General features: G+C 70.9%; 108 protein-coding genes and 2 pseudogenes (1 of these 110 cut by a window edge). 69 read left to right on the top strand and 41 right to left on the bottom strand.

Annotated features, from left to right (window positions below):
* Positions 1-1,351 (bottom strand): condensation domain-containing protein (locus AAW14_RS19340; RefSeq protein WP_265565134.1); only part of this gene is annotated, 1,351 nt, incomplete at its 3' end.
* Positions 1,352-1,413: 62 nt separating this feature from the next.
* Positions 1,414-1,614 carry an MbtH family protein gene (locus AAW14_RS19345; protein ID WP_265565135.1) on the bottom strand — a complete coding sequence of 67 codons (201 nt, stop codon included), beginning with the start codon at positions 1,612-1,614 and terminating at the stop codon, positions 1,414-1,416.
* Between the two features lie 310 nt (positions 1,615-1,924).
* Between AAW14_RS19345 and AAW14_RS19350 the strand changes: the two genes are divergently transcribed.
* A complete protein-coding gene (locus AAW14_RS19350; RefSeq protein ID WP_265565136.1) occupies positions 1,925-3,121 on the top strand; it encodes a beta-ketoacyl synthase N-terminal-like domain-containing protein in 1,197 nt (398 codons plus the stop codon).
* A gap of 54 nt (positions 3,122-3,175) precedes the next feature.
* A complete protein-coding gene (locus AAW14_RS19355) occupies positions 3,176-4,915 on the top strand; it encodes a phytoene desaturase family protein (protein ID WP_265565137.1) in 1,740 nt (579 codons plus the stop codon).
* Here the strand turns inward: AAW14_RS19355 and AAW14_RS19360 are convergent.
* Positions 4,905-5,567 carry a class I SAM-dependent methyltransferase gene (locus tag AAW14_RS19360; protein ID WP_265565138.1) on the bottom strand — a complete coding sequence of 221 codons (663 nt, stop codon included), beginning with the start codon at positions 5,565-5,567 and terminating at the stop codon, positions 4,905-4,907. The two genes, AAW14_RS19355 and AAW14_RS19360, sit on opposite strands and share 11 nt — an antisense overlap.
* A 62-nt stretch (positions 5,568-5,629) precedes the next feature.
* Entirely contained in the window at positions 5,630-6,406 is a 777-nt protein-coding gene (locus tag AAW14_RS19365) for a phenylalanine 4-monooxygenase (RefSeq protein WP_265565139.1), read from the bottom strand.
* A gap of 238 nt (positions 6,407-6,644) precedes the next feature.
* Here AAW14_RS19365 and AAW14_RS19370 point away from each other — a divergent pair, with 238 nt between their 5' ends.
* From AAW14_RS19370 to AAW14_RS19435, 14 genes are all read left to right on the top strand, one after another.
* The gene (locus tag AAW14_RS19370; RefSeq protein ID WP_265565140.1) at positions 6,645-6,902 is read left to right on the top strand and encodes an acyl carrier protein; all 258 of its coding nucleotides are present in this window, start codon (positions 6,645-6,647) and stop codon (positions 6,900-6,902) included.
* Between the two features lie 37 nt (positions 6,903-6,939).
* On the top strand, positions 6,940-8,229 hold the full coding sequence (locus AAW14_RS19375; protein WP_265565141.1) for a beta-ketoacyl-[acyl-carrier-protein] synthase family protein: 1,290 nt from the start codon (positions 6,940-6,942) through the stop codon (positions 8,227-8,229).
* A complete protein-coding gene (locus tag AAW14_RS19380; protein WP_265565142.1) occupies positions 8,226-9,365 on the top strand; it encodes a beta-ketoacyl-[acyl-carrier-protein] synthase family protein in 1,140 nt (379 codons plus the stop codon). The genes AAW14_RS19375 and AAW14_RS19380 overlap by 4 nt, the downstream gene beginning before the upstream one ends.
* A complete protein-coding gene (locus AAW14_RS19385; RefSeq protein WP_265565143.1) occupies positions 9,365-10,390 on the top strand; it encodes a beta-ketoacyl synthase N-terminal-like domain-containing protein in 1,026 nt (341 codons plus the stop codon). Before AAW14_RS19380 ends, AAW14_RS19385 begins: the two co-directional genes overlap by 1 nt.
* Before the next feature lie 7 nt (positions 10,391-10,397).
* A complete protein-coding gene (locus AAW14_RS19390) occupies positions 10,398-11,342 on the top strand; it encodes an alpha/beta fold hydrolase (RefSeq protein WP_265565144.1) in 945 nt (314 codons plus the stop codon).
* Positions 11,339-12,355, top strand: coding sequence for a hypothetical protein (locus AAW14_RS19395; protein WP_265565145.1), 1,017 nt, complete (start codon positions 11,339-11,341; stop codon positions 12,353-12,355). The genes AAW14_RS19390 and AAW14_RS19395 overlap by 4 nt, the downstream gene beginning before the upstream one ends.
* Positions 12,352-13,467: a beta-ketoacyl synthase N-terminal-like domain-containing protein gene (locus tag AAW14_RS19400; RefSeq protein ID WP_265565146.1), complete on the top strand. Its 1,116-nt coding sequence runs from the start codon at positions 12,352-12,354 to the stop codon at positions 13,465-13,467. The genes AAW14_RS19395 and AAW14_RS19400 overlap by 4 nt, the downstream gene beginning before the upstream one ends.
* Positions 13,460-14,206, top strand: a complete 747-nt coding sequence (gene fabG / locus AAW14_RS19405; RefSeq protein WP_265565147.1) for a 3-oxoacyl-[acyl-carrier-protein] reductase — start codon at positions 13,460-13,462, stop codon at positions 14,204-14,206. The genes AAW14_RS19400 and fabG overlap by 8 nt, the downstream gene beginning before the upstream one ends.
* Before the next feature lie 56 nt (positions 14,207-14,262).
* A complete protein-coding gene (locus tag AAW14_RS19410) occupies positions 14,263-14,988 on the top strand; it encodes a 2-hydroxychromene-2-carboxylate isomerase (protein WP_265565148.1) in 726 nt (241 codons plus the stop codon).
* Positions 14,989-15,057: 69 nt separating this feature from the next.
* Positions 15,058-15,315: an acyl carrier protein gene (locus AAW14_RS19415; protein WP_265565149.1), complete on the top strand. Its 258-nt coding sequence runs from the start codon at positions 15,058-15,060 to the stop codon at positions 15,313-15,315.
* The gene (locus tag AAW14_RS19420; RefSeq protein WP_265565150.1) at positions 15,312-15,671 is read left to right on the top strand and encodes a hypothetical protein; all 360 of its coding nucleotides are present in this window, start codon (positions 15,312-15,314) and stop codon (positions 15,669-15,671) included. Before AAW14_RS19415 ends, AAW14_RS19420 begins: the two co-directional genes overlap by 4 nt.
* Position 15,672: 1 nt before the next feature.
* Complete coding sequence (locus AAW14_RS19425) at positions 15,673-16,086, top strand: DsrE family protein (protein ID WP_265565151.1); 414 nt, start codon at positions 15,673-15,675, stop codon at positions 16,084-16,086.
* 3 nt (positions 16,087-16,089) lie between these two features.
* Complete coding sequence (locus tag AAW14_RS19430) at positions 16,090-16,473, top strand: hypothetical protein (RefSeq protein ID WP_265565152.1); 384 nt, start codon at positions 16,090-16,092, stop codon at positions 16,471-16,473.
* Positions 16,470-16,976, top strand: coding sequence for a hypothetical protein (locus AAW14_RS19435; protein ID WP_265565153.1), 507 nt, complete (start codon positions 16,470-16,472; stop codon positions 16,974-16,976). The genes AAW14_RS19430 and AAW14_RS19435 overlap by 4 nt, the downstream gene beginning before the upstream one ends.
* Positions 16,977-17,158: 182 nt before the next feature.
* Here the strand turns inward: AAW14_RS19435 and AAW14_RS19440 are convergent, their stop codons facing one another.
* Positions 17,159-18,973, bottom strand: coding sequence for an NB-ARC domain-containing protein (locus AAW14_RS19440; protein ID WP_265565154.1), 1,815 nt, complete (start codon positions 18,971-18,973; stop codon positions 17,159-17,161).
* Between the two features lie 178 nt (positions 18,974-19,151).
* Here AAW14_RS19440 and AAW14_RS19445 point away from each other — a divergent pair, with 178 nt between their 5' ends.
* The 12 genes and pseudogenes from AAW14_RS19445 to AAW14_RS19500 all read left to right on the top strand — a co-directional run bounded on the left by AAW14_RS19445 (position 19,152) and on the right by AAW14_RS19500 (position 30,852).
* On the top strand, positions 19,152-19,637 hold the full coding sequence (locus AAW14_RS19445) for a DUF3995 domain-containing protein (RefSeq protein WP_265565155.1): 486 nt from the start codon (positions 19,152-19,154) through the stop codon (positions 19,635-19,637).
* Positions 19,638-19,975: 338 nt separating this feature from the next.
* On the top strand, positions 19,976-20,446 hold the full coding sequence (locus tag AAW14_RS19450; RefSeq protein ID WP_265565156.1) for a hypothetical protein: 471 nt from the start codon (positions 19,976-19,978) through the stop codon (positions 20,444-20,446).
* Between the two features lie 64 nt (positions 20,447-20,510).
* On the top strand, positions 20,511-21,062 hold the full coding sequence (locus AAW14_RS19455; protein WP_265565157.1) for a hypothetical protein: 552 nt from the start codon (positions 20,511-20,513) through the stop codon (positions 21,060-21,062).
* On the top strand, positions 21,059-22,297 hold the full coding sequence (locus AAW14_RS19460) for an MAB_1171c family putative transporter (RefSeq protein WP_322741082.1): 1,239 nt from the start codon (positions 21,059-21,061) through the stop codon (positions 22,295-22,297). Before AAW14_RS19455 ends, AAW14_RS19460 begins: the two co-directional genes overlap by 4 nt.
* Positions 22,263-22,925, top strand: coding sequence for a hypothetical protein (locus tag AAW14_RS19465; RefSeq protein WP_265565159.1), 663 nt, complete (start codon positions 22,263-22,265; stop codon positions 22,923-22,925). The genes AAW14_RS19460 and AAW14_RS19465 overlap by 35 nt, the downstream gene beginning before the upstream one ends.
* 20 nt (positions 22,926-22,945) lie before the next feature.
* Positions 22,946-24,771 (top strand): annotated as a pseudogene (locus AAW14_RS19470) (gamma-glutamyltransferase family protein).
* Between the two features lie 149 nt (positions 24,772-24,920).
* Positions 24,921-25,766, top strand: coding sequence for an inositol monophosphatase family protein (locus tag AAW14_RS19475; RefSeq protein WP_265565160.1), 846 nt, complete (start codon positions 24,921-24,923; stop codon positions 25,764-25,766).
* Positions 25,767-25,924: 158 nt separating this feature from the next.
* Positions 25,925-27,334 carry a phytoene desaturase family protein gene (locus AAW14_RS19480; RefSeq protein ID WP_265565161.1) on the top strand — a complete coding sequence of 470 codons (1,410 nt, stop codon included), beginning with the start codon at positions 25,925-25,927 and terminating at the stop codon, positions 27,332-27,334.
* A complete protein-coding gene (locus AAW14_RS19485; RefSeq protein WP_265565162.1) occupies positions 27,331-27,840 on the top strand; it encodes an O-acetyl-ADP-ribose deacetylase in 510 nt (169 codons plus the stop codon). The genes AAW14_RS19480 and AAW14_RS19485 overlap by 4 nt, the downstream gene beginning before the upstream one ends.
* Before the next feature lie 106 nt (positions 27,841-27,946).
* Positions 27,947-29,425: an AlkA N-terminal domain-containing protein gene (locus AAW14_RS19490; RefSeq protein WP_322741083.1), complete on the top strand. Its 1,479-nt coding sequence runs from the start codon at positions 27,947-27,949 to the stop codon at positions 29,423-29,425.
* A gap of 20 nt (positions 29,426-29,445) precedes the next feature.
* Entirely contained in the window at positions 29,446-29,928 is a 483-nt protein-coding gene (locus tag AAW14_RS19495; protein WP_265565272.1) for a methylated-DNA--[protein]-cysteine S-methyltransferase, read from the top strand.
* 150 nt (positions 29,929-30,078) lie between these two features.
* Positions 30,079-30,852, top strand: a complete 774-nt coding sequence (locus AAW14_RS19500; protein ID WP_265565163.1) for a class I SAM-dependent methyltransferase — start codon at positions 30,079-30,081, stop codon at positions 30,850-30,852.
* 121 nt (positions 30,853-30,973) lie between these two features.
* Here the strand turns inward: AAW14_RS19500 and AAW14_RS19505 are convergent, their stop codons facing one another.
* The 4 genes from AAW14_RS19505 to AAW14_RS19520 form a co-directional block, all read right to left on the bottom strand.
* Positions 30,974-31,711, bottom strand: coding sequence for an SIR2 family NAD-dependent protein deacylase (locus AAW14_RS19505; protein WP_265565164.1), 738 nt, complete (start codon positions 31,709-31,711; stop codon positions 30,974-30,976).
* Between the two features lie 121 nt (positions 31,712-31,832).
* Positions 31,833-32,303 (bottom strand): glycosyltransferase, encoded by a 471-nt coding sequence (locus AAW14_RS19510; RefSeq protein ID WP_265565165.1) that lies wholly within the window; start codon positions 32,301-32,303, stop codon positions 31,833-31,835.
* A 90-nt stretch (positions 32,304-32,393) separates the two neighbouring features.
* Positions 32,394-33,158 carry a hypothetical protein gene (locus AAW14_RS19515; protein WP_265565166.1) on the bottom strand — a complete coding sequence of 255 codons (765 nt, stop codon included), beginning with the start codon at positions 33,156-33,158 and terminating at the stop codon, positions 32,394-32,396.
* Positions 33,155-33,466 (bottom strand): PadR family transcriptional regulator, encoded by a 312-nt coding sequence (locus AAW14_RS19520; protein WP_265565167.1) that lies wholly within the window; start codon positions 33,464-33,466, stop codon positions 33,155-33,157. The genes AAW14_RS19515 and AAW14_RS19520 overlap by 4 nt, the downstream gene beginning before the upstream one ends.
* 82 nt (positions 33,467-33,548) lie before the next feature.
* Between AAW14_RS19520 and AAW14_RS19525 the strand changes: the two genes are divergently transcribed.
* From AAW14_RS19525 to AAW14_RS19535, 3 genes are all read left to right on the top strand, one after another.
* Positions 33,549-34,574 (top strand): hypothetical protein, encoded by a 1,026-nt coding sequence (locus tag AAW14_RS19525; protein WP_265565168.1) that lies wholly within the window; start codon positions 33,549-33,551, stop codon positions 34,572-34,574.
* A gap of 177 nt (positions 34,575-34,751) precedes the next feature.
* Positions 34,752-35,024 (top strand): hypothetical protein, encoded by a 273-nt coding sequence (locus tag AAW14_RS39765; protein WP_416223336.1) that lies wholly within the window; start codon positions 34,752-34,754, stop codon positions 35,022-35,024.
* A gap of 53 nt (positions 35,025-35,077) precedes the next feature.
* Positions 35,078-36,253 carry a glycerate kinase gene (locus AAW14_RS19535; protein WP_416223337.1) on the top strand — a complete coding sequence of 392 codons (1,176 nt, stop codon included), beginning with the start codon at positions 35,078-35,080 and terminating at the stop codon, positions 36,251-36,253.
* Positions 36,254-36,361: 108 nt separating this feature from the next.
* On the opposite strand, the gene pssA is transcribed toward AAW14_RS19535, so the two are convergent.
* From pssA to AAW14_RS19580, 9 genes are all read right to left on the bottom strand, one after another.
* A complete protein-coding gene (pssA, locus tag AAW14_RS19540) occupies positions 36,362-37,183 on the bottom strand; it encodes a CDP-diacylglycerol--serine O-phosphatidyltransferase (RefSeq protein WP_265565273.1) in 822 nt (273 codons plus the stop codon).
* A 22-nt stretch (positions 37,184-37,205) separates the two neighbouring features.
* The gene (locus AAW14_RS19545; RefSeq protein WP_265565171.1) at positions 37,206-37,862 is read right to left on the bottom strand and encodes a phosphatidylserine decarboxylase; all 657 of its coding nucleotides are present in this window, start codon (positions 37,860-37,862) and stop codon (positions 37,206-37,208) included.
* Positions 37,863-38,032: 170 nt separating this feature from the next.
* Positions 38,033-39,238, bottom strand: a complete 1,206-nt coding sequence (locus AAW14_RS19550) for an acyl-CoA dehydrogenase family protein (protein WP_265565172.1) — start codon at positions 39,236-39,238, stop codon at positions 38,033-38,035.
* Between the two features lie 2 nt (positions 39,239-39,240).
* Positions 39,241-39,753, bottom strand: coding sequence for a MaoC family dehydratase (locus AAW14_RS19555; RefSeq protein WP_234518857.1), 513 nt, complete (start codon positions 39,751-39,753; stop codon positions 39,241-39,243).
* A 4-nt stretch (positions 39,754-39,757) separates the two neighbouring features.
* Entirely contained in the window at positions 39,758-40,723 is a 966-nt protein-coding gene (locus AAW14_RS19560; RefSeq protein ID WP_265565173.1) for an HpcH/HpaI aldolase/citrate lyase family protein, read from the bottom strand.
* A complete protein-coding gene (locus AAW14_RS19565; RefSeq protein ID WP_265565174.1) occupies positions 40,720-42,768 on the bottom strand; it encodes a protein meaA in 2,049 nt (682 codons plus the stop codon). Before AAW14_RS19565 ends, AAW14_RS19560 begins: the two co-directional genes overlap by 4 nt.
* An 18-nt stretch (positions 42,769-42,786) precedes the next feature.
* A complete protein-coding gene (gene ccrA / locus AAW14_RS19570) occupies positions 42,787-44,124 on the bottom strand; it encodes a crotonyl-CoA carboxylase/reductase (protein ID WP_265565175.1) in 1,338 nt (445 codons plus the stop codon).
* Between the two features lie 445 nt (positions 44,125-44,569).
* Positions 44,570-45,382, bottom strand: a complete 813-nt coding sequence (locus tag AAW14_RS19575; RefSeq protein WP_265565176.1) for a TetR family transcriptional regulator — start codon at positions 45,380-45,382, stop codon at positions 44,570-44,572.
* 136 nt (positions 45,383-45,518) lie between these two features.
* Positions 45,519-47,324 carry a 3-hydroxyacyl-CoA dehydrogenase family protein gene (locus AAW14_RS19580; RefSeq protein ID WP_265565177.1) on the bottom strand — a complete coding sequence of 602 codons (1,806 nt, stop codon included), beginning with the start codon at positions 47,322-47,324 and terminating at the stop codon, positions 45,519-45,521.
* A gap of 362 nt (positions 47,325-47,686) precedes the next feature.
* On the opposite strand from AAW14_RS19580, the gene AAW14_RS19585 reads away from it, so the two are divergent.
* On the top strand, positions 47,687-48,262 hold the full coding sequence (locus tag AAW14_RS19585; RefSeq protein ID WP_265565178.1) for an adenylosuccinate lyase: 576 nt from the start codon (positions 47,687-47,689) through the stop codon (positions 48,260-48,262).
* A gap of 232 nt (positions 48,263-48,494) precedes the next feature.
* On the opposite strand, the pseudogene AAW14_RS19590 reads toward AAW14_RS19585, so the two are convergent.
* The 3 genes and pseudogenes from AAW14_RS19590 to AAW14_RS19600 form a co-directional block, all read right to left on the bottom strand.
* Positions 48,495-48,707 (bottom strand): annotated as a pseudogene (locus AAW14_RS19590) (Rid family hydrolase); the annotation flags it as partial.
* Between the two features lie 39 nt (positions 48,708-48,746).
* Positions 48,747-50,327, bottom strand: a complete 1,581-nt coding sequence (locus AAW14_RS19595; RefSeq protein WP_265565179.1) for an alpha/beta hydrolase — start codon at positions 50,325-50,327, stop codon at positions 48,747-48,749.
* Positions 50,328-50,494: 167 nt separating this feature from the next.
* A complete protein-coding gene (locus AAW14_RS19600) occupies positions 50,495-51,535 on the bottom strand; it encodes an Rv2578c family radical SAM protein (RefSeq protein WP_265565180.1) in 1,041 nt (346 codons plus the stop codon).
* A gap of 181 nt (positions 51,536-51,716) precedes the next feature.
* Here AAW14_RS19600 and AAW14_RS19605 point away from each other — a divergent pair, with 181 nt between their 5' ends.
* The 7 genes from AAW14_RS19605 to AAW14_RS19635 all read left to right on the top strand — a co-directional run bounded on the left by AAW14_RS19605 (position 51,717) and on the right by AAW14_RS19635 (position 62,996).
* On the top strand, positions 51,717-51,848 hold the full coding sequence (locus tag AAW14_RS19605; protein WP_265565181.1) for a hypothetical protein: 132 nt from the start codon (positions 51,717-51,719) through the stop codon (positions 51,846-51,848).
* A 140-nt stretch (positions 51,849-51,988) separates the two neighbouring features.
* Entirely contained in the window at positions 51,989-52,432 is a 444-nt protein-coding gene (locus AAW14_RS19610; protein ID WP_265565182.1) for an SRPBCC family protein, read from the top strand.
* A 299-nt stretch (positions 52,433-52,731) separates the two neighbouring features.
* The gene (locus AAW14_RS19615; RefSeq protein ID WP_265565183.1) at positions 52,732-55,143 is read left to right on the top strand and encodes an MFS transporter; all 2,412 of its coding nucleotides are present in this window, start codon (positions 52,732-52,734) and stop codon (positions 55,141-55,143) included.
* 210 nt (positions 55,144-55,353) lie between these two features.
* Complete coding sequence (locus tag AAW14_RS19620) at positions 55,354-57,831, top strand: ATP-binding SpoIIE family protein phosphatase (protein ID WP_265565184.1); 2,478 nt, start codon at positions 55,354-55,356, stop codon at positions 57,829-57,831.
* A gap of 247 nt (positions 57,832-58,078) precedes the next feature.
* A complete protein-coding gene (locus tag AAW14_RS19625; protein WP_265565185.1) occupies positions 58,079-58,804 on the top strand; it encodes a class I SAM-dependent methyltransferase in 726 nt (241 codons plus the stop codon).
* A gap of 223 nt (positions 58,805-59,027) precedes the next feature.
* The gene (locus AAW14_RS19630) at positions 59,028-60,410 is read left to right on the top strand and encodes a S1 family peptidase (protein ID WP_265565186.1); all 1,383 of its coding nucleotides are present in this window, start codon (positions 59,028-59,030) and stop codon (positions 60,408-60,410) included.
* A 249-nt stretch (positions 60,411-60,659) separates the two neighbouring features.
* Positions 60,660-62,996, top strand: coding sequence for an ArnT family glycosyltransferase (locus AAW14_RS19635; protein ID WP_265565187.1), 2,337 nt, complete (start codon positions 60,660-60,662; stop codon positions 62,994-62,996).
* Between the two features lie 104 nt (positions 62,997-63,100).
* On the opposite strand, the gene AAW14_RS19640 is transcribed toward AAW14_RS19635, so the two are convergent.
* Positions 63,101-64,060: a DMT family transporter gene (locus AAW14_RS19640; protein WP_265565188.1), complete on the bottom strand. Its 960-nt coding sequence runs from the start codon at positions 64,058-64,060 to the stop codon at positions 63,101-63,103.
* Between the two features lie 514 nt (positions 64,061-64,574).
* On the opposite strand from AAW14_RS19640, the gene AAW14_RS19645 reads away from it, so the two are divergent.
* Positions 64,575-66,647 carry a SpoIIE family protein phosphatase gene (locus AAW14_RS19645; RefSeq protein ID WP_265565189.1) on the top strand — a complete coding sequence of 691 codons (2,073 nt, stop codon included), beginning with the start codon at positions 64,575-64,577 and terminating at the stop codon, positions 66,645-66,647.
* A gap of 121 nt (positions 66,648-66,768) precedes the next feature.
* Here the strand turns inward: AAW14_RS19645 and AAW14_RS19650 are convergent, their stop codons facing one another.
* Positions 66,769-67,782: a LacI family DNA-binding transcriptional regulator gene (locus AAW14_RS19650; RefSeq protein WP_265565190.1), complete on the bottom strand. Its 1,014-nt coding sequence runs from the start codon at positions 67,780-67,782 to the stop codon at positions 66,769-66,771.
* Between the two features lie 110 nt (positions 67,783-67,892).
* Here AAW14_RS19650 and AAW14_RS19655 point away from each other — a divergent pair, with 110 nt between their 5' ends.
* A complete protein-coding gene (locus tag AAW14_RS19655; RefSeq protein ID WP_265565191.1) occupies positions 67,893-69,047 on the top strand; it encodes a Gfo/Idh/MocA family protein in 1,155 nt (384 codons plus the stop codon).
* 121 nt (positions 69,048-69,168) lie between these two features.
* Here the strand turns inward: AAW14_RS19655 and AAW14_RS19660 are convergent, their stop codons facing one another.
* The 8 genes from AAW14_RS19660 to iolC all read right to left on the bottom strand — a co-directional run bounded on the left by AAW14_RS19660 (position 69,169) and on the right by iolC (position 78,129).
* Positions 69,169-70,092, bottom strand: coding sequence for a hypothetical protein (locus tag AAW14_RS19660; protein ID WP_265565192.1), 924 nt, complete (start codon positions 70,090-70,092; stop codon positions 69,169-69,171).
* Entirely contained in the window at positions 70,089-70,418 is a 330-nt protein-coding gene (locus tag AAW14_RS19665; RefSeq protein WP_265565193.1) for a hypothetical protein, read from the bottom strand. Before AAW14_RS19665 ends, AAW14_RS19660 begins: the two co-directional genes overlap by 4 nt.
* A gap of 511 nt (positions 70,419-70,929) precedes the next feature.
* Positions 70,930-71,730, bottom strand: a complete 801-nt coding sequence (locus AAW14_RS19670; protein ID WP_416223338.1) for a GntR family transcriptional regulator — start codon at positions 71,728-71,730, stop codon at positions 70,930-70,932.
* Positions 71,731-71,814: 84 nt separating this feature from the next.
* Positions 71,815-73,308 (bottom strand): CoA-acylating methylmalonate-semialdehyde dehydrogenase, encoded by a 1,494-nt coding sequence (locus AAW14_RS19675; RefSeq protein ID WP_265565195.1) that lies wholly within the window; start codon positions 73,306-73,308, stop codon positions 71,815-71,817.
* Positions 73,309-73,336: 28 nt separating this feature from the next.
* A complete protein-coding gene (iolD, locus tag AAW14_RS19680) occupies positions 73,337-75,211 on the bottom strand; it encodes a 3D-(3,5/4)-trihydroxycyclohexane-1,2-dione acylhydrolase (decyclizing) (RefSeq protein WP_265565196.1) in 1,875 nt (624 codons plus the stop codon).
* Between the two features lie 36 nt (positions 75,212-75,247).
* Positions 75,248-76,153 carry a 5-deoxy-glucuronate isomerase gene (iolB, locus tag AAW14_RS19685; protein WP_265565197.1) on the bottom strand — a complete coding sequence of 302 codons (906 nt, stop codon included), beginning with the start codon at positions 76,151-76,153 and terminating at the stop codon, positions 75,248-75,250.
* 60 nt (positions 76,154-76,213) lie between these two features.
* Positions 76,214-77,092 carry a deoxyribose-phosphate aldolase gene (locus tag AAW14_RS19690; protein WP_265565198.1) on the bottom strand — a complete coding sequence of 293 codons (879 nt, stop codon included), beginning with the start codon at positions 77,090-77,092 and terminating at the stop codon, positions 76,214-76,216.
* 56 nt (positions 77,093-77,148) lie between these two features.
* Positions 77,149-78,129 carry a 5-dehydro-2-deoxygluconokinase gene (gene iolC, locus AAW14_RS19695; protein WP_265565199.1) on the bottom strand — a complete coding sequence of 327 codons (981 nt, stop codon included), beginning with the start codon at positions 78,127-78,129 and terminating at the stop codon, positions 77,149-77,151.
* 315 nt (positions 78,130-78,444) lie between these two features.
* Here iolC and AAW14_RS19700 point away from each other — a divergent pair, with 315 nt between their 5' ends.
* Genes AAW14_RS19700 through AAW14_RS19720 form a run of 5 tightly spaced genes read left to right on the top strand, consistent with a single transcriptional unit; the run spans position 78,445 to position 83,401 of the window.
* Positions 78,445-79,467, top strand: coding sequence for a sugar ABC transporter substrate-binding protein (locus tag AAW14_RS19700; RefSeq protein WP_265565200.1), 1,023 nt, complete (start codon positions 78,445-78,447; stop codon positions 79,465-79,467).
* Complete coding sequence (locus AAW14_RS19705) at positions 79,467-80,543, top strand: ABC transporter permease (protein ID WP_265565201.1); 1,077 nt, start codon at positions 79,467-79,469, stop codon at positions 80,541-80,543. The genes AAW14_RS19700 and AAW14_RS19705 overlap by 1 nt, the downstream gene beginning before the upstream one ends.
* A gap of 5 nt (positions 80,544-80,548) precedes the next feature.
* Positions 80,549-81,451, top strand: coding sequence for an ATP-binding cassette domain-containing protein (locus AAW14_RS19710; RefSeq protein WP_265565202.1), 903 nt, complete (start codon positions 80,549-80,551; stop codon positions 81,449-81,451).
* 1 nt (position 81,452) lies between these two features.
* Complete coding sequence (locus AAW14_RS19715; protein ID WP_265565203.1) at positions 81,453-82,355, top strand: sugar phosphate isomerase/epimerase family protein; 903 nt, start codon at positions 81,453-81,455, stop codon at positions 82,353-82,355.
* A 26-nt stretch (positions 82,356-82,381) separates the two neighbouring features.
* Positions 82,382-83,401: a Gfo/Idh/MocA family protein gene (locus AAW14_RS19720; protein WP_265565204.1), complete on the top strand. Its 1,020-nt coding sequence runs from the start codon at positions 82,382-82,384 to the stop codon at positions 83,399-83,401.
* Between the two features lie 144 nt (positions 83,402-83,545).
* On the opposite strand, the gene AAW14_RS19725 is transcribed toward AAW14_RS19720, so the two are convergent.
* Together AAW14_RS19725 and AAW14_RS19730 are read right to left on the bottom strand one after the other, a co-directional pair.
* Positions 83,546-84,538, bottom strand: a complete 993-nt coding sequence (locus AAW14_RS19725; RefSeq protein ID WP_265565205.1) for a DUF1648 domain-containing protein — start codon at positions 84,536-84,538, stop codon at positions 83,546-83,548.
* Entirely contained in the window at positions 84,535-84,882 is a 348-nt protein-coding gene (locus tag AAW14_RS19730; RefSeq protein ID WP_265565206.1) for a GntR family transcriptional regulator, read from the bottom strand. The genes AAW14_RS19725 and AAW14_RS19730 overlap by 4 nt, the downstream gene beginning before the upstream one ends.
* 108 nt (positions 84,883-84,990) lie before the next feature.
* Between AAW14_RS19730 and AAW14_RS19735 the strand changes: the two genes are divergently transcribed.
* From AAW14_RS19735 to AAW14_RS19755, 5 genes are all read left to right on the top strand, one after another.
* Complete coding sequence (locus tag AAW14_RS19735; RefSeq protein ID WP_265565207.1) at positions 84,991-85,824, top strand: M55 family metallopeptidase; 834 nt, start codon at positions 84,991-84,993, stop codon at positions 85,822-85,824.
* Positions 85,817-87,121 carry a M20/M25/M40 family metallo-hydrolase gene (locus AAW14_RS19740; protein WP_265565208.1) on the top strand — a complete coding sequence of 435 codons (1,305 nt, stop codon included), beginning with the start codon at positions 85,817-85,819 and terminating at the stop codon, positions 87,119-87,121. Before AAW14_RS19735 ends, AAW14_RS19740 begins: the two co-directional genes overlap by 8 nt.
* 13 nt (positions 87,122-87,134) lie before the next feature.
* On the top strand, positions 87,135-89,099 hold the full coding sequence (locus tag AAW14_RS19745; RefSeq protein WP_265565209.1) for a S9 family peptidase: 1,965 nt from the start codon (positions 87,135-87,137) through the stop codon (positions 89,097-89,099).
* Positions 89,096-90,019, top strand: a complete 924-nt coding sequence (locus tag AAW14_RS19750) for a S66 peptidase family protein (RefSeq protein WP_265565210.1) — start codon at positions 89,096-89,098, stop codon at positions 90,017-90,019. The genes AAW14_RS19745 and AAW14_RS19750 overlap by 4 nt, the downstream gene beginning before the upstream one ends.
* A gap of 394 nt (positions 90,020-90,413) precedes the next feature.
* The gene (locus tag AAW14_RS19755) at positions 90,414-90,959 is read left to right on the top strand and encodes a GNAT family N-acetyltransferase (protein WP_265565211.1); all 546 of its coding nucleotides are present in this window, start codon (positions 90,414-90,416) and stop codon (positions 90,957-90,959) included.
* 44 nt (positions 90,960-91,003) lie between these two features.
* Here the strand turns inward: AAW14_RS19755 and AAW14_RS19760 are convergent, their stop codons facing one another.
* Positions 91,004-92,755: a purine-cytosine permease family protein gene (locus AAW14_RS19760; RefSeq protein ID WP_416223339.1), complete on the bottom strand. Its 1,752-nt coding sequence runs from the start codon at positions 92,753-92,755 to the stop codon at positions 91,004-91,006.
* Between the two features lie 166 nt (positions 92,756-92,921).
* On the opposite strand from AAW14_RS19760, the gene AAW14_RS19765 reads away from it, so the two are divergent.
* Positions 92,922-94,892 (top strand): DUF5107 domain-containing protein, encoded by a 1,971-nt coding sequence (locus tag AAW14_RS19765; RefSeq protein WP_265565213.1) that lies wholly within the window; start codon positions 92,922-92,924, stop codon positions 94,890-94,892.
* A 26-nt stretch (positions 94,893-94,918) separates the two neighbouring features.
* On the opposite strand, the gene AAW14_RS19770 is transcribed toward AAW14_RS19765, so the two are convergent.
* The gene (locus tag AAW14_RS19770; RefSeq protein ID WP_265565214.1) at positions 94,919-95,272 is read right to left on the bottom strand and encodes a VOC family protein; all 354 of its coding nucleotides are present in this window, start codon (positions 95,270-95,272) and stop codon (positions 94,919-94,921) included.
* A gap of 104 nt (positions 95,273-95,376) precedes the next feature.
* Here AAW14_RS19770 and AAW14_RS19775 point away from each other — a divergent pair, with 104 nt between their 5' ends.
* The 15 genes from AAW14_RS19775 (at position 95,377) to AAW14_RS19845 (ending at position 106,698) form a co-directional block, all read left to right on the top strand.
* Positions 95,377-95,880, top strand: a complete 504-nt coding sequence (locus AAW14_RS19775; RefSeq protein WP_265565215.1) for a phage holin family protein — start codon at positions 95,377-95,379, stop codon at positions 95,878-95,880.
* Between the two features lie 15 nt (positions 95,881-95,895).
* Positions 95,896-96,918: an SDR family oxidoreductase gene (locus AAW14_RS19780; protein WP_265565216.1), complete on the top strand. Its 1,023-nt coding sequence runs from the start codon at positions 95,896-95,898 to the stop codon at positions 96,916-96,918.
* 236 nt (positions 96,919-97,154) lie between these two features.
* A complete protein-coding gene (locus AAW14_RS19785; protein WP_265565217.1) occupies positions 97,155-98,492 on the top strand; it encodes an NAD(P)/FAD-dependent oxidoreductase in 1,338 nt (445 codons plus the stop codon).
* Positions 98,489-100,336 (top strand): transketolase, encoded by a 1,848-nt coding sequence (locus tag AAW14_RS19790; RefSeq protein WP_265565218.1) that lies wholly within the window; start codon positions 98,489-98,491, stop codon positions 100,334-100,336. Before AAW14_RS19785 ends, AAW14_RS19790 begins: the two co-directional genes overlap by 4 nt.
* A gap of 14 nt (positions 100,337-100,350) precedes the next feature.
* Entirely contained in the window at positions 100,351-101,262 is a 912-nt protein-coding gene (gene ligD, locus AAW14_RS19795) for a non-homologous end-joining DNA ligase (protein ID WP_265565274.1), read from the top strand.
* 158 nt (positions 101,263-101,420) lie between these two features.
* On the top strand, positions 101,421-101,765 hold the full coding sequence (gvpO, locus tag AAW14_RS19800; RefSeq protein WP_265565219.1) for a gas vesicle protein GvpO: 345 nt from the start codon (positions 101,421-101,423) through the stop codon (positions 101,763-101,765).
* A gap of 76 nt (positions 101,766-101,841) precedes the next feature.
* Complete coding sequence (locus tag AAW14_RS19805; RefSeq protein ID WP_265565220.1) at positions 101,842-102,270, top strand: gas vesicle structural protein GvpA; 429 nt, start codon at positions 101,842-101,844, stop codon at positions 102,268-102,270.
* Positions 102,267-103,037, top strand: coding sequence for a GvpL/GvpF family gas vesicle protein (locus AAW14_RS19810; RefSeq protein ID WP_265565221.1), 771 nt, complete (start codon positions 102,267-102,269; stop codon positions 103,035-103,037). The genes AAW14_RS19805 and AAW14_RS19810 overlap by 4 nt, the downstream gene beginning before the upstream one ends.
* Positions 103,038-103,040: 3 nt before the next feature.
* Positions 103,041-103,304: a gas vesicle protein GvpG gene (locus AAW14_RS19815; protein WP_265565222.1), complete on the top strand. Its 264-nt coding sequence runs from the start codon at positions 103,041-103,043 to the stop codon at positions 103,302-103,304.
* Positions 103,301-103,948, top strand: a complete 648-nt coding sequence (locus AAW14_RS19820) for a DNA primase (protein ID WP_265565223.1) — start codon at positions 103,301-103,303, stop codon at positions 103,946-103,948. The genes AAW14_RS19815 and AAW14_RS19820 overlap by 4 nt, the downstream gene beginning before the upstream one ends.
* Before the next feature lie 2 nt (positions 103,949-103,950).
* Entirely contained in the window at positions 103,951-105,045 is a 1,095-nt protein-coding gene (locus AAW14_RS19825; protein ID WP_265565224.1) for an SRPBCC family protein, read from the top strand.
* Positions 105,042-105,431 carry a gas vesicle protein gene (locus AAW14_RS19830; RefSeq protein WP_265565225.1) on the top strand — a complete coding sequence of 130 codons (390 nt, stop codon included), beginning with the start codon at positions 105,042-105,044 and terminating at the stop codon, positions 105,429-105,431. Before AAW14_RS19825 ends, AAW14_RS19830 begins: the two co-directional genes overlap by 4 nt.
* Before the next feature lie 3 nt (positions 105,432-105,434).
* Positions 105,435-106,208 (top strand): GvpL/GvpF family gas vesicle protein, encoded by a 774-nt coding sequence (locus AAW14_RS19835; RefSeq protein ID WP_265565226.1) that lies wholly within the window; start codon positions 105,435-105,437, stop codon positions 106,206-106,208.
* The gene (locus AAW14_RS19840) at positions 106,205-106,399 is read left to right on the top strand and encodes a gas vesicle protein (RefSeq protein ID WP_265565227.1); all 195 of its coding nucleotides are present in this window, start codon (positions 106,205-106,207) and stop codon (positions 106,397-106,399) included. The genes AAW14_RS19835 and AAW14_RS19840 overlap by 4 nt, the downstream gene beginning before the upstream one ends.
* On the top strand, positions 106,396-106,698 hold the full coding sequence (locus tag AAW14_RS19845) for a gas vesicle protein K (RefSeq protein ID WP_265565228.1): 303 nt from the start codon (positions 106,396-106,398) through the stop codon (positions 106,696-106,698). Before AAW14_RS19840 ends, AAW14_RS19845 begins: the two co-directional genes overlap by 4 nt.
* A 125-nt stretch (positions 106,699-106,823) precedes the next feature.
* Here the strand turns inward: AAW14_RS19845 and AAW14_RS19850 are convergent, their stop codons facing one another.
* The 3 genes from AAW14_RS19850 to AAW14_RS19860 form a co-directional block, all read right to left on the bottom strand.
* Positions 106,824-106,994: a hydrophobic protein gene (locus AAW14_RS19850; protein WP_265565229.1), complete on the bottom strand. Its 171-nt coding sequence runs from the start codon at positions 106,992-106,994 to the stop codon at positions 106,824-106,826.
* A 43-nt stretch (positions 106,995-107,037) separates the two neighbouring features.
* The gene (locus tag AAW14_RS19855) at positions 107,038-107,853 is read right to left on the bottom strand and encodes a class I SAM-dependent methyltransferase (RefSeq protein ID WP_265565230.1); all 816 of its coding nucleotides are present in this window, start codon (positions 107,851-107,853) and stop codon (positions 107,038-107,040) included.
* Positions 107,854-108,011: 158 nt separating this feature from the next.
* Entirely contained in the window at positions 108,012-109,505 is a 1,494-nt protein-coding gene (locus tag AAW14_RS19860; protein WP_265565231.1) for a bifunctional phosphatase PAP2/diacylglycerol kinase family protein, read from the bottom strand.
* A gap of 206 nt (positions 109,506-109,711) precedes the next feature.
* Between AAW14_RS19860 and AAW14_RS19865 the strand changes: the two genes are divergently transcribed.
* Entirely contained in the window at positions 109,712-111,331 is a 1,620-nt protein-coding gene (locus AAW14_RS19865; protein WP_265565232.1) for an ABC-F family ATP-binding cassette domain-containing protein, read from the top strand.
* 77 nt (positions 111,332-111,408) lie between these two features.
* On the opposite strand, the gene AAW14_RS19870 is transcribed toward AAW14_RS19865, so the two are convergent.
* A complete protein-coding gene (locus AAW14_RS19870; RefSeq protein WP_265565233.1) occupies positions 111,409-112,518 on the bottom strand; it encodes a Vms1/Ankzf1 family peptidyl-tRNA hydrolase in 1,110 nt (369 codons plus the stop codon).
* 85 nt (positions 112,519-112,603) lie between these two features.
* Here AAW14_RS19870 and AAW14_RS19875 point away from each other — a divergent pair, with 85 nt between their 5' ends.
* On the top strand, positions 112,604-112,879 hold the full coding sequence (locus tag AAW14_RS19875) for a DUF6158 family protein (RefSeq protein WP_265565234.1): 276 nt from the start codon (positions 112,604-112,606) through the stop codon (positions 112,877-112,879).
* 180 nt (positions 112,880-113,059) lie between these two features.
* Here AAW14_RS19875 and AAW14_RS19880 read toward each other — a convergent pair whose 3' ends face one another.
* Together AAW14_RS19880 and AAW14_RS19885 are read right to left on the bottom strand one after the other, a co-directional pair.
* Positions 113,060-113,599, bottom strand: coding sequence for a type 1 glutamine amidotransferase domain-containing protein (locus AAW14_RS19880; protein WP_265565235.1), 540 nt, complete (start codon positions 113,597-113,599; stop codon positions 113,060-113,062).
* A gap of 339 nt (positions 113,600-113,938) precedes the next feature.
* Positions 113,939-113,989: the end of a DUF2795 domain-containing protein gene (locus AAW14_RS19885; RefSeq protein ID WP_265565275.1), read on the bottom strand. Its footprint extends 348 nt past the window's final position; 51 of the gene's 399 nt are visible here — the last part of the coding sequence; its start codon lies beyond the right edge, outside the window — the gene reads right to left on this strand; the stop codon is at positions 113,939-113,941.

Raw genomic sequence — 113,989 nt, forward strand, 5'->3', positions numbered from 1 at the left:
GGACCGCACCACCGGACCACTCACCCAACACCAGCTTCTCCTCGGCCGGTTCGGTCAGCTCGACCTCACCCACCCGGATGCCGGGATTGTCAGCCATCGCCCGCAGTACCCGCAGGAAACCCCGCTGGTGCGCGGCCAGTTCATCGGCGCTGTACAGCTCGCCGTTGGCGTCGAAGCCGATCCGCAGGCCCTGCCCGTCACCCCGGTCGTACACGCTGACCGACAGGTCCTCGGCCAGCCCGCCGGCGAGGTTGTGCGAGACCATCCGGTTGCCCGCGAAGCCTCGGTCGTGGCTGTACGGCAGTACGTTGACCGTCGGTCCGACCAGCGGCTCGTCGGTGTGCGCCAGCCCCAGGTCGCGGCGGATGTCCTCGTAGCGGTAGCGCTGGTGGCGCAGCGCGGCGCGGGCCTCCCGCAGGACCTGCCGGGTCAGCTGCTCCAGGCTCATTCCGGCCGTCACGTCGAGGCGCAGCGGCAGCAGGTTGGACAGCATGCCGGGGACGGCCTTGGCGGCGCTCTCGGCACGCGCGGTGACCGGAAGGCCGATCAGCAGGTCGCGACGGCCGGTGAGCCGGTGCAGATAGGCGGCGACCGCGGCGACGACGACGGTGGGCAGCGCCCGGCCGGTGGCCGCGGTCAGCCGGGTGTGCTCGTCCGGCGTGAGCCGGGCGGAGTGGCGGATGGTGCCGCCCCCGGTGTTCCCCGCGCGGCGGGCGAGGGTGGCCGCTTCCGGCCGGTCGGCCAGCCGCTCGATCCAGTGGGCCCGGTCGAGCGCGAACTGCTCCGAGGAACGGTAGGCGGCATCGTCGTCGATCAGTTCCCGCAGCGCGCCGAGGCGGCCGTCCTCGACGCCCCGGCCGGCGGCCAGCGCCGTGTACACGTCCGCGACGCGGCGAACGAACACGGCGCCGCTGTAGCCGTCCATGATGCTGTGGTGGAACCGCTGGTACCAGAAGTACCGGTCCTGGGAAACCTTGAACAGGGCCACCGCGTGCAGCGGGCCGTCGAGGAGGTCGGCGGGCCGGGCCAGTTCGTCCGACATCCAGGCGACCGCGGCCTCTTCGGGATGCGGTTCGGAACTGACGTCGAGGACGGGCACGTCGACGTGCGGCGTGGCCTCCACGATCTGCCAGGGCTGTTCGTCGTCCTCGACGAACCGCACACGCATGGCGTCGGTCTCCTGGAAGGCCCGGCGCCAGGCCGCGTCGAACAGCGCGGGATCGACGGGACCCCGGATGTCGAAGTACTCGGCGATCTGGTACTTGCGGCCGCTGTGGTCCAGCTGGTGACCGAACCACACACCACGCTGGGCAGCCGAGAGCGGAAGGCGGGCGTCGTGGACACCAGTCATTGTTGTTTCCCCGTGACGTAGTTCACTGAATTGCGATGGACGACGGCAGAAGAACCGTTGTGTCAGGCGGCTTCGCGAAGACTCTTCGGCCGCATATCGGTCCAGTGCTCGTTGACGTATTCCAACGCGGCCGCACGGCTCGCGTCGCTCAGTTCGACCTGCCAGCCCGCGGGTATCTCGGCGAAGGCGGGCCAAAGCGAATACTGGCCCTCGTCGTTCACCAGAACAGAGAACACGCCGTCCGGGTCGTCAAAAGGATTCACGTTGGCTCGACTCTTCCGTTCGCTCGGCCTGTAATTGGCGCCGTACGGCACCCCGATGCTGCACAGAATTCACGGCCGTTCCCTGTCCCGCAAGGAGGGGGACAGCACGGGACGGAACGAGACAGCAGTCCTCCTCCGGACACCGGCCCGTTCGCCGTTTCGCGCGTCTGAATCTGTCCCGTCCTGTCCCACGCTTGCGGGACAGGCTTTCGCCGCGGAATCTGAGTCGAAGATTGCGGTCACGTACGGAATCCACGGTGGAGGACGGCGGTTGAACACCGCGACAGCAGAAGGAGTACGGGTGGAGGGCGTGCGCACGAACGGGCCGGTCATCACGGCATGGTCCGCGGTATCACCATTCGGAATCGGCGCCGCGCCTTTCCGGGCGGGGCTGCGGGCCGGACGACCGGCCGTGGACGCGGAGGTGCCGGGCGGTCCCGAGAATGAACGGGCGCGTCTGGTTCCGGGCTTTGACGCGCGGGAAGTGCTGGGCCGCAAGGGAACCCGCTCGATGGACCGGGTCACGGCGCTGGCGCTGACCGCGGTCGGCCGCGTGCTGGGCCCGGACGCCGGCGGCACCACCGCGGCGGACGGATCGCCACGTCCCGGCACCGGACCGTTCCCCGACGCCACCAGCGGCGGCAGCAAGCCCACCGGGCTGGTGCTCGGTACCACCACCGGCAGCCCGCAGAGCATCATGGACTTCACCCGTGACTCGATCACCGGCGAGCGGCCCTACCTCGTCGATCCGGCCCGGTTCCCCAACACCGTGATGAACTGCGCGGCCGGTCGGAGTGCCATCCGCTACGGCCTCCGGGGCCCCAACGCGACGATCGCCGGGGGCCGGTCCGCCGGACTCCTGGCGCTGAAGTACGCCCACCGGCTGCAGCGCAACGACCGGGCGGACACGGTGCTCTGCGGAGGCGCCGAAGAGTACATGCCCGTCCGCGGCTGGCTGCACCACCATTCCCGGCGAACTGGCTCGGACGGCGCCGCGGCCGTGCCCGGCAGCGGCGGTCCGGTACTCGGCGAGGGCTGCGCGGTGCTGCGCCTCGACCCGGCGGGCACGTTGCCGGACGGCACCGGGCTGGCCGAAGTGGCGGCACTCGAATTCGGCGTCGTCACCGGGACCCTCGGCATCCGGGAGGTTCTGGCCTCCTGCCTGCGTCGCGCCCTGTCCCGCACCCCGTTCACCGCGGACAGCGTGTGGGCGGTCGCGCCCTGCCAGGCTCCGGGCGCCGCGGGCGTTGCCGAACGGGACGCGCTGGCCGAAGTGCTGGGCAGTGCAAGCCCGTTGCGCCTGGCCTGTTCGGACCTCATAGGGGACACCGCGGCCGCTGCCGCCACCTTCCAGATCGCGGCGGTGCTGGCCCTCGCCCACTCGTCGCCGGCGGCGGTGGACCGCGCGGCCCTGGTGACCTCGGTCGACCAGGACGGCACCGTCGGCTGCGCCGTCCTGCGGCTGCTGCCCGGCGCGGCGTCCCACGGCCGGGACACCGCGGCCTGACCCTGCCTCATCGGGCACGACACCCCCGGACCGACCACGCGAGACGGACTTCCTGTGACCGACAAAACTCCTGGCTGGGACGCCATCGTCGTGGGCGGCGGCCTCGGCGGCCTCACCTGCGCCGCCTACCTGGCCGTGACCGGCCACCGCGTCCTGGTCCTGGAACAGCACGACTGGGCCGGCGGCAACAGCCATGTCTTCCGGCGCCGCCGCGCCTACGAGTTCGACGTGGGCGTGCACTACGTCGGTGACTGCGGTCCGGACGGCATCGTGCCCTCGATCCTGCGCGGACTCGGAGCCAGGGACCGAGTGACGTTCCGCCAGCTCGATCCGGACCGCTTCGACCGGATCGAGCTGCCCGGTCTGAGTGTCGATGTCCCCTCGGACTGGACCGCGTACCGTGAACGGCTGCGGCACGCCCTGCCCGCGGACCACGCGGGCCTGGACACCTTCCTGAGCATCTGCCGTGCCGTGGCGGCGGAGCAGCGCGGGTCCCTGCTGGCGCCGGCCGACCTGCCGGTCGCCGAGCGGCTGGCGAGCGCGCCGACGGTCCAGCAGTGGGGGGCGCGCACCCTCGGGGACCTGTTCGAGCACTGCGCGCTGTCGACGGTCGCCCGCACCGTACTGGCGGCGCAGTCGCCCAACTACGGGCTGGGGCCGGGGCAGGCCACGGTGTGGACGCACGCCACGATCATCGACCACTATCTGCGCGGCGCGTACTACCCGGTCGGTGGCGGCCAAATGCTGGCCGCCACGCTGACCGAGGTGATCGAGGCGCACGGCGGCGAACTGCGCACCCGAAGCAGAGTCGCCCGCATCGAGGTCGACGGCCGCGCCGTCACGGGCGTCACCCTCACCGACGGCGCCCGTCTGGCCGCCCCCCTGGTGATTTCCAACGCCGACTACCGACGGACCGTGCTGGACCTGGTGGGCCCCGAGCACTTCAGCAAGGTCATTGTCAGGAACACCCGTGAGGCCGCCGTCTCGCTGCCGTTCGCCACGCTGTACGTGGCGCTGGACAGGGAGCTGCCCGAGCGGCCCGAGGCCAATCTGTGGTGGTACGGAGTGCGCGACATCGAGGCGCTGTACCGGGACCTGGAACAGGGCCGCCGGCCCCGGGAAGTGCGGTCCCTGTTCGTCTCGTTCAGCTCGCCGAGGGATCCGGACGCATCCCACGCCTGCCCGCCCGGGCATGCCAACTTCCAGCTGATGACGCTGTGTCCGCCCGGTTATGAGCACTGGGGCGTGACCCGGGGGCCCGCCGACGGCGGACGCTACCGGCGTGAGCCCGGCTATCTCGCGGAGAAGGCGCGGTTCACCGAGGCACTTCTACGGGCCGGGGAGCAGGCGCTCGGGCCGTTCCGGGACCACATCACGCATCTCGAACTGGCCACCCCGCTCTCCCAGGAGCGCTACACGCTGTCCACCGGCGGCACGCCGTACGGCCTGGCCCGCTGGGGCCGGACCGGGGCGCGGCCCGGCACCGCGACGGGTGTGGCGGGACTGCACGTCGTCGGCCAGAGCACCCGTTACGGCAGCGGTGTCGCCGGGGTCATGGTCGGCGGAGTGATGTGCGCGGCGCGGATCACGGGGCGGGCACTGATGGCCGAGGTGTACCACGGCGCCGTTCTCGGCGACCGGGCGCTGCTGCCGGAACGGGGGGCCGGCTGGGACCCGCTGGCCGTCTCCCGTGGCGCCGCCCGGGCCGCCGCCCGCGGCCTGGCCCGGCTGGGCCGGCCGCGGAGGGCGGGGCCGGAAGCCGCCACGGAGGACGGCGTCCCGGTCAGCGCTTGACGGCCAAGGTCAGCCCGTCGGCGTAGGGGAGCATGCTGATGTGCACCCGGTCGTCCGCGTAGACCTTGGAGTTGAACGCCCGCAGGGCCCGGGTGTCCTCGTCCTGCACGGAGTCGTCGACCACGTTCCCGGACCACAGCACATTGTCCGCGACGAGCAGACCCCCGGGCCGCAGCAGCGTCAGCGCGTGCTCGTAGTACTGCTCGTAGCCGGGCTTGTCGGCGTCGAGGAAGGCGAAGTCGTAGGACCCGGCCGCGCCTTCCTCGGCGACCAGCGTGGCGAGGGTCGCACGGGCGTCGCCGATCCTGAGGTCCACCTTGCCGGCGACCCCGGCCCGCTCGCAGTGGTCGAGCGCGACCTTGGCCCACTCGTCGCTGATGTCGCAGGCAGTCACAACACCGTCGGCAGGCAGCGCCAACGCCGTGCTGAGCAGGCTGTAGCCGGTGAAGACGCCGACCTCGAGCGTCCTCCTTGCGCCCACCGCGCGCAGCAGCAGCCGCATGAACTGCCCCTGTTCCGGCGAGATCTGCATATTGCGCTCGGGCATCGCTCCGGTGAACTCCCGCAGTTCACGCAGCACTTCCGGCTCGCGCAAGGAGTGGTCGGCGACGTAGTTCTGCACGGACTCGGTCACATCGAGCTGTATCCGCATGGTTGTGCACCTCGCTGTTGTCGGTTGACGCGGCGTGCGGGCGGCACGCCGTCGGGAGTGGGCTACTTCACGTTGTCCAGGAACTGCCGTACGTCGTTGGACAGCCGGGTGACCGAGTCCGCGACGAAGAGCAGCGGCTGGCACTCCTTGTCGCTGTAGTCCTGGCGGATCACGTCCGCCACGTCGAAGTCCCTCAGCTCGACGTGGCGGAAGGACTCCAGCTCGGCGACGGAGGACAGGATGGCCGCGCCGTAAGCGCGCAGCTCGCCCTGCTCCCGTATCACCCCGGTCTCGATCGTGAACCAGAAGACGCGGCACACGGCATCCAGGGCCTCCTTCGTGCGGGCTCGCCGGGCCGCCCGGCCGAAGGCCCGGTACAGGTCGGCGAAGACCGGGTCGGCCAGCATGACCGCATGCCCGACGAGTTCATGGATGACGTCCGGCTCGGGCGAGTGGAACGGCGCCCTGGGAGAGCGCAGATACTGCGTCGCGAAGAAGCCGTTGTCCTCGAACTCGCCGTAGAACTTGCGGGCCGCCACAACCCCTTCGGCCGGGTACAGCCGGAATCCGCAGGTCTCGGTCAGTACTTCGGAGACCTCGTCCAGCTGGGGAACACGGTCGGTCGGCAGCACGATGCGTGCGGCCGCCCGCAGGTAGTTTGAGCAGGCCAGATCCCGGTGCAGGGCGGACAGTTTGGACGTCACGGTCTCCCACAGGGCGTGTTCGTCCGGGGTGTACGAGATGCGCGGCAGCGGATCGCCCTTCTGCCATTCGGCGGCAATTCGCTTGCGCAGTGCGGTTCTGGCCTCGTAATCGTCGTCCGCGGAGGTCGATTCCACGCCGGTGGCGATTGCCGAAAGTGCCTCGCTGTTCAAGGATTCCCCCTGGGAACGATTGGCTGAGCGGCACCGATTCTAAAGAGCGGTTACCGTCGAGCGCCCCACTATTCTGCTGTCTCGTTCTGTCCCATGCCGTCCCCCGCCTTGCGGGACACACGGGACGCAACCAACAGTGGTGTCAACAACAACGCCCCTGTAACCGCAGGGGCGTCTACGATTCAGCACGGATGGGAAACCAATGGTGTCGACGACCACCGATGAGCGCTACGCCAAGGTCCGGGAAATAATCTGCGACGTCCTCGAAATCGAGGAGGACGAGATCGAACCGGAGGCTCTCTTCGTCGAGAACTACGGCGCCGACTCGCTGCAGGCAATCGAGATCCTGTCCTCCCTCGAGAAGAGTTTCGGTATTGTCATCGACCAGTCCGAGCTCGCCCGCATGGTGAACCTGGAGGCCGTCAACGACGTGGTGACCGAAGCCTTCGAGAAGAAGTAACGGCTGCTCGATATCCAACCACTCAAAACGGGGCCTGATGGTGTCAACTTTCGCTGGAAAACTGCCGAGGGACGCGGCCCGACGCGTCGTGCTGACCGGGTTCGGCGTGGTGTCGAGCATCGGGACCGGGGTGGAGGAGTTCACGGCGGGGCTGCGGGCCGGGCGCAGCGGTGCCAAACCCATCACCGCCTTCGAGACCGAGGGGTTCGAGCACTCCATCGGCTGCGGGGTCACCGACTTCGCACCGGAGCAGTGGATCAAGGACCTCCCTCTGGACTCGCTCGGTCCCGCCACCCGGTTCGCGGTCTCGGCGGCCCGCATGGCCGTCGAGGATGCCGGACTGGACCCGGCGGTGCTGCGACGGCAACGCGGCATGGTCTCCATCGGCACCACCGACGGCGAGTCGCACGACCTGGACCAGCTCGTCGCGACCGAACTCGCCGACGGCCCCGAGGCCATGGACCCGCGGGTCGCGGCGCGCATCCCGGCGGGGCGGCTGTCCGCCGCGATCGCCCAGGAGCTGGGCCTGACCGACGTCGAGGCCGTCACCATCCCGACCGCCTGCGCGGCCGGCAACTATGCGATCGGCTACGGCTACGACGCGGTGCGCTCCGGCGATGTGGACTTCGCCCTGTGCGGCGGCGCGGACGCGATGTGCCGCAAGACCTTCGCCGGCTTCTACCGGCTGGGCACCATCGCGCCCGACTGCTGCCGCCCGTTCGACGTGGACCGCAAGGGCATCCTCACCGGCGAGGGCGCGGGCGTACTCGTCCTGGAAAGCCTCCAGTCCGCGCTTCGGCGCGGCGCCCGCATCTATGCCGAAGTGCTCGGCTACGGCCTCAACTGCGACGCGTACCACCAGGTCGCGCCCGACCAGGACGGCGTGGCCCGCGCGATGTCCCTGGCCCTGCAGGACGCCGGGGTCGAGCCCGGCGAGGTCGATCTGATCTCCGCGCACGGCACCGGAACCAAGGCCAACGACGTGACCGAGACCAGGGCCATCCGGGACGTCTTCGGCGCGGAGCCGCCGCGCACGGTCTCCATCAAGTCGATGCTGGGGCACAGCATGGGCGCCGCGAGCGCGCTGGCCGCCATCGCCTGCTCACTCGCAATCGTGCACCGCTTCATCCCGCCGACGATCAATCACACCCGCACCGACCCCGACTGCGCCGTCGACTGCGTACCCAACGAGGCGGTCGAGGCGGACCTGAGGGTCGTCCAGAACAACGGCCTGGCCTTCGGAGGCAACAACGCGGTGGTCGTCCTGGGACGTTACGACGGCAATGCACAGGCGGAGGACGCGACGGCGGCCGGAGTGATGGCGTGATCCCGTCCGACGCCCATGCCGTGGCCGGCATCGGAGCGCTGGCCTCGGTCGGCAGCACCACCGACGAGATCTTCGAGAGCCTGTGTGCCGGCCGCTCCGGGCTGGCCCCGATGCGCGGCTTCGACCCGGACTGCTTCGGCGCGGGCCACCTCTACGAGATCGACGACCGCCCCGCCACGGGCGACGTACCGCTGCGCGCCACTGCCTTCCTGCTGGACGCAGTCGCACAGGCTCTCGCCGACGCCGGGCTCGGCGACAACCTCGGCGGCATTCCGGTGCTTGTCGGCTCGGGCCTGCGGGAGCTGCGCTCGGTGGAACTGCGCCACCGGGGCGCCGCGTTCGACGCCGCTCAACTGCACTTCGGCACCGCGCTGCGCCGACGGTTCGGCGCCACCATGACGCACACCGTCTCCAACGCCTGCTCAGCGTCCCTGTACGCGCTGGCGATGGGGACGGACCTGCTCGACGCAGGTGCCGCCGACACCGTAGTGGTGGCCGGAGTGGACTCCATCACCGAGAGCATGTTCGCCAACGCCGACCGGCTGCAGTCGGTCCCGCCGGACACAGTGCGGCCCTTCGACCGCGACCGGCGGGGCACGATCCTCGGTGAGGGTGCCGCGGCCGTCGTGCTCCGGCGCGGCACGGCGCCCGACGCCGCCCGGCACGGTGCGGTACGCGGCGTGGCCGTCAACTGCGATGCCCAGCACGCCACCGCGCCGGACCGGGTCAGCATCGCCGCGGCGATGCGCGACGCGTACCACCGAGCGGCCGTCACCCCGTCCGACATCGACCTGGTCATGCTGCACGGCACCGGCACCCACGCCAACGACGAGGCCGAGGCGGGGGCGCTCGCCGAGGTTTTCGGCCCGCAGATGTCCCGGCCGCTGATGACCGCGATGAAGTCGATGACCGGCCACACCTCCGGCGCCTCCGGACTGCACAGCCTGATCACCGCGTTGCAGTCGTTCCGGCGCCGCCGCGTGCCGCCGACGCTCGGCCTGGACCACCCGATCGAGCAGGCTGCCGGATTCCGGTTCGTGCGCGGCGCGGCGGCACCGTCGGCTGCGCGGCTCGCGCAGATCAACGCGTTCGGATTCGGCGGCATCAACGCCGTGGCAATCGTGGAGGCACCCTGATGCAGGCGGTCATGACGGCGGTGGGCCTGGCGCTCCCCGGTGCCGGGGCACCGGCGGAGCTGCTCCTGCCCGCGCCCCCTGAGGCGCCCCCCGTGGACCCAGCAGCGCTCATCGGCAAGAAGGGACTGCGCTACCAGGACAGGGCCACCCAGCTGGCCCTGTGCGCGGCCGACGACGCACTGCGCCATGCTGGGCTTCTGACCGGCCCGGCCGAGGCGCCGCCACGCGGCACCGTCGACGGCGCGCCGCGGCGGAACGTCCTGACGGTGCCCGCCGAGTCGGTCGCCGTGGTGGCCAGCTCCAACCTCGGCAACCTGGACACGGTGCAGGAGGTCGTACAGGTCGTGGCCCGGACCGGCAGCAGCCGGTTGACCAGCCCGATCGTCACCCCCCGGCTGTCCAGCAACGTCGTCGCGTCGGAGACCGCCATCCGGTTCACCTGCCGGGGCCCGAACCTGATGCTCTGCAACGGGCCCGCCTCGGGCCTGGACGCCGTCTTCTGGGCGATGACCCTGCTGGCCGCGGGCCGTGCGGAGCACGTGCTGGTCGTCGGTGTCGAACCCGCCACCACGGCGGCCGGTGAACTCCTCGGCGAAGACCGGGTGATCGACGCCGCGGTGGCCCTCGTGCTGGAGCGCCCCGAGCGGGCCCTGGCACGCGGAGCCACGGTCCTGGCCCGGCTCGGCCGCTACCTCCGCAGCGGCGACCCGCGATCCTGTGTCGCGGCCCTGTCGGGACGCTCTCCGGCGGCCGGAGCCGGTCCCGTCGCCCCGGAGCGTGTCACCGTGGCGGCCTGGACGGGCCCGGAAGGCCACCACGCGGCCGACGGCCTGCTGCCGGGCGTGCTCCGGTACGCTCCGGCCGAAGGCCGCGGGACCGCCTCCGGCGCACTGGGTGTCCTGCAATGCGCCACCGCAGCCGGCCACTTCGGCGCCGGAGGCCAGGGCCCGTTCCTCGCCGTCGCGGGCTCCGCGGCCGACGACGCGACGGCAGGTCTCCTCCTGCACCGTCCGGACGGGCGGTAGTGCCACGGTGAGGGACGCAACGGACCAGACGCACGGTACCGCCCGCCGCGACCCGGCCGGGGACCGGCAGCAGCCGATCCTGCTGCGGCGCCGCACCTGCCGGCCGCCCACGGCGGCCGACGGCCCACGGATCCTGCTGCTGCACGGCCTCGCCAACAGCGGCACCGTATGGGACACGCTGTGCGACCACGCCGCACGGCACGACGGGCTGCGCTCCGCCGAGTTGTGGACCGCCGACCTCCCCTGGCGCGCCAGCGGGCTGCCCCAGTGGAATCACCGTACGGATGCGGCCACCTGGGCCGGACGTGCGCTGGAAGCGGCGCGGGATGCCGGGGGCGCCGACATCGTCGTCGCCCACTCCTACGCGGCCACCGCGGTGCTGTCCTGGCTGTGCCGGGAAGCCGGACCGCACACCGACGCCCGCAGCGAGGACGGGATCCGCGGCCTCGTCCTGGTGTCCCCGTTCTTCCGGGACCGGCCCGCGGACATCGGCTGGGACCTGGTCGCCAACCTCGCCGAGGACCTCACCGACGCCATGGAGGAGGGCATCCGCGCAGTCGCCGGTGAGCGCGGCAGGCCCGCGCTGCGCCGCGCCATGGCCGAGCGCGTGACCGAGTCGATCGGTCCCTACGGCTGGTACCGCTTCCTGGAGCTCTACATGAGCACGCCGTGGCTGCGCACCGACGCGCTGCACGTGCCCACGCTCGTCGTCTCCGGTACCGCCGACGCCATCGCGGATCCGGCCGAGGGCCACGCCCTCGTCGAGCGTCTGGGCTCGGCCAGTTGGCGCCCGATCGACGGCGGCGGCCACTTCCCCATGGTCGAGCAACCCGAGCGGCTGGCCCGCACACTCGCCGAATTCACCGCACGGGTCGGCGCCGGCCCGCGAACAGCCAGCGGCGGCCCGGGCCCCCGGTCGCTGCCCCCCAGCACATCGGAGCGTAAACAGTGATCGACACCAGCACGATCGACACCAGCGTGCGCAAGCTGCTCACCGAGGAGTCCTCGGTCACGCTGAGCCCGTCGTACGAGGGCGCCAACATCGGCACGTACATCGGCTTCAAGCACGTCAACTACCTGATCGAGAAGGCCGTCATCGAGCACTTCCGGGCAGCCGGGCTGCCGGTCGGCGAGCTCTATCAGCAGTACGGCCTCGGCTTCGACGTCGTCGACCTGGCCGCCAAGCTGCGCGGCGGGATGTACGTCGACGACCAGGCGCTGCTGCGGGTGCGGCCCGTGGCCGGGGACCCGGCGGACACCCTCGGGTTCCAGGTGAGCGTCTTCGTGCCCCGCAACGGCGAGTCGAAGAAGATCGTCACCGGCTCCGTCAAGGCGGTACTGCGGCTCGACGAGGACGTCCGCCGGCTGCCCGACCGTCTCCCGACACCCGTTGCGCTCGCCCCCTTCACCGTGCGGGAGATCGGCCCGGCCAAGGCCGGCGCCGAGGTGCCCGGGCCGCTCGCGCCGCTGGTCTCCGGCGGCACCGTGGACCACGACCCGGTGCTCGACCAGCTGCTCGCCGGCCGCAACGGCTACGGCTGGCGGATGCGCGTGCCCTACCCGTACGTGCACTTCTTCGAGCGGGTGCAGATGACCGCCTACCTGCGGCTGATGGAAGAGGCAAAGCACCGGTTCGTGGACTCCCGGGGCATCTCCATCGGCCGGCAGCTCGGAACTCGGAACTGGATTCCCCTGGTGACCGAGTCCCGTATCGAGATGGTGGGCGAGGCGCTGCTGGAGGAGGACCTCTACTGCACCTACGAGGTCACCGACATCTTCAAGAACCTGCACTACACCTCACGGATGGACTGCCACGTGGTCCGCGACGGGCGGCTGTTGCAGGTCGCCACCGGCACCATCACGCACGGCTACGCGGTCCCCGAGAACGGCAACCAGGCCCGCATCGTCAGCCTCGACGACACCATCATGAGGGCGCTGCGCGGCACCGGGGACGGCCCGGCGTGACGCGCGCGGTGATATCCGCCTGGGCCGCGGTCTCGCCGTTCGGCATCGGCGGCACGGCTTTCGCGCACGGCGTGGCAGCCGGCCGACGCGCGGTGACGCCGCTCGGCCCCGGCACGGGCCCGGTGCCGCAGGACCGCGCCGCCGCGGTGCCCGGCTTCGACGTGCGGGAGGTGCTCGGCCGCAAGGGAACCCGGTCCCTGGACCGGGTCAGCGCGCTGTCTCTGGCCACCGTCGACCAACTCCTCGGCTCCGACGGGCGCCACCGCCAGGTGGCCACCGGTGAGCACGCGGCGGTCGTGCTCGGCACAACCCTCGGCAGCGCCAAGAGCATGATGGACATCACCCGGGACACCCTGACCCAGGAGCTGCCGTACTTCATCGACGCGGCGCGCATCCCGAACGCCGTGATGAACAGCGCCGCCGCCCAGTGCGCGATCCGGCACGGCATCAAGGGGCCCAATACGACAGTCGCCGGGGGCCGGACGGCGGGCCTGTTCGCGCTGCGGTACGCCCTGCGGCTGCTCTCGACGGGGCGGGCCCGCGCGGTGCTGTGCGGCGGGGCCGAGGAGCTCACCGGGGAACGGGCGTGGCTGGAGCACCACGGAAGCGGCACACCTGCCTCCGCGGCGCTCGGTGAGGGCTGCGGAATGTTCCTGGTCGAGCCCTCGGCCGAGGCGGCCGTGACCGACGCGCCGCCGGTCCTGGCGGAGATCCTGGCCGTCGAGACCGCGGTGCACACAGGCGAGGCGTGGGCGGGTACCGCCGCCGACTGCCTGCGGCGCGCGCTGACCCGTGCCGGTGCCACGGCCGACGAGATCTGGGCCATCTCGCCCGCGGGCGCCGACGGGTGGGACGAGGCGGTGCGGGCGGTCTGCGCCGGGCTGCCGGACGGGCACCGCCCGGTGCGGCTGCCGGGCGACGAGACGTGGGGGGACGCCGGCGCCGCCACCGCGTCCTTCCAGATCGCCTCGGTGCTGGTGACCGCAGAGCAGGACCCGTCGGCACCGGGGCGGCTGGCCGTGGTCACCTCCTTCGACCAGGGCGGCGTCCTGGGCTGTGCGCTGCTGCGCGTGTACCCGTACGGAACGGAAACGAGGACGGAAGATGACTGACGCCATGGCACGGGTCGCCCTGGTCAGCGGTGGTTCGCGGGGCATAGGCCGCGCGGTGGTAAGGCAGTTGGCCCACGACGGATTCGACGTCGGCTTCTGCTACCGCTCCAGCGAGGAGGAGGCCCGAGAGGTGGAGAAGGAGGTGGCCGACCTCGGCCGGCGTGCCCTCGCCCGGCGGGCCGATGTGCGCGACGCCGACTCCGTACGGGCCTGGATCCAGCGGACCGAGGACGCCCTCGGGCCCATCGACGCGGCCGTGACCTCGGCGGGCATCACCAAGGACAACCCCTTGTTGCTGATGCGCGACGAGGACTGGCACGCGGTGCTGGACACCAACCTCGACGGGGTCTACAACGTGTGCCGCGCCGTGGTCTTCGGGATGATGAAGCGCAAGTCCGGCGTGATCGTCAACCTGTCCTCCGTCGCGGGCGTCCTCGGCCACGCGACCCAGACCAACTACGCGGCCTCCAAGGCGGGGATCGACGGATTCTCCCGGTCGCTCGCCAAGGAAGTGGGCAGGTACGGCATCCGGGTCAACTCCGTCGCGCCCGGTTTCATCGAGACCGACATGACCGGGGCGCTCAACGAACAGGTCCTGGAGAAGGCCAGGCAGCAGATTGCCCTGCGCCGCGTCGGACAGCCCCAAGAGGTCGCCGATCTCGTCTCGTTCCTGGTGTCGGACCGGGCCCGGTACATCACCGGGGCGGTGCTCCGGATCGACGGCGGTATCTCCCTGTAGCCACGGGGACCGATCCCTCTCCCCCCACGACCTCCAGCCGAAAAGAGGACCCCACCATGGCCAAGCCATCGGCCAAGCCGCCGCGTTGGTACTTCTCCCTCCGCAGCCCGTATTCCTGGTTCGCCTACCGCGACCTGATGGACCGGTACCGGGACGTGGCCGACGCCCTCGAGTGGATTCCCTGCTGGGAGCCGGACGACCCGACCGCGCGCCTGCTCGGCGACGCAGGAGTCGAGCTCCCCTGGGTGCCCATGTCCCGCGCCAAGAACTTCTACGTCCTCCAGGACGCGCGGCGCCTGGCACATGAGCGCGGTCTGACGATGACCTGGCCCATCGACAGGGATCCGCACTGGGACGTGGCCCACCTGGGCCACCTGGCGGCCGAGCAGGCCGGCCTGGGGCGCGCGTACGTCGACCTTGTCTACCGTGCGCGCTGGGAGCACGGCCGGGACATCTGCGACCGGGCCGTCATCGGGGACATTGCCGTTCAACTGGGCCTCGAACGAGATCGGTTGGCGGCCGCCTGCGACTCCCCGCGGCTGCAGCGCGCCGGTGCGGACGTGCTGACCAGGTCGTACCACGACGGAGCCTTCGGAGTACCGTTCTTCATCCTCGGCCGCGAGAAGTACTTCGGCACGGACCGGCTCCCGGCCTTCGTACGGGCGTTCCGCGAGACCTACGCGGCGCCGCCGGACGCGCTGCCGAACCCCGCCTCCGACGAACCGCTCGCCGGAATCACCGCGCTCGGACTCGACGCGGGACACGCCGGCGGATGCGGATAGCGGTCGCCGGCTCCCAGCCATCAACTCTTCACGCCCTGAAGTCTTCCAGAACAACAGGAGGGACCGCCCATGCGCCCCGAATCCACCATGGAAACCGCTGAACTGCGGGAGCTGATCGCCGATGTGCTGGACATCGAGCCGGACCTGATCACCGACGAGGCGAACTTCACCCGTGACCTCGGCGTCGACTCGCTCCTCGCCCTGGAGCTCGCGGTGACCCTGGAGCGGCACTACGGCATCAAGGTCGAGTCACACGAGGTCGCCGACGTGCAGACATTGACCGACGTTCGCACCTTGCTGAGCCAGAAGGTGAGCAGCCCGGCATGACCGACGCGCCCGAAGCGGCCGGCGGGGACGGCGCCCGGCCGGACTACGTCCTCGTCGGGACGAAGGCCGGGGCCACCGCACAACGGTTCCTGCGGGACGCCGTGGAACTGGCCCGTAGCGGCCACCGGGTGTGGCTCTTCCTGGTGTCGGACGGCGTCGCCACCGGGATCCGGGGCGCCGCCGGTACCGCCCTGTCCGACCTGGCCGCGGCAGGCGGCCGGATCTGGATCGACGACTTCACCCTGTCCCAACGTGCCCTGCACAAAGCACCGTTGGTGCCAGGCGCGGTCCGGGTGAGCATGGCGGAGCTGGCCGCACGGCTGATGGCCCCGGACACGAAGGTGGTGTGGCACTGACATGGCCGGCTTTGTCGAACGCCGCCGGTGGGACCTGCTGATCGTCCTCACGGCGCCTCCGCACACCGACGACACCCTGACCACCGTGCTGCGCCTTGCCCAGGCGGTCCTGGACCAGGGCAGGAGCGTGCGCATCTGGGCCTGCGGATACAACACCGTCCTCACCCAGGAGTCTCTGGGCGACAAAAAACCCGGCAATCTGCTGGCCCCCGACCGGGAGCACCCCTCGGCGGCGGGCCTGGTACGGCGGCTGGTCAGCGATCACCCCGGCCGGGTGAGCTGGATCGTGTGCACCGCGTGCAGCGCCGAACGCGGTGCCGCACACCACGTCCCGGAGGTCCGGCTGCGGTCCGTGGCCCGGCTCGCCGCCACGATGGAGGCAGCCGAACGCACCGTGTACATCGGAGGCTTCTGAACCATGCCGTACCTAGTGATGATCGACCGCGGCTATCGAGGCACGGCCGAGGCCCAGTTCTTCGACACGCTCTACGGGATGCTGACGTTCGGCGAGCAACTGGGCGGGCTCGACGTCGTCCTGCGCGGCTCCGCGGTCACCGCGGCGGTGGTCCCGGAGGGCGAGCGGCCCACCCTGCGGGTCGGCTCCCTGGTGCTGGAGAACCTGCCGGACCCCGCCGAGTCCGTACGCGCCTTGCTCGACGCCGGGCACGGTGTGGCCGTGGACGCGCCGGATCTGGCGGAGTTCGGCCTGGGCGCCGCGGATCTGCTGCCGGGTGTGCGATGCCTGGACACCACCCGGCTGGCGAACCGGTGGTCACAGTACGACGGGGTGTGGTTCCTGTGACCGGCACATCCACGGCCCCGAGGACCGGGGCCGCACCGAAGACGTACGTCCGTCCGCTCGACGCCGTCGACACGATCGACTCGGTCGAGACCGTCGGCGAACCGGGCGCGGACGCACGGCTGTTGGTCCGCGCCCGGAAGACCGTCACCGCGTCCGACCCGTACATGGCCGGGCACTTCCCGGTCGTCACGCTGTATCCGGCGGTCTTCTTCCTGGAAGGAGTGCGCCAGTGCGTCGGCCTGGTGCTCGCGCACTCTCCCCGTCTGAACGCCCATGTGTGGGGCGATCACCAGGACGACTGGCTGGAGATCGACTCGCTGCGCTCGCTGCGTGTCCTCAAGCCCATGCGCGACGGTGACGCACTGCAGCTGGAGATCTCCGTCAGTGCTGACGACCGCCCCGGTGCGGTGCGCGCGAAGGTGGACTGCCGCCGGGGCGGGCCGACCGGGCCGCTGGTCGTGCAGGCGACCGTCGCCCTCGTCCGTGGCGGAGGTGCCGTGTGAAGCTCGGGTACTCCGACATTCTCCGCCTGCTCCCCGTGGCACACCCCCTGGTCCTGGTGGACCGGGTGTCCGTCCTGGAGCCGGGCGTCGGGATCGTCGCGCACAAGGCGGTCAGCGGGAGCGAGCCCTGCTACCAGGCCCTCGCCCCCGGGCTGACCGCCGAGCGGTACGCCTTTCCGCGCTCACTCGTCGTCGAGTCGTTCGGCCAGGCGGCGGCGCTGCTGTGGCTCGGCACCGAGCAGTGGAACGAGCGTCGCGGAGGCGGCGAAGAAGGGCTGCCGATGCTCGGCCGGCTGCGCGACTGCCGATTCCACGGTGGTGTGATGCCCGGGGAGACGCTGGAGCACACTGTGCGGCTCGAACGCTCGGTCCAGGGCAATGCGTTCATGTCCGGCGAAAGCCGCGTCGGCGACCGGACGGTGCTCACGGTCGGCTCGCTTCTGGCCGTCGAGCGGCAGTTGTCGAGCGTCCTCGCAAACCGGTGAAGTCGTACGCCCGACGGATACACCCTTGGCACGATGCGGAGCCCGCTGATGACCCCAGGAGCTCGCGGTGGACGCGGGCGGCAGCGTGATGCCCTCGGTCTCGGCGCGCTCCCTGGCGTAGTCGAGCAGCAGGTCGCACAGGACGTACCGGTCCCGGACCGCGGGCTCGATCAGGTTCTCCGCCGCGATCTGGTTGAGCAGCCGACGTGCCTCGTCGACCCCGATTCCCCCGAGTTCGGCACTGTTCTCCACGCTGACCTCGGTCCGGCCGGCCAGGCCGAGGATGCAGAGCAGGCGTTGGGCCCGCGGGGCGAGCAGCCGGCAGGAGGCGTCGAACGCCCCACGCACCGTGTCGTGCTCGTCCCCGTCGATGGCGAGCGCGGTCATCCGGTCGCCCCTGCCGAATTCGGCGGCGTACGCACGGACGTCCTGATGAGGGCGGTCGGCGAGGGTGGCTCCGGCGATCCTCAGCGCGAGAGGCAGGTGCATGCACAGCCGGGCGATCTCGTCCAGGGCCTCGACGTCGGCCGCGCCCAACTCCCGGCCGACGGCCTGCGCGAGCACACGGCGGGACGCGGCCGGGGAGAGCGGGGCGAGCAGCAGGCGGTGTGCTCCGTCCCTGGCGACGAGGCCGGACAGCCGGTTACGGCTGGTGATGACCGCCAGGCACTGGGAGTCACCGGGCAGCAGCGGGCGCACCTGGGCGGTGTCGAGCACGTCGTCGAGGACGATGAGTACACGTCGGTCGGCCAGCAGCGAGCGATAGCTGCCGATCTGCGATTCGATGTCGCTCGGGATGTCGCCGTCCGCCATGCCCAGACCCCGCAGCAGGATGGTCAGGGCCTGCTCGGGCCGCATCGGGTTGGGCCGGGACCCGCGCAGGTCGAGATGGATCTGGCCGTCGGGGAAACGACCGGCGATCCGTCGCGCCCACCACACCGCCAGAGCTGTCTTGCCCACTCCGGCCATACCCGAGACCACGGTGACCGGCACGGTACAGCCACGGCGCTCCCTCTGCATGTCGAGCACCGCGAGGTCGAATTCACGACCCACCAGAGTGGGCGGCGACGCGGGCAGTTGCTGCGGGGGAGCGGTCACCGCGCCCGCCTGTCGGTTCGGCTGATCCACGGGGGCGGGCTCGTCCCGGCACACGTCAAACTCCTTCCGGCGGGTGGCCGTTGCGCTCAGCTGCCGCCAGACGGTGAGCCAGTCCTCGACGGCTACGGCGATCTCGGACTCCGCCGAACCGCGGTGCTTCAGACAGGCGGAGACGAATGCCTCGACAAAGTCCGACCGCGGCACCCGGGTTCCCCGCAGGATGTTGGACACGGTGCTGCGCGGCAGAGCGTCGATCTCGTCGCCGTTGGCTGCCTGGGCCTTTCCCGCCAGTTGCTGCAGTCGGCGCAGCGAAGGCTGGCCGACCCACAACCGCAGATCGCGCAGCCGCCGAACGAAGTCGTCAGAAGATTCCGGTGTCTCGGATATGAGCTCACGAGAATGGTCGCTGAACATGCGGTTCCCCCTGGATGTGCCGATCGGCCGTCGAACACCACGAGAACACCGAGCGGCGGGTCACGGCTGTCCGACCTGATGACCGAGAAAGAGTCGATCTGTGGATCAAAGAACGTCTAACGCAGCACCGCATCGTCGGACGCAAGTGGAACAGAAGCAGAAACCCGGAGGTCTACTCATGTCCACCAATTTCGGTCCCATCGCCAAGAAGTGGGGATATCTGGCGTGTGGATGGGGTGTCCTTTTTGCGGGACTGCATTACTACTGGGCGGTTGGTGGCCAAAGGTGGCTGAACGTTTCCGCCGGAGAGAGGCTCGCGGCCGAACGCCCTGCCTGGTTCGTCATCACCGGTCTGTGGGGCGTCGGCACCCTCTGTCTCGTCGGCGCACTGCTGGGCCTGCTGCTCACCAGGCCCCGGCCGCACAGGCACCTTCGCCGGATCATGCGGTGGCTCGGCTGGGGTGTCTGTGGTCTCCTGCTCGTACGTGGTCTCACGATCGAGGTCCTGCTGCTGACCGATGTCACACACATGGACGCCGATGTGAGCGCGTCGCAGCGCGCCTGGACGCTCGCCCTGTGGAACCCTTGGTTCATCGCGGGCGGCCTTGCCTTCGGCCTCGCCGCCCACCACTTCGGTCGCGCCCATCGAACCCCCGTCTCATGAATGCACCCCCGTCCGTTCGCACGGTTCCTCTGCGCCCACCGCGGGGCGCGCGCCCGGATCATCTACGTACGTTGACGGTATCGCCAACTCCTGGGCTGCCGTGCCGTCTTGCGTTGCTCTGCAACCTACCACCCGGGACCCCATTGGCATCAACGCACGTTTATGATTACCTCGGAGTGTCGGTGCCCGAGCCGAAGATCGCTGACTGATCCGGTCCGTCCTCGGCTGTGGCGGCGTCGGGCCAGTGGCCCGGTGCCGTCCTGGACCGCGCCCGCCGGGTCGGGTCCCGCACCCGTCCAGTACTGTGTTGGGTCGTCCCGCCTGACGAAGGAGCCGTGATGGCCAGTGCCGACCAGACCGCTGGTCACGGCCGACCTGAAGATCTGGCCGGCCGCGTCCAGCGGTTGATCGAGCTCAGGACTCCCGAAGGTGGCAAACGGCCCTCGTACGACCAGATCGCCCGGGTCATCAACGAGGCCGCGGGCAAGAACGTCATCTCCGGCGCCTACATCTGGGAACTGGCCACGGGGAAGGCCACGAATCCCCGCATCCATCATCTGGAGGCGCTGGCGGGCTGGGGAGGTACGGACGTCCGGTACTTCTTCGACGACGAGTACGCCGCCCGTGTCGAACCCCAGCTCGATCTGTTGTGGAGGCTCAAGGCGAGCGGCGTGCTCAATGTGGCCCTACGGGCCCAGGGCCTCTCCGACGCCAGCCGCGACCAGGTCGGCATCATGGTCGACCACCTCCGCAGACTCGAAGGGCTGAAGGAGTCGGACGGCTCCCCGGCCCCACCGTCGCAGAGTTGATCGCGCCGACCCTTGTTACCCTTGCGCCCGGTGCACGGCACCTTGCTCAAGGGGGAACGGTCGTATGGGGTGGCATGCTCTTCGCAATCTGCGCGAGCAACGAGAGCTCCGGAAGCAGTGCCAGGCCAAACTGCGTGAACTTGATCTGACACTTCCGGCTCCCTTCTCCCTCGATGTCTTACTGAACGACCTTCAGGAGCGCCGCGGGCGACGCCTGTTCCTGCACCCGTGGAACGACGCCCTGCCCAGCGGGGGACTGTGCGGAGCCTGGCTCAGCACTAGCGACGCCGACCACGTCTACTTCGCCGCCAACACCTCGCAGACGCATCAGCGGCACATCGTGCTGCACGAGATCGCTCACATGCTGTGGGGCCATGAACTGGTGCCGGACGCCGCGGGTCTTGCCCACCTTTTCCCCGATCTCGACCCGCAAACCGTGCTGCAGGCGCTGCTGTTGCAACGCGCCGGCTATGCCGAGAAACAGGAACAGCAGGCTGAAATGACGGCAAGCCTGCTCGGCGAGAGCGTGGATCGGCTGAGCGCCTCGAGCGGGCTTCCCGGCTCCCTCGGACGTCTCCAGGATGCCCTGGGCGGACACGAGGCGGAGAAGCGATGACGTCCGGCATATGGAAGGCGGCCACGCCCCTGCTGCTGTGGGCCGCGGTGTTCTGGCGCGTCCCGAAAGCGGTGCGCTCGCCCCGCCAACGCCCCCTGACCGTCGCCTTCCTGGCCCTGGCCGTCGTCATGACGCTCGGCGTGGAAGGCGTGGCGAGGACCGTCGACGATACGGTGAACGTCGCCGCGGCATCCACGCTCTTCAAACACCTGAGCGGTCTCGTGGCTGCGAGCGCGGTGATCGAATTCATCGCGCAGATGGCCGGTGAGCCCGAGGGGCGACGTGCCCGGCGCATCCGACATGTCCTCGCGGTCGTCACCGGCATCATCATGTCCGCTGCCTTCCCCTTCCTTCCGCGGAGCGACAACGGCGATTTCCTGATGGACACCAGCGGAAGCTTCCCGGCTCCCGTCTACTGGGGCGTGTGGCTCATGTACTTGGCCACCGCTTTGGGCATGGCGACCAACCTGTGCTGGAAACAGGCCCGCCAGGCGCCTGCCGGACGGCTGCGCCTCGGTCTCGGGCTCGTCGGCTCCGGGACGGCAGTGGGCCTGCTGTACGTGGCCAACCAAATGTCGTTCGTCCTCTTGCACTTCGCGGCGCACCGGTCGCCCTTCTCCAGCGCCACGACGATACTGATCACCAATCTGCTGCTGAACGCCTCACTGCTGCTGATCCTGACCGGTACCACGCTGCCCGCCGAAGCCGTCGGCTCTGCCGCCCGGGTGCTGGGCGACTACCGGGCCCTGTGGGACCTCTACCCTTTGTGGAAGGCCCTCAGCGAGGCCAACCCGACGGTCGTCCTGGGAACCGATGTCGGTCGTCATCGCTCCCTGCTGAACATCCGCGACACCCGCTTGCGCCTGTACCGGCGCGTCATCGAGATCCGCGACTGCGCCCTGGCGCTGCAGGAACACACTCCCGCAGGCACCGAAGCGGCAGCCCGCGGCGCGGCACAGGAGAAAGGTCTGTCCGGGCCGGATGCCGAAGCGTTCGTGGACGCGTTCCGTCTGGCCTCGGCCCTCAACGCCAAGAACCAGGGAATCAGCATCACCGATACCCGCCCCGACAGCCCCGGCGACATGACCAGTTTGAGCGAGGAAGTCCGCTGGCTCCGCATGGTCTCCCAGGCATTCCTCAGCCCGGACATGCGGGAAATTGCTCAACTTGCACCCACCGACCCCGTCCAGAGAAGCGGCCATGCCCACGCATACCCCCAGACTCCCCGTCGATGACGCTCGCACAGACACCGACCGCGCCACCGAGACCACCGGCGCTGCCCCCGACACCGCCCGCCGGCTGGCGAAACTGATCACCGAGGTCCTAGCCCCGGGCATTCTCGTCGTGGTGATCCTGCTGGTGGTCGGCTGGCACAGCACGAGAACACTCTCCGGCCTCGGCTGGGGCCTGCTGGCTTCCCTGTTCTGCGGGATCATCCCCTACGGATTCATCATCGCGGGCGTGCGCCTCGGCCGCTGGACCGACCGGCACATCAAAATCCGTCAGCAGCGATTCGTTCCGCTCACGGTGACCATGGGCTCCGTGGTCGCGGGAATGCTCGCCCTCGTCGTGCTCGGCGCTCCACGCGAGATATTCGCCCTGGTGGTCGCCATGCTGGCGGGGCTGGCGGTCACCCTCACCGTGACGAAATGGTGGAAGGTCTCGGTACACACCGCCGTGGCCGGCGGTGTCTCCGCGATCCTCATCCTCACCTATGGGATCGCCATGGTCTGGGCCTTCCCCGTCGTGGCGCTCACCGGGTGGTCCCGCGTCAAGCTCCGTGACCACACGCCTGCTCAGACGGTTGTCGGAACCATACTCGGCACCGTCACCGCCGCCACGGTCTTCACCCTCGTCCGCTGACAGCGAGGTGAGAGAGCCGCATGTTCACCACCCGGCCCACCCTCCAGGGCACCTTCGGCATGGTGTCCTCCACCCACTGGCTGGCCTCCCAGTCGGCCATGGCCGTCCTGGAGGACGGCGGCACCGCGTACGACGCGGCCGTGGCGGGGGCGTTCGTGCTGCATGTCGTGGAGCCGCATCTGAACGGGCCCGCCGGCGAGGTTCCGATCCTCCTCGCCCCGGCGGACGGCGAGGTGCGGGTGCTGTGCGGGCAGGGCGTCGCGCCCGCCGGGGCCACCATCGCCCACTACCGCGAACTCGGCCTGGACCTCGTACCCGGTACCGGGCCCCTCGCCGCGGCCGTCCCGGGCGCCTTCGACGCCTGGATGCTCGTGCTGCGCGACCACGGCACCAAACCCCTCACCGACGTGCTCAGGTACGCCATCGGCTACGCGGAGCACGGGCACGCGCCCGTGGAGCGCGTCGGCGAGACCGTCGAGAGCGTACGCAGGCTGTTCGAAACGGAGTGGACCTCGTCGGCCGAGGTGTACCTGCCGGGCGGCAGATCGCCCCGCCCCGGTGAGCTGCTCCGCAATCCCGCGCTGGCCGCCACGTGGAAGCGGCTGCTCGCGGAGGTGTCCGGGGCGGGGGACAGGGTGGCGCAGATCGAGGCGGCCCGGGAGGTGTGGCGGTCCGGATTCATCGCCGAGGCGCTGGTGCGCCAGGCGGGGCGGCCCACCATGGACACCAGCGGCGCGCGCCACAGCGGCACCCTGATGGCCGCCGACCTGGCCGCCTGGTCCGCCGGTTACGAGACCCCGGTGACGTACGACTGGAACGGCTGGACCGTGTGCAAGGCGGGCCCCTGGAGCCAGGGACCGGTCCTGCTGCAGCAGCTCGCGCTGCTCCCGCCCGAGCTGCCGCGGTACGGGTCCGCGGACTACGTCCACCTGCTCATCGAGGGCTGCAAGCTCGCCATGGCCGACCGCGAGGCCTGGTACGGCGACGCGGCCGAGGTGCCGCTCGACGAGCTGCTGTCGGACGCGTACAACGCCGAGCGGCGGGCCCTCATCGGCGAGGCAGCGTCGTACGAGCTGCGCCCGGTGCCCCCGGCGGCCGCATCCCTCGCATGAGCGAGCACGCGTGTGTGGAGGCCGCCGACGACCCCGGCTTCGATCCCATGGGTGCCGGAGAACCGACGGTCGGCAGGCGCCCGGGCCCTTCGGTGCCCGGCGAACCGGACGTCTCCGCCGACGGGGCCACCCGCGGCGACACCTGCCACCTCGACGTCGTCGACCGCTGGGGCAACATGGTCGCGGCCACGCCGAGCGGCGGCTGGCTGCAGTCGAACCCGGTCGTGCCCGAGCTGGGCTTTCCGCTCGGCACGCGGCTCCAGATGACCTGGCTCGAGGAGGGCCTGCCCAGTTCCCTGACGCCGGGGCGCCGCCCACGCACCACCCTCACCCCCTCGATCGCGCTGCGCGACGGGGTCCCGGTGCTGGCGTTCGGTACGCCCGGCGGTGACCAGCAGGACCAGTGGCAGCTGCACTTCTTGCTGGCGGCCGCCCTGCGCCCGTCCGTCCGCGGCGGCCTCGACCTGCAGGGCGCCATCGACGCCCCGAACTGGCACAACGACAGCTTCCCGGGCTCCTTCCATCCGCGCGGCATGCGCCCGGGCAGCGTCACCGTCGAGTCCCGCATGGACCCCCGTGTGATCGAGGAACTGCGCCGCCGGGGCCACCGCGTCACGGTCGGCGAGGCCTGGTCAGAGGGTCGGCTGTGCGCGGTCGCCCGGGACCCGGAGACGGGCGTGCTGTCCGCCGCGGCGAATCCGCGCGGGATGCAGGGGTACGCGGCCGGGCGGTGAACCACGGCGCCCACACAGCAGCTGCGCGCCGGGAATCGCCGGGAACATGGCATATTTCCCGACCGACGCGGCCCGGTGTTCATGCCGATTCCACCCCGAGTACACCGGGCCGGTAGGGATTGTCAGCGGCGCGTGCTCTCATGGGAGCCATGATCGAAGACTTCGAAACCATCGACGAGTTTCTCACCCACGGCACGTCCGGCGTCGAGGAGGCCATCCGCACGGCCGCCGCCACCGAGATCATGCCGCGCTTCCGCCAGCTCGCGGCGCACGAGATCAATGAGAAGAGCGGCCCGCACGACCTGGTCACGGACGCCGACCGCAAGGCCGAGATCCGCCTCACCGAAGCGCTCGCCAAGCTGCTGCCCGGCTCCGTCGTGGTGGGCGAGGAAGCGGTCCACGCCAACCCGGCGACGTACGAGGCGGTCCGGGGCGAGGCGCCGGTCTGGATCGTCGACCCGGTCGACGGCACCCGGCAGTTCGTCCACGGCGACCCCGGCTTCTGCACGCTGGTCTCCCTCGCCCAGGACGGCGTCGTGCGCGCCTCGTGGACCTACGCACCGGCCCTCGACCAGCTGGCCACGGCGACCAGGGGCGGGGGTGCGTTCCTCGACGGCGTGCGCCTGCGCTCGGGCTCGCCCGAGCCGGACCGCGACCTGGACGTGGCCACCTCCCACCCGTACTACACGACGGACGAACAAAAGCGCGCGCTGCTCGGCCTGCACACCGAGGGCGTCCGTCCCCGGCCGTGCGGCTCGGCGGGTCTGGAGTACCTCCACATCGCCCAGGGCGTGCTGGACGCCACCGCCTTCTCCTGGGAAGCGGCCTGGGACCATGCGGCGGGCCTGCTCCTGGTCGAGGAGGCGGGCGGCACCCATCTCACCCGGACGGGTGAACCGTTCCGCATCACGGGCGGCAACGCCCTGCCGTTCACCACGGCCCGGGACGAAGCCACGGCCCGCCGTGTGGCGGGGCTGCTGGCGGGCGGTGCCTGAACGGAAAGCCCGGCTTCGCCGGTCCCCGACGGCCGCACCTCTCCGCCCTCCCGCCCCTCACTGCGCGGCAGCAACCCGCGCCCCGGGGTTGTCAGTCCTCCGGCATATCCTGATCCCCAGTGGCCGTCGGCTGACGAAGGAGTCCGAAGGTGCCGTCGATGCTCGATGCGGTCGTGGTGGGAGCGGGACCCAACGGACTGACGGCTGCCGTGGAGCTGGCCCGCCGCGGCTTCTCCGTGGCCATTTTCGAGGCCCGGGGCACCATCGGCGGCGGCGCCCGTACCGAGGAGCTGACCCTGCCCGGCTTCCGGCACGACCCGTGCTCGGCGGCACACCCCCTGGGCATCAACTCGCCGGCGTTCCGGGCACTGCCCCTGGAGCGGTACGGCCTGGAATGGCTGCACGCCGAGCTCCCCATGGCGCACCCCTTCACCGACGGCAGTGCCGCGGTGCTCTCCCGGACCGTGGCCGAGACGGCCGCCTCCTTCGGCCCCCGGGACGCGGGGGCGTACCGCCGGCTGGTCGAGCCCTTTCTGAGCCGCTGGGACACCCTCGCCCGGGACTTCATGTCCCTGCCCCTGACCGCGCTGCCCCGCGACCCGGTGACCCTGGCCCGCTTCGGCCTGGTCGGGCTGCCTCCCTCGACCTGGCTGATGCGCCGCTTCCGCGACGAGCGGGCGAAGACCCTGTTCGCCGGGCTCGTCGCGCATGTGATGGCTCCCCTCGACGGCTTCGCCACCGGCGCGATCGGCCTGGTCTTCGCGCTCGCCGCGCACGCCCGCGGCTGGCCGGTGGCCCGCGGCGGCTCCCAGTCCGTCTCCGACGCCCTCGCCGCCTACCTGAAGGATCTGGGCGGCACCGTCCACACGGACTACGAGGTCAAGCGGCTCGACGACCTGCCCCCGGCGCGCGCATACGTGTTCGACACCTCGCCCACCGCGCTCGCCCGCATCGCGGGTCTCGGCCGCTATTACGACGGGTACCGGTACGGCCCGGGCGTCTTCAAGATCGACTACGCGCTCGACGGACCGGTGCCGTGGACCGCGAAGGAGCCGCGGGTCGCCGGCACCGTGCAGATCGGGGCGAACAGCGCGGAGATCGGCACCGCACTGCGCGCCGCCTCCCGGGAGGGCCGCGCCCCCGACGCCCCGTTCCTGATCACCGTGCAGCCCAGCGTTGCCGACCCCACCCGGGCCCCGGCGGGCAAGCAGGTGTTCTGGGCGTACGGCCATGTGCCGAACGGCTGGCAGGGAGACCTCACGGACGCCATCGAACGCCAGTTGGAGCGCTTCGCGCCGGGCTTCCGTGACCGCGTCCTGGCCCGCGCCACGGCGGGGCCGCCTGAACTGGCCGCCCGCAACCCCAACTACGTCGGCGGTGACATCGCCTCCGGAGCGGCGTCCGGGCTCCAGCTCCTGCTGCGCCCCAAGCCGTCCCTGTTCCCGTACCACACCCCGCACCCGGCCGTCTTCATCTGTTCGTCGGCCACCCCGCCGGGGCCCGGCGTGCATGGCATGTCCGGGCACAACGCGGCGAAGGCCGTCTGGAGGAGGCTGAGACAGAGATGACCACCATCACCCTGGTCCAGGGCGACATCACCGGCCAGAGCGCCGACGCGATCGTCAACGCGGCCAACTCCTCACTGCTCGGCGGAGGGGGCGTGGACGGTGCCATCCACCGGCGTGGGGGTCCCGCGATCCTCGATGAGTGCCGCAAACTCCGGGCTTCCCGGTACGGCAAGGGCCTGCCCACGGGCCGTGCGGTCGCCACCACGGCGGGCGAACTCGACGCCCGCTGGGTGATCCACACGGTGGGGCCCGTGTTCGCCACGTCGGAGGACCGCTCGGAACTGCTGGCGTCCTGCTACCGGGAGTCGCTGAAGGTCGCCGACGAACTGGGCGCCCGTACCGTCGCGTTCCCCGCCATCTCGACCGGCGTCTACCGCTGGCCGATGGAGGACGCCGCGCGCATCGCGGTGCAGACGGTGCGTGCCACGGACACCGCGGTCGAGGAGGTCAGATTCGTCCTCTTCGACGAGCGGGCCTACGAGGCGTTCGCGGCACAAGTCGGCTGACCGCTCGTCCACTTGACAGTGCGGGGCCGTACGGGGCGCCAGGTCGGCCCACGTACATGTCGGATTTCCGCCAGCCCGACTCCGGCGCGTGACCCATCCTGGAAGCATGCAGAACGGGATGCACACCGACAGGGAACGCTGCGTGCGCGCGGTCCAGTCGAAGGACGCGCGCTTCGACGGCTGGTTCTTCACCGCGGTCCTGACCACGAAGATCTACTGCCGCCCCAGCTGCCCGGTGGTGGCGCCGAAGCCGGAGAACATGATCTTCCACCCGAGCGCGGCCGCCTGCCAGCAGGCCGGATTCCGGGCCTGCAAGCGGTGCCGCCCGGACACCAGCCCCGGCTCGCCCGAGTGGAACCAGCGCGCCGACCTCGTCGCCCGCGCCATGCGGCTGATCGGCGACGGTGTGGTCGACCGCGAGGGCGTACCGGGCCTCGCCACCCGCCTCGGCTACAGCACCCGCCAGATCGAGCGCCAGCTCCTGGCCGAACTCGGCGCCGGACCCCTCGCGCTCGCCCGGGCCCAGCGCGCCCAGACCGCCCGCCTGCTCATCGAGACGACCGCCCTGCCGATGGCGGACATCGCCTTCGCGGCAGGCTTCTCCTCCATCCGCACCTTCAACGACACCGTCCGTGAAGTCTTCGCGCTCTCCCCGAGTGACCTGCGCGGACGCCTCCCGAGGACGACGGTGATCGCCCCCGGCGTCCTGACCCTGCGGCTGCCGTTCCGGGCCCCGCTCAACCCCGACAACCTCTTCGGACACCTCGCCGCGACCGCCGTCCCGGGCGTGGAGGAGTGGCGCGACGGCGCCTACCGCCGCACGCTCCGGCTGCCGTACGGACACGGAATCGTGGCGCTGACCCCGCGGCCCGACCACATCGCCTGCCGCCTCAGCCTCAGCGACATGCGCGACCTGCCCGTGGCCATCAGCCGCTGCCGCCGCATGCTCGACCTGGACGCCGATCCCGTCGCGGTCGACGACGAGCTGCGCACGGATCCGGTGCTGGCGCCCCTGGTCGACAAGGCGCCCGGGCGCCGGGTGCCGCGCACGGTGGACGAGGCCGAGTTCGCCGTACGGGCCGTCCTGGGCCAGCAGGTCTCCACCGCCGCTGCCCGAACCCACGCGGGACGCCTGGTCACCGCGCACGGCGAGCGGGTCGAGGACCCCGAGGGCGGCCTCACCCACCTGTTCCCGGCGCCCGAGGCGCTGGCCGCGCTCGACCCCGAGTCACTGGCCATGCCACGTACTCGTCGCACCACCTTCACCACGCTCGTGACCCAACTCGCCGACGGAACACTCCACTTGGGGGTGGAGAGCGACTGGGCGGAGAGCCGCGCCCGGCTGCTGTCCCTGCCCGGCTTCGGCCCCTGGACGGTGGACGTGATCGCGATGCGGGCCCTCGGCGACCCCGACGCGTTCCTGCCCACCGACCTCGGCATCCGGCGCGCCGCACAGGAGCTGGGCCTGCCGTCCACTCCCGCCGCCCTCACGGCACGCGCAGCGGCCTGGCGGCCATGGCGGGCGTACGCGGTCCAGTACCTGTGGGCCACCGGCAGCCACCCGATCAACTTCCTGCCCGTGTAAGGATGTTCAGGACCATGACAGTGAAACAGCACACCGTGACCGACAGCCCGTACGGTCCCCTGACCCTGGTCGCTGCCGACGGCGTTCTGTGCGGCCTCTACATGACCGAGCAGCGCCATCGCCCACCGGAGGAGACCTTCGGCGAGCGCGACGACACACCCTTCGGTGAGGCCATCGACCAGCTGGAGGCCTACTTCGCTGGCGAGTTGAAGGAGTTCACCCTCGAACTCCGCCTGGAGGGCACGCCGTTCCAGCGCCGGGTCTGGCAACAGCTGTGCCTCGTCCCCTACGGCGAGACCCGTTCGTACGGTGAACTGGCTGAGGCTCTCGGCAGTCCGAGCGCCTCGCGCGCGGTCGGACTCGCGAACGGCAAGAACCCGATCGGCATCATCGTGCCGTGCCACCGGGTCGTGGGCGCGAACGGCAGCCTGACGGGCTACGGCGGCGGTCTGGACCGCAAGAAGCGTCTGCTGGACTTCGAGAGCGGCGCGGCCCTCTTCTGACATCGCCGCCCCGGGTCCCCCACGCGGGGGAGTCGGTCCGCGGCCCGATCGGACGAGTCGGACGCGCCGCCCGAGCGGCGAGGCTGGTATCAAGATCCCGAGGTGCGAGAGCGGGCCCGCCGTGTCCTCGCCCCTCGGGAAGGAGGAACCGTGCCGGCCAGGAACGTCATCGTCAATCGCGCCACTCTCAGGCACCGCATCAGCTACGCCCTGCACCACCCGGGGCGGGTGCCGCGCCACATGGCCCGCGCCGCCCGGGACCTGTGGCTGCGCCGGCGCCGACCGGACCACATCTCGTACTACCGCGCCGTGATGCGGTCCGACACCCGCGCCGACCCGGACGCTGCGGTCGGCAGCCGCAGCCGGGAGCGGTGGCTGGCGGTGGGAGCGATGCAGTTCGACTACCTGCTCGGCCATGGTCTGCGTCCCGAGCACCGCATGCTGGAGATCGGGTGCGGCAATCTGCGCGGCGGCTGGCGGTTCATCCGCCATCTGGAGCCCGGGCACTACTACGGAATCGACATCTCACCCGACATTCTCTTCGCCGCGCACGACACGATCGTGGAGATGAGACTGCAGGCCCGGCTGCCCACGCTGACCCCCGTGCGCGATCTGACGCTGCGTTTCCTGCCCGACGCGCACTTCGACGTGGTGCACGCGCACAGTGTCTTCTCGCACTCGCCGCTGCCGGTCATCGAGGAGTGTCTGGCCAACGTCGGCCGGGTGCTCGCACCGGCCGGCTGGTTCGACTTCACCTTCGACCGCACCGAGGGCAAGGAGCACCATGTGCTGCGGGAGGACTTCTACTACCGCACCGAGACACTCCTCGGCCTCGCCGCACGGCATGGCCTGAAGGCCCGCTTCATGGAGGACTGGGAGGAACTGCCGCACGGTCAGTCGAAGATCCGCGTCACCGCTGCCTGATCACTCTCGATCTCACGGCGCACCCGCCGGGCCCACCCACCACCGCACGCCCCGTCGCTGCCACCGCACCCGCAGCCCCGATGGGTGCAAGCGCCCGGAGGCTCAGGGTGCAAGCCGACCGCTAGTGGTTGCCTTCGGCGTTCAGCTGTCGTAGCAGGGCGGGCAGTGCGGTGCCGATCGGTCCCCGTACGACCTCGTCGGCGCGGTCGTCGTACGGTGTCGGGTCGGCGTTGACGATGACCAGACGGGCGCCGTGGTCGGCGGCCAGGCCCGCGAGTCCGGCGGCGGGCTGCACCTGGAGGCTGCTGCCGACGGCGATGAACACCTGGCACGCCTTGGTGATGGCGACGGCCTCACCCAGCACCACCGGGTCGAGCCGTTCGCCGAACATCACCGTCGCCGACTTGAGGATGCCGCCGCAGTCCAGGCACGTCGGGTCGTTCTCCCCGGCCTCGACGCGCGCGAGGGCGTCTTCCATGGGGCCGCGCGCATGACACTTCGTGCAGATGACGCTGCGGGCGGTGCCGTGCAGTTCGAGTACCTTGCGGGCGGGCATTCCGGCGAGTTGGTGCAGCCCGTCCACGTTCTGCGTGATCACCCGGACCGGCACTCCGGACCGCTCCAGGTCGGCGACGGCCCGGTGCGCGGAGTTCGGCTCGGCCTTCAGCGTGCGGTTCTTGCGCCGCATCTGCCACGAGCGCCGCCGGATCTCCGGATCGCTCATGTAGTACTCGTAGGTCACGAGCTTTTCGGCTTCGGGATCCCGCCGCCACAGGCCGTTCGGGCCGCGATAATCGGGGATTCCGGAATCGGTGGAGATGCCTGCGCCACTCAGGATGGCGACGAGAGGCTTGTTCATGGGCCCGAGGGTAGGACGCCCGTCCGCCCGGGGCGAACGGATATCGGGGCGCACCGGTCACCGGCGGCGTGCGCTGGTTGACGGAGGTCAACAGATGTCCGCGCTGCCGAGGGGACACGTGTCAGCCGACGCGGTGGCCGTTCTCCAGTTCCGCCGTTCCCGAGGCCTCCGCCAGGACGTCGAGCCCGGCCAGGACACGCAGACCCAGCGCGCCCGGCAGGTGTTCGGTCAGCTCCTCGCGCGGCACGAGCCGCCAGGACAGCAGCTCCTCCTCCTGCAGACGGATCGCCTTGAGCTCCTCCTCGCCGAGGACCCCGCCGTCGCCCTCGTCCAGCGCACGGGTCATTCCGGCGAGGTAGGCACGGCCGAGTCCGTCTTCGGCGGTGCGGTGCAGCACGCCGACGGTGTCCGGTGACTCGGCGGCGAGTTTGTCGGCGACCTCGCCCGTGCCGTCGGGTGAGTTGTCGTCGACCACGAGCAGGTGCAGGTTCGGTACCGGCAGGCCCGCGAGCAGGCCGGCCAGGACGGGCAGGTTGTCCCGCTCGTCGTAGGTCGGTACGACGACAACGGCCTTCGGGGATACGGCGGTCATCGGCAACTCCTGGGTCAGGCGCCGGGAACGGTTCAGCGGTACCGGCACTCCGCGTTCGCGGAGCGCTGGTCGCACTCCAATGGCTGGGGCCTACGCCCTCTTCTGCCGTAGATCGTGGCCGGCGCTGATGGCCGTGACGGCCAGGAGGCCCAGCGTCAAAGTTTCGACGAGGGAGCCAGGGCGAGGAGCGGTCCGGACGATGGCGAGGAGGCTCTGGCCCGCTGCGAGGGCCAGTCCCGTCCCGATGTGCAGAAGGGCCGTGGACAGTCGGCGCGTGGTCGGCAGGGCGGCGGTCCGGGTGACGTGGGCGACGAAGGCACATAGGCGGAGTGCGACGAATCCGAGCGTGAGCCAGTAGAAGAGGACCACGGCGGCGTCGGCGAAGCCCGTGAGGTGTTCGGCCGTGCCGCTCCAGGCCGTCAGGCACAGGGCCACGACTGCGGCGGCCGGGGCGGTCAGGGTACGGACCGCCGAGGCCGTCAGGGTGCGGAGTGCTGCGCGGCTCGGCCGGGGAAGCGGCGCTGCGAGGACGATGCCGAGCAGGAGCGGTGCGATCCACAGGCTGGTGGCGGGGTGGTGGATGTCGGCCGTGAGGGTGGTGGAGGGTTCGGCGGAGCGCAGCAGCAGTCCGGTGACTGCCGCGAGCGCGAACAGGGCGACGGTCAGGACGCGGCGGGTCTGGCCGATGAACGTCTCGGGCCAGTCGCCGGGGTGCAGCCACAGCCGCGCCGCCCCCGCGAGGGTGTCGGGCCAGGAGCGGATTCCCGATGCGGACACCTCGTGACGGATGTCCTCGCCCCATCGCTCGCACACGGCCGGCGGGTAGAGCCGCGTCAGGAACGTGGCCGCGTTCATGCCGGGGTGATCCCGAGTGCGCGCAGGCCGGCGGCGGAGATGCGGGCCATCTGCTGGAGTTCGGCGCGCAGTTGGTCGCGGCCCGCGTCGGTGATCTGCATGGTGCGGTGGCGTTCCTGGGCTTCTGCCGCCTGGTCCGCAGGCTGGATCAGCTCGCGCGCCTCCAGCCGGGACAGTGCTCCGTAGAGGCTGCCGGGGCCGAGTTTGCGGCCGGTGAGTTCTTCGATCGCGGTGTTGATGGCGTATCCGTGCAGCGGGCCGTCCGCGAGGACGGTGAGCACGAGCATCTGGGCGTCGTTGCTGCGCATGAGACTCCTTGCCTCCCGTCTCACATGGTACGAGCCGCGATGCTACTTGTCACGTAGTACGAGGTGCGTACTATAACGGGCCATGGAACACGTGAAGGAGAACCACCGGGCCTACTCGGCAGGAGTCTGGGCGAGCCTCGGCGCGGCCGGTGTGTTCGAGGCGTCGACGGTGCTGGAGACCCAGGACAAGACGGTCAGGGCGGCCAGCCCGTGGCAGGACGACCCGTACGACGTGGTGGTGTCCCTGGCTCAGTTCGCGGTGCCGATGCTCGCCCTGGTGATCGCGTTACGGCTGCTCGTGTGGCGGGTACCGGGGGGCGCGGACCGGGTGCAGCAGACGGTGCGTGCGGCGGGGGCCATGGTCACGCTGGTCGGACTCACGGTGGTGTCCGAGTGGGCCGCGGTCATCGCCGGGGCGCCTGCCTCGCCCTCGGGGACATGGGCATCGGTGCTGATCGGCGGGCTGGTCGTCAACTCCTTGCTGACCGGGGTGGCAGCGGTGTCGCTCGGGCGATGTCGCCGCCGGCGCCGTTTGGCCGGCGGCCCGCGGAGCGACTGGCTCGGCGACGCCGTCTTCCTCTGCCGGCGGATTCCCGTGCTGCGGCGCTGGGCCGGTCCTGACGCGGCGGTCTGGGTGCGCCGGCGCGCGATGACGGTGTTCGTCACGCTGAGCACGCTGGCCGCGGCGGCCCTCACCGGTGCGCAGGCCATCGGCGAACGCTGGACGGACCCGCTGCTGATCGCCTGGTTTCTGGTCGTCGTGGCGACCTCCGACCTCGCGTTCTGCGTGATCAGCAACGCGGTCGCGGGCTTCATCGCCCGGCCGCCGCGCACCCGGCCCCGCCGTATCGCCGAGGCATCGGCCATCGCCGGGTGCGTCGCGATCAGTGTCGCGACGGCGTTCCGTGACGCGCTGTGGCCGATGTTCGGGACGGGCTCGTTGACGTCCGTACCGGCCTTGGCCGCCCTCACGCTCGGCGCCGGTCTGGTCACGTCTCTGGTCACGGCTGCTCTTCTGCTCGCGTGCTCGCCGCATGACCCCGCCGGCTTGCGCCGCCGCTTCGGCGCGGCCGCCACCCACCTTCAACGACCCGGTACGCGCCGGTGAAAGGCGTGACGATGGGACCGTCCACAGCGCAGGAACAGGCGATACCGACGATCTGTGCCCGCGAGCTGTCCAAACGGTACGGACGCAGGCAGGCCGTCAGCGGGCTCAGCTTCGCCGTTTTACGCCGGTCAGATCTGCGCGCTGCTCGGCCCGAACGGGGCGGGCAAGACCTCCACGATGCGGATGCTGGTCGGCCTGTCGTCCCCGGACACCGGCAGCGCGAGCATCCTGGGCGAACCGGTCGGGCTGGGCGTGGACGTGCTGCGCGCAGTCGGCGTGCTCATCGACGGACCCGCGTTCGTGCCGCACGGCCCAGCCAGCCCCCGAGGATACGGTCCGCGAGCTCGTTGCCCACAGGGGTCATGGCTCCGGTTTACCCCCTTGGGCCGGTGGTTGCGCGGTGTTCCGGGGGCCGGACGGGGCATGACGGCCGGGGCGTCCGTTGGCTAAGGTCGCAGCGGCGCGACTGCCTTGACGTGCGCAAGGCCTGAAGAGCAAGGGGTATGCGGGTGGCGGACGCTGCAGTGAACGGCACCGGAACAGCACAGACGCCGCGGCGAGTGCTCATCGCCGCGGACAAGTTCAAGGGATCGCTGACGGCCGTCCAGGTCGCCGAGCGGGTGGCGGCTGGGCTGCGCCGGGTCGTGCCGGGACTCGAGGTCGAGGCGCTGCCGGTGGCCGACGGAGGCGACGGCACGGTGGACGCGGCGGTCGCGGCCGGGTTCGAACGCCGCGAGGTCCGGGTCGCGGGCCCTCTCGGCCACGAGGTGACGGCGGCGTTCGCGCTGCGCGGCGGGACCGCGGTCGTGGAGATGGCGGAGGCGAGCGGGCTGCAGCGGCTGCCGGCCGGGGTCTTCGCACCGCTGACCGCGTCCACGTACGGCTCCGGGGAACTGCTGCGGGCCGCGCTGGACGCCGGGGCGCGGACGATCGTGTTCGGGGTCGGCGGGAGCGCCACGACGGACGGGGGCGCGGGGATGCTCTCCGCGCTCGGGGCACGGTTCCTGGACTCCGAGGGCGAGCCGGTGACACCGGGCGGCGAGGGACTGGCGGAGCTCGCTCGCGCCGATCTGTCCGGCCTGGACGCGCGGCTGGCCTCGGTCGATCTGGTACTCGCGAGCGATGTGGACAACCCGCTGACCGGGCCGAAGGGCGCGCCCGCCGTGTACGGGCCGCAGAAGGGCGCCACGCCGGACGACGTGGAGGCGCTGGACGCAGCGCTCGCGCACTACGCCGAGGTGCTCGAGGAGGCGGTCGGTCCCCGGGCGGCGGAGTGCGCCGCGTCGCCGGGCGCGGGGGCAGCGGGCGGCATCGGGTACGGGGCGCTGCTGCTCGGGGCGCGGTTCCGGCCCGGGATCGAGGTCATGCTTGACGTCCTGGGTTTCGCCCCGGCTCTTGACCGGGCCTCGCTGGTGATCACGGGTGAGGGCTCGCTGGACGAGCAGACGCTGCACGGCAAGGCCCCGGCGGGTGTCGCCGCGGCCGCGCGGGCGGCGGGCAAGGAGGTCGTCGCGGTCTGCGGTCGCCTGACCCTGAGGCCCGAGGCCCTGGAGAAGGCGGGCATCCTCCGGGCGTATCCCCTGACGGAGGTGGAACCGGACGTCGCGACGTGCATCGCGGAGGCGGGGCCGATCCTGCAACGGGTGGCGGAACGCATCGCGCGGGACTTCCTGAGCTGAGCGGGTCCGAGTCCGCAGACAGTGACCAAACGGGATGGCATACGGGTGTGGGCCCGAGCCATATGGCTCGGGCCCACACCCGTACGCGTCACCCGTCTCCCGGCAGGGTTACGGCACCTGCGCCGTCCGCGCCTCGCGCCGGTTGTCCCGGAAGTTGTGCACACGCCGGGCCGTGGCGAAGAGCGGGATCACCGCGCCCATGACCAGCTGCAGCGCACAGCCCGTCTGGAGGAGCAGCTGACCGCTCGGGGCGTCGAAGGCCCAGGCCGCCAGGAGGCCCATGCTCAGCACGATCCAGGAGAGCATCGCCACCGCGAGACGGCCCCGCGGTTTCGGGTACTCCACCCGGCTGACCATCAGCCACGCCGTGCCCAGGATCGCCAGGAGCGTGGCGAAGAACGGGAGCTCGAGAAGGACGATCGAGACCACCGTCAGCGCGCCGAACGGCGAGGGCATGCCCTGGAACATGCCGTCCTTCATCGTCACGCAGGAGAATCTCGCGAGCCTGAGTACCACCGCGAGCAGCACCACGATCGCTCCGAGCGCGGCCACCCTCTGGTGGGCGTCGTCCGCCACCATGCCGTAGACCAGCACGAAGTACGCCGGTGCCAGGCCGAAGCTGATCAGGTCCGAGAGGTTGTCCAGCTCCGCGCCCATGGGCGAGCTGCGCAGCTTGCGCGCCACCAGACCGTCGAACAGGTCGAAGACCGCCGCGCACAGCATCAGGATGACGGCCGTGGCCGCGCTGTGCCGGGCCATGCCGGCCGACTCGTCGTTCCCCGTCAGATGCGGGATCAGGATGCCCGTGGTGGTGAAGTACACCGCCATGAAGCCGCACGTGGCGTTACCGAGGGTGAGGGTGTCCGCTATCGAGAGGCGGAGCGAGAGGGGCATCTCCTCCTCGTCGTCCACCTCGTCGGCCTCCGGCACCCACCCGGACTTGGTCTCGGGATCAATCACGGTCAATGCGAGTCACCCCAGCCACGGTCTTCTGGCCCACTTCGACCGCGACCTCCACGCCCTCGGGCAGGTACAGGTCCACGCGCGAACCGAAACGGATCAGACCGATCCGGTCACCCTGCTCGACCTTGGTGCCCTGGGGCACGTACGGCACGATACGGCGGGCGACCGCTCCGGCGATCTGGATCATCTCGATGTCGCCGAGCTCGGTGTCGAAGTGCCAGACGACCCGCTCGTTGTTCTCGCTCTCCTTGTTGAACGCCGGAACGAACCCGCCGGGGATGTGCTCGACCGACGTCACCGTGCCGGAGAGCGGCGCACGGTTGACATGGACGTTGAGCGGGCTCATGAAGATGGCGACGCGGGTGCGTCCGTCCTTCCACGGCATGATGCTCTGCACCACACCGTCGGCGGGCGAGATCACCCGGCCCTGGGCGATCTCGCGCTCGGGGTCGCGGAAGAACCACAGCATGCCCGCCGCGAGCGCGGTGGCGGGCACGGCCACGGCCTTGGCGGCGCCGGAGCGGCGCGCCCGGGCCAGGCTGAGGGCTGCGGTGGCAACGGTCGGGAGAAGCCACGGCGATGCTCCGCGCGCGAGGCGTACGCCTGCCAGGCTGTCGCGTGGTGCAGAGGTTTGGCTGTGGGGCATGGATGACCTTCGTAGCGGATGATGCCGCGCTTCAATGGGGGACGGCGGCTTTCCGGCGATCGTACCGGTCGCGGGCCACAACTGGGCAAGCCAGGAAGCCGAGTCCGCAGCCGAAGAGTGTTGACGGGGTGTGATCTTCTTCGCGAAGAAAGCACCCCGAACCCGAACATTCAGCCCTGGAGTCGATACTCTTCGAGCAGTCGGCGACCGATGATCATTTTCTGGATTTCGGCGGTACCTTCGCCGATCAGCAGCATCGGGGCCTCACGGTAGAGGCGCTCGATCTCGTACTCCTTCGAGAAGCCGTAGCCGCCGTGGATCCGGAAGGCGTCCTCCACGACCTCCTTGCAGTATTCGGAGGCGAGGTACTTCGCCATCCCTGCTTCGAGGTCGTTTCGCTCTCCGGAGTCCTTTTTGCGTGCTGCGTTCACCATCATGGCATGAGCGGCCTCGACCTTGGTGGCCATTTCCGCCAGTTTGAACTGAATCGCCTGATGCTGGGCGATCGGCTTGCCGAAGGTGTGCCGCTGCTGGGCGTAGGAGACACCCAGCTCGAAGGCACGCTGAGCGACACCGCAGCCACGGGCCGCGACGTTCACCCGGCCGACCTCGACGCCGTCCATCATGTGGTAGAAGCCACGGCCGGTGACCCCGCCCAGCACCCTGTTGGCGGGAACGCGCAGGCCGTCCATGATGAGCTCGGTCGTGTCGACACCCTTGTAGCCCATCTTGTCGATCTTCCCCGGGATGGTGAGGCCGGGACGGACCTCGCCGAAGCCGGGCTCCTTCTCGACGAGGAAGGTCGTCATCGACTTGTGCGGCGCCGTGCCCTCGGGGTGTCCTTCGTCACTCCGGACGAGCACGGCGACGAGCGAGGACGTACCGCCGTTCGTGAGCCACATCTTCTGGCCGGTCAGGACGTACTCGTCGCCGTCCTTGACCGCCTTCGACGTGATCGCCGACACATCGGAGCCGAGGGCCGGCTCCGACATCGAGAAGGCGCCGCGGATCTCGCCCAGCGCCATCCGCGGCAGGAAGTGGTCCCTCTGTTCCTGCGTGCCGTGCTGCTTCAGCATGTACGCCACGATGAAGTGCGTGTTGATGATGCCGGACACCGACATCCAGCCGCGGGCGATCTCCTCCACGCACAGGGCGTAGGTGAGGAGCGACTCGCCCAGGCCCCCGTACTCCTCGGGGATCATCAGACCGAACAGGCCCAGCTCCTTGAGGCCGTCGACGATCTGCTGCGGGTACTCGTCGCGGTGCTCCAACTCGGTCGCGACCGGGATGATCTCCTTGTCCACGAAGTCGCGGACCGTGGAGACGATCTCCTGCTGGACGTCCGTGAGTCCGTGGGTCTGGGCGAGACGGCTCATCTCTACTTCTCCTGCTGCTTCAGCTCCGGGCGGCCGGGCTGCTCGCCGCCGCGCTCCTTGATGTACGTCTCGGTGGGAACCATCACCTTGCGGCGGAACACGCACACCAGGGTGCCGTCCTGCTTGTAGCCCTTGGTCTCGACGTGGACGATGCCGCGGTCGTTCTTCGACTTCGACGGCCACTTGTCGAGCACGGTCGTCTCGCCGTAGATCGTGTCCCCGTGGAAGGTCGGCGCCACGTGCTTGAGCGACTCGATCTCCAGGTTGGCGATCGCCTTGCCGGAGATGTCCGGGACGGACATTCCGAGCAGCAGCGAATAGACGTAGTTGCCCACGACGACGTTCCTGCCGAAGTCCGTCGTCTTCTCCGCATAGTTCGTGTCCATGTGGAGGGGGTGGTGGTTCATGGTGAGGAGACAGAACAGGTGGTCGTCGTACTCGGTGACCGTCTTGCCCGGCCAGTGCTTGTACGTCGCCCCGACCTCGAACTCCTCGTAGGTGCGTCCGAACTGCATGACCTCACGCCTCCGGGATCTCGAACGTGCCGGTCCGCTGCATGCCGGCGGCACGGCCCTTGCCCGCGACGACCAGTGCCATCTTGCGGCTCGCTTCGTCGATCATCTCGTCGCCGAGCATCGCCGAGCCCTTCTTGCCGCCGGCCTCGGACGTGTAGTACTCGTACGCGTCCAGGATCAGCTCGGCGTGGTCGTAGTCCTCCTGGGACGGCGAGAACACCTCGTTGGCGGCATCCACCTGACCCGGGTGCAGCACCCACTTGCCGTCGAAGCCCAGCGCGGCGGCGCGTCCCGCCACCTCGCGGAAGCCGTCCACGTTGCGGATCTGCAGGTAGGGGCCGTCGATCGCCTGGAGGTTGTTGGCCCGGGCGGCCATCAGGATCTTCATCAGGATGTAGTGGTAGGCGTCCGCCGGGTAGCCGGGCGGCTGCTCGCCCACGACCAGCGACTTCATGTTGATCGACGCCATGAAGTCGGCCGGGCCGAAGATGATCGTCTCGATGCGCGGGGACGCCTGGGCGATCGCGTTGACGTTGTTGAGGCCCTGGGCGTTCTCGATCTGAGCCTCGATGCCGATCCGGCCGACCTCGAAGCCCATCGTCTTCTCGATCTGCGTCAGCAGCAGGTCGAGCGCGACGACCTGCTCGGCGCTCTGCACCTTCGGCAGCATGATGCAGTCGAGGTTCGGACCCGCACCCTCGACCACCGTCACGACGTCGCGGTACGTCCACTCGGTCGTCCAGTCGTTGACGCGCACAACGCGCGTCTTGCCCGTCCAGTCGCCCTCGTTGAGGAACTTGACGATGGTGTGCCGCGCCTCGGGCTTGGCCAGCGGCGCGCACGCGTCCTCCAGGTCCAGGAAGACCTGGTCGGCGGGGAGGCCCTGCGCCTTCTCCAGGAAGCGGGGGTTGCTTCCCGGGACCGCGAGGCAGGAGCGCCGCGGACGCAGACGGTTGACGGGCGTTGTCATGCGGGGACCTCCAGGGGGTCGAGCTTGTTCGCTTTCCGGATCTCGTCGACGATACGACCGATGATCCCGGTGATGTCGAAGTCCTTCGGGGTGAAGACCGCGGCCACTCCAGCGGCCCTGAGCTGCTCGGCGTCGCCGTTCGGGATGATCCCGCCGGCGACCACCGGAATGTCGGCCGCACCGGCCTCACGCAGCCGCTCCAGCACGTCCGGCACCAGTTGGGCGTGCGAACCGGAGAGGATGGAGAGACCGACCGCGTGCACGTCCTCCGCGAGGGCCGCGTCCACGATCTGTTCGGGGGTCAGCCGGATGCCCTGGTAGACCACCTCGAATCCGGCGTCACGGGCGCGCACGGCGATTTGCTCCGCACCGTTGGAGTGTCCGTCGAGGCCCGGCTTGCCGACCAGGAAGCGCAGCTTGCCTACGCCGAGTTCCTGAGCGGTGGCGTCCACCTTGCGGCGGACCTGAGCCAGCGCGGTGCCCTCCTCGGCGGCGACGGCCACCGGCGCGGACGAGACACCGGTCGGCGCGCGGAACTCGCCGAACACCTCGCGCAGGGCCCCGGCCCACTCGCCGGTCGTCACTCCGGCGCGGGCGCACTCGAGAGTGGCCTCCATGAGGTTGTCGGTGCCCTTGGCCGCCTCCTTCAGCCGCTCCAGCGCCTTGCACGGGCGCGGGTGGTTGAACGGCGGCTGGTAGCGGGTGTCACGCCAGTGCCGGAGCGACTCGATGACGCGTGCCTCGACCGCGGGGTCGACCGTCTGGATCGCGGTGTCCAGGTCGGCCGTCAACGGGTTCGGCTCGGTCGTCTCGAAGATGTTGACGCCGACGATCTTCTCCTGGCCGGACTCGATACGGGCCCGGCGCGCCGCGTGCGAGGAGACGAGCTGCGACTTGAGGTAGCCGGACTCGACGGCGGCCATCGCGCCGCCCATCTCCTGGATCCGCTCGATCTCGGCGAGCGACTCCTCGACCAGCTGGCCCACCTTCGCCTCGATGACCTTCGAGCCCTCGAAGATGTCGGCGTACTCCAGCAGGTCGCTCTCGTGCGCGAGAACCTGCTGGATGCGCAGCGACCACTGCTGGTCCCAGGGCCGCGGAAGGCCCAACGCCTCATTCCAGGCGGGGAGTTGGACGGCACGCGCGCGTGCGTCCTTGGAGAGGGTGACCGCCAGCATCTCCAGCACGATCCGCTGGACGTTGTTCTCGGGCTGTGCCTCCGTCAGGCCCAGGGAGTTGACCTGGACGCCGTAGCGGAAGCGGCGGTGCTTGGGGTCCTCGATGCCGTACCGCTCGCGCGTGATCCTGTCCCAGATGCGGCCGAACGCCCGCATCTTGCACATCTCCTCGACGAAGCGGACGCCCGCGTTCACGAAGAAGGAGATGCGGCCGACGACATCGCCCATACGCTCCTGCGGCACCTGGCCGCTGTCGCGCACGGCGTCGAGGACGGCGATCGCCGTCGACATCGCGTACGCGATCTCCTGCACCGGTGTGGCGCCCGCCTCCTGCAGGTGGTAGCTGCAGATGTTGATCGGGTTCCACTTCGGTATGTGGGAGACCGTGTACGCGATCATGTCGGTCGTCAGCCGGAGCGAGGGACCCGGCGGGAAGACGTGCGTGCCCCGCGACAGGTACTCCTTGACGATGTCGTTCTGGGTCGTGCCCTGGAGCTTGGTGATGTCCGCACCCTGCTCCTCCGCGACGACCTGGTAGAGCGCCAGCAGCCACATGGCCGTGGCGTTGATGGTCATCGAGGTGTTCATCTGCTCCAGGGGGATGTCCTGGAACAGCCGGCGCATGTCACCGAGGTGCGCCACCGGGACGCCCACCCGGCCGACCTCGCCGCGGGCGAGGATGTGGTCGGAGTCGTAGCCGGTCTGCGTCGGCAGGTCGAACGCCACCGACAGACCGGTCTGTCCCTTGGCGAGGTTGCGCCGGTACAACTCGTTGGACGCCTCGGCCGTGGAGTGACCGGCGTAGGTGCGCATGAGCCACGGCCGGTCCTTCTCCCGCCTCGTTCCGGCAGGCTGACGCTCAGTCATCTATGACCTCCGCTGTCCTCAGATGTTCCGGAAGCGGTTGATGGCGTCGACGTGCTTGGCGCGCATCTCCTCGTCCCGCACGCCCAGGCCCTCCTCGGGGGAGAGGCACAGGACGCCGACCTTGCCCTGGTGGAGGTTGCGGTGCACGTCGTACGCGGCCTGACCGGTCTCCTCCAGCGAGTACACCTTGGAGAGCGTCGGGTGGATCTTGCCCTTCGCGATGAGCCGGTTGGCCTCCCAGGCCTCGCGGTAGTTGGCGAAGTGCGAGCCGATGATCCGCTTGAGGGACATCCACAGGTAGCGGTTGTCGTACTCGTGGTTGTACCCGGAGGTCGAGGCGCAGGTGACGATAGTGCCACCCTTGCGCGTCACGTACACCGAGGCGCCGAAGGTCTCGCGGCCGGGGTGCTCGAAGACGATGTCCACGTCCTCGCCGCCCGTCAGCTCACGGATGCGCTTGCCGAAGCGCTTCCACTCCTTCGGGTCCTGGGTGTGCTCGTCCTTCCAGAACTTGTAGTCCTCGGCGGTGCGGTCGATGATCGCCTCGGCGCCCATCGAGCGGCAGATCTCCGCCTTGGCCGGCGAGGAGACCACACAGATGGGGTTGGCGCCGCCCGCGAGCGCGAACTGGGTGGCGTACGAGCCGAGGCCGCCGCTCGCGCCCCAGATCAGCACGTTGTCGCCCTGCTTCATCTGGGCGCCGTTACGGGAGACGAGCTGCCGGTACGCCGTGGAGTTGACCAGGCCGGGGGCCGCGGCCTCCTCCCAGCTGAGGTGGCCCGGCTTGGGCATCAGCTGGTTGGACTTGACGAGCGCGATCTCCGCGAGACCGCCGAAGTTGGTCTCGAAGCCCCAGATGCGCTGCTCGGGGTCGAGCATCGTGTCGTTGTGGCCGTCGGAGGACTCGAGCTCGACCGAGAGGCAGTGCGCGACGACCTCGTCGCCCGGCTTCCAGGCGTTGACACCCGGGCCGGTGCGCAGGACGACGCCCGCCAGGTCGGAGCCGATGATGTGGTACGGCAGGTCGTGGCGCCTGGTGAGCTCGGAGAGCTTGCCGTAGCGCTCCAGGAAGCCGAAGGTCGACAGTGGCTCGAAGATCGAGGTCCACACCGAGTTGTAGTTGACCGACGAGGCCATGACGGCCACCAGGGCCTCGCCCGGGCCGAGCTCGGGCAGCGGGACCTCGTCGACGTGCAGCGACTTGCGGGGGTCCTTGTCGCGGGTGGTGAGCCCCGCGAACATTTCCGTCTCGTCCTTGTGCACGGTGACCGCGCGGTACGACTCGGGGAGCGGGAGAGCGGCGAAGTCGGCGGACTTGGCCGTCCCCGACTGGATCGCGTCCAGGATGTCCTTCACGGTGTTGCCTCCGGCGAATGGCGTCTTGAGGGGAGACGCTGAGGGTTACGTCGGTGCTGCTGCTGGTGAGAGGGGTGCCGTCGGTTCGGCGGAGGTGGTGCTGTGGCAGCGCTTTGTGGCGCGGGAGGGTGCCTGTGACGCAGGCGTCCGGGCGCGCTCGCCGGGGAGGCTTGCGGGGACAGCCGACGTACGAAAGGTCTCTGCACGCCGGCCGCCCGGACAACTTCACGTTATGGCACGGCGTGTCACCCCGCAAGGCACTGGGTGCCAGATATTACTCTCAGATGAAATCTTTACGTAACAAATGAGCGATGATCGATCAAAGCTACCGCCGAGTAGCGCAACGGGGGGCGAGCCGGTGACGGAACGGGCCGGTGACGGCACCGAGTGCCATCACCGGCCCGTTTCCGGGTGGTGCGAATGTCCGTGAAAGGTCCCTGAAGGGCTAGGAGTGGTCCTTGAGGACCTGCTCGATGGTGCGCATGACCTCGTCGAGCGGTGCATCGGTTCGGGCCACCGCCACCAGTACCTCCCCCTGTGCGGTCACGGAGGCCGGTGCGGATCGGGGTGCGGTCTCGCGCCCGGCGCCGATCCCCGTGCCGAATGTCTTCCGTACGATCGCGAAGGCGTGGTCCAGCTGCGCCTCGACGTCCCCCTGGCCCCCTGCCCGCAGCCAGCGCCGCAGGACGTGGTTGTGCGCGGTGACGACCGCCGACGCGGCGACCTCGGCGAGCAGCGGATCGTCGTTGGCGTCGTCGTCGTGCGCGTGCTCGTCGAAGTGGCCGAGCAGATATCGGGTGAAGAGGCGCTCGTAGCGGGCGACCGAGGCGATCTCCGCCTCGCGCAGCGTCGGCACCTCGCGCGTCAGCTTGTAACGCTGCACGGAGATCTCCGGCCGGGCCGCGTACATCCTCATGACTTCCTTGATGCCGCGGCACACGGTGTCCAGCGGATGCTCGTGCGCGGGCGCCGCGTTGAGCACGGCCTCAGCTCTGACCAGGGTGTCGTCGTGGTCCGGGAAGATCGCCTCTTCCTTGGAGCGGAAGTGGCGGAAGAAGGTCCGCCGGGCGACCCCGGCGGCCGCCGCGATCTCGTCGACCGTGGTGGCTTCATACCCTTTGGTGGCGAATAGTTCCATCGCCGCAGCCGCCAGTTCTCGGCGCATTTTGAGCCGCTGGGCGGCGGCACGACCGCCTGCGGCACTCTCCGGTGCGTCGGGCGCAGCTGGTGTACGTGAGGACTTGGCGGGCTGGGACATGCCCTGAACGTACTGCATGTGCGCGGGGTGGTGCGCAGGTCCGGGGTACCCCCCGCCCCTCGGGGACGGGGGGTGGCCGGCCGGATCGAGCAGTCCGCCCCAGTCGGCTCCGCCCTCGAACCAGTCGCCGGGCCGGTCAGCGCTTGGCATATTCGCGGAAGCCCCGGCCGGTCTTGCGGCCGAGGCAGCCCGCGGCCACCAGGTGCTCCAGGAGCGGCGCGGGGGCCAGACCCGGGTCGCGGAACTCGCGGTGCAGGACCTTCTCGATGGCCAGCGAGACATCGAGACCGACCACGTCGAGCAGTTCGAAGGGCCCCATCGGGTAGCCGCCGCCCAGCTTCATCGCCGCATCGATGTCGTCGAGCGACGCGTAGTGCTCCTGCACCATCTTGATCGCGTTGTTGAGGTACGGGAACAGCAGCGCGTTCACGATGAACCCGGCCCGGTCGCCGCAGTCGACCGGGTGCTTCCTGACGGAGGAGCACAGCTCGCGGACCGTGGCGTGCACATCGTCCGCGGTCAGCACCGTACGGACCACCTCGACCAGCTTCATGGCCGGGGCCGGGTTGAAGAAGTGCATCCCGATCACGTCCTGCGGGCGCGAGGTGGCGCGGGCGCAGGCGACCACGGGCAGCGAGGAGGTCGTGGTCGCCAGGATCGCGCCGGGCTTGCAGACCTTGTCGAACGTGGCGAACAGCTGCTGCTTGACCTCGAGGTCCTCGGCGACGGCCTCCAGGGCCAGGTCGACGTCGGCGAAGTCGTCGTAGGAGCCCGTCGGCCGGATCCGGTCGAGCGTCTGCGCGGCCGCCTCGGTGGTCAGCCGGCCCTTGTCGACCGAGCGCGCGAGGGACTTTCCGATACGGGCCTTGGCGGCCTGGGCCTTCTCCTCGGTGCGGGCGGCGAGGACGACCTCGTACCCGGCCTTGGCGAAGACCTCGGCGATCCCGGACGCCATGGTGCCGGAACCGGCGACACCGACCGAGCGGACCGTGCGGCCCGGGGCCGGGTCGGCGCCCTCCGCCGGGGTCAGCGCGTCGCTCACGACGGCCGGGCTGCCGGCCGCCTCGTAGGTGTAGAAGCCGCGCCCCGACTTGCGGCCGGTCAGGCCCGCCTCGCTGAGCTGCTTGAGGATCGGGGCGGGCGCGTGCAGCCGGTCGTGGGAGGCCGCGTACATGGCTTCCAGGACCGTACGGGCCGTGTCGATGCCGATCAGGTCGAGCAGCGCGAGGGGGCCCATGGGCAGCCCGCAGCCCAGCCTCATCGCGGCGTCGATGTCCTCGCGCGAGGCGTACTTGGCCTCGTACATCGCGGCCGCCTGGTTGAGGTAGCCGAACAGCAGCCCGTCGGCGACGAATCCGGGCCGGTCGCCCACCGCCACGGGCTCCTTGCCCAGGTCCAGGGCCAGATTGGTGACGGCGGCGACGGAGGCGGGCGCGGTCAGCACGGACGAGACGACCTCGACCAGCTTCATGGCCGGCGCCGGATTGAAGAAGTGCAGCCCGAGGACGCGCTCAGGACGTGCCGAGTCGGCCGCGAGCCGGGTGACGGAGAGGGCGTTGGTGCCGGTGGCCAGGATGGTGTCGGGGCGCACGATGCCGTCGAGGGCGCGCAGGACCTGCTGCTTGATCTCGTACGACTCCGGGACCACCTCGATGACGAGGTCGGCGTCGGCGGCGGCCCTCAGGTCCGTGAAGGTGCGGAAGCGGGCGAGGGCGTCCTCGCGCTCCTGCTCGGTCAGGCGTTCGCGGCTGACCGCACGGGCTGTGGCGCTCTCCATGGTGGAGACCGCCTTCGTGGCCGCGGCCTCGCTGATGTCGATGCCGATGACCTCGCGGCCGGCCCGGGTCAGCACCTCGGCGATGCCGGTGCCCATGGTGCCGAGGCCGACCACGGCAATGGTCTTGAGCGGGGACAGGGGGGTGTCGGACATGGGAGTGGCCATCGCGGGACTCCAGGTATGAGGGTGACGACTGAGGAGCGAGCCTGGATACGCCAACGGGCGCACACAGTGCGGAGAATGCGGGTGTAGCCGGGCTGACGAGCGCACACGCCCGGGGGCCGAAACCGGACGTCGAACGCCCGGAAACGGTGATCCGACCGGCCCTGTCCCGGAGCCGGGTCGTACTGAGGTACACGAGGTACCGAACCGACCAACACCCGCAGCGGCTGCGTCACCAGGCCGCTGCGAGGCACGCGAGTGGGTAACTCGCTCGATTGAGCTTAACCCGCCGGTAACGAGCGCGCCAGTCCTCGAGTTTGTGATGTATGTCCCCGCGCCGGTCGCGGGCCCCTACTCTCGGCGCTATGGACGAAGCCTCGCGGGCACTCACGGAGCGTTTGCGGACCGAGGCCGACGGGTCGCCGACGTACGACCGGCTGGTGGCCACGGACGACCTCGACGAGCTGGCCGCGGTGCTGACCGAGCCGGGACAGCCGCTGTGGGCGCGCGAGGTCGCCGCCTTCCGGCTGGGTGTCGCCGGGGACCGGCGGGCGTTCGAGGCGCTCGTGCTGCTGCTCAACCACCGCGATCCGCAGCGCTGCGCGTCGGCCGCCTACGCCCTGGCCCGGCTCGCCGATCCACGCACCGCCCGCGCGGCGGCCGCTCTCGCCACCAATGAACTCCGCGTCGCCTATGCCCTCCATCCCGTACGCCTGCTCGTCGAGCTGCGTGCCCCCGAGGCCGTGCCCGCCCTGATCACCACCTTGCAGCGCCGACTGCGGCCGCACGATCCGTACCGGAGGGTGGCGCTCGCCTGCGTGGAGGGGCTCGGCGCGCTCGGGGACCCCCGGGCCAGACCGGTGCTGAGCGAGGCGCTCGCGCACCCGGCGCTGGCGGAGGCGGCGGTGCACGCGCTGGCCCGCATCCCGGGTCGGCGGTGAGGCCTCAGCGGGTCAGCGGCAAGGCAGCCGCCTGCGGCACCTCGGGCACGGCGACCCCCTCCGCCTCGAACGGCTCCTGCGTACCGTCGGGGCGGAACCGGGCCCGTTCGTAGCCCGTTCGTGGAAGCGCCGGGCGCGGGTGTTCTGAGGGAGACGTAGCGCGCGTACAACTCGGCCTCCCCGGTGACGACTTCGCCACCTACTCCGGCAGCACCGCGTACGCCTCGATCCGAAGACAGCGGTGCAGATTCTCGAAGACCTGCCCGGGCTGTGCCGCCGGGTCGCCCTCGCCGACGAGCTTGCCGTCCTCGTCCGGGGCCGGCCGGCCGGAGATCGCGACGAGGGGGCCGGTCCCGATGACGACATGGCTGTACGCGGCGGCGGGGGCGACCCCGTCGGGGGCGGGAGTCCTTGTCAGCTCGCTCCTGCGTCCATGGTCGACCACGGGTCCGGCAACGCCCCCGACGGGCCGCTCGGGAACTGCTCAGCCGCGGAAACCGAGCAGGCCGTGCAGTGACGCACCGTGCGAGGCGGCGGAAGCCGCCTTGGAGCTCAACGGCTCAGGATCGGGCAGCGTCTGGCACACCGCGTCGATCCCGCCGCTCCCGCGCGGCACCCTGCCATCGGCGAGGTAGTCCGCCAGGTACTTGTCCAGGCAGGTGTTCCCGCTCAGCGTGATGCCGTGGTTCCCGCCGCCCAGCTCGACGACCAGGCTGGAGCCGCCCAGCAGATGATGGACCGTCACACCGCCCTGGTACGGGGTGGCCGCGTCGTCGGTCGCCTGGAACAGCAGCGTCGGCGGCAGCCTGTCGTTGGCCACGCTCACCGGCCGCAGCGTCTTCGTCGGCCAGAAGGCACACGGCGCGTTGTACCAGGCGTTGCTCCAGGTCATGAACGGCGCCTTCGCGTACACCGTCCAGGTGTCCTTGCGCCACTGCGCCCAGTCGCGCGGCCAGGAGGCGTCGCGGCACTGGACCGCGGAGTAGACGCTGTAGCCGTTGTCGCCGGAGGCGCCGACCGCGCCGAGGGTGTCGTACGCCGTGACCAGCGGGCCCGGGTCCCTGTCGTTCACGTATGCCGCGAACGCCTCGGCGAGGTGCGGCCAGTAGCCGTTGTAGTAGCCGCCGGGAATGAAGGTGTCCTCCAGTTCGGAGGCGCCCACCTTGTTCTGCGCCGGACTCTTCGCCAACGCCGCCCGCATCGCGTACCACTTGGCCTCGACCGTGGCGGGGTCGGTACCGAGCCGGTAGGTGGAGTCATGCTTGGCCACCCATGCCAGGAACGCCAGATGACGGTCGTTGAACGCCAGGTCCTGCTGCAGGTTGTCCTCGTACCAGACCCCCGTGGGGTCGACGATGGAGTCGAGCACCAGACGCCGTACACGCTGCGGGAACAGCTTCGCGTAGACGGCGCCCAGGTAGGTGCCGTACGAGTACCCGAAGTAGCTGACCCTGCCCGCCCCCAGTGCCTGCCGGATCGCGTCCATGTCCCGCACGGCGCTCACGGTGTCCAGATACGGCAGCACGCTCGCGTATTTGGTGCCGCACGCCTTCGCGAAGGAGGCGGCGCGGGCGAGGTTGGCATTCTCCAGGGCGGTGGTGCTGGGCACCGAGTCCGGGCGCACCGGCTTGAAGTATCCGGGCTTGCAGTCCAGGGCGGGCTTGCTCTTGCCCACGCCCCGCGGGTCGAAGCCGATGACGTCGTACTGCGCGGACACCGCCTTGGGCAGCGCGGACGCGACGAAGCCGGCGAGCGTCAGACCGCTGCCGCCGGGGCCGCCGGGGTTGACCAGCAGTGGTCCCTGCGAGGTCGTCGCCGTGTGCGGGACGCGGGACAGCGCCAGCGTGATCTGCTGTCCGCTCGGGTGCTCGTAGTCGAGCGGCACTGTCACGGACGCGCACTGGAGCGTCGGGTAGTCGGCGGTGGCGCAGGTCTTCCAGGTGAGTCGTGCCGCTTGCGCGGTGTCCGCGGTGCGCGGTGCGCCGCTCGCGTCGGCCGGAACGGTGGTGAACATCCCGGCCACCATGACGGCGGCACCGCACAGCACAGCTGCGCGTGTTCTCATATAGGGCCTCCCAGGGCGGAGAGGGTCGGACCAGGGCTGTCAGGTCCTCGCCGCATCGTCCAGGAAAGCCCCGCCCCACGTGCGAGTTCGGGCGATACTTGACCCGATTGGGTCGCGGGATGCGCTCGGATGCGCTTCGATCGCCGTCGGATCGATGAGCAACGCCGTCAGATGAGTGAGAGTTGGGTCGGTCCGGTCACCGCGGGCTCGGCTGCCCGCGGCTCGGGCGGCCGGATCCGGCGTGGCATCCCCGGGCGTGCGGGGCCGATGCCGTACTCCTGTGCCAGCTCGTGCACCTGACGGGTGATCCGGCGCTGGTACCACTTCGGTGCGTAGGCGCCCTCGGCGTACAGCCGCTCGTAACGGCGTACGAGATACGGGTGCCGGCGCTCGAGCCAGGCCATGAACCACTCCCGGGCGCCCGGACGCAGATGCAGCACGAGCGGGGTCACCGAGGTGGCTCCGGCGGCGGCGATCGCCCGTACGGTGGCGCGCAGTTGGCCGGGATCGTCGCTCAGGAACGGGATCACCGGGGCCATCAGGACACCGCAGCCGATGCCGTGCTCACCCAGGTTCCGCACGACGTCCAGGCGGCGCTCCGGCGCCGGGGTGCCCGGTTCGACGGTGCGCCACAGTTCCTGGTCGACGAATCCCACGGAGACGGAGATACCGACGTCGGTGACCTCGGCGGCCTGCTTCAGCAGGTCGAGGTCGCGCAGGATCAGGGTCCCCTTGGTGAGGATCGAGAACGGGTTCGCGTGGTCGCGCAGGGCCGCGATGATCCCCGGCATCAGCCGGTAGCGGCCCTCGGCCCGTTGGTAGCAGTCGACGTTGGTGCCCATCGCGATGTGCTCGCCGTGCCAGCGGGGCGAGCCGAGGTGGAGGCGCAGCAGCTCGGGGGCGTTGACCTTCACCACGATCTGGGAGTCGAAGCCGAGCCCCGTGTCGAGGTCCAGATAGCTGTGAGTCCTGCGCGCGAAACAGTAGACGCAGGCGTGTGTGCATCCGCGGTAGGGATTCACCGTCCACTCGAACGGCATGCGGGAGGCGCCCGGCACCCGGTTCACGATCGAGCGGGCCCGCACCTCGTGGAAGGTGATGCCGCGGAACTCAGGGCTGTCGAAGGTACGGGTGGTCACCACATCCGCGCCGAACAGCGCGGCGTTGCGGGCCGGGGCGGAGTTCTCGGCCAGATGGTCCCAGCGCATGGGCGCCTCCTCGGTAGCACTGACCACAGAATAGAACACATGTTCCCTTGATGGCGACGGTGATTCGCTTGATCGTTTGATTTCCTGATGGGTCGCCTCTGGCCTGCGACTTTCGGTCCGCACGGCACCTCGGGGCGTGCTCGGGGTGGGCCCGGCGCCACAGACACTCGAGACGTTCTCTGTGGCGGTCGCGGACTTCGACAAGGACGGGCGCCCCGACGTGACCGCCGCGACCACGGACGGGAACTCGGCGTCGGTGCCGCTCAACGCCACCACGCCCTGGGAAACCGAGTGGGTCACCGTGCCGGTGTAGGTGCCTCACACGGCGCCGGCGGGCACCGACGCCGGCCCCGTGCCCGCGGGCGGAGCGGCACCAAGGTCCCCGTCCATGACCATGCCTCGGGTGTGATGGGATGGCGCACGCCCCATAACACGGACAGGAAGAGGAAGGCCATGGCGCAGGTCGAGGCCACGACCGAGCGAATCATCGCGGCGGACGCGGAGACGGTGTTCGACGCCCTCGCCGACTACAGCGGTACCCGGGCGAAGCTGCTGCCCGAGCAGTTCAGCGAGTACGAGGTGCGAGAGGGTGGTGACGGCGAAGGCACCCTCGTGCACTGGAAGCTCCAGGCCACCAGCAAGCGCGTCCGTGACTGCCTCCTCGAGGTGAGCGAGCCGACCGACGGAGAGCTCGTCGAGAAGGACCGCAACTCCTCCATGGTGACCACCTGGCGGGTCACGCCGGCGGGCGAGGCCAGGTCCCGCGTCGTCGTGACCACCGTCTGGAACGGCGCGGGTGGTATCGGCGGCTTCTTCGAGAAGACCTTCGCCCCCAAGGGCCTCGGCCGGATCTACGACGCGGTGCTCGCCAAGCTGGCCGCCGAAGTGGAGAAGTGACACCGGATACGCCGGCGCAGGCGCCCGGCACGAGCCCGCGGGCGCCGCTGTGAGGCCGAGCGCGCTCCGGGGCGCGGAAGCTCAACCCCGAGCCCCCGGAGCGCACTTCGCCACGTGCGCGGCTGATTCTCGCGCTCACCGTTTCGAGTGGTTTTCCCCGCGGCACGGTTGTCCGCGGTAGAGGCTCCGACCGGCGGTTACTCCCCGGGACCCACCCCAGGGGCGACTCGTCGCGCTTGATCCCAGTTGTCGCGCAATGCGAGAAATGGGCGGCGCAGGCGCGACGAGGGGAGTGGTACGTGGCCGGAACGACCGTGGTGGACGTGGACAGCGAGCGGGCCGTGCCGCCCGAGGCCCCGGACGCGCCCCAGGCGCCCTCCGGCACCGCGCGGCCGGGCACCGTGGAGGCGGCGCCGCTCGGCCCCCGCCGGGTGCGCCTGGTCTTCGTCGGGCTCATGCTCGCACTGCTGCTCGCCGCGCTCGACCAGATGATCGTGGCCACCGCGCTTCCGAAGATCGTCGGCGAGCTGCACGGCCTCGACCGGATGTCCTGGGCGATCACCGCGTACCTGCTCACCTCCACCGTGGGTCTCCCGGTCTACGGAAAGTGCGGCGACCTCTTCGGCCGCAAGGGCGTCTTCCAGTTCGCGATCGGCGCGTTCGTCGTCGGTTCCGCGCTGGCCGGACGAGCGGGGACCATGGACCAGCTGATCGCCTTCCGCGCCCTCCAGGGCGTCGGCGCCGGGGGGCTCATGATCGGCGTACAGGCGATCATCGCGGACATCGTCCCGCCCCGCCGACGCGGGCGTTACATGGGCCTGATCGGCGCCGCCTTCGGCCTCGCCTCCGTCGCCGGACCGCTCCTGGGCGGGTACTTCACCGACCACCTCTCGTGGCGCTGGTGCTTCTACATCAATGTGCCCTTCGGCCTGGTCACCCTGGCCGTCGTCACGGTCGTGCTGAAACTGCCCAGGCCCCCCGCGAGGGCCCGGCTCGATGTGCTCGGCACGCTGCTGCTGGCCGCCGCGTCGACGTGCCTGGTGCTGCTGACGAGTTGGGGCGGTACCGAGTATCCGTGGGACTCGCGCGTCATCCTGGGCCTCGGCGCGGGCGCCGCCGTTGCGAGCGTCCTGTTCCTCGTCGTCGAGGGGTTCGCCGTCGAACCCCTCATCCCCCTGCGGCTGTTCCGCGACTCCGTCTTCAACATCACCGCCCTGGTCGGGCTGGTCATCGGTGTCGCGCTGTTCGGCGCCGCCAGCTATCTGCCCACCTTCCTGCAGATGGTCGACGGGGTGAGCGCCACCGAGTCCGGGCTGCTGATGCTGCCGATGATGGCCGGGATCGTCGGCGCGTCGATCGTCTGCGGACAACTCATCAGCCGCACCGGCCGGTACAAGGCGTACCCGGTCCTCGGCAGCGCCCTGGCCGCCGTCGGCATGTGGCTGCTGTCCGGGCTCGACGCGGACACACCGCGGCCGCAGTACAGCATCTGGATGGCCGTCCTCGGGGCCGGTATCGGCATGGTCATGCCGGTGCTCGTTCTCGCCGTGCAGAACTCCGTGCGCTCCGCCGACCTCGGCACCGCGACCAGCGCCAACAACTACTTCCGGCAGATCGGCGGCAGTGTCGGGGCCGCCGTCTTCGGCACCCTGTTCGCGAACCGGCTCTCGGACGCGCTGGCCGAGCGCCTCCCCCGGCACGCGGGCGCCCACCTGCCCGACCCCGAGTCGATCACCCCGCAACTCGTCCGCGCGCTGCCGCCGGCACTGCGTCACGCGTACATCGACGCGTACGCCGACGCCATGCCGAGGATCTTCCTCCTTCTCGTGCCGGTGCTCGTCCTCGGCCTGCTCATCGCCTTCTTCCTCAAGGAGAAACCCCTGGTGTCCCACAACGCTCCCGCAGACTCCCCGTCCGCGGCCCAGGTCCCCCAGGCGCGTTCGCCCTACCCCGCCGGAGTGCCCGTCTGCGGCACCGTCCAGCACCCCGACGGCACCGTCGTACCGCGCGCCGCCCTCACCCTCATCGATGTCGCGGGAGTCCAGATCGGGCGGGGCGCGAGCGGCGAGGACGGACGGTATGCGCTGTCCACTCCCGGACCCGGGGCGTACGTCCTGATCGCCGCGGCCGGCGGCCACCAGCCCCAGGCCGTCTCGGTGACCGTGGGGGAACGCCCGGTGGAGCTGGACGTGGTGCTCGGCGGCGCGGGACGGCTCGCGGGAAGCGTGGTGACGGCCGACGGCACGCCGGTGCGCGACGCCGCCGTCACGCTCACCAACGTGCACGGGGAGGTGGTCGCGAGCACCCGCAGCGGGCGTGAAGGGGGATACGTCATCGGCGAGTTGGTGGCCGGGGAGTACACCCTTGCCGCCAGCGCGCCCGCCTTCCGCCCGGCCGCGCTGCCCGTCACGGTGCAGGCCTCGCGCGAGACCCGGCAGGACGTCGAACTCGCCGGCGGCGCGGTGCTGCGCGGCACCGTGCGCGCGGGGGACGGGCGACCGGTCGAGGACGCGCGGGTGACGCTGCTCGACGCCGCAGGCAATGTCGTCGACACGCTGACGACCGGTGCCGACGGAACGTTCAGGTTCGTCGACCTGTCGTCCGGCGAGTACACGGTCATCGCGGCGGGATACCCTCCGGTGGCGACCGTTCTCCAGGTTGCCGGGGGTGGCAGAACCGAACGGGATCTGCAACTGGGGCACGAGGACTGACAGGCCCGGGGCGGGTTCGGCCCGTCGGCCGCCGGTGGCCGGCCGGCCGCGCCGCGGCGGAGCCGCACGACGTCCCGGCGTTGCGCCGTTCCCGGGCACCGGAGGCGCCCCTGCGTCAATTCGAGTAATGCCACACATCGCGACCGAGTGGGGCCGTACCGTGGTGGTGCGGCACAGATCTTGCGGACGCGGAGGGGAAGGGCCTGGGCCATGGACCATGGCACCGAGACGGGCGCCTCGGCCGGGAGCGACGCGGTGGAGCACGCCGGGGCCGGCCGTATCCCCCTGGCCGTGGTCGTGGTGGACCGCGACCGTCTGGTCTCGCACTGGAGCCGGGGCGCACGGCGCCTGTTCGGCATCGCGAGGGAGGAGGCGGTCGGTCGGCCCGCCGTCGATCTGCTGCCCGTATCCGGAGCCCTGCCCGACGACGGGGCCGGGCCGTACGGTGCCTACGCGGCGTGCGACGGCCTCGGCCCCGATCTGGAGTCCTCGCTCCACGGGCGGCTGTCCTACCCGGCCGCCGGACGCGCCCGCCTCTCCGCCCCCGACCGTGAGCGAAGCGAGACGGGGGTCCTCCCGTCCGAAGGGCGGGGCAGGGCCGATGTGCTGTGGTGGGCCTACCCCCTGGTGGGACCCGGCCCGGAACGGCTGCTGGTGCTGGCCGCCGACGCGGACGCGCTCAAGCGCCGGGACGACGGCGTGGCGATCGAGCGCATCGCGCCCGGCTTCGCCCTGCACACCGACTTTCCCGGGGCCGAGGAACTGGCCCGGAGGCTGCCCGAGATCCTGCCCAGCATGAGCGTCGACGAGAGCGCCCGCATCGTCGCGCAGGTGCTCGAACTGGGCTACCCCGTCCTGGAGTTCAGCCAGAACGACCGGGTGCCCGTCACCCCCGACTGGGGAGTGCCCCGGCGCGCGGAACGCAGGGCGCGCCGGGAGCGGGCCGCGCTGGCCGCGGCGAGCGGACAGCCGGTGCCGGAGGACCTCCGGGACGAGGGCGAGGACCTCGAGTACGTCGCGGTGCGCGAGCACCTGGAGTTCCTCAACGAGGTCAGCGGCCGGATCGGTACCTCGCTCGACCTGGCGCGGACCATCATCGAGGTCAGCAAGGCCGTCGTGCCCCGCTTCACGGACGTGGCGGGCACGTATCTGCGCGAACAGGTCGTCGCCGGTGAGGGGTTCCCCGAAGGCGTGCCCGACACCACCACCATGTGGCACCGGGTCGCCCTCGAGCACACGGACGAGCCGGGCCGCTGGGAGGACGTGGTGCCCGTCGGGGAGGCCATGCCGTTCCCGGCGCACACGCCCTTCTTCCAGTGCATGACCACCGGCCAGCCCGTCCTCGTGCCGCGGATCAGCAAGGAGATGGGGCACGCGATTGCCGCGCAGTTCGAGAAGCGGGACATCCGGCCCCTCATCAGCAACCGGTCCATGCTGGTCGTGCCCTTGAAGGCGCGCAACGTGGTGCTCGGCTTCATGATCCTGCTGCGCCACCCGGAGCGGGTCGAGTTCAACGACATGGATCGTGTCACCGGCGCCGAACTCGCCGCCCGCGCGGCCCTCGTGCTCGACAACGCGCGCATGTACACGTACCAGGAGAGCGTCGCGGAGACCCTCCAGGACAGCATGCTGCCGCACATCGCGCCCCGTATGGCGGGCTGTGACATCGCCACCCGCTATCTGCCGGGGACCCTGCTCGGGCGCGTCGGCGGCGACTGGTTCGACTCCGTGAAACTGCCCGGTGGCCGCACCGCCCTGGTCGTCGGCGACGTCATGGGCCACGGCCTCAACTCGGCAGCGATGATGGGCCAGTTGCGTACGGCCGTACAGACCATGGCAGCCCTCGACCTGCCGCCGGCCCAGCTGCTGCGCAATCTCGACGACCTCGCCCAGCGGCTGGGCGACACGTACCTCGCGACCTGTCTGTACGCCGTCTACGACCCGATCGCGAGCGAGCTGCACATCGCCAACGCGGGCCACATCCCGCCGGTGATCGTCCGTGCCGACGACGGGCGCAGCGAGCTGCTGGATCTGCCCACGGGTGCGCCCATCGGCGTCGGCGGGGTGCCGTTCGAGTCGGTACGCGTGCGCGTGGCGGCGGGCGACCGCCTGGTGATGTGCACCGACGGGCTGGTCGAAGTGCGGGGCGAGGACATCGGTGTCGGCCTCGCGACGCTGTGCGAGTCCGCCGCGCACCCGGCGGCCTCCATGGACGACGCCTGCGACACCATCATCCGCTCCCTCAACACCCGGGGTGGCCGCAAGGACGACGTGGCGCTTCTGATGGCCCGGCTCAACGGCATCGAACCGGAGGACGTCGCCGTCTGGCGGCTCACCCTCGACCCGGCCGAGGTGGGCCGGGCTCGCGCGGTCGTCCGCGAGCAGCTCCACGAGTGGGGACTGGGAGCGCTCGCCGACAACGCCGGACTGATGGTCAGTGAGCTGGTCACCAACGCCGTGGCACACGCGCACAGCCGCCACGTCGAACTGCGTCTGGTGCGTGGCGACACCCTGCTGTGCGAGGTGGACGACGACGACCACACCCTGCCCACACTGCTCAGCGCGGGCCCAGGCGATGAGTCCGGGCGCGGGTTGCGCGTGGTGAGCACGCTGGCCCGCGAATGGGGGAGCAGCCGCACGGGCGCAGGCAAGACGGTGTGGTTCGAGCTGACCCTGTCGCGCCGCTGACCTGCCCCGGGCTTCCGGGCGCTCCGTTGCTCGTCCTCCCGGCACGACTCGCCGGCTCCGCGCGAGGGCGGGAGGCCGGGGTCCGGCGGGGCCGGGGCTCGTAGGGAGTGCAGGGGCGCGCCAAGCGTACGCGGTTCGAATGGGCGGTAAAGGTATACGCCGGCCGCTTGTCGCCCCGAGGCGGCCCGCGGTAGACCGATCCCGCCCGTCAGCTCGGCGGGCCGCGGGCGCACCCAGGGAGTTGGGCATGAGTGTGACAAGTCGGTACAGGCGGGGCTGGGAGAGCTTCTGGCGCGAGGCCTCCGGCGTGCCGGGAGCCGTCTTCTGGGACGCGGAGCCGGCACGCACCGCGGGCACCCATCTTCCCCTGTTCGAACCGCTGTTGAGCGATCCGGGGCTGCCGTTCGTGGACCTCGGCTGCGGCAACGGTACCCAGACCCGCTTCCTGGCCGGGCACTTCCCCCGGGTCGTCGGCGCCGACCTGTCCGTCTCGGCCCTCGACCACGCCCGCCGTGCCGACCCCGCGTGCCGGGCGACATACCGGCAACTGGACGCCACCGACAAGAGCGCGACCGAAACACTGCACGCCGAACTCGGCGACGCCAACGTCTATATGCGCGGCGTGCTCCACCAGTGCGATCCCGATGACCGCCGGCCGCTCGCCGACGGTATCGCGACGCTGGTGGGGGAGCGTGGCCGGGTCTTCCTCGCCGAACTCGCCGAGGCGGCCGGAACCGTGCTGAAGGGGCTGGCGCAGAGCCCCGACGGCCCGCCGGCCAAGCTCGCCCCGGTCTTCCGGCACGGCATAGCCCCGGGTGCGGTGGCGGACGCGGCGGTGCCGGAGTACCTGCGCGCGGCCGGTCTCACGGTCCTGGCGAGCGGTGAACTGCCACTGGTCACCACGGAACACACGACCGACGGCACGCGCATCGAACTGCCGTCGAAGTGGATCGTGGCGGCGCGCGAGGCCTGACATCCCGGCTGAGCTCGCGCGCCGGATACGGCAGGGGCGCCACCGGTGGCGCCCCTGCCCTGCCGCCCGAACCGGGCCGCAGACGAAGGGAGTTGCTCACCTGCGGACCTGGATTCCCCCTTGCCTCGGAGTCCTCGGCTGCAACAGCATGATCGTGTCAATTGCGTAACTATGGAAATGAGGTCCTGTGAAGGACACCGGCAAAGGCCGTGGGCGCCTGGTAATGGCGCTCCCTGTCGCGGCGTTGACCGCCTCCTTGCCCCTCCTCGCGTCCACCTCGGCGGGAGCGTCGCCCCGACTGCCGGACAGCGAGGCCGTGAAGGCCGCGCCGGCAGGCGCCCAGGCACGCCAAGTCACAGATCCACGCCTTGCGGCGACAGAGAAGAAGCAGGAAACACTCGACAAGATCGCCGGGCAGATAACCGAAGGACTGTCCGAAGCGGACCGGGCCAGGATTCCCGGTTTCACCGACATCGAAGTCGATCCGGTCCGCAACAGTCTCCGCCTGCACTGGAAAGGCACTCCGCCGCAGCGCGTGCAGCGCATCCTCGCCCGCCTGCCCAAGGGTGTGACCGCTTCGGTGCTTCCCGCCCGATACTCGAAGAGCGAACTGCACGCGGCCCGGAACAAGCTTCTCCACGGCGGGAAGCCGGCGGATCTGCGCATCGCATCCACGGCAACTCCCATCCGCATCACCAGCATCGGACCCGCAGTCGACGGAAGCGGCCTGGAGATCGGCTACGACGAAGACCGTGGCGCGGACAAGCGGGATCATGCGGACCCGCTGGCGCGCATCACCCGTCAGGGCAGGTCGAACGAGGTCAAGGCGGTCATCGAGCGCGCGGCCGGAGTCAGCACCGCCGTGGTCTACAAGCCGTTGAGCGTGGACCTCGCGTCACGCCAGCAGGACAGCTCTCCGTGGGCAGGCGGATCGGCCCTCAGGAACCCTGGCAACGGCATCTGCTCCGGCTCGTTCAGCGTCAAGAACGCCAGGGGCCAGTACATGCTCAGCACGGCCTACCACTGCAATGGCCGCAGCGGTCTGTGGCGTACCTACCGGGGCGGGGCCACGGTCGGCTCGACCGACGCTTCCCAGACCTCCGGGCCGGATGACGCGCTCGGCATCTCCGTGCCGTCCGGGCAGGCCCGCGGAGCACTGTACGACGGTCCCGCAAGCGAAACCGACGGGTACTCCAAGCCCGTCACCGGCTGGGGCCACAACAACGTCGGCGACTACGTGTGCACCGATGGCGCGAACTCCGGTGTGCACTGTGCCGTGCAGATCGCCAAGACGGACATCGGAGTCACGGGGGCGAACGGCATCTACCGGCCGGCCACCGACCTCGCCTATGCCACCTCGCGCACCTCGGACGGCATCGCGGCGGCCAACGGCGACAGCGGCGGCCCGGTCTTCGCGAGCGTGGCCAACTACACCGCGGACGAGGCACGAGGCATGATCACCGCCCTCGACCAGACCGTGACGTGCCCGTCGTCGGAGTACGTGCTCGACAGCAGCGTCAGAACTCCCTGGTGCGTCAAGGGCGTGTACTACGTCCCGATCTACCAGACCCTGCACGACATGAACTGGACCCTGGTCACGAAGTGACCTACTGAGCGGCGTCGGGCAGACGGCCGGACGCCGCTCAGAAGACCCACGTATTCACCTGGGCAGAAGCTGTGTGCCCACTGTTCAATTTCTGTGTACACCAAATGTATGCCGTAGGTAATGGGCGGCACTTCGCCGATTGAAATCCCGCCGGGTCCGGTTAAAGGATTGACCTGAGTCTGGCGAGAAGTTCCTTGAATCGGGCCGCTTCGGCGCTGCGGGCTCGCGCGGTACCGAACACTGCTGTGCATGGCTACCACAGTTCTCGACCCGACCGCCCCCACCGGTGCCGACCGACGCGCGCCATGGAGATCGCCGGTGGACCAGCCCGCGTACGCGCGCCCGGCGCTGCTGGTCATCACCGTGGTCGCCGCCGTGCTCTACACATGGGGGATCAACCACAGCCAGTACCACACGTTCTACGCGAACGCCGCCCGCAGCATGACGGAGAGCTGGAAGGCCTTCTTCTACGGCTCTTTCGACCCCGGAAATTCCATCACGCTCGACAAATTGCCGGGTTTCCTGTGGCCGCAGGCGATTTCCGCCCGGATCTTCGGATTCCATCCGTGGGCGCTGGCCCTTCCCCAGGTCATCGAGGGGGTGGCGAGCCTGCTGGTTCTGCACCGGTTGGTGCGCCGCTGGGCCGGCGTGAACGCGGCTCTGATCGCCGACACGGCGTTTTTGCTGACTCCGGTGGCTGTGGGGCTCTTCCGCACCGCGGTCGAGGACCCCGCCTTCACGCTCTGTGTGCTGCTTGCGGCCGAGGCCACCCAGCGCGCCGCCCGGGACGGCCGGCTGCGTCCGCTGCTGTTCGCCGGCGTGTGGGTCGGGCTCGGCTTCCAGGCCAAGATGCTGGAGGCGTGGGCGGTGCTTCCCGCGCTCGCCCTGGTTCATCTGACATCGGCGCCGATCGCGCTGCGCAAGCGGCTGGCGCACCTCGGTCTGTCCGCCCTGGTGATGACTGCCGTGTCGGCGTCCTGGATGCTCGCCGTCACCCTCACCCCGGCCAAGGACCGGCCGTATGTGGATGGCACCACCAACAACTCCGCGTTCAGCATGGTGGTCGGCTACAACTTCCTGAACCGCTTCTCCTCGCTCGGTATCAGCGCGGCCTCCACGGGCAGCGTGAGCGCGACGCAGGGCGGCGGTGGCGGCCACGGCGGACAGCGCGGGGCGCAGGGCGCCGGCGGTTGGGGCCGGGACGGCCAGACGGGGCAGTCCGGCCGGAACGGGCAGTTCGGTGCCGGGCAGTACGGCGGCAGCGGCCCCGGCGGCGGCACCCACCACCGCCCCACCGGTACAGCGGGCGCGCAGAGCGCCCGCAACACCCAGGGCGTTCCGGCATTCGCGCAGGCGGGAGGCCGGACGAGCGCAGTGCGCCAGGCCGGCGGCGGTGGCGGCTGGGGCGGTGACCAGAACGGCTGGTCGAAGATGTTCGGCACGTCGCTGGCGTCGCAGACCGGCTGGCTCTACCCGATCGGCGCCGGCGCCGTCGTCTGCGGTCTGCTGTGGCGCCGGGGCAAGCCGCGCACCGACCGGATCCGCTCCGGATTCGTCCTCTGGGGAACCTGGCTGACCACGTACTTCCTGGTCTTCAGCGCGGGCAGCGTCGGTGGCCACACCTACTACATGGGCGTCGTCGCCGTACCGCTCGCCGCGCTCACCGGTGGTGGCATCGCGCTGATGTGGCGCGCCTACCGATGCGGCGGCCGTCGCGCATGGGCGCTGCCGGGCGCGGTGGCCGCGACGGCCGTGTGGAGCTCGTATCTCGCCGGCCAGTTCCCGTCGTTCCTGCCGTGGCTGGCGCCCGCGGTGGGCGTGCTCGGCCTCGCTGCCGTCGTCCTGCTGGTGCTGGCCCGTCCCGGTCGCACACCGTCCGGCGGCCGGCTCGCCCTCGCGGGGCTGGCCGCGTCCCTCGTCGCGGTGCTGATCGCGCCGGGCGCGTGGGCGGTGCAGGTTTTCAACCCCTCGTACGGCAGCTCCGGCATGGGCGGGGTCGGTCCGTCCGGCATGAGCCGCAACCACGGCTCGGCGAAGTCGGCGGGCGGCCGGATGGGCCAACCTGCCTGGGGCGGCGGCACGATGCGCGGGAAGGGGGCCACCCGCGGCGGCGCGGGCGGCTTCGGCGAGGGCGGCGGACTCACCGCGAACCAGCGGAAGTTGCTCGACTACACCACCGCGCACCAGGGTTCGGCCGCCTTCGTGTTCGCCACCACCAGCTGGAACGGCGCGTCCCCGTACATACTCGCCACCGGGGCCCACGTCCTGCCGCTCGGCGGCTTCAGCGGCAGGGTGCCGTTCCCGACCGAGGCGCAGTTCCGGCGGCTGATCGACTCCGGCAAGCTGCAGTACGTGCTGCTCGGGGGCGGCCGGGGCATGGGCGCCATGTTCGGCGGCGGCAGCAGCGGGACGACGGCGACCACACAGATCACCGACTGGGTCCGGTCCGCCTGCACTCGCGTCCCGGCCTCCGCCTACGGCGGCACGGACTCCTCCGGCGGCGCCTCCGCCGACCCGGGCTTCTCGGGCACGGCCGACGAGGGAGCCACCGCCCAGACGCTGTACCGCTGCGCCCCTGGCCACTGACGGCACCGCCCGGTTCCGGCCACTGACCGGACCGCCCGGTTCCGGCGACCGACCGGACCACCTTGGGACGGCCCCCGCCCGCGCCACCCGCGGGCGGGGGCCGATCAGCGGCCTCGGCGGCGCCCGTCGGGGAAGGTGAGGAAGACCAGGCCCGTGGCGAGAACGCCCAGCCCGCACCAGGACGCGCCCGGCAGGCGCTCGCCCAGCACCGCGACGCCGAGCAATGCCGCGACGGCGGGCTCGGCCAGGGTCAGCGTCATGGCCACCTGGGCGGCGGTGTGCCGCAGGCCGTATCCGAAGAGCCGGTAGGCGAGGAAGGTCGTGACCACCGCGAGGTGCAGCACCACCGCCGCGCCGCGACGGGTGACCAGCCAGTGCGTGTCACTGCACAGCAGCACGGGCAGCACGAGCAGCGCCCCTCCCGCGAACATCACCCCCATCACCGCGCTTGAGGGGTGTCCGTGGGCGATGAGTTTCCCGCCGATGAGGGAGTAGGCGGCGTAGGACAGACCGGAGAGCCCGGCCAGCGCCACCCCGATGATGTCCATGGGCGCGGCGCCACCTGCGAGTTGAGGCCCCAGCACCAGGACGGTGCAGCCGAGGACCGCTGCCGCGGTGCCGCACAGCCAGCGGGCGGTCGGCCGGCCCTGCCGGGTGAGCCAGGCCAGGAGCCCGGCGAAGACCGGCGCGCTGCCCAGCGCAACCACGGTGGCCACGGCCACGCCCGTGCGGGCCACGGCCGGGTAGAAACTGACGGGATATCCGGTCACCGCCAGTGTGCCGAGAGCGAGCAGCCACCGTTCGCGGCGTGCGCACCTTTGGGGAAGGGAGCGGCTGCCTCGTGCGGACAGGAAAAGGATCAAACCGCCGAGGGTCAGACCGGCGGCGCCGATGGCCGCCGGTGGTGCTCCGGCAGGAGCAAGCGAGCCGGCGGTGCCGGTGGTGCCCCACAGCACTGCGGCGGCAAGGATCGGAACCGGCCCGCTGAGGGGACCGCCATGGCGGGGCTGCGGCCTTGAAGGAGCCGCACTGGCAAGAGCCCGGGAAGAGGCGTCGTTCGGCACAGTCGTGAACTTCCGTCGTCGATACCGTCTGCGGTCCGGATTCGAAACGGGCGCACGACACAGCCCCGGGCCGCCGTGCGGGTGGGCCGGGGTCGCGGATCAGACCGTCAGCGGGTGCGGCCCCGGGCCGCCGTGCGGGTGGGCCGGGGTCGCGGATCAGACCGTCAGCGGGTGCGCCCGATCAGGCGCAGAGCGGCGGCAGAGCGACGCGCCAGTAGGAGTTCACCCGGCGATGGTACCTGCCGTCACAGGGACCGCCCCCCGGTGCCCGGTGACTCGCCCGGCCCGGACGCCACCACGCCGCGGCCGGACGCCGTCCGCGCGGAGGGCGCTCACGAAGGGTTGGCACACGATGACCGGTTCCGGTATAGGAGGTCCAGGCACAGGCCCGCCGCTGGCGGCCGTCGGCCGGTCCAGGATGTGCCGCTCGGGGCCGGGACGACTATGAAGGAAGAAGGCGGAGCGCCCACCGGCACGGCACGAGCCGGCACCGGGCGGGAGAGGAAAAGGGCGCATGGGCACGTCGGAATCCTCCCGGCCAGGCCACGGCCGGCCCGTGGCCGGTGCCGCCGTGCCGCCCAGCGGCCTCCTCGATCTGCTGAGCGTCGCCGCAGTGGTGCTCGATGCCCATGGGCGGGTGGTGTTCTGGAGCCCCAAGGCGGAGGAGTTGTTCGGCTACGCCCCCGAGGAGGCGCTGGGCCAGTTCGCGGCGCAGCTGCTGGTCCACGAAGAGAACTGGGACCAGGTGATCAACCTGTTCTCGAAGGTCATGGAGTCCGGCGCCGACTGGGCCGGAGCCTTCCCGATCCGGCACAAGGGCGGCGGCACCCGTCTGGTCGAGTTCCGCAACATGCGGCTGCTGGACGACCGCGGTAACACCTACGCCCTGGGTCTGGCCGCGGACCAGGCAACGGTCGAGCAGGTCGAGCGGGACGTCGCGCTGTCCGCGCGGCTGGTCTCCCAGTCCCCGATCGGACTGGCGATCCTGGATCCCGACCTGCGGTACCTGACCGTGAATCCCGCCCTGGAACGCATCCACGGCCTGTCCGCCGCCGAGCATCTCGGCCGGCGGATCGGCGAGGTCCTGACCTTCCTGGACGCCGAGGCCGTCGAGGCACGGATGCGCCGTGTCCTGAAGACCGGGGAGCCGGTCTCCGACCGGTACGTCGTCGGCCAGCCCCCGGCAGATCCCGACCACGAGCGTGCGTGGTCCGTCTCGTACTACCGGCTGGAGGATTCCACCGGACGGGTGCTCGGTGTGGCCAATTCCGTCATCGACGTCACCGAACGTCACCAGGCCGCCGTCGAGGCCGCGCAGGCGCGGCACCGGCTTGCCGTGATCGCCAAGGCCTCCGCCTCCGTCGGAACGACTCTGGACGTGGACCAGACCGCGCACGAGCTTGCCGATGTCGTGGTCCCCGATCTGGCTGACGTGGCCACCGTCCATGTGCTCGACAGCGTCCTCCGCGGCCGGCCGGCGCCCAACGAGGGAGCGGCCCGCTTCTGCGTCGTCGCCGTCACCGCGGCCGACCCCTCGGAGGCGGGTCGCGCGGCCGACCCGCCCGGGGAAGTCGCCACGTACGACAGCGACCGCCTGCTCACTCGATGCGTGCACGCCCGTCAGCCGGTGCTGGTGGCCCGCACCACCCCCCGGGATCTACGGTGCATCGCCCGCGATGGCGAGGCCGCCTTGCTCCTCGAGGCGGCCGGTGTCCACTCCTACCTGGCCGTACCGCTCGTGGCGCGCGGCGAGGTCCTCGGCGCCCTCGACCTCAAACGCACCCGCAACCCCGCGCCCTTCGACGACGACGACGTGCTCCTCGCCTGCGAGCTGGCCGCCCGCGCCGCGGTGTCCATCGACAACGCCCGCTGGTACCAGAGCGTGCGCAACACCGCCCTCACCCTCCAGCGCCGACTCCTGCCCGAGCCTCCGACGCATCTGCCGGGCTTGGAGATCGCCTGCCGCTACCAGCCCGCGGGCGCGGCCAGCGAGATCGGCGGCGACTGGTTCGACGCCATACATCTGCCCGGGGACAAGACGGCCCTGGTCGTCGGGGATGTGATGGGCAGCGGGATCAACGCCGCCGCCAGCATGGGCCAGCTGCGCAGCGCCACCCGCGCCTTCACCGAACTCGACCTAGCCCCCGCAGAGGTGCTCCGGCACCTCGACCACCTGACCGAGGACGTCGAGCAGACCATCGCCACCTGTGCCTACTGCGTCCACGACCCTCACCTGGGCCATTGCCACATCAGCCTCGCCGGCCACCTGCCCCCGGTCCTGATACGGGCCGACGGGCCGGCTCGGCTGCTCGATCTGCCCACCGGCGCTCCGCTCGGCGTGGGCGGGGTCACCTTCGAGACCACCACCATCGACTTCCGGCCCGGCGACCAGCTCGTCCTCTACACCGATGGCCTGGTCGAAACGCGGAGCGAGCCCATCGACGCCCGCCTCGACACCCTGCTCGACGCCCTCACCGCCACACGGGGCAAGGATCTGGGAGAGACGTGCGACCGCGTCCTGGACACCCTCCGGCCGCCGGGCGGTGAGGACGACGTCGCTCTGCTCATCGCCCGGGCCAAGCCCTGAGCGATCACCAGGGCGGCCACTCGGGAGCGCGGGTCCGCGGCGGTCCGTGGCGATCGGCGGCGGCCGGAATCCTCAGTTGGTCGACTTGTCGACTTCCCGTCGTGGCATCCGCGGGTGCTTCTCAAGCGCCTCCTGCCCGGCGTGGTGCCGCCGTCGTCCCCCTCACCTCAAGTGCCGGTGCCGTCAGCAGGAGTTCCGCGGGCCGGGTGGGGTCGGCGATGCGGTCGAGGAGGCACTGCGCGGCGCGGCGGCCGACGTCGTGGCCGGCGTTGTCCACCGTGGTGAGCCACAAGTGACGCAACCGCGAGAGATAGGTGTTGTCGTAGCCGACGAGGGAGAGGTCGCGCGGCACCTGAAGGCCGAGTTCCTCGGCCGCCGACAGGGCGCCGACGCACGCAATGTCGTTGAACGCGAAGATGGCGGTGGGGCGTTCGGGGGTGCTGAGGAGACGGACCGTGGCCCGGTAGCCGCCCTCCTCCGTCAGGTCGCCCTGTTCCACGATCGCGGTGTCCGTGAGGCCGTGCTCGCGCATCACGGTCTCGAAGCTGCGCCGGCGCAGTTCGCCGACCACGCCCTGCCCGGCGATGTGCGCGATGCGCCGGTGGCCGACGGCGATGAGGTGCTCGGTGGCCAGGCGGGCGCCGCGCTCGTCGTCGTTCGCGACGATGTCGACGGCCGGCAGCACCGGTTCGCGGGCCCCCGCGACGACCGTGGGGATCCGGGCGGCGGCGGTGCGCAGCGCCCCGGAGGGCGGTAGCGTGCCGACGGCGATCAGCCCGTCGACCCGCAGGTCCGTGAAGGTGCGGGTGAGGTCCTCGCCCAGGTGCCGGTTGAGCCGGCCGTCGGCCAGCAGCATGTGCAGGCCGGAGTCGTGCAGACGGGAGTTCAGACCGTCGAGCAGCTCCACGAACCATGGGTTGCGCATGTCGTTCAGCAGGACGCCGACGGTACGGCTGCGGCGCTCGCTGAGGCTGCGCGCCGCTGCGTTGGGTCGGTAGCCCAGCTCCTCGACGGCGGCCAGCACGGCCTGCCGCTTCTCGGGGCGCACCTGGTCCGAGCCGCGGAGCACCAGGGAGACCAGCGATTTCGACACTCCGGCCCGTTCGGCCACATCACGGATCGTCGGTGGTCTCATGGATGGACCGTTCCATAGGGTCAGTGCCCCTGTCAAAGGGATTGACAAGTGCTCCAATGGGCCACAATGTGAGCCACGCACATTCTGGACCGGTCCAAAGAGGGGCAGTCATGGTGAGTACGCTCGGCGTCGCCGTCGTGGGATTCGGCTGGATGGGACGAGTGCACACCCAGGCCTACGTCCGTCTGCCCCATCACTTCCCGCAGCTGCCCGTACGGCCCGAGTTGGTCGCCGTCGCCGACGAGGTGCCCGGCCGTGCCGCGGAGGCCGCCGGGCAGTACGGCTTCGCGACCGCGGTCCGCGACTGGCGCGAGATCGCCGCCGACCCCCGGGTACGGGCGGTGAGCATCGCCGCCCCGAACTTCCTGCACCGCGAGATCGGCGTCGCCATGGCCGAGGCGGGTAAGCACATCTGGATCGAGAAGCCCGTCGGGCTGACCGCCGAGGACGCCCGCGCGGTCGCCGGAGCCGTCGCCGAGGCCGGGGTCCAGGGCACCGTCGGCTTCAACTACCGCAACGCCCCGGCCGTCGCCGCCGCCCGCAAGCTGATCGCCTCCGGCGGGATCGGCACCGTCACCCATGTCCGCATTCGGCTCTTCAGCGACTACGCGGCCCACCCCGAGGGCGCCCTGACATGGCGCTACGAGCGCGAGCGCGGCGGCGGCGGAGTCCTTGGCGACCTCGCCTCGCACGGGGTGGACCTGGCCCGCTTCCTGCTCGGCGAGATCGAGTCGCTGACCGCCGACACCGCCGTCTTCATCCCCGAGCGGGCCCGCCCCTCCGGTGCCACCGCGGGTCACAGCCGCGCGACGGGCGGTGAGCCGGGCCCAGTGGAGAACGAGGACTACGTCAACTGCCTGCTGCGCTTCGTCTCCGGCGCCCGCGGTGTCCTGGAGGCCTGCCGGGTCTCCGTCGGCGAGCAGAACACCTACGGCTTCGAGGTCCACGGCACCGAGGGAGCGCTCTTCTGGGACTTCCGGCGCATGGGCGAACTCGGCGTCAGCCGCGGCACGGCCTACCAGGACCAGCCCGTCAGCACCCTCTACGTGGGCCCCGGCCACGGTGAGTACGGTGCCTTCCAGCCCGGTGCGGCCAACAGCATGGGCTACGACGACCTGAAGGTCATCGAGGCGTACCACTTCCTGCGCTCCGTCGTCGAGGGCGCGCCGTACGGCGCCACCGTCGACGACGCCGTGCACAGCGCCGCCGCGCTGGACGCCATGAGCCGTTCGGCGCAGCGACGCGCATGGGTGGACCTCGGGTGAGCACCGTACGATCCTGCCCAGGCTGCCGAACTCCCCGGCCACACGTGCGCAACGCTCTCGTCCGGCAACGGGAGCGGCGCCGGTGCGGCACCCCCATGAGGCATCCTCGCTTCGGCGGCGGTCAGTTCGGCAACGCCGGGCACTCCTTGGCGTCGAGGAGACTCCGGAGGAGCGACGTGGGTTTGCCGACGCCCACGGCGGCCTCCGCCGAGACGTTCGCCACGTCCCGGGCCCGGAACCTGTCCCCGTTTCCGCCGTAGATCACCAGGTACCCGCGGCTGTCATGGCACTGCACGTACACGGTGCTGCCGGCCCTGACGTACACCCCCTTGGACTGCTCCTCCCTGGCCTGGTGGTAGAGGTCGTACACAGGCGCGTCCTCGAGCACCGTGCCCGCCACGTAGGCCCTCCGCGCGAACGGCCCGGTCGGCAGTGCCGAGGGCGTGGGCGCCGGGTACATCACGTACCAACGGTCGTTGCGCGCCGGCCGTGGCCGCGGATCCTGGCCGGTCAGGCCGCAGACCGCTGCACACGACGTGACCGGTGTGAATGGCGGCCCGCCCCGGCCGGTGCCGTCCGGCATGACGACGCGGGTCCACAACAAGGCGCAGACGATCAGGCCGAGGAGGCAGAAGAACGCCTGCCTGTATCTGCCGGCATCCCTCTTCCGCTTGACTTCGGCGCGGCACTCCTTGATCCACTCCTCCGGACGTCCCGCCGCCCAGGCACCGGCCTCCCAGGTCTTGCAGTACCACTCGGCGGAGTAGGTGTGCTCGACCACGCCCACAAGGGCGGTGTACACGTCGAGGACACGCGCCAGATCCGGGTATCCCTCCGCGCCGGTGAGCAGCCGCGACAACTGGCCGTTGTTGCTGACCGCCCGGACCCGTAGCTGCTCATACGTCAGCCCGCTCTCGGCGTACGCCGCACGGAGGGGAACGAGCCACTCCCGGTGCTCCGGGGTCGTCTCCTCGCAGATCGGGCTCAGCGGCCTGCCGCGGCGCTTGGGAGCCTCCCCGCAGCCCGGGGTTTCCCCAATGGTCATGCTGCCGGCCTCTCCTCGTCCTCGTCGTCCTCGGCGCCCCCGCCGTCCGCGGGCTCGGCGTCGTCCGTGTCGTCGGTGTCGTTCGCCGTGGCGATCTCGGTCTCCGCCTTGCGGTCCTCGGCAGGCACAAGCGCCTGCGGGCGGGAGCCGCGGCCGCGGGCGGGGCCCTCCATGGCCTGCATGAGCTGGGTCACGCCCACCACGATCGCCAGGACGAGACTGCCAATGGCGTTGGCCGGCTGTCCCAGGCAGAGCATGGTGATCGCGAGACCGGTGAACGAGATCAGGGCAGTCAGCGCGAGTATGAATCGGGCACCGGGCGTCACGGCGTCCTCCGTCGTGGTCCTGATTGATGTTCTTGTCCGGAAGCGGCTGACCCCCGGCCTTGGCCGTGGCCGGTGCGGGAGTTGGTCATCCAGCGAGGGTCGTCCACTGGAAAGGATGCTGTGAGCGCAGATGTCCGGGAAGACCCGAAGTGCGGTATGAGTCAGGCCTTGATCACCGCTGGTCACCGTTCTGGCTGTTCAGGGGCCCTTTACCGCATTGTTCCGAATCCAGCCTTGCGTTCGGGCGCCGAGCGACCGTCAATAGTGAGGAGGTGCTGCTCACGGCGGCACAGGGCGCTGCCATCACCGGCGCCCGTCGTGTCCTTCTTGTCCGGAAGTCCACGGCATTGATGACCCCCTCGTTTGGCCGCGAGGGGGTCCGCCCGTTTCCGGGTCTCGTCATTCGTTGCCGGACGTGCGCAACGCGCGTGTCGGCTCCTGATGAGCGGCGCCGGGACGTCGGCCGTGGTGGGGAGCCGTCGTGCCGTCAGCCGGGAGCCGTCGGCATCCGTCAGGCGCGCACCAGGAGTTGGAAGTCGAAGGCGTAGCGGGAGGCGCGGTAGATGTGGGCGCCGTACTCGACGGCGCGGCCGGTGTCGTCGTAGGCCGTGCGCTGCATGGTGAGCAGGGCGGCGCCCCCGGGCTCGTCCAGGAGCCGTGCCTCCTCGGGGGTGGCGGACCGCGCGCCCACGGTCTGCCGGGCGCTGTGCAGCGTGATGCCCGCGCTCCGCATCATCCGGTAAAGACCCGTCGACTCGAGTCTCCCGGTGTCGAGGTCCAGCCGGCTCACCGCCACGTAGTTGGACAGGAACGCCATCGGCTGGCCATGGGAGAGGCGAAGGCGCTCCAGGTGGTGCACCTCACTGCCCTCGGCGATCCCCAGGGCGGCCGCCACCTCGGCAGACGCCTGCTCCACCGCGTTGCTCACCACCCTGGTCGCGGGCTTCTGGCCGGCTGCCTCCAGGTCGTCGTACAGACTGCTGAGCTCCAGCGGGCGTTTGACCTGGCTGTGCACCACCTGGGTGCCCACGCCCCGGCGGCGGACCAGCAGCCCCTTGTCCACCAGGGACTGGATGGCCTGGCGGACCGTGGGGCGGGACAGGCCGAGCCGCCCGGCGAGCTCGATCTCGTTGCCCAGCAGAGCGCCCGGGCGCAGCTCGCCGTGCTCGATCGCCGCCTCCAACTGCTGCGCCAGCTGGTAGTAGAGCGGGACCGGGCTGCTGCGGTCGAGGGCGAAGGCGGGGGCCCCGGCGGAGGAAGCGGTCACTGGGGGAGAGTATGCCGACGACCGGTTGACGGGAACCCTTGTCATCACGTTGTCCTGACAAGTTGTCATGAAGAGGAAGCGGCCGGGCGGAAGGGCACCCGCCCCTGCCCGCACCGGCCGCGGCGTTCCTCAGGAGTGGCTGGGGAACCCGAGGTTGATACCGCCGTCGGCCGGGTCCGGCCAGCGCGTCGTGATCACCTTGCCCTGGGTGTAGAAGGCGATGCCGTCGTTGCCGTAGATGTGCAGGTCACCGAAGAGCGAGTCCTTCCAGCCCCCGAAGGAGTGGTAGCCGACGGGCACGGGAATGGGCACGTTGACACCGACCATGCCCGCCTTGACCTCCAGCTGGAAGCGGCGCGCGGCGCCGCCGTCCCGCGTGAAGACGGCCGTGCCGTTGCCCCAACGGGAGCTGTTGATCAGCTTGATGGCGTCGTCGTAGGTGTCGGCGCGCACCACGCACAGCACGGGGCCGAAGATCTCGTCCCGGTACGCGTCGGCGGTCACCGGCACCTTGTCGAGCAGCGAGACGCCGATGAAGAAGCCGTCCTCGTGGCCGGCCACCGAGTAGCCCGTGCCGTCGACGACGACTTCGGCCCCCTGCCCCGCCGCGCTCGTCACGTACGAGGCCACCTTGTCGCGGTGCTCGCGCGTGATCAGCGGACCCATGTCCGACGCGGGGTCATTGCCGGGGCCGATACGGAGGTTCTTCGCCCGTTCGGCGATCTTCCCCACCAGTTCGTCGCCCGTGTCGCCGACGGCGACGACCACCGACACCGCCATGCAGCGCTCGCCGGCCGAGCCGTACGCGGCGTTGATCGCCTGGTCCGCGGCGAAGTCCAGGTCCGCGTCCGGCAGGACCAGCATGTGGTTCTTGGCGCCGCCCAGCGCCTGGACCCGCTTGTCGTGCTCGACCGCCTTGAGCTGGATGTACTTGGCGATCGGAGTGGAACCGACGAAGGAGACCGCCGCGACGTCCGGATGCTCAAGAAGCCGGTCGACGGCCGCCTTGTCACCCTGCACGACGTTCAGCACACCGTCCGGCAGGCCGGCCTCGGTGGCCAGCTCGGCCAGCCGGAAGGAGGCCGACGGGTCCTTCTCGCTCGGCTTGAGCACGAAGGTGTTGCCGCACGCGATGGCGAGCGGGAACATCCACATCGGCACCATGGCCGGGAAGTTGAACGGAGTGATGCCGGCGACCACACCGAGCGGCTGCCGGATCGAGGCCACGTCGACGCGGGTGGAGACCTGGGTGGACAGCTCGCCCTTCAGCTTCTCGGAGATGCCGCAGGCCAGCTCCACGATCTCCAGACCGCGCGCGACCTCGCCGAGCGCATCGGAGTGGACCTTGCCGTGCTCGGCGCTGATCAGCTCGGCGATCTCGTCACGGTGCGCGTCCAGCAGCTCGCGGAACTTGAACAGGATCGCCGTGCGCCTCGCGAGCGAGGACTCGCTCCAGCTTTCGAAGGCGGACCTGGCGTCGGCGACGGCGGCGTCGACCTCGTCGACCGTGGCGAAGGCGACCTGCTTCTCCTGAACGCCGGTGGCCGGGTCGTAGACCGGGCCGAAGCGCCCCGAGGCGCCCTCGACGGGCTTGCCGCCGATCCAGTGGCGGATGGTCTTCATGGTGCGGGGGACCTTTCGTGAGCGGGGGTCAGAGGTGACGCCGGCGGCCGGCGACATGGAGGTCGTACCTCCGACGGGCGGTCAGGGCGGCCTCGCGGGAGGCGACTTCGGCGACGGGCACGTCCCACCACGCCTCGGCACCGGGAGCGGTGGGCGTCGGATCGGTCTCGACGTACACACAGGTGGGCCGGTCCGAGGCGCGCGCCGCCGTGAGAGCCTCCCGCAGCTCCCGTACGGTCTTGGCGCGCAGGACTTCCATGCCGAGGCTGGCGGCGTTGGCGGCCAGGTCCACGGGGAGCGGAGCCCCGGTGAAGGTTCCGTCGGCGGCGCGGAAACGGTAGGCGGTGCCGAACCGCTCACCGCCGGTCTCCTCGGACAGGCCGCCGATGGAGGCGTAGCCGTGGTTCTGGATCAGGACCAGGTTGACCGGCAGCCCTTCCTGGACCGCGGTGACGATCTCGGTGGGCATCATCAAGTACGTGCCGTCGCCGACCAGCGACCACACCGGCGTGCCCGGCGCGGCCTGCTGCACGCCGATGCCGGCCGGGATCTCGTAACCCATGCAGGAGTAGCCGTACTCCAGGTGGTACTGGCGCGGTGAGCGGGCCCGCCACAGCTTGTGCAGATCGCCGGGGAGCGAGCCGGCCGCGTTGATCACCACGTCGTCGTCGCCCACGACGGAGTCCAGGGCGCCGAGCACCTGGGTCTGGGTCGGCACCGCGTTCTCGTCGTCCGCGCGGCAGGCGGCCTCGACGATCTGCTCCCAGCGTTCCTTGCCCGCCCGGTACTCGGCCTCGTACGCCTCGCTCACCCGGTGGCCCAACAGGCCTTCGGCCAGCGCCTCGAGACCGGACCGCGCGTCGGCCACCAGGGTGCGGGCGGCGAGCTTGTGGGCGTCGAAGGCGGTGATGTTGAGGTTGACGAAGCGCACATCGGGGTTCTGGAACAGGGTGTTCGAGGCGGTGGTGAAGTCGCTGTAGCGGGTGCCGACGCCGATGACCAGGTCGGCGGCGCGGGCGATGTCGTCACAGACGGCGGTGCCCGTGTGGCCGATGCCTCCGAGGTCCGCGGGGTGGTCGTGGCGCAGTGAGCCCTTGCCGGCCTGGGTGGAGGCGACCGGGATGCCGGTGGCGTCGACCAGGGCCCTCAACGCGCCCTCCGCCTCGCTGTGGTGGACGCCGCCGCCCGCCACGATCAGCGGACGCTCGGCGGCGCGGACGGCACGTACCGCCTCGGCGAGCTCGACCGGGTCGGGCGCGGGGCGGCGCACACGCCAGACGCGGTCGGCGAAGAACTCCTCCGGCCAGTCGTACGCCTCCGCCTGCACGTCCTGCGGCAGGGCGAGGGTGACCGCGCCGGTCTCGGCCGGATCGGTGAGCACCCGCATCGCGTTCAGTGCGGACGGGACCAACATCTCCGGACGCGTGATCCGGTCGAAGGAGCGGGAGACCGGGCGCAGCGTGTCGTTGACGGACACGTCGGCCTCGACCGGGTGCTCGAGCTGCTGCAGCAGCGGGTCGGCGGGACGCGTGGCGAAGTAGTCGCCCGGCAGGAGCAGGACCGGCAGTCTGTTGATCGTGGCCAGCGCGGCGCCGGTGACCAGGTTGGTGGCGCCGGGGCCGATGGAGGTGGTGACCGCCTGCGCGGACAGCCGGTTCAGCTGGCGGGCGTAGCCGACGGCCGCGTGCACCATCGCCTGCTCGTTGCGGCCCTGATGGAAGGGCATCGTGTCCTCGCCGGCTTCCAGCAGCGCCTGGCCGAGGCCGGCGACATTGCCGTGGCCGAAGATGCCCCAGGTGCCGGCGATCAGCCGGTGGCGCACGCCGTCGCGCTCCGTGTACTGCGCGGACAGGAACTGCACCAGCGCCTGGGCGACGGTCAGGCGGCGGACGGACTGGCTCATCGGGACCTCACTGGGACGGGTTCTCTCGCGGGGGCTTCACTGGGCGGGGGCGGTGTACAGGGGGAGCCGGGGGTCGACCGGTTGCGCGGGCCAGGTGCCCCGGATCCACGCATGGTCGGGGTGGTCGCAGATCAGCCAGGCTCGGTCCGGGCCGGGACCCGCCATGACGTTGAGGTAGTACATGTCGTGGCCGGGCACGGCCATGGAGGGCCCGTGCCAGCCGTCCGGAATGAGGACGACGTCGCCGTCGCGCACCTCGGCCAGCACGTCCGTGCCGCTCCCGTGGCCGGAGGGGGAGACCCGCTGGTAGCCGAGTCCCGGCGTGCCCTCGTGGGCGGCGAACTCGAAGTAGTAGATCTCCTCCAGCACGGACTCCTCGCCGGGCCGGTGCTCGTCGTGCTTGTGCGGCGGGAAGGAGGACCAGTTGCCGGCCGGCGTGATCACTTCGACGGCGATGAGCCTGTCGCAGTCGAAGCCGTATCCGTCACCGCTTCCGGCGGGGGCTGCGGCAGCGAAGTTGTTGACCTGCCGGGAGCAGTTGCCGGTGCCGCGCAGTTCGACCGGGACGGACGAGGCGGGCCCGTAGCGTGCGGGCAGCCGGCGCTCGCAGCGGGCACCGGTGAGGGCGAAGCGGCCGCCGTCGCGGGAGGCGATCGAGACCCGGGTGTCGCGCGGCACGTAAGCGAAGTCGCTGACGCCGCTGAAGACGCTCGCGCGCCCGTGCAGCCGGAAGGTGGCGCCGCCGACGGCGACGGTGCAGGAGCCCGACAGGGGGAGCACGATCCACTCGCTGTCGGCGGTGTCGAAGCCGTGCCGGCCGCCGGACGGCAGTTCGAGCACCTTGAGGCCGGAGTAACCCCAGCCGGCCGACTCGGGGGTGACGTCGACCGCGTAGGCGTCCGCGGTGGCCCTGCCCGCGGGAAGGTGGTGCGTGGTGGTCATGATGCCCTTCTTGGTGGCGGTGTCACTCCGTGGCTGAGTCACGGCAGGTGTGCGGCGGTGTCACAACAGGCCGACCGCCGTGTCCACCGCGGTCTCCACACTGCCCTCGGCGGGGTACAGCAGGGACCGGCCGACGACCATGCCCTGGACGGTCGGCAGGCGCAGTGCCTTGCGCCATCTCTCGTACGCGCCCTCCTGGTCCTTGCCGACCTCGCCGCCGAGGAGCACGGCGGGCAGCGTGGAGGCCTCCAGCGCCTCGGCCATGTCGTCGGGGTCGTCGGTGACGGGGAGCTTGAGCCAGGAGTAGGCGGAGGTGCCGCCGAGGCCCGAGGCGATGGCGATGGACCGGGTGACGGCCTCGGCGCTCAGGTCGTTGCACACCCTGCCGTCGATCCGCCGCGATATGAACGGTTCGACGAACAGCGGCAGTCTCCGCGCGGCCATGTCGTCGATGGCACGCGCCGTGGACTCCAGGGTGCGCAGTGAGCCGGGGTCGTCGTAGTCGATGCGCAGCAGCAGTTTCCCGGCGTCGAAGCGGAGCCGTTCGATGTCCTCGGCGCGGTGCCCGGTGAAGCGGTCGTCCATCTCGAAGGACGCGCCCGTGAGTCCGCCCCGGTTCATGGAGCCCATGACGACCTTGTCGTCCAGAACGCCGAGCAGCAGCAGGTCCTCGAGGATGTCGGCGGTGGCCAGCACTCCGTCCACACCGGGCCGGGACAGCGCGACGCACAGGCGCTCCAGCAGATCGGCGCGGTTGGCCATGGCCAGGCGGCGGTCGCCGACACCGAGGGCGCCACGGGCCGGGTGATCGGCGGCCACGATCATGAGGCGACCGCTGTCGCCGATCAGCGGGCGGCGGGCACGCCGGGCCGCGGCTTCGGCCACGGCCTCGGGATGCCGGGCGCGCACCGTGGCGAGGTCGGGGATGCTGATGCTCAAGACAGGCTCCGTTCAGGGGTGGCGGTGGTCCGCCGCGAGAGACCTCGGCGCGGCGGTCAGCCGCGGGCGAGGAGGCCGGCGACCTCCGGCTCGGTCGGCATCGCGGAGGAGCAGGCGAGACGGGAGGCGACGAGCGCTCCGGCGGCGTTGGCGTACCGCATGGTCTTCTCCAACGGCCATGCGGAGAGCAGTCCGTGGCAGAGCGAGCCGCCGAAGGCGTCCCCGGCGCCCAGCCCGTTGACGACCTCCACGGGTAGGGGCGGTACCTCGGCCGTCGTACCGTCGCGGTGCACCGCGAGCACGCCCTTGGGGCCCTGCTTGACCACCGCGAGCTCCACGCCCGCGTCCAGCAGTGCCTCGGCGCAGGCCATCGGTTCGCGTACACCGGTGGCGACCTCGCACTCGTCGAGGTTGCCCACGGCCACGGTGGCGTGGCGCAGGGCCTCGGCGTAGTAGGGGCGGGCGGCCTCCGGCCCGCCGCGGGAGCCGCTGGGGTCCTCGCTCCAGAACATGGGCCGCCAGTCGAGGTCGAAGACGGTGGTGCCGCCCTTGTCGCGTGCCTTGAGGGCGGCGAGCGTGGCCGAGCGGCTCGGCTCCTCGCTCAGGCCGGTGCCGGTGATCCAGAAGACGCGGGCGGAGCGGACCGCGAAGAAGTCCAGCTCGTCGGTGTGGATCTCGAGGTCGGGGGCCTTGGGGCGGCGGTAGAAGTAGAGGGGGAAGTCGTCCGGCGGGAAGATCTCGCAGAAGGTCACCGGAGTCGGATACGCGTCCACCGGCGTGACGAACCGGTCGTCGACACCGAACTCCTTGAGCGCCTGGTGCAGATAGGCGCCGAAGGGGTCGTTCCCGGTCCGGGTGATCACCGCGGTGGTGCGGCCCAGGCGCGCGGCGGCCACCGCGACGTTCGCGGCCGAGCCGCCGAGGAACTTTCCGAAGGACTCGACCTGGGGAAGCGGAACACCGGTCTGCAGGGGGTAGAGATCGACCCCGATGCGGCCCATGGTGATGAGATCGAAGCACTCGGCGGGCTCGGGCATTGCGCGTCGCTCCTCTGCGGGGGATACGGGCAGTCGGACGTCCGGAAGGCGGGGGATCCGGGCCCGGATGCCTCAAAGGTGTAGGCCGCGCGGCGAGTTTCTGTCAAGGGTTTGTACTTACATTCGGACCTGCTTCTGAAATGATGTCTTAACAAAGTATTGACAGGTGGGTGCGGCAGGGGTTTGTATCCCGTCCCAGCGAAACCGCCGGTTCTCCGGCACGACCCGGACGCCGTGTCCGGGCCCCGCGCGGGTCGCCCCGCCCGGTGTCGTCCCTCCCCTTTCCCCCCGGTCGCACAGTGAGGTGCAGGAAAGATGGATCGCACGTTCCACCCCCGCCGCTCCCGCAGAGTCGTCCCGCTCGTCGCGCTGGCCGCGGCCTCCGCCCTGCTCGTCGCCGGCTGTTCCAGCAGCTCGGGCGGGAAGAAGGCGCAGGAGAGCAACTCGGGCGTCGCCGCGGGCCAGGCCACCACTCCGCGTATGACGGTCGCGCTGGTCACCCACCAGGCGCCCGGCGACACCTTCTGGGACATCGTCCGCAAGGGAGCCGAGGCCGCCGCCGCCAAGGACAACATCAAGCTCGTCTACTCCAGCGACCCGAACGCGGGCAATCAGGCCAACCTGGTCCAGAACGCCCTCGACCAGAAGGTCGACGGCATCGCGATCACCCTCGCCAAGCCGGACGCCATGAAGGACGTCGTGAGCAAGGCGACCCAGGCGGGCATCCCTGTCGTCGGCCTCAACTCGGGCGTGAGCGACTGGAAGAAGCTGGGCCTGATGGAGTTCTTCGGGCAGGACGAGAGCGTGGCGGGAGAGGCGTTCGGCAAGAAGCTGAACGAGGTCGGCGCGAAGAACGTCGTCTGTGTGGTCCAGGAGCAGGGCAACATCGGGCTCACCCAGCGCTGCGACGGCGTGAAGAAGACGTTCGGCGGCAAGACCCAGACGCTCTATGTCAACGGCACCGACATGCCGTCCGTCAAGTCCACGATCACCGCCAAGCTCACGCAGGACAAGTCCATCGACTACGTCGTCACGCTCGGCGCGCCGTACGCCCTGACCGCGGTGCAGTCGGTGTCCGACGCGGGCAGCAAGGCCAAGATCGCCACCTTCGACCTCAACAAGGACCTGACCAGCGCCGTCAAGAAGGGCGACATCCAGTTCGCCGTCGACCAGCAGCCCTATCTGCAGGGTTACCTCGCGATCGACTCGCTGTGGCTCTACAAGAACAACGGCAACTACAGCGGCGGCGGTGAGCAGCCGGTACTGACCGGACCGGCCTTCGTCGACAAGTCGAACGTCGACACCATCGCCACGTTCGCCGCGAAGGGCACCAGGTGATGACCATGAGCCAGCAGGCTGCGCCGGCGGTGACCTCACCGCCGGCCTCCGGCCCCCGGCAGCGCGACGGCCGGACCGTGCAACGCCCCCTCGCGCTGCGGCTGCTCGCCCGGCCCGAGGTCGGTGTCTTCCTCGGCGCCGTCGCGGTGTTCGTCTTCTTCTTCGCCATGGCGCCGACGTTCCGCCAGGGCAGCTCGATGGCCACCATCCTCTACCAGTCGTCCACCATCGGGATCATGGCGCTGCCCGTGGCCCTGCTGATGATCGGCGGTGAGTTCGACCTGTCGGCCGGTGTCGCCGTGATCACCTCGGCGCTGACCGCCAGCATGGTCAGCTTCCAGCTGACCATGAACGTATGGGTGGGTGTGGTCGTCGCGCTCGTGGTGTCGCTCGCGATCGGGGCCTTCAACGGCTGGATGATGGTGCGCACCGGACTGCCCAGCTTCCTGGTCACCCTCGGCACGTTCCTCGGCCTGCAGGGCATCAACCTCGCGGTCACCAAGCTCATCACCGGCAACGTGGCGACCGACGACATCAGCGACATGGACGGGTTCAACCAGGCCAAGGCCCTCTTCTCGTCGTCGTTCACCGTCGGCGGCGTCCAGTTCAAGATCACCGTCCTGTGGTGGCTGCTCTTCGCGGCCCTGGCGACCTGGGTCCTGCTGCGCACCAAGTACGGCAACTGGATCTTCGCGGTCGGCGGCAACAAGGACAGCGCACGGGCCGTCGGCGTGCCCGTGAAGTTCACCAAGATCTCCCTGTTCATGCTGGTCGGCTTCGGCGCCTGGTTCGTCGGCATGCACCAGCTGTTCGCCTTCAACACCGTGCAGTCCGGCGAGGGCGTCGGGCAGGAGCTGATCTACATCGCCGCCGCGGTGATCGGCGGCTGTCTGCTGACCGGCGGCTACGGCTCCGCGATCGGCCCGGTCTTCGGTGCCTTCATGTTCGGCATGGTGAGCCAGGGCATCGTCTACGCCGGCTGGAACCCCGACTGGTTCAAGGCCTTCCTCGGCGTGATGCTCCTCGGCGCCACCCTCATCAATCTGTGGGTCCAGAAGTCTGCGACCCGGAGGTGACCACCATGACGACCGCTGACATCGGCAAGAACAACGGCCAGGTCGCCACGGACGACCAGGCACCCGTCGTCGAACTGCGCGGCACGGGCAAGTCGTACGGCAACATCCGCGCCCTGCACGGAGTCGACCTCGCCGTCCGCCCTGGACGGGTCACCTGCGTCCTGGGGGACAACGGCGCCGGCAAGTCCACGCTGATCAAGATCATTTCCGGGCTGCACCAGCACACCGAGGGCGAGTTCCTCGTCGACGGGGAACCGGTGCGCTTCAGCACCCCCCGCGAGGCCCTGGACCGCGGCATCGCCACCGTCTACCAGGACCTGGCCACCGTGCCGCTGATGCCGGTGTGGCGGAACTTCTTCCTGGGCTCCGAGATGACCAAGGGCCCCTGGCCCGTGCGCCGTCTGGACATCGCCAGGATGAAGAAGACCGCGGACGAGGAACTGCGCAACATGGGCATCGTTCTCGACGACCTCGAGCAGCCCATCGGCACCCTCTCCGGTGGCCAGCGCCAGTGCGTAGCCATCGCCCGCGCCGTCTACTTCGGCGCCCGCGTCCTCATCCTGGACGAGCCCACCGCGGCGCTCGGCGTCAAGCAGTCCGGTGTCGTCCTCAAGTACATCGCCGCCGCCCGTGAGCGCGGCCTCGGCGTCATCTTCATCACCCACAACCCCCACCACGCCTACATGGTCGGCGACCACTTCAGCGTGTTGCGCCTGGGCACCCTCGAGCTCAGCGCGTCGCGCGACGAGGTCAGCCTCGAAGAGCTGACCAACCACATGGCCGGCGGCGCCGAACTCGCCGCGCTCAAGCACGAGTTGGCGCAGGTCGGAGGCGTCGACGTCGAGGAGCTCCCCGAAGAGGCGGACCTCCAGGCCCCCGTGGCGGCATCTCCCGAAGGGAACTCCTGACATGACCCCTGCCCTGGACCGCATCCGGGTCGGCTCGGCCCCGGACTCCTGGGGCGTCTGGTTCCCGGACGACCCGCAACAGGTGCCCTGGGAACGCTTCCTGGACGAGGTCGCCGAGGCCGGCTACTCCTGGATCGAGCTCGGCCCCTACGGCTATCTGCCGGCCGATCCGGCGCGGCTGACCGAGGAGGTGAACAAGCGCGACCTGAAGGTGTCGGCCGGCACGGTCTTCACCTCGCTGCACCGCGGACCGGCCGTATGGGAGTCCACCTGGGAGCATGTGAGCCAGGTCGCCGCGCTCACCCAGGCCATGGGCGCACGGCATCTGGTGGTCATCCCCTCCTTCTGGCGGGACGACAAGACCGCCGAGATCATCGAGCCGTCGGAGCTCACAGGCGAGCAGTGGGCCCACCTCACCAAGGGCATGGAGCGGCTGGGCCACGAGGTGAGGGAGACCTACGGCCTCGACATCGTCGTCCACCCGCACGCCGACACCCACATCGACACCGAGGAGCATGTCGAGCGCTTCCTCGACTCGACCGACTCCGACCTCGTCAACCTCTGTCTGGACACCGGGCACTACGCCTACTGCGGCGGCGACAGCGTCAAGCTCATCGAGACGTACGGTGAGCGCATCGGCTATCTGCACCTCAAGCAGGTCGACCCGGAGATCCTCGCCGACGTCGTCGCGAACGGGGTGCCGTTCGGGCCCGCCGTGCAGCGCGGCGTGATGTGCGAACCCCCGGCCGGCGTGCCCGCGCTGGAGCCGGTCCTCGCCGCGGCCCAGGGGCTCGGCGTCGACCTGTTCGCCATCGTCGAGCAGGACATGTACCCCTGTGCGCCCGGCAAACCGCTGCCGATCGCCGTACGCACCCGTAAGTTCCTCCGCTCCTGCGGTGCCTGACCGACCCGAAGGGACGACCTACCACCATGACTCAGCGTGAAACGCTCGGAGTCGCCGTCATCGGGACCGGCCGGATGGGCGCCGACCATGTGCGCCGTATCGGCGAGGTGATCAGCGGGGCGCGGGTGGCCGCCGTCGTGGACGTTGACGCGGAACGTGCCAAGAATGTCGCGGCCGGCATCGAGGGCTGCGCCGCCCACACCGAACCGGCCGCCGCGATGGCCGCCGACGACGTCGACGCCGTACTGATCGCCTCTCCCGGCCCCGCACACGAGGCCGCCCTGCTGGCGGCCTTCGAGCGCGATCTGCCCGTGCTGTGCGAGAAGCCGCTCACCCCCGACGCGGCCTCCTCGCTCAGAATCCTCGAGGCCGAACAGAAGCTGGGGCACCGGCGCGTCCAGGTGGGCTTCATGCGCCGCTACGACGACGAGTACGTCAAGCTCAAGGCGCTGCTGGACACCGGCCGACTGGGACGTCCGCTGATGCTGCACAACCGGCACCGCAACGCCGGCAGCCCGCCCGGTTTCACCGAGGCCATGCTCATCAACGACTCCGTCGTGCACGAGATGGACGTGACGCGCTGGCTGCTGGACCAGGAGATCACGGCGGTGACGGTGCTGCGCCCGACGCCCTCGGACAACGCCCCAAAGGGCCTCGCGGACCCGCAGTTCGTCGTCTTCGAGACCGACGGCGGCGCCCTCGTCGACGTCGAGATCTTCGTCAACTGCGGGTTCGGCTACCAGGTCCAGGCCGAGGCGGTCTGCGAGCGCGGCACCGCCCGGATCGGCGAGGGGCACGCCATGGTGACCAACGAGGCGGGCCGCTGGGGCGGAACCATCGCCCAGGACTTCGTGGAGCGCTTCGCGGAGGCCTACGACCGGGAGGTGCAGGCCTGGGTGGACGCCACCCGGCGCGGCGAGGTCACCGGGCCGAGCGTCTGGGACGGCTATGCCGCGGCGGCCGTCTGCGAGGCGGCCGTCCGCGCCCAGCGGGACGGCCGCCGCACCGAAGTCGAACTGGTCGAGCGTCCCGCGCTCTACGGCTGACCCGCCGGCGGGGCGCGAGGCCGCCTTCGCCCAACTCCTCCGCGAACCGGGCTCGGCGGGCGTCGACGGCACCCGGGTGCGCCCTCCGCCGGAGTCCCGGTGGAGGGCGCTGGGGTTCGTGGCACCGGCGTGTGGCCGCCGTCCTCAGCCGGGCCTGTGCGCGTACAGTGCGTTGAGGAGCGCGGCGCCGCGCTCGGCGTCGTCCACACTGACGGCGAATTCCGCGCGCATGTCCCGGGCGCGGACGACCAGGCACTCTCCGCCGCGCACCATGACCGTGGTCCCGAGGCTGCTGAGCCGGTAACCCCAGCCGCCCGCCTGGGCAGGAGTACGCCTCTCCGCGCGCGCGGACTCGATGTCGCGGGCGGCCCAGCGCCGCACGGGCCAGCCGAGCGGGCCGAACGCCACCTCCAGGCCCTGCTCGGAGACGCGCGCCTGCACCGAGGCACAGCCGGCCGCCGCGAGCGAGACCAGCGCGAAGGGCACGAACAGCGACCACAACAGCCCGGGGGCGGCGAGGCCGCCGACGAGGGCGGCGCCGGCGGACACGGCCACGAGGCCGGTCACGGCCGCCAGTGCCTGGAACCAGGGGTTCGTGGCGCGGGAGAACCACACCAGGCGCTGGCCCTCGGGTATCGCCAGCGCCGGTTCCCGTCGGCCCCGCCCGACGGGGCGAGGAGTCGGCCGCCCCCGCGTGCCGAGCACCCATCCGCCGCCTCCGGCGACCGCGGCGGCAACGACCGCCACGACGACCCACACGGTCGGCAGACGTGCCTGATGCCAGTCGCCGTGGCCGAGGTTCGCCCGGACGGCGGAGATCTGTGCGCCTACGAGGAGGGTGCCGGAGAACAGCAGGGTGGTCACGGTCCAGGGTCGTGCCGCCGCTCCGGTCCGTCGCACCACCAGGGCCACCACCAGCGCCAGTACCAGCCAGATGAGCGCGGGGACAAGGGACGCGGCCCACAGGGGCATCGAGCCGTCCGGCGCGTCACTGCCGCTGCCCCAGTGGGTCGCGACACGATCCGGCAGCCGCCCGCTCGCGGCCCAGGGAAGCGCGGCGATCAGTCCCGCCGCACCCGCTGTCCAGATCGCGGTCCCCCAGTGCACGGCACGCTCGTGACTCGTGCGGTCGTTCACGGTATCCCCCTGATCATCTCTATGAGGTCGGTCCTGCTGTAGCCCAGGCGCGCCGCCTCGGCCATCAGCTCGAGCACGCGGTCCTGCAGCCCGGAGCGCTGGTCGGCGCCCTCGGCGACGGTCACCCCCCGGCCCCTGCGGAACTCCAGCAGGCCCTCGTCCCGGAGGCTGCGCAGGCCGCGCAGAACGGTGTTGACGTTGACGCCCAGCGCCTGCGAGAGATCGCGCGCCGATGGCAGGCGATCGCCCGGACGGCACTCTCCCTCGGCCACGGCACGCCTGATGGCCCCCGCGACCTGCTCGTGCAGGGGGCGGGTGTCCGCCTGGTTCAAACGCAGCAGCATGGTGCTACTGACACTATCACCATGCATTCGATCCTGGGGGCGACGGCACAGGGCCCAGGACCTCCGCTTCGTAGCCGGTTTCCTGTGCTGCGCGTAACCTGACGGAGCATGAAGATCCTCATCAGCGCCGACATGGAGGGCGCCACGGGTGTGACCTGGCCGGCCGACGTGCTGCCCGGGACGCCGCAGTGGGAGCGGTGCCGGGCGATGTTCACCTCGGACGTGAACGCCGCCGTACTGGGCTTCCTCGACGGAGGCGCCGACGAGGTGCTGATCAACGAGGCCCACTGGACCATGCGCAACCTGCTCCTGGAGCGGCTCGACGAGCGGGCGCAGATGCTGACGGGACGTCATAAGTCCCTGTCCATGGTGGAGGGCGTACAGCACGGGGACGTGGACGGCATCGCGTTCGTCGGCTACCACGCGGGAGCCGGTATGGAGGGAGTGCTGGCGCACACGTACCTCGCCAACTCCATCACGGGCGTCTGGGTCAACGACGTCCGCGCCAGCGAGGGACTGCTGAACGCGCACGTGGTCGCCGAGTACGGTGTGCCCGTGGTCCTCGTCACCGGTGACGACGTGGCCTGCGAGGACGCGCTCGGATACGCGCCCGAGGCGCTCAAGGTCGCCGTCAAGGACCATGTCTCGCGGTACGCGGCCGTGTGCCGGACCCCGGCCAGGACCGCCGCCGACATCCGCGCGGCGGCCAAGGAGGCGGCATCCCTGGCGGTGCGTCATGTGCCGGTCGTCGGCGGCCCGTTCACGCTGGCGCTGGAGTTCGACGCCGAGCACCTGGCGATGGCCGCCACCGTCGTGCCGGGCGTGGACCGAATCGGGGAGCGGAAGGTGGCGTACACGAGCGCGACCATGTACGAGGGCATCCGTACCTTCAAGGCGGTCACCACGATCGTCTCGGCCGCGGTGGAGGAGCAGTATGGCTGACGAGCAGGCACTCGACGAGGTCGTACGGTTCACGTCCGACCTCATCCGCATCGACACCACCAACCGTGGCGGCGGTGACTGCCAGGAGCGGCCGGCCGCCGAGTACGCGGCCGCGCGGCTGGCCGAGGCGGGCCTGGAGCCCACCCTGCTGGAGCGCACCCGGGGCCGGACGAACGTCGTCGCACGCATCGAGGGCACCGACCCCTCCGCCGACGCGCTGCTCGTCCACGGCCATCTCGACGTCGTGCCCGCCGCGGCCGGCGACTGGAGTGTGCACCCCTTCTCCGGCGAGATCCGCGACGGCGTCGTCTGGGGCCGGGGCGCGGTCGACATGAAGAACATGGACGCGATGATCCTGGCGGTCGTACGGCACTGGGCGCGCTCGGGCGCCCGACCGCGGCGCGACCTCGTCATCGCGTTCACCGCCGACGAGGAGGCGAGCGCCGAGGACGGCTCCGGCTTTCTCGCGGACCGGCATCCGGGCCTCTTCGAAGGGTGCACCGAAGGCGTCGGCGAATCAGGGGCGTTCACCTTCCACGACGGCACGGGCCGGCGGATCTACCCGATCGCGGCCGGCGAGAGGGGCACCGCCTGGCTCAAGCTCACCGCGCGCGGACGGGCGGGCCACGGCTCCAAGGTCAACCGCAGCAACGCGGTCACCCGGCTCGCCGCCGCCGTCGCCCGCATCGGCGCACACGAATGGCCGCTCCGGCTCACACCGACCGTACGGGCCGCGCTCACCGAACTGGCCGCCCTGTACGGCATCGAGACCGGCCTCGACGACGTCGACAGCCTCCTGAAGAAGCTCGGACCGGCCGCCGCGCTCGTCGAGCCGACCGTCCGGGGCAGCGCCAACCCGACCATGCTGAGCGCCGGTTACAAGGTCAACGTGATCCCGGGGGAGGCGGTCGCCTACGTCGACGGTCGCTATCTGCCCGGTGGCGAGGACGAGTTCCGCGCGACCCTCGACGCACTCGTCGGGCCCGACGTGGACTGGGAGTTCCACCACCGCGAGGTCGCCCTCCAGGCGCCGGTGGACTCGCCGACGTTCGCGCGGATGCGCGCGGCCGTCGAGGAGTTCGAGCCCGGAGGGCACGTGGTGCCGTACTGCATGTCGGGCGGCACGGACGCCAAGCAGTTCTCCCGCCTCGGTATCACCGGGTACGGGTTCGCGCCGCTGAAACTGCCGGAGGGCTTCGACTACCAGGCGCTCTTCCACGGCGTCGACGAGCGCGTTCCCGCAGAGGCGCTGCACTTCGGTGTCCGCGTCCTGGACCGCTTCCTGCGTACGGCGTAGGGGAGAAGGCGGGATGGTGCGGACCCTGGAGTACGGAGCGTGGCCCTCACCCCTCGACGCGGCACTCGCCGCCGCGCACGACGGGCAGCCGGAATCGGTGGGCTTCGTCGGCGACGAGGCGTGGTGGACCGAGCCGCGCCCCGCCGAGGGAGGCCGCCGGGCGCTCGTCCGGCGCACGGCCGACGGTACGCGGGAGCCGGTGCTGCCCCCTCCCTGGAACGTGCGCAGCCGTGTCATGGAGTACGGCGGCCGGCCCTGGGCCGCGGTGATGCGCCCCGAGGGGCCGCTGGTGGTGTTCGTGCACTTCGCGGACCAGCGGCTGTACGCGTACGAGCCCGTGGACCCGGGCGCCGGGCCGTGTCCGCTCACCCCTCTGTCACCGGTGGGCGGCGGACTGCGCTGGGTCGATCCGCAGCTGCATCCGGAGCGCGGCGAAGTGTGGTGTGTTCTGGAGGAGTTCACCGGCGACGGTCCTACGGACGTCCGCCGGGTGGCCGTCGCCGTACCGCTGGACGGTTCGGCCGCACGGGACCGGAGCGCGGTGCGCGAACTCGCCGACGAGCGGCACCGGTTCGTCACCGGGCCCCGCCTCTCGCCCGACGGACGGCACGCGCTCTGGCTCGCCTGGGATCATCCGCTCATGCCGTGGGACGGCACCGAGCTGATCGTCGCCGAGGTGACCGGTGCCGGAACGCTCCGGGAGCCGCGCACGGTCGCGGGCGGCCCCGACGAGTCGATCGCCCAGGCCGAGTGGGCGTTCGACGGCTCCCTGCTGTACTCCAGCGACCGTACGGGATGGTGGAACCTCTACCGCGACGGCGTGCCCCTGTGCCCCCGCGAGGAGGAGTTCGGCGGACCGCTTTGGAAGGTCGGGCTGCGCTGGTTCGCCCCCCTCGAGAACGGTCTGATCGCCGTTGTGCACGGCAGGGGCGCAAGCCGGCTCGGCGTCCTCGAACCGGACAGCGGCGACGTGGTCGACTCGGCCGGCCCCTGGACCGAGTTCGCCGCCACGCTCGCCGTGCACGGCACCCGCATCATCGCCGTCGGCGCCGGCCCGCGCAGCATGTACGAGGTCGTCGAACTGGACTCCCGGACCGGCCGCGCCCGGGTGATCGGCGCCGCCCACGACGACCCGGTGGACCCCGCGTACTACCCGGAACCGCGCATCCGCACCTTCACCGGCCCGGGCGGACGCGAGATCCACGCCCACATCTACCCGCCGCACCACCCGGTCCACGTCGGGCCCCACCACGAGCTGCCCCCGTACGTGGTGTGGGCGCACGGCGGCCCCACGGACCGCTGCCCGCTCGTCCTCGACCTGGAGATCGCGTACTTCACCTCGCGCGGCATCGGCGTCGCCGCCGTCGACTACGGCGGCTCCACGGGGTACGGACGGGAGTACCGCAACCGGCTGCGCGAGCAGTGGGGCGTCGTCGACGTCGAGGACTGCGCGGCCGTCGCGCTCGCCCTCGCCGACGAGGGCACCGCGGACCGTGACCGGCTCGCCGTGCGCGGAGGCAGCGCGGGCGGCTGGACGACGGCCGTCTCCCTGACGGCGACCGACGTGTACGCCTGCGGCACGATCCTCTACCCGGTCCTGGACCCGGCGAGCTGGGGCGCGGGGGAGACCCACGACTTCGAGTCCCGGTACACGGACACCCTGGTCGGGCCGTACGCCGAGGTGCCCGGCCGGTACGCCGAGCGGTCGCCCCTGGAGCACGCCGACCGGATCACCGTGCCCTTCCTCCTGTTGCAGGGGCTCGACGACGCCGTCTGTCCGCCCGCGCAGTGCGAGCGGTTCCTGGCCCGGCTGGCGGGGCGGCGGATCGCGCACGCCTACATCGCCTTCGAGGGGGAGGGGCACGGCTTCAGGCGGGCTGAGACCATGGTGCGCGTCCTGGAGGCCGAGCTGTCCCTGTACGCGCAGGTCTTCGGGCTGAACCCGCCCGGCACACCCACCCTGGAGCTCACCAAGTGACACCCCTCGTACGGCCGCCCAGACTCGCCCCCGGTGCCCGGGTGGCCGTTGTCGCGACCAGCGGGCCCGTGCCCGAGGAGCGGCTCGCGGCCGGGCTCGACATCCTGCGTGCCTGGGACCTGGAGCCCGTCGTGGCCCCGCACGTCCTCGACCGCCACCCCGACTTCCCCTACCTCGCGGGCGGTGACGCCGGCCGGGCCGCCGACTTCCAGGCCGCGTGGTGCGACCCGGAGGTGTCCGCCGTGCTGTGCGCCCGGGGCGGATACGGGGCGCAACGCATGGTGGACCTGCTCGACTGGGACGCGCTGCGGGCCGCCGGACCCAAGGTGCTGGTCGGCTTCAGCGACATCACCGCGCTGCACGAGGCGTTCGCGGTCCGGCTGGGCCTGGCCACGCTGCACGGGCCGATGGTGGCGGCCGTCGACTTCCTCAAGAACACGCGGACGCAGGAGCATCTGCGGGCGACGCTGTTCGAACCGGAGTCGGTTCGGACCATCACGTCAGGCGGAGCCGCGCTCGTGCCCGGCCGCGCCCGCGGTGTCACCCTGGGCGGCTGCCTGAGCCTGCTCACCTCGGAACTCGGCACGCCCCACGCCAGGCCCGGGGCCCGGGGAGGGCTGCTGCTGATCGAGGACGTGGGCGAGGAGGCGTACCGGATCGACCGGATCCTCACCCAGCTCCTGCGCTCCGGATGGCTCGACGGGGTCACCGGGATCGCGCTCGGCTCATGGGAGGGATGCGGCCCGTACGAGCTGCTGCGCGAGGTTCTCGTCGACCGGCTCGGCGGCCTCGGGGTGCCGGTGGTGGAGGAGTTCGGATTCGGGCACGGCGAGGGTGCGTTGACGATTCCGTTCGGGGTGCCGGCGGAACTGGACGCGCAGGCGGGGACGTTGACGCTTCAGGTGCCGGCGCTGGTGTAGCCGCCCGGAGCCTGGACACGTGGCCGACGTGGCCCTCGCTCCGTCCACGGTCCTCCACCACCTCGAGGCCCACGGCCACTGTCTCCCCCCGTGCGCGCCTGTGCCCGGTCCGACCGCCCCGGCCTTGCGCGCAAGAACCCGACGACGTGTGCGCCCCCACCACGCGCCCCCGGCAGCCACGCTGAGCCCGTCACCCGTCCGGCCCTCACCGGCCGGGCGGCGCGGCCGTTCGCCGTTCATCCTGGTCCTATGAGCCCGAAGACCTCCCGGAGGACCGGGACGAGTGGCGGGACGAGCCAGGGACGGCGGCCGTGGCTGACGTCCCGGAGGGCCGCCGTGCGGGCCTCTCGTCGTCAGTGGGCGCGGCTGACCCCCGCTCGCGTACGCTGACGCCGTGCCGGAGACCAGTGGATATCTCGCCGAGGGGCCCCGCGTGGGCATACGTCACTTCACGCGGGAGGACGGCGCGGAGTTCACCGCCCGGGCACGGGAGAGCAGGGACCTGCACCAACCCTGGCTGTCCCCGCCGCTCACCGCCGAGGCGTACGCCGCCTACGCCGGCCGGCTCATCGAGGACCCGACGAAGGCGGGCTTCCTGGTGTGCGAGAAGGACGGCGGAGGCATCGTCGGCTTCATCAACATCAACAACATCGTCGAGGGCGGCTTTCTGTGCGGCGCCCTCGGGTACGGCGCCTTCGCGCACGCCGCCGGGCGCGGTCTGATGGCGCAGGGCCTCGACCTCGTGGTGCGGTACGCGTTCGGGCCCATGGGACTGCACCGGCTGGAGATCAATGTGCAGCCCGGCAACGCCGCCTCCATCGCTCTCGCCCGGCGCTGCGGCTTCCGGCTGGAGGGCTTCTCACCGGACATGATCTACGTCGACGGGGCCTGGCGGGACCACGAGCGCTGGGCCATCACCGCCGAGATGGTCCGGAAGTGAACCGCCTAGGCGCCGACGTGGTCCCGCACCTCTCCGGCCCGGCCTCAGCCCGCGGATCGCACGGTCGGCATGGCGACGCCGACCGGGCCGGCACCCGCGCCGCTTTTGCAGGAGTCATGGCAGTCCTTCTCCAGACTGCAGCACAGTGAGCAGATCGCCCCGGAGTGGAACGGGCAGCCCGCCATGTCGGGCCGCTCGAAGGTGTCCGCGCACACCGAGCAGGTGAGCGTCGCCGCCGACGGCAGCCCCTGCGCGTCGAGCAGCGGCTCCTCGAGGCCGTCGCGGCGGGCGATGTAGTACCTGCCCCGGGTCACCACCGCGAACAGCGGGGAGAGCACCATCGCCAGCAACAGTGCGATGAAGGGTGAGTACGCCTTGCCCAGGGCCCCGAACACGTCGAAGTACGCGGCGATGGAGACCGCCGAGGCGATCAGCATCGAGCCGAAGCCGACCGGGTTGAAGTGGTACAGGTGGGCCCGTTTGAACTCGATGTACGACGGGCTGAGCTTCAGGGGCTTGTTGATCACCAGGTCGGCCACGACCGCCCCGATCCACGCGATGGCGACGTTCGAGTAGAACCCCAGCACCGTGTTGAGGAAACCGAACACGCCGCCTTCCATCAGCGCGAGCGCGATGCCCACGTTGAGGAAGATGTAGACCACGCGCCCGGGGTGCCGGTGGGTGAGCCGGGAGAAGAAGTTCGACCAGGACAGCGAGCCCGAGTACGCGTTCGTTGAGTTGATCTTGATCTGGGAAAGGATCACGAAGAACGTCGCCAGGCCGAGGGCGACCGGCGCCGCAAAGGTCCGGAAACCGTGCACGTACTGCTGGATGGGCTCGTTCGCCTTGGCCAGGCCCACGCTGCCGGCGATGTAGAAGGCCAGGAACGCCCCGCCGATCTGCTTCGCCGCGCCGAGCACCACCCACCCCGGGCCGGCGGAGAGCACCGCGCCCCACCACTTCCTCGCGTTCTCCGGCGTCTTGTCGGGCATGAAACGGAGGTAGTCGACCTGCTCGCCGATCTGCGCGATCAGCGACAGCGCCACGCCCGCGCCCGCGCCGACGCCCAGGAGGCCGATGCCGGAACCGGTCGGGGAGTCACCGGCGAAGTGGGTGAACTCAGAGAACTTCCCCGGCTGCTGGATCGCGATGGACACGAACGGCGCGACCATGAGGACCAGCCAGATCGGCTGCGTCCACACCTGCATCTTCGACAGCGCGGTCATGCCGTAGACCACCAGCGGCAGAATGATCAGCGAGCAGACGAGGTAACCCACGGCCAGCGGGATGTGCAGGCCCAATTCCAGGGCCTGCGCCATGATCGAGCCTTCCAGGGCGAAGAAGATGAAGGTGAAGCTGGCGTAGATGACCGACGTCAGGGTCGAGCCCAGATAGCCGAAGCCGGCGCCCCTCGTCAGCAGGTCCATGTCGATGGAGTACTTCGCCGAGTAGTAAGAGACCGGGATGCCGGTGAGGAAGATGACCACCGCAGCGGCCAGGATCGCCACCATGGCGCTGGAGAAGCCGTGGGAGATGGCGATCGAGCCGCCGATGGCGAAGTCCGCGAGATATGCGATACCGCCGAGGGCCGTGGTGGCGACCACGTACGGGGTCCAGCGGCGGAAGGACTTCGGGGCGTACCGCAGCGAGTAGTCCTCCAGGGTGTCGTTCTGCGTCCAGCCGTTGTAGGTGCGGCCCGTCTCGCCGTCCTGCGCGGCGTTCGTGTCCGCCGCCGCCGGCGGGGACGTGGGTGCCTGGTTGTCGACCGTCTCCGTCACGACTCTTCCTCCTGGCATGCGGAAGTCACCTCCCGGACGACCCGGGAGGACTTCCACGGAAGAGTCCCGCCGCGATATTTCCCGGCCGTTTCGGAGCCTTTACGAAGCTCAGGGGATCGTTCGGCCTTTGCGGAATCCTGACCGGCCGGGCCCCTGGTCAGTTGATCGGCGGCCGGGGTTCCATGTGGTGGTGACGACGATCCGACGTGACGCAGTGACGTTGCCCGCCGCGGAGTTGGGAGCGGACAATCCGCTGCCCCCGTTGCGGCCGCTGGACGAGGTGCACCGCATCGAGGACCGGGACAGGGAGGAACTGCCGCCCGACATGGCCCGGCAGATCGGCTACGCGCCCCTGCACAGCCTGCTGCCCGTGCGCGTCCGGGACGGCTACGGCAGAACGCGGGAACCGCGGCGCATCGACACCCTCGTGATCGAGAACAACCGGGTGCGCGTCACCGTGCTCCCCGGCCTCGGCGGGCGGATCGCGTCCCTCTTCCACAAGCCGACCGGGCGTGAACTCCTCTACCGCAACCTGGTGTTCCAGCCCGCCTGTTTCGCGCTCAACGGCGCCTGGTTCTCCGGCGGCATCGAATGGAACATCGGCGCCACCGGCCACACCACCCTCTCCTGCTCACCCGTGCACGCGGCCACCGTCACCGCGCCCGACGGCGGCCGGATGCTGCGCCTGTGGGAGTGGGAGCGCCTGCGCGACCTGCCCTTCCAGGTCGACCTGTGGCTGCCCGAGGACTCCGACTTCCTCTACGTGGGTGTCCGCGTCCGCAACCCGCACGAGGGGCCCGCGCCGGTGTACTGGTGGTCCAACATCGCCGTACCGGAGGAGTGCAGGGTCCTGGCCCCGGCCGAAGAGGCCTGGCACTTCGGCTACGAACGCCGACTGCACCGGGTGCCCGTGCCGTCGTACGACGGTGTCGACCGCACCTACCCCCTGAACAGCACCCACCCCGCCGACTACTTCTACGAGGTGCCCGACGGAAGGCGTCGCTGGATCGCCGCGCTAGGTGAGGACGGCCACGGGCTGGTGCAGACGTCGACCGACGCGCTGCGCGGGCGCAAGCTGTTCGTATGGGGCACCGGCACCGGCGGGCGCCGCTGGCAGGAGTGGCTCACCGAACCGGGGACCGGCGGCTACTGCGAGATACAGGCCGGACTCGCCCGCACCCAGCTGGAACACATGCGGCTGGACGCCGGGAGCGAGGTGTCCTGGCTGGAGGCGTACGGTCCGCTGAGCGCCGGGCGGGAAGGGGAGTGGGCGGCCGTCGTGCGCCGAACAGAGGCCCGGCTCGAAGCGGTCCTGCCGCGTGCCGAGGTCGCGTCCGCGTACGAGGCGTGGAAACCGTACGCCGACGCCGAACCCGGCGAGCCGCTCGCCGTGGGCTCCGGCTGGGGCGCGCTCGAAGTGCTGCGCACCGGCACAAAATTGCCCGGCACGCCCTTCGAGGAGTCGACGCTCGGAGACGCTCAGGCGCCCTGGCGGGAACTGCTGCAGTCCGGGTCGTTCCCCGAGCCGAGGCGGGTCGGGCCGCCGGGTGAGACGCTGGTGGCGCGGCACTGGAGGGACATGCTGGAAACCGCGCCCGCCCGGCCCCTGACGGAGTATCACCTCGGCGTTGCCCAGTGGCACTCGGGCGACAGGGCTCAAGCAGTGCGCAGTTGGGAGCGCGCCCTGCCCCTTGCGCCGTCGCTGTGGCCGCTGCTGCGCTGTCTCGCCGTCGCCGACCAGGAGGCGGCTCATCACGAACGAGCCGCCCACCGGTATGCCGAGGCCTTCGACGACCTGTGCCAGGAGCGGCGCGACGACGGGGAGAGCTGGACGGCCGCCACGGCGGCGCTCGGCCGCGAGGCGATCGAGGCTCTGCTTTCGGTGGGCCGCGCCGCGGACGCGCGCGCCGTGTGGCGGCGGCTGCACCCCGCGACCCGTGAACGTGGCCGCTTCCGGCTGATGGAGGCCCGGCTGCTGCTCGCCGAGGGCGACCGCGCGGGTGCCCGGGCCGTGTTCGACAGCGGGCTCGAGGTGGCGGACCTGCGGGAGGGCGAGGAGACGATCGGCGAGCTGTGGGCCCGGATCACCGACGAGCCCCTCCCGGCGTGCCACGACTTCCGGATGCGGCCCGAGGACGCCGGCCGGGCCGGGTGAGCCGCCGGTCGGCGGCCTGGGACCGCCTACGCCGCCGGCCCGCGGTCCACGTACTCGTACACCGCCCCGTCCGGATGTGCCGCGATCAGGTTCCGGCCCACCGGCGTCGCCACCGGCCCCGCGATGATGCGGGCGCCGAGGTCGGTCAGCACCCGGTGGGCCTCGTCCACGTCCTTGACGGCGATCGTCGCCGCCACCTTCCGCAGGACCTCGAGCTGGGACTCGGGCCCGCTCATCAGCAGGAAGCAGCCGACCGCCGCCACCTGGACACCGCCGCGCTCGAACCGGAGAGCTCTGCCGCCCGCGAGGCGTTCGTAGAAGGGGACCGAGGTCTCCAGATCGTCGACGCAGATACGCAGCGAGGCTCCCAGAATCTCCATGCGCACGAGCCTAGTTGGGGCCGGGGTGGGGAGGAGATCGTTTCGCATCGATCCCCCGCGCACACACGGCGTTACGGGCGCCCGGGCCCGGGTACCCGGCGGGCATGAACCGCTTGGATCATCTGGAACATCTGGACAAGGACCTGGTAGACGAACTGGCGCAGGTGGCCCGTGAGGCCGTCCGCGACGAACTGCGCGAGCAGACGCGCAAGCAGCGCCGCACGGCCGCGCTGTACGCCGCGTCCGGCGCCGTGGGCCTGTACGCGGGCGCCGCGCTGGCGCTCGCCCTCGGCCTGGCGCTGGCGCTCGTCCTGCCCGGCTGGGCCGGCGCGCTGATCACGGCGGCGGTGCTGGGCGTGGCCGCGTATCTGCTGCGCGGCGCCGCCCGTTCCGGGGGCGGCCACGAAGCCGCTCCGCACGGCGCCGGAGGCCGGGTCATCGGGGGCAGGGCGCCCGCCACGCCGCCGACCGGCCTCGGAATGCCGTACCCGCCCGTGCCCCCCCACGCGCCCGGGGCTCCGGGGACGAGTGCTCCGACGCCGGGTGTCCCCGACGCGGCGGCGCCCGGAGCCGGGGAGCCCGGAGCGTCGCACCACCGGGGCCGGTGAGCGATGGCAAGGGCCATGTCGGCAGCTCTGCCGAGGCGGCGCAGGACGGTCGTGGTGACCGGGGCAAGCGGAGGCGTGGGGCGGGCCACCGCCCTGGCCTTCGGCGCCCGTGGCGACCGGGTCGCCCTGCTCGCGCGGGGTCGTGAGGGCCTGGCCGCGGCCGCGGACGAAGTACGGCGAGCCGGGGGCGAGGCGCTGGTCGTGCCTGTGGACGTCGCCGACGCCAGAGCGGTCGACGACGCGGCGCAGCAGGTCGCCGACGCGTTCGGACGGATCGACGTCTGGGTCAACAACGCGTTCGCCGGGGTCTTCGCGCCGTTCATGGAGATCCAGCCGGACGAGTTCCGCCGGGTCACCGAAGTGACGTATCTGGGCTATGTGTTCGGCACCCGGGCAGCGCTGCGGCACATGCTGCCCGCGAACCACGGGACGATTGTGCAGGTCGGCTCCGCACTGGCGTATCGGGGTATTCCCCTGCAGTCGGCCTACTGCGGTGCCAAGCACGCCATCCAGGGCTTCAACGAGTCGCTGCGGTGCGAGTTGCTGCACGAGGGGTCCCGGGTGCGTACGACGATGGTGCAGCTGCCTGCCCTCAACACACCGCAGTTCGACTGGGTGTCGAGCCGGATGCCGGGTCGGGCACGGCCGGTGGCGCCCGTCTACCAGCCGGAGGTGGCCGCGCGTGCGATCGTGCACGCGGCCGGGCACGGGCGGCGCCGGGAGTACTGGGTGGGGGGCTCGACGGCGGCCACGCTGATCGCCAACGCGGTGGTTCCGGGGCTGCTGGACCGCTACCTCGCCCGCACGGGGTACGACGCTCAGCGGGAGCAGGGCGAGCAGAGCGGGATCGGGAACCTCTGGTCTCCCGCGGACGGCCCGCACGGTCACGACTACGGCGCACACGGCCGTTTCGACGGGGAATCCCTGCCGGGGAGCGCCGAGGACTGGCTGTCGCGGAACCGGAGCAGGATCGGCATGGGCCTGCTGGCGGGCGGCCTGGGCGCCGCGGTGACGGCCGGTCTGCGCCGCCGCGCCTGATCGCCGCGGGTGTCGCACGGAGTCGAGCCGGCCGTGTCATGCAGGAACCCCCGGAACCTCCAGGGCAGGGACAACCACGTCGGTTTTCGGCCGGGCAACCGCCGCGGAAAGGGCGAAACGCCGGGGCAGTGGCGTTTGGGCGCTCCGACCAGGGGGACGCGGAAGGTCTCCAACGGGTGGGCATCCGTGCGCCCGCCAGGCAGACGACGTACGCCCGAGCACGCCGGAGGCGAATCGTGAGTCGACCCCGCATTCTGATCGTCGGTGCCGGATTCGCCGGCTACCGAACCGCCCGCACCCTCTCCCGGCTGACCCGGCACCGGGCCGACATCACCCTGCTGAACCCGACCGACTACTTCTTGTATCTGCCCCTGCTGCCCCAGGTCGCCACGGGCATCCTGGAGCCGCGCCGGGTCGCCGTCTCCCTCCCCGGGACCCTGCGCCACGTGCGCCTGGTGCTCGGCGAGGCCGACGGCATCGACCTCGACGCGCGCACCGTGCACTACACCGACCCGGAGGGCCATGGCGGCACACTCTCCTACGACAGGCTCGTACTCGCCGTCGGCAGCGTCAACAAGCTGCTGCCCATCCCCGGCGTCTCCGAGCACGCGCACGGTTTCCGGGGACTGCCCGAAGCGCTGTACCTGCGCGACCACGTGACCCGCCAGATCGAGCTGGCCGCCGCGGCGGAGGACGCCAAGGGCTGCTCCGCCCGCTGCACCTTCGTGGTGGTCGGCGCCGGCTACACCGGGACCGAAGTCGCCGCGCAGGGCCAGCGGTTCACGGACGACCTGGTGCGCGAACACCCCCTGTGGAAGGGCGTACGGCCGCGCTGGCTGCTGTTGGACATCGCGCCGCGCGTGATGCCGGAGATGGGCGAGCGGCTCTCCCGCACCGCCGACCGCGTACTGCGGCGGCGCGGCGTCGACGTGCGGATGGGGACCTCCGTGAAGGAGGCGACACACGACGGAGTCCTGCTGACCGACGGGGAGTTCGTCGACACGCGCACCCTCGTGTGGTGCGTCGGCGTCCGGCCCGACCCGCTGGTCGAGGACCTCGGCCGGCCCCTGGAACGCGGGCGGCTGCTCGTCGACCCCTACCTCCAGGTACCGGGACACCCCGAGGTCTTCGCCTGCGGGGACGCGGCCGCCGTACCCGACCTGGACAAGCCGGGCCAGTACACCCCGATGACCGCTCAGCACGCCTGGCGGCACGGCAAGGTCTGCGCCCGCAACGTCGCCGCCTCCCTCGGCGTCGGCTCCCGGCGCGCCTACCGCCATCACGACCTGGGATTCGTCGTGGACCTGGGCGGCGCGCAGGCCGCCGCCAACCCGCTCGGCATCCCGTTGTCCGGCCCGCTCGCCGGAGCCGTCGCCCGCGGGTACCACCTCGCCGCGATGCCCGGCAACCGCGTCCGGGTCGCCGCGGACTGGCTCCTGGACGCCGTACTGCCCCGCCAGGCAGTCCAGTTGGGACTCGTCCGCTCCTGGAACGTGCCGCTGGACACGGCCTCGCCCGAACTGGCCCGCGTATCCGGAGCCCCTCGCACGTCCGGTACGGAGGAGAACACATGAACACGCGTCAACTGCATGAACTGGCACAGCAACTGCGCGTCGACAGCGTCCGCGCCGCCGCCGCAGCCGGATCCGGACACCCCACGTCCTCGATGTCCGCGGCGGACCTGATGGCAGTCCTGCTGGCCCATCACTTCCGCTACGACTTCGAACGCCCCGCCCACCCCGCCAACGACCGGTTCATCCTCTCCAAGGGGCACGCCTCACCCCTGCTCTACTCCGCCTACAAGGCCGCGGGCGCGATCAACGACACCGAGCTGCTCACCTTCCGCAAGCTGGGCAGCCGTCTCGAGGGGCACCCCACACCGCGCCGGCTGCCCTGGGTCGAGACGGCCACCGGCTCGCTGGGCCAGGGGCTGCCCATCGGCGTCGGCGTCGCCTTGGCCGGCAAGCGGCTCGACCACACCGGCTACCGCGTATGGGTGCTGTGCGGCGACAGCGAGCTGGCCGAGGGCTCCGTGTGGGAGGCCGCCGAGCACGCCGGCACCGAGCACCTCGACAACCTGATCGCGATCGTCGACGTCAACCGGCTCGGCCAGCGCGGCCCCACCCGCCACGGCCATGACCTCGACGCCTACGCACGCCGCTTCAAGGCCTTCGACTGGCACACCATCGAGGTCGACGGGCACGACGTGGAGGCCATCGACCGCGCCTGTGCCGAGGCCGAGTCCACCACCGGCCAGCCCACCGTGATCCTGGCCCGCACCCTCAAGGGCAAGGGCGTCCCCGGCGTCCAGGACCGCGAGGGCCTGCACGGCAAGCCCCTGCCGGACACCGAGGAGGCGATCGCGGAACTCGGCGGCGTACGGGACCTGCGCGTGGAGGTTCAGGCACCGCCCCCCGCCCGTACGCTGCACGCCGTGCACGGCGGCCATCTGGAGCTGCCGCGATACGACATCGGTGACCAGGTCCCCACCCGCGACGCCTTCGGCCATGCGCTGGCCGCGCTCGGCAACGCCCGCGGCGACGTGGTCACGGTCGACGGCGAGGTGGGCGACTCCACGCGCGCCGAGATCTTCGCCAAGGAACACCCCGAGCGCTACTTCGAGTGCTACATCGCCGAACAGCTGATGGTCGCCACCGCCGTCGGCATGTCGATACGCGGCTGGGTCCCGTACGCGGCGACGTTCGCCGCGTTCCTCACCCGCGCCCACGATTTCATCCGCATGGCCTCGATCAGCGGCGCCGACATCAACCTCGTCGGCTCGCACGCGGGCTGCGCCATCGGCGAGGACGGGCCCTCGCAGATGGGTCTCGAGGACCTCGCCATGTTCCGGGCGGTGTACGAGTCGACGGTCCTGTACCCGTGCGACGCCAACCAGACCGCCAAGCTCGTCGCCGCGATGGCGGGCCTCGAGGGCATCCGCTATCTGCGCACCACGCGCGGCAAGACGCCGGTCATCTACGGCCCCACCGAGGAGTTCCCCGTCGGGGGCAGCAAGGTGCTGCGCGCCTCCTCGGCGGACCGGCTCACCCTGGTCGCCGCAGGGATCACCGTCCACGAGGCGCTGAAAGCCGCCGACGCCCTCGCCGAGCAGGGCACACGGGTCCGGGTCATCGACCTGTACTCGGTCAAGCCGGTCGACCGCGCCACCCTGCGCGAGGCCGCCGAGCGCACCGGCTGCATCGTCACCGTCGAGGACCACCGCGAGGAGGGCGGCCTCGGCGACGCGGTCCTGGACGCCTTCGTGGACGGGCGTCCCGTACCCCGCCTGGTGCGCCTGGCCGTCCGTACGATGCCGGGCTCGGCGACGCCCGCCGAGCAACTGCACGCCGCCGGTATCGACGCCGAGTCGATCGCCGCGGCGGCCCGGCTGCTGGTGGAGCACGCTGTCGCACCGTGACCGAAGGGAGCGACATGGGCAGCACGCTGAGCTGGCGCGTCGGGCGCCGCACGGTGGAGATCCACCGGCCGGACAAGGTGCTGTTCCCGGGTGACGGCGACGGCAAGGAGTACACGAAGGCCGACCTCGTCGCGTACTACCGTGCCGTCGCGCGCTTCATGCTGCCCCATCTGCGCGGTCGGCCCCTGATGCTGGAGCGGCACCCGGACGGCATCGAGGGGCCCCGTTTCATGCAGAAGAACACCCCCGATCACTACCCCGACTGGATCCACCGCATCGAGGTGCCCAAGGAGGGCGGCACCGTCTGCCACACCGTCTGTGACGACACGGCCACCCTCCTCTACCTCGCCGACCAGGCCTGCGTCACCCTGCACCGATGGCTCTCCAGGGTCGGCCGGCCGGAACAGCCGGACCGGATCGTCTTCGACCTCGACCCGGCGGGCGACGACTTCGGCCACGTGCGTGAAGCTGCACGGCTGTTGGGGAAACTGCTCGACGAACTCGAGCTGCCGTCCGGTCTGATGACCACGGGTTCACGAGGGCTGCACGTCGTCGTGCCGATCAGCGGTCACCACGACTTCGACACGGTGCGGGAGTTCGCCAGGGACGTCGCCGACACCCTCGCCGACGCCCACCCCGACCGCCTCACCACGGCCGCCCGCAAGAAGGACCGCGGCGACCGGCTCTATCTCGATGTGCAGCGCAACGCGTACGCGCAGACCGCGGTCGCCCCGTTCACCGTCCGGGCCCTGCCCGGCGCCCCGGTCGCCATGCCCCTGACCTGGGAGCAGCTGGACGACCCGGACGTGGACGCCCGCCGCTGGTCCATCGCCGACGCGGTGGCCCAGGCCCGCACCCGCCCCTGGGCCGGACTGAGGGCTCGCGCGCTGGGCCCGGCGCGCAGGCGTCTCGGCGCGCTGCGCTGACGACACGGTGGAGTTGGTCCGTCGCTCCGGGTGAGCGGCATGGTGCGTCGCGGAGCCGAAGCGCAGGTGGACGCCGCCCCGAGCCGTATCCGCGTGTGCGAAAACGGGCCTCGCAGGTTTGTGCGGGGGACGCTGGGCACTCGGGCTACGAGGTCACCATGGCAAACACACCACGTGCATCGCATGCAGAGGATTCGCCCAAGAAGACGGAGGACGGTGCGGCAAAGGGCCAGCCGAGCCTGACGGAGGTGCTGCGCCAGGCGCGCGGCCAGTTCGCGGAGCTCACCGGCATGAGCCCGGAGTCCGTGACGTCGTTCGAACGGACCGAGGACGGCTGGGAGCTGGAGATCGAGGTCCTGGAGCTCGAGCGCGTCCCCGACACCATGAGCCTGCTCGCGAGCTACGAAGTGCAGCTCACCCCCGAGGGCGAGCTCGCCGGATACCGGCGCGTTCGACGCTACGAACGCGGGAGGTCCGACGCACATCGGCCCGGCGGTCGGTAGAAGACCGCAGCCCCGCACTCGTCTCCATGGGCAGGACAAGGACACACGACAAGACAGACAAGGAGGAGCGGTCGGTATGACCGTTGTCCCGGCACAACAGACCGGAGGGGGAGGCGGCTCCGGCAGCCTCTACGACGTCCTGGAGCTCGTTCTCGACCGAGGGCTCGTCATTGACGCGTTCGTCCGGGTCTCCCTCGTCGGCATCGAGATTCTCAAGATCGACGTACGAGTCGTCGTCGCGAGCGTCGACACATATCTGCGCTTCGCCGAGGCCTGCAACCGGCTCGACCTCGAAGCCGGGCCGCGCAAGAGTCCCGGACTTCCCGAGATCGTCGGCGAGGTCACCGAGTCCGGAGCGCGGGGCAAGTCGAAGGGCGCCCTGTCCGGTGCCGCGGAGACGATCTCGGGTGCCTTCAAGCAGGCCCGTGAAGAGGGCCAGGGCGAAGGCAGGCCGCGGCCGCGCAAGACGTCGTCTGCCCGGAAGAAGGAGGAGGAGTCGGAGTGAGCACCTACGTCTATGGCATCGCCGCAGGCTCGCACCCCTCGCTCCCCAAGGACATGGGTGGCGTCGGCGATCCGCCGTGTCCCGTCAGGATCCTGAAGGAGGGTGAGCTGGCGGCGATCGTCAGTGAAGCCCCCGAGGGTCTGCGGCCCAAGCGCAGGGATCTGCTCGCCCACCAGAACGTGCTCAGCGAGGCGGGCACGGGCGGCGCCGTACTCCCCATGCGGTTCGGCAGCGTGGCCGCGGACGACACCGCCGTCACCCAGGTGCTCGCCGAGCGCGCCGACCACTACCGGGAGCGGCTCGCGGCCCTGGACGGCAGGGTCGAGTACAACGTCAAGGCAAGCCACGACCAGGAGGCTGTGCTGCACCTGGTGATGGCGGAGAACACGGAGTTGCGCGCCCTGGCCGAATCCAACCGCCAGTCCGGCGGCGGCAGTTACGAGAACAAGCTGCGGCTGGGCGAGATGGTCGCCACCGCGGTGCAGAGCCGCGAGGCGGTGGACGCGGAGGAGGTGCTGCGCCTCCTGGAATCCGCTGCGGAAGCCGTCAGCCCGGGCCCCGAGTCCGCCGGCTGGCTGGCCAACCTCTCCTTCCTGGTGCCCCGAGACTCCGCGGGGGAGTTCCTGGAGACCGTGGAAGAGGTCCGCAAGAGCAACCCGCATCTCGAACTGCGGGTCAACGGGCCGTTGCCGCCGTACAGCTTCGTCGAGCCCGGCCCAGCCGAGCCCGCCGGAAGCGCGACCGGGACGGCCACGGGCGAGGAGTGACCCATGGGACTGCTCACGGAGGCCCTGCTGCTGCCGTTCGCACCGGCGCGCGGCAGCCTGTGGGTGATCAGACAGGTGATCGCCGAGGCCGAGCGACAGTACTACGACCCGGCGACCGTCCGGGCCGAACTCGCCCTTCTCGAGCGCCGGCTCGAGGAGGGCGAGATCACTGAGGAGGAATTCGACCGCGAGGAGGACGCACTCCTCGACCGGCTGGAGATCGGTCTGGGCCATACATCGGGAACGGGCGAGGAGACGACAGGATGAACCGCACGGCAATGGGCCTCGCCATAGGGGCGGGATACGTCCTCGGGCGTACCAAGAAGATGAAGCTCGCGCTCGCGATGGGCTCGCTGGTCGCGGGCAAGCGGATGCAACTGAGCCCCCGCGCGCTCGCCGACCTGGTCAACCAGCAGCTTCGGGACAACCCGCAGTTCAAGGAGATCGGCGACCAGCTGCGCCAGGATCTGCGCGGTGTAGGCAAGGCCGCCTCCGGCGCGTTGCTCGAGCGCCAGATCGAGGGCATCGCCGACCGGCTGCACGGCCGCACCGAGAAGGTGCGCGGGCAGCTCTCCGGCGCCGCGTCCCAGGCCTCGGACCTGACCGGCCTCGGGGAGCAGGAGGAAGAGGGCCGGGCCGATGAGGAGGCTGCCGAAGCCGAGGAGGCGGAGACCCCCGAGGAAGAGGAGGCGTCATCGTCCCAGAGGGCCGCCAAGAAGGCTCCGCCCAAGAAGCGGCCCGCGAAGAAGGCGCCCGCCAAGCAGACCCCGGGACCGAAGGGCGCCGGGAAGGCGGCCGCCAAGAAGGCTCCGGCCAGGAAGACCACCGCGAAGAAGACCACCACCGCGAAGAAGACCACCGCCGCGAAGGGCGCCGGGCGTCGCGGGCCGAGCGGTGAAGGGAGGCGGTGACGATGGCCGACACCGTCGGTTCCGCGAACGGCAAGGCGAAGGGCGGACTCTCCCAGGTCGCCCAGAGCGAGGCCGTTGACCACCTCAAGCAGGAACTGCAGGGTTACCTCGCCGCCCAGGCCGAGAAGATGCTCGTCGGCGTGGGGCGCAAGCTCGGCGAGACCACGGTCAAGCTCAACGACATCGCCGAGGGCAACAGCCCCGGCTTCGCCAAGCTCGCTCTGGAGGGCGGACGCAAGCTCGCCGAGGGCAAGGGCCCGTTGCGCACGATCCTGGAGACGGGCGCAGGTCAGGCGAAGGAGAAGCTCGGAGAGGCGGTGAAGGGCCTCATGGGCGGCAAGAGCAAGCGCAAGGGCAAAGGTGGCAACAAGCCCGTGGTCATCATCGAGTCCATCGACGTCGGCGTGCCGGTGCGCACCGCCTATGACCAGTGGACCCAGTACCAGGACTTCAGCACCTTCGCCAAGGGCGTGAAGAGCGCAAGCCGCGTCGACGACACGACCTCCGACTGGCAGGGGAAGATCTGGTGGTCCAGTCGCAGCTGGAAGGGCACCACCGTCGAGCAGATCCCCGACTACAAGATCCAGTGGTCGTCGGAGGCCGCCAAGGGCACCCACAAGGGCGTCGTCTCGTTCCACAGGCTTGACGACAACCTCACCCGGATTCTGCTGGTCATGGAGTACTACCCCAGCGGCTTCTTCGAGAAGACCGCCAACATCTGGCGTGCCCAGGGCCGCCGGGTCCGCCTCGACTTCAAGAACTTCGACCGCTACATCACCCTCAAGGGCGAGGCGGAGGACAGCTGGCGCGGCGAGATCCGCGACGGCGAGGTCGTCCGCACCCATGAGGAGGCGATCGAGGAGGAGGAGCGCGAGCAGGAGGAGGGGGCCGAGGAGGAAGAAGAGGAACCCGAGGGCGAGTACGAGGAAGAGGAGGAGGAAGCCGGCGAGGAGGAGCCCGAGGACGAGGCCGAGGGCGAATACGGCGAAGAGGAGGAGCCGGAGGACGAGTACGAAGAAGGCGAAGAAGAAGTCGAAGACGGCGAAGAGGAAGACGAGTACGAGGACGAGCGGGCGGGTGCCGGGAGCCGGCGATGACGACACCCCGCAGGCTTCCGGACCCCTACGGGGGACCCAGCAGCGGCGCCAACCTCGCCGACATCCTTGAACGGGTGCTCGACAAGGGCATAGTGATCGCAGGTGACATCCGGATCAATCTGCTCGACATCGAACTCCTCACCATCAAGCTGCGGCTGATCGTCGCCTCAGTCGACAAGGCCAAGGAGATGGGCATCGACTGGTGGGAGGACGACCCGGCACTGTCCACCCGCGCCCGGCGCCAGGAACTGACCCGGGAGAACGCCGAGTTGCGCGCCCGTCTGGAGCGCCTGGAAGCCACCCGTGGCGAGGACCAGCTCGAGGACGCACGTCACGGTGACGGGCGTCGCAGCGACAGGCGTCGCAGCGAAAGGAAGGAGTCCTGAGCGGTGAGTTCGCTCCGGTACGTGTACGCGGTCTGCAGCCCCCTCGACGCGCCTCTCCAGGCCCAGTTGACGGGGGTGGCGGGCGCTCCCGCGCGGCAGTTGGAGCACCACGGCCTGATCGCCGTGCTCAGCCAGGTCCCCGAGGAGGACTTCGCCGAGAGCCCACTCAAGGCGCATCTGGAGGATCTGGAGTGGCTCACCGCCACGGCCCGCGCCCACCAGAACGTGATCGACGCGCTCACCGGCGTCACCACTCCGCTGCCGCTGCGGCTGGGCACCGTGTTCCGGGACGACAGCGGTGTCCGCGTGATGATGGAGGAACGCGAGGAGGACTTCCGTCGCGCCCTGGACCGGCTCGAAGGGCGTGTCGAATGGGGCGTCAAGGTCTACGTCGACGAAAAGGAGACGGAGGCGGCACCCAGCGGCCGGCCGGCCGCAAAGCCCGCCTCAGGACGGGACTACCTTCGGCAGAGGCATATGCGGACCATGGCGCATGACGAATTGTGGCAGAAGGCCGAGGACTTCGCGCGTCGGCTGCATCGAACGCTCTCGGAGCACGGGGAGGACTCCCGATTGCACGCCCCGCAGAACGCCACTCTCTCCGGTGCCTCGGGGCGCAATGTGCTCAACGCTTCCTATCTGGTTCCACGGGAGCGCTCCGAGGAATTCGTGGAATTGGTGGACCGCTCCGAGGACGACACCCCGGGAATCCGGGTCGAGCTCACCGGTCCCTGGGCGGCCTACTCCTTCACCGGACTGACGGAAGGAGCGGCGTGACCGCCGTCGAACACCGGGAGATCGCCCTGGTCGACCTGCTCGACCGGCTGCTCGCGGGCGGGGTCGTCATCACCGGCGACATCACTTTGCGCATCGCGGACGTCGATCTGGTCCGCATCGATCTGAATGCCTTGATCAGCTCGGTCAACGCCCAAGTCCCCTCGCCCTGGCCGGAGGCCACAGGACCATGACAGACAGGACGCCCGACAGGCCGCCGCGCAACCGTCTGGACCTGGAGCCCGACACCGTCGAACGCGACCTGGTCAAGCTCGTGCTGACCGTGGTCGAACTGCTTCGACAGCTGATGGAGCGGCAGGCGGTGCGCCGCTTCGACACGGGGCAGCTGACGGAGGACCAGGAGGAGCGGATCGGGTTGACGCTGATGCTGCTCGAGGACCGTATGGCCGAACTCCGGGAGCGCTACGGACTGCGGCCCGAAGACCTGAATCTGGACCTCGGGCCGCTTGGACCGCTGCTTCCGCGCGACTGATCGCCGATATGACCGATCGCCGACATGACCGATCGGACCGATCGCCGACATGACCGATCGCCGGTGGGTCCTGACCATTCAGGACCCACCGGCGATCGGCATTCCGGTGACGGATCAGCCACCGGTCACCATCGATACCATCGGCCCCTCCCTCCGGCCGCGGTCGTACCGCGCGCCACGAATCCGAGCAGCCAGAGCACGAGCACCGCAAGGGCAACCCACCAGAGCAGTTTCACCGCGAATCCGGCGCCGAAGAGAATCAGAGCCAGCAAAAGAACCAGCAGGATCGGAACCATGTGTATGACCTCCTGGTCTTCCGAGTTTCCCGAAGGCCGGGAATCAGGCGTCCTTTCGGCAAAGAATTTCCCCGTGCAGGACGGCGAACCAGCCGTCGTGCCGCCGCCCCCAGTCCCGCCAGGCCTGCGAAACTGCCTGCAACTGCCTGGGTGTTGCATGGCCCCCTTCGACGGCGCGCTCCGCGTATGCCGACGCGAGCGTGCGGTCCGCCCACAGCCCGCTCCACCAGGCCCGCTCCTCGGCGGTGGTGTAGGTCCAGGTGCTCGAGGTGGCGGTGATGTCCTTGAGACCCGCCTCCAGCGCCCAGGACTTCAGGCGCCGGCCCGCGTCCGGCTCGCCGCCGTTGGCGCGGGCGACGCGGCGGTACAACTCCAGCCAGTCGTCCAGGCCCTCGGACAGCGGATACCAGGTCATCGCCGCGTAGTCCGCGTCGCGGACCGCGATGAACCCGCCCGGCCTGGTGACCCGGTGCATCTCGCGCAGCGCCCGTACGGGGTCGCCCACGTGCTGGAGCACCTGGTGGGCGTGGACCACGCAGAAGGTGTCGTCCGGGTACTCCAGCGCGTGCACGTCCGCGACGGCGAAGTCCACATGGGACAGGCCGCGGACGGCGGCCGTGGCCCGGGCCTGCTCCAGGACGCCCGGTGCCCGGTCAACGCCGGTGACATGGCCGTCGGGCACCAGTTCCGCCAGGTCGGCGGTGATGGTGCCCGGACCGCAGCCGATGTCCAGGATCCTCATGTGGGGCTTGAGCACGTCGAGGAGATACGACGCGGAGTTGGCGGCGGTCCGCCAGGTGTGCGAGCGCAGCACGGACTCATGGTGGCCGTGCGTGTAGACGGCCGTCTCCTCCGGCATGACCTGCCTCTTCTCGTCGTGAACCCGTCGTAGGGACCCCTGCGGCGGCGCCAAGGGGCGGTACGCAACACCGTAGGCGTTGATGCCAAATAATGAGACCTGCGTCTCGCCATATGGACGATGTCCGGAGTGACCCGCGGGGGCCGACGGGTCGGCGGTCATGCGAAGGGCAGCGGCCGATAGACCGTCAGGGCCTCGGGGAGCTTCTCCAGCGTCACATCGCCCTCCACCTCCGTGACTTCCCCGTCGTAGGCGAGGAGGGTGCCGGGGGCCACGCCGGTCAGGCGCAGGCGCCGTACCCGGACGGCCGCATGGGCGGGAGACCGGGACAGCGGGCCCGCGACGGCGGCTGCCAGCAGCCGGGTGGCGGGACGCCGGCCGCCGTGCACGACCCGTACGTCGAGCTGTCCGTCGGCCAGGTCGTAGCGGCGGCCGGGAGCCAGGCCCATGCGGTGGTACATGCCGTTGCCGGCGAAGAGCAGCCACAACGGGCGGACCCTGCCGCCCAGTTCGGCCCGCAGGGGACGGCGCTCGGCGCGCAGGATGCGCAGTGCGGCGAGCACGCCGGCCGGCCAGGCGCCGATCCGGTGGGACCAGCGCTCCCGCTCGCGCACCAGCTCCGGGTACACCCCCAGACTGCAGGTGTTGATGAAACAGCCTTCTTTCGCGCCCGCGGAGAACCGGCCCACGTCCACGCGGACCGCGTCACCCCGCCGGAGGGCGCGGACCAGATCACGGGCGTCCTCGATGCCGAGGTCGAGCGCGAAGTGGTTCAGGGTGCCGCCCGGGAGAACGGCGAGCGGAAGGCCGTGGCGAAGGGCGACGTCGGCCGCCGCGTTGACCGTGCCGTCGCCGCCGCACACGCCGAGGACGCGGGCCCGGGCGGCCGCCTTCTCCAACTCGGAGCACACCTCGGACGGCTCGCACTCCACTGTCTCGGCGCCGGGCAGGGCCTCCCGAAGTGCGCTTATCCGGTCCGCGGTCCCCGAACGCTTGTTTGTCACAACAACGAGCCCCGCTCCGTCGGGCAACGCGGGCGCACTCGCGTGCGGGCGGCCGGGCGGCGGCATCAGGTCGCGGGTGGGGACCAGCCCGCGTACGGCGTAGGCGGCGCCCACACCGAGGGCCGCCCCCGCCAGGACGTCGCTCGGGAAGTGGACCCCGGTGTAGATGCGCGAGACGGCGACGGCGGCGGCGAGCGGCGCGACCGCGGAGCCCCAGCCGCGCGACTCCAGGGCCACGCCCGCGGCGAAGGCGGCGGCCGAGGCGGAATGTCCCGAAGGGAAGGAGGTGGTGATCGGCTGCCGCTTGAGCCGGCGGATGGCGGGCACCGGGTCCAGGACCGGCCGGGAGCGCCGGACCGTGCGCTTGCCGATGGTGTTGATGGTGGCGGAGGCGAGCGCGAGGGAGGCAACCCCGCGGGCGGCGGCCCGGCGGGCACGGGGAGTGCGGGCGGCAGTGAGGGCCGTGGCCGTGGCGAACCACAGAACACCGTGGTTGGCGGCACGGCTGAGACGGGGCAGGACGGGGTCCGCGCCCGGCCAGTGGCGCGCGGCGACGGCCTCGAACAGCCTGCAGTCGAGGGCGAGAAGCCGGTCGCGGAGCGGATGCGGGCCCGGCAGGCGGCCGGTCAGGTCGACATCTGGGGTCATGGGAGGCGGATACCCCAGGACGGCCGAAGCGTGCGAAGAGGTCCGCCGACGCCGGTCTGTTTCCGCCCCGGTCGCTCCTGCCATGGACCGCTCCTGCCCCCGGCCGCTTAAGCCCGGGCCGTGCACCCGGGCTTGGGTCCGGCGGCCGCGGCGGCGTGGCGATAACCGTTTGCCCCCCTCCCGAGCGCCCGCCCACAATGCGCCGCATGGGACACCTCGAAGCCGCGCACCTGGAGTACTGCCTTCCCGACGGAAGGGCGTTGCTCGGCGATGTGTCGTTCCGGGTCGGCGAGGGCGCGGTCGTCGCGCTCGTCGGTCCCAACGGGGCCGGGAAGACAACCCTGTTGCGCCTGATCTCCGGCGAGCTCAAGCCGCACGGCGGCACGGTGACCACCAGCGGCGGGCTCGGAGTCATGCGGCAGTTCGTGGGGTCCGTCCGGGACGAGACGACCGTACGGGACCTTCTTGTGTCGGTCGCTCCGCCCCGGGTCCGCGACGCCGCCCGTGCCGTCGACGCCGCAGAGCACGCCGTCATGACGGTCGACGACGAGGCCGCCCAGCTCCGGTACGCGCAGGCGCTCGCCGACTGGGCCGAGGCGCGCGGCTACGAGGCCGAGACCCTGTGGGACATCTGCACCACGGCCGCGCTCGGAGTCCCGTACGAGAAGGCCCAGTGGCGCCAGGTCCGCACCCTCTCCGGCGGCGAGCAGAAGCGGCTCGTCCTCGAGGCACTGCTGCGCGGCACCGATGAGGTCCTCCTCCTCGACGAGCCGGACAACTACCTCGACGTACCCGGGAAACGGTGGCTCGAGGAGCGGCTCGCCCAGACCCGCAAGACCGTGCTCTTCGTCTCCCACGACCGGGAACTGCTCGCCCGGGCCGCCGAGAAGGTCGTGAGTGTCGAACCGGGTCCCGCCGGAGCGGACGCCTGGGTGCACGGCGGAAGCTTCACCACGTACCACGAGGCCCGCCGTGAGCGCTTCGCGCGGTTCGAGGAACTGCGCCGCCGCTGGGACGAGAAGCACGCGCAGCTGAAGAAGCTGGTGCTGACCCTGCGCCAGGCCGCCGAGAACAGCGCCGATCTGGCCTCGCGTTATCGCGCCGCCCAGACCCGGCTGCGGAAGTTCGAGGAGGCCGGGCCGCCGCCCGAGCCGCCGCGCGAGCAGGACATCACCATGCGGCTCAAGGGCGGCCGTACCGGCGTCAGGGCCGTCACCTGCGAGGGGCTCGAACTCACCGGACTGATGGAACCCTTCGACCTGGAGGTGTTCTACGGCGAACGCGTCGCAGTCCTCGGCTCCAACGGGTCCGGCAAGTCGCACTTCCTGCGCCTCCTCGCCGGCGAGGAGGTCGCCCACACCGGACAGTGGCGGCTCGGCGCGCGCGTCGTGCCGGGCCATTTCGCCCAGACCCACACCCATCCGGAGCCGGTGGGGCGCAGCCTCCTCGACATCCTGTGGAAGGAGCACTCCCAGGACCGCGGCGCCGCCATGTCCCGGCTACGGCGCTACGAGCTGACCGGACAGGCCGAACAGTCCTTCGACCGGCTCTCCGGGGGGCAGCAGGCCCGGTTCCAGATCCTGCTCCTGGAGCTGCGCGGCGCGACCGTCCTGCTGCTCGACGAGCCGACCGACAACCTCGACCTGGAGTCCGCCGAGGCGCTCCAGGAGGGTCTCGAGGCCTTCGAGGGAACGGTCCTGGCCGTCACCCACGACCGCTGGTTCGCCCGTTCGTTCGACCGCTATCTCGTCTTCGGCGCCGACGGCCGGGTACGGGAGACAACGGAGCCGGTGTGGGACGAGCGGCGGGTGGAGCGGGCTCGCTGACGCGCCCGCGGGGGGTGTCCGGCTGTTCGCACGCGGGGGGCAATTCGCGTGCCCGGCGGAAATTTGCCGGACACCGCCTACGCCCAGCGCAGGAGTGCTCCCACGCCGCCCGCCGGCACCTGGTCCACCGTCGCGGCGGTCACCGACAGGGCCGCCGCGCCCGTTTCCACCGCGGAGCGCAGCAGCGCATCGTCGGCGCGGGCCGGCCACGCGTGCCGTTCACCCAGCGCCTCGAGGTCCCTGCGGCGGACCGCGACCTGGTCCGCCTCCTCGCCGATCCACACCTGACGGCCGGTGTCGGGAGCATCCGGATGGATCAGGAGTTCGTCGATGCGGTGTTCGCGTGCCGCTTCCACGACCGCCGGAACGCCCTCGACCGCGCCCGTCCGCCCCTCCTCGTCCGGTGCGCGGGCGGCCAGGAAGCGCTCCAGCTCCTCGGCCGCGCGCTTGCGCACATGGTCGGCCCTGATCCGCTCCACGTCCCCGTCCAGCAGTCGGCTGCCCACGCCGTGCGGTGTCTCGGCCACCTGGTCCAGGAGCCGACTCGGCAGCCGCGCCAGCACGGCGTGCCGCTCCTGCTCCTCACCGACGAGGACCACCAGGTCGGCGCCGGTCTCCTCCTGGCAGACGGCGAGCGCGTCCGCGATCTCGGCCGCGTTGTGATCCCAGGTGTTCTCCACCCGCAGCTGGAAGTGGCGCACCGACCAGTCGGCGGTGGTCGTACGGCGCAGGAGCCACTGCCTCCCGGCCACCGACCCGGCGTCCTGGCTGCTGCCCAGCGCCCCGCGCAGCTCGAACTCGGCACCCCGCCGGTCGATGTACGCCACTACGCACACCGGGTCCTCGTCGGCCAGGTCCAGCAGCGGCGCCGTGTGCGGCAGCGGCGCCCACCGTGCCGAGGAGCCGGACGGCGCGGCGGCCAGCGGCGGGTCCAGGACCACCTCACCGGCCCGGGCGAACAGGGCCCTGCCGTACGGCTCGGGGGAGTGGGCCAGCTCCTCGACCGCCTTCCGCACGGCCCGGCAGGTCGGCTCGTCGGCGCCCTGCCCGGCCAGATCGCGGGAGAGGGCCCGGGCGACGAGGGAGCGCTCGTGCGGCGTGGACTCGGTGTGCCGGGAGGTGTCGACGTATACGGAGGCCCAGGGGCCGGGATGTTCGTACAGTGGATGGAGAAAGGCGAGATCCATGGCTCCCTCCCGGATGCCGCTCGGGTACCACTTTCGGGGCGGGTACCCGGACCGCACCGGGGAACACGACGAGCGGGGTACCACCATGACCGGAGTCGAACCGGGCCGGCTGACCGACCAGCAGCTCATGAAGGAGCTGGAGACGATCCACCGCACGCGCCACGACACGTTGCTGTACGGCTCGAACGACGCGCTGCGCGCCCACAACGGCCGTATGGCGCAACTGGAGGGCGAATACCTGCGCCGCCATCCGCGCCGCCTGATCGCGGCGAGCCGCACGCGCGACGGGGCCCGGATACGGGAAATGGCCGTACGAGAGCTCGGAACCGCCGAACACCAGGGTGCCGACCCCGCCCGCTGACGAAACCCGGGCCGCACGAGGGCCCACCACGCCCACAGGGCCGCCCGCGGGGCGGCCCTGCGCATCCCACATACCGCGCGCCCGGTGCACCACCACCGTCTCCCCGCACAGCGCCGCGACCGGTGCCCGACCCACGGGTCGGGCACCGGTCGCCCGCGCGCCGAGGCCCGGAGCTTCCGCCTAGCTCTTCTCCGCGCCGAACTCCGTCAGGATCGCCTCGTTGAACGCCTTCAGGTCGTCCGGCTTGCGGCTGGTGATCAGCGTGTTGGGACCCTGGTCGATCCGTACCTGCTCATCGACCCATGTGCCGCCCGCGTTGCGGATGTCCGTACGCAGGCTGGGCCACGACGTCAGCGTACGGCCACGTACGACGTCGGCCTCGACCAGCGTCCACGGCGCATGACAGATCGCGGCGACCGGACGGCCCTGCGTGAAGAAGGAGTGCACGAACTCCACCGCCCGCTTGTCCATCCGCAGGAAGTCCGGGTTGGCCACGCCGCCCGGCAGCACCAGCCCGTCGAAGGACTCGGCCTGCACCTGGCCCACGACAGCGTCCACCGGGAACGTGTCCGCCCTGTCCAAGTGGTTGAACGCCTGGATGTGCCCCGGCTTCGTCGACACCAGAACCGGCTCGTGACCGGCGTCGGCCAGCGCCTGCCAGGGGTCGGTGAGTTCCACCTGCTCGACGCCCTCGTGCGCGGTCAGGAACGCGATACGCATGATGTCCTCCATCCTTTCTCCGCCTGTGTGCGGTCACCCCGCGGCCCCGGCCAACTGCACCGAGAGCGGCGGGGGGTTGACCCCGGCACGAACCAGAACGGCAGCAGCCCGTACAGGAGATACCGGGTGGTCGCGTCGCCGACGTCCACGGTGGCGCCGTACGACGCGGCCCGGCCGCGTCCGGCCGCCCTCACACCCAGGCTCACAGTGCCCACGGTCGGCGGGTCGGCGGGTCGGCGCCTCGGCGACAGCCCGCAATGTGATGTCACAGTCCGTGAGTACGCCGTCCGAGCCCTCGGGCGCCGGTGCGACGAGGCTCGCAGTCCCCCAGCCGGTTGCTCATGCGCTCCGCCCGGTCCGCTCCGCCCCCCGTGCGAGGGCTTCAGCGAG

It is taken from the genome of Streptomyces hygroscopicus, assembly GCF_026168105.1.
GTDB lineage: Bacteria > Actinomycetota > Actinomycetes > Streptomycetales > Streptomycetaceae > Streptomyces > Streptomyces hygroscopicus_D.

Coding starts and splice junctions, on each gene's coding strand:
- AAW14_RS19460 (WP_322741082.1), top strand. CDS start 21,059: ATGACGTCCGGCATATGGAAGGCGGCCACGCCCCTGCTGCTGTGGGCC.
- AAW14_RS19585 (WP_265565178.1), top strand. CDS start 47,687: ATGGACGAAGCCTCGCGGGCACTCACGGAGCGTTTGCGGACCGAGGCC.
- AAW14_RS19660 (WP_265565192.1), bottom strand. CDS start 70,092: ATGACCATTGGGGAAACCCCGGGCTGCGGGGAGGCTCCCAAGCGCCGC.
- AAW14_RS19535 (WP_416223337.1), top strand. CDS start 35,078: ATGCGGGTGGCGGACGCTGCAGTGAACGGCACCGGAACAGCACAGACG.
- AAW14_RS19740 (WP_265565208.1), top strand. CDS start 85,817: ATGGCTGACGAGCAGGCACTCGACGAGGTCGTACGGTTCACGTCCGAC.
- AAW14_RS19655 (WP_265565191.1), top strand. CDS start 67,893: ATGGTGAGTACGCTCGGCGTCGCCGTCGTGGGATTCGGCTGGATGGGA.
- AAW14_RS19770 (WP_265565214.1), bottom strand. CDS start 95,272: ATGGAGATTCTGGGAGCCTCGCTGCGTATCTGCGTCGACGATCTGGAG.
- iolC (WP_265565199.1), bottom strand. CDS start 78,129: ATGCCCGAGCCCGCCGAGTGCTTCGATCTCATCACCATGGGCCGCATC.
- AAW14_RS19450 (WP_265565156.1), top strand. CDS start 19,976: ATGGCCAGTGCCGACCAGACCGCTGGTCACGGCCGACCTGAAGATCTG.
- AAW14_RS19630 (WP_265565186.1), top strand. CDS start 59,028: ATGGCGCTCCCTGTCGCGGCGTTGACCGCCTCCTTGCCCCTCCTCGCG.
- AAW14_RS19575 (WP_265565176.1), bottom strand. CDS start 45,382: ATGTCCCAGCCCGCCAAGTCCTCACGTACACCAGCTGCGCCCGACGCA.
- AAW14_RS19625 (WP_265565185.1), top strand. CDS start 58,079: ATGAGTGTGACAAGTCGGTACAGGCGGGGCTGGGAGAGCTTCTGGCGC.
- AAW14_RS19385 (WP_265565143.1), top strand. CDS start 9,365: ATGCAGGCGGTCATGACGGCGGTGGGCCTGGCGCTCCCCGGTGCCGGG.
- AAW14_RS19670 (WP_416223338.1), bottom strand. CDS start 71,730: ATGACAAGGGTTCCCGTCAACCGGTCGTCGGCATACTCTCCCCCAGTG.
- AAW14_RS19375 (WP_265565141.1), top strand. CDS start 6,940: ATGGTGTCAACTTTCGCTGGAAAACTGCCGAGGGACGCGGCCCGACGC.
- fabG (WP_265565147.1), top strand. CDS start 13,460: ATGACTGACGCCATGGCACGGGTCGCCCTGGTCAGCGGTGGTTCGCGG.
- AAW14_RS19520 (WP_265565167.1), bottom strand. CDS start 33,466: ATGCGCAGCAACGACGCCCAGATGCTCGTGCTCACCGTCCTCGCGGAC.
- AAW14_RS19865 (WP_265565232.1), top strand. CDS start 109,712: ATGGGACACCTCGAAGCCGCGCACCTGGAGTACTGCCTTCCCGACGGA.
- AAW14_RS19505 (WP_265565164.1), bottom strand. CDS start 31,711: ATGAACAAGCCTCTCGTCGCCATCCTGAGTGGCGCAGGCATCTCCACC.
- AAW14_RS19745 (WP_265565209.1), top strand. CDS start 87,135: ATGGTGCGGACCCTGGAGTACGGAGCGTGGCCCTCACCCCTCGACGCG.
- AAW14_RS19490 (WP_322741083.1), top strand. CDS start 27,947: ATGCAGAACGGGATGCACACCGACAGGGAACGCTGCGTGCGCGCGGTC.
- AAW14_RS19510 (WP_265565165.1), bottom strand. CDS start 32,303: ATGACCGCCGTATCCCCGAAGGCCGTTGTCGTCGTACCGACCTACGAC.
- AAW14_RS19825 (WP_265565224.1), top strand. CDS start 103,951: ATGGCCGACACCGTCGGTTCCGCGAACGGCAAGGCGAAGGGCGGACTC.
- ligD (WP_265565274.1), top strand. CDS start 100,351: ATGGGCAGCACGCTGAGCTGGCGCGTCGGGCGCCGCACGGTGGAGATC.
- AAW14_RS19565 (WP_265565174.1), bottom strand. CDS start 42,768: ATGACTGAGCGTCAGCCTGCCGGAACGAGGCGGGAGAAGGACCGGCCG.
- AAW14_RS19555 (WP_234518857.1), bottom strand. CDS start 39,753: ATGCAGTTCGGACGCACCTACGAGGAGTTCGAGGTCGGGGCGACGTAC.
- iolD (WP_265565196.1), bottom strand. CDS start 75,211: ATGAGCCAGTCCGTCCGCCGCCTGACCGTCGCCCAGGCGCTGGTGCAG.
- AAW14_RS19820 (WP_265565223.1), top strand. CDS start 103,301: ATGAACCGCACGGCAATGGGCCTCGCCATAGGGGCGGGATACGTCCTC.
- AAW14_RS19845 (WP_265565228.1), top strand. CDS start 106,396: ATGACAGACAGGACGCCCGACAGGCCGCCGCGCAACCGTCTGGACCTG.
- AAW14_RS19580 (WP_265565177.1), bottom strand. CDS start 47,324: ATGGCCACTCCCATGTCCGACACCCCCCTGTCCCCGCTCAAGACCATT.
- AAW14_RS19360 (WP_265565138.1), bottom strand. CDS start 5,567: ATGCGGATACAGCTCGATGTGACCGAGTCCGTGCAGAACTACGTCGCC.
- AAW14_RS19480 (WP_265565161.1), top strand. CDS start 25,925: ATGCTCGATGCGGTCGTGGTGGGAGCGGGACCCAACGGACTGACGGCT.
- AAW14_RS19545 (WP_265565171.1), bottom strand. CDS start 37,862: ATGCCCCACAGCCAAACCTCTGCACCACGCGACAGCCTGGCAGGCGTA.
- AAW14_RS19455 (WP_265565157.1), top strand. CDS start 20,511: ATGGGGTGGCATGCTCTTCGCAATCTGCGCGAGCAACGAGAGCTCCGG.
- AAW14_RS19880 (WP_265565235.1), bottom strand. CDS start 113,599: ATGCGTATCGCGTTCCTGACCGCGCACGAGGGCGTCGAGCAGGTGGAA.
- AAW14_RS19875 (WP_265565234.1), top strand. CDS start 112,604: ATGACCGGAGTCGAACCGGGCCGGCTGACCGACCAGCAGCTCATGAAG.
- AAW14_RS19620 (WP_265565184.1), top strand. CDS start 55,354: ATGGACCATGGCACCGAGACGGGCGCCTCGGCCGGGAGCGACGCGGTG.
- AAW14_RS19790 (WP_265565218.1), top strand. CDS start 98,489: ATGAACACGCGTCAACTGCATGAACTGGCACAGCAACTGCGCGTCGAC.
- AAW14_RS19735 (WP_265565207.1), top strand. CDS start 84,991: ATGAAGATCCTCATCAGCGCCGACATGGAGGGCGCCACGGGTGTGACC.
- AAW14_RS19445 (WP_265565155.1), top strand. CDS start 19,152: ATGTCCACCAATTTCGGTCCCATCGCCAAGAAGTGGGGATATCTGGCG.
- gvpO (WP_265565219.1), top strand. CDS start 101,421: ATGGCAAACACACCACGTGCATCGCATGCAGAGGATTCGCCCAAGAAG.
- AAW14_RS19675 (WP_265565195.1), bottom strand. CDS start 73,308: ATGAAGACCATCCGCCACTGGATCGGCGGCAAGCCCGTCGAGGGCGCC.
- AAW14_RS19780 (WP_265565216.1), top strand. CDS start 95,896: ATGTCGGCAGCTCTGCCGAGGCGGCGCAGGACGGTCGTGGTGACCGGG.
- AAW14_RS19705 (WP_265565201.1), top strand. CDS start 79,467: ATGACCATGAGCCAGCAGGCTGCGCCGGCGGTGACCTCACCGCCGGCC.
- AAW14_RS19700 (WP_265565200.1), top strand. CDS start 78,445: ATGGATCGCACGTTCCACCCCCGCCGCTCCCGCAGAGTCGTCCCGCTC.
- AAW14_RS19635 (WP_265565187.1), top strand. CDS start 60,660: ATGGCTACCACAGTTCTCGACCCGACCGCCCCCACCGGTGCCGACCGA.
- AAW14_RS19775 (WP_265565215.1), top strand. CDS start 95,377: ATGAACCGCTTGGATCATCTGGAACATCTGGACAAGGACCTGGTAGAC.
- AAW14_RS19440 (WP_265565154.1), bottom strand. CDS start 18,973: ATGTTCAGCGACCATTCTCGTGAGCTCATATCCGAGACACCGGAATCT.
- AAW14_RS19870 (WP_265565233.1), bottom strand. CDS start 112,518: ATGGATCTCGCCTTTCTCCATCCACTGTACGAACATCCCGGCCCCTGG.
- AAW14_RS19425 (WP_265565151.1), top strand. CDS start 15,673: ATGGCCGGCTTTGTCGAACGCCGCCGGTGGGACCTGCTGATCGTCCTC.
- AAW14_RS19645 (WP_265565189.1), top strand. CDS start 64,575: ATGGGCACGTCGGAATCCTCCCGGCCAGGCCACGGCCGGCCCGTGGCC.
- AAW14_RS19815 (WP_265565222.1), top strand. CDS start 103,041: ATGGGACTGCTCACGGAGGCCCTGCTGCTGCCGTTCGCACCGGCGCGC.
- AAW14_RS19485 (WP_265565162.1), top strand. CDS start 27,331: ATGACCACCATCACCCTGGTCCAGGGCGACATCACCGGCCAGAGCGCC.
- AAW14_RS19465 (WP_265565159.1), top strand. CDS start 22,263: ATGCCCACGCATACCCCCAGACTCCCCGTCGATGACGCTCGCACAGAC.
- AAW14_RS19410 (WP_265565148.1), top strand. CDS start 14,263: ATGGCCAAGCCATCGGCCAAGCCGCCGCGTTGGTACTTCTCCCTCCGC.
- AAW14_RS19860 (WP_265565231.1), bottom strand. CDS start 109,505: ATGACCCCAGATGTCGACCTGACCGGCCGCCTGCCGGGCCCGCATCCG.
- AAW14_RS19710 (WP_265565202.1), top strand. CDS start 80,549: ATGACGACCGCTGACATCGGCAAGAACAACGGCCAGGTCGCCACGGAC.
- AAW14_RS19420 (WP_265565150.1), top strand. CDS start 15,312: ATGACCGACGCGCCCGAAGCGGCCGGCGGGGACGGCGCCCGGCCGGAC.
- iolB (WP_265565197.1), bottom strand. CDS start 76,153: ATGACCACCACGCACCACCTTCCCGCGGGCAGGGCCACCGCGGACGCC.
- AAW14_RS19430 (WP_265565152.1), top strand. CDS start 16,090: ATGCCGTACCTAGTGATGATCGACCGCGGCTATCGAGGCACGGCCGAG.
- AAW14_RS19830 (WP_265565225.1), top strand. CDS start 105,042: ATGACGACACCCCGCAGGCTTCCGGACCCCTACGGGGGACCCAGCAGC.
- AAW14_RS19515 (WP_265565166.1), bottom strand. CDS start 33,158: ATGAACGCGGCCACGTTCCTGACGCGGCTCTACCCGCCGGCCGTGTGC.
- AAW14_RS19850 (WP_265565229.1), bottom strand. CDS start 106,994: ATGGTTCCGATCCTGCTGGTTCTTTTGCTGGCTCTGATTCTCTTCGGC.
- AAW14_RS19720 (WP_265565204.1), top strand. CDS start 82,382: ATGACTCAGCGTGAAACGCTCGGAGTCGCCGTCATCGGGACCGGCCGG.
- AAW14_RS19760 (WP_416223339.1), bottom strand. CDS start 92,755: ATGCCAGGAGGAAGAGTCGTGACGGAGACGGTCGACAACCAGGCACCC.
- AAW14_RS19560 (WP_265565173.1), bottom strand. CDS start 40,723: ATGACAACGCCCGTCAACCGTCTGCGTCCGCGGCGCTCCTGCCTCGCG.
- AAW14_RS39765 (WP_416223336.1), top strand. CDS start 34,752: ATGCGGATGCTGGTCGGCCTGTCGTCCCCGGACACCGGCAGCGCGAGC.
- AAW14_RS19475 (WP_265565160.1), top strand. CDS start 24,921: ATGATCGAAGACTTCGAAACCATCGACGAGTTTCTCACCCACGGCACG.
- AAW14_RS19595 (WP_265565179.1), bottom strand. CDS start 50,327: ATGAGAACACGCGCAGCTGTGCTGTGCGGTGCCGCCGTCATGGTGGCC.
- AAW14_RS19525 (WP_265565168.1), top strand. CDS start 33,549: ATGGAACACGTGAAGGAGAACCACCGGGCCTACTCGGCAGGAGTCTGG.
- AAW14_RS19415 (WP_265565149.1), top strand. CDS start 15,058: ATGCGCCCCGAATCCACCATGGAAACCGCTGAACTGCGGGAGCTGATC.
- AAW14_RS19610 (WP_265565182.1), top strand. CDS start 51,989: ATGGCGCAGGTCGAGGCCACGACCGAGCGAATCATCGCGGCGGACGCG.
- AAW14_RS19805 (WP_265565220.1), top strand. CDS start 101,842: ATGACCGTTGTCCCGGCACAACAGACCGGAGGGGGAGGCGGCTCCGGC.
- AAW14_RS19855 (WP_265565230.1), bottom strand. CDS start 107,853: ATGCCGGAGGAGACGGCCGTCTACACGCACGGCCACCATGAGTCCGTG.
- AAW14_RS19600 (WP_265565180.1), bottom strand. CDS start 51,535: ATGCGCTGGGACCATCTGGCCGAGAACTCCGCCCCGGCCCGCAACGCC.
- AAW14_RS19370 (WP_265565140.1), top strand. CDS start 6,645: ATGGTGTCGACGACCACCGATGAGCGCTACGCCAAGGTCCGGGAAATA.
- AAW14_RS19715 (WP_265565203.1), top strand. CDS start 81,453: ATGACCCCTGCCCTGGACCGCATCCGGGTCGGCTCGGCCCCGGACTCC.
- AAW14_RS19730 (WP_265565206.1), bottom strand. CDS start 84,882: ATGCTGCTGCGTTTGAACCAGGCGGACACCCGCCCCCTGCACGAGCAG.
- AAW14_RS19650 (WP_265565190.1), bottom strand. CDS start 67,782: ATGAGACCACCGACGATCCGTGATGTGGCCGAACGGGCCGGAGTGTCG.
- AAW14_RS19550 (WP_265565172.1), bottom strand. CDS start 39,238: ATGAGCCGTCTCGCCCAGACCCACGGACTCACGGACGTCCAGCAGGAG.